The sequence below is a fragment of the Halomonas daqiaonensis genome (assembly GCF_900109725.1).
GTDB lineage: Bacteria > Pseudomonadota > Gammaproteobacteria > Pseudomonadales > Halomonadaceae > Halomonas > Halomonas daqiaonensis.
The window spans coordinates 1-112,786 of sequence record NZ_FOBC01000001.1; the positions used below are offsets into that span (position 1 = coordinate 1).

Genomic DNA, 112,786 nt, shown 5'->3' on the forward strand with positions numbered 1-112,786 from the left:
CGCCATCAAGAAGCTGGAAGACAGCCCCATGAAAACGCTGCTGCTGGTGATCGAGAAGACCAAGGCCAGTATCCGGGCCAAGGTCGAGCATCCGTTTCATGTCATCAAGAACCTCTTTGGCTATCGGAAGGTTCGCTACAAGGGGCTGGCCAAGAACCAGGCGCAGCTGTTCACCCTGTTTGCTCTCGGCAATCTGGTGTTGGCAGGACGATGCCAGGGATGCGTTGACGGGGTCAGTGTGTCTTGAATCCGGCCTGGCAGCCGGATAACCCGGCTGTCGGGTAAAACAGACCACCTGAGGTGGTCAGGTAGGGATCGCTGAAGCGATGATCGGGCCATTTTGGCTCTTCAACTATCCAGAACAGCATTGTTCAGCGGTTCCCTATCCTGCACATATTAGATGATATGTTGTCGCTCTTGAGCAATATTGTGCGCAGAGGTGCGTGTTGGAACTGACGCTGCAGGTACATTTTGACCAGAGTTGGCATGATGCGGCGGTTCTGGCGTTGCCGAATCCCGACCGCGGGACGCGGGGCGCGTCTCGGCTGCGCTATGAACCTGATTATGCTGTCGACTGGATGTTCCGCGACGATCACCACGCCTGCAGCCTGCTTCTTCCCGTGGAACTGATGCTGACCCACGATTCGACGCGCTGGTTCGGTTTCCTGGAAGACATCATGCCGGCGGGTGCCAGCCGTCGCTTCTGGGTGAACACTCTTGGCCTGCAAGACCAGTCTGAAGGCCGCCAGGACGCGGATCTGCTGGCCAGGGGAACCATCGCCCCGGTGGGTAACCTACGTATCAAGGAGGCCGTTCCCGAAAGGCCCGCTGACAACTCGCTCAGCGAGCGACGCTTCCCTATATCCAATGTGGTGGAGCGCCACACGGACTTCCTGGAATACGCCCAGCAGATGGGGGTCGCCAGCGGGGGGGCGACGGGAGCCGGCGGGGAGGCCCCCAAGTTGCTGTTGCGGCTGGACAAGGATGAGCGGGTCTGGATCGATACCTGGCAGGAAGAGTGCCATCAGCAGGATACACCCATGCTGGTCAAGTTTCCTCGCGGCAGGCGGTCCAATGATGACTGTGACATCCTTCGGGCCGAGTACCACTACTATCAGGAACTTGCCGCGCTGGACGTCGAGACCATCAACACTCGAGAGATGCGCCTGATCGAGGGCGAGCGTTATCCTTCACTCTGGTTGCCACGCTTCGATATGCACTACCTCGAGGGGACCTGGATTCGCTACGGGCTTGAGTCGGTCTATTCGCTGATGGGAGCGGCACCCGGGAGTTTCCTCCGGCATGGCGATACGCTGCGCCGACTGGTGGCGCTGCTGGAGAACCAGTATCGGGTACGAGAGTTGGGCGCTACTTTCGACAGTCAGGCCTTCGTCATCGAATGGGTCAAGCGGGACCTGCTCAATGTCGCTTTCGGCAATTCCGACAATCATGGTCGTAACACGGCACTGCTCAAGCGTCCGGAAGGAATCGGGCTCTCGCCGGTGTATGATTTTGCCCCGATGAAGGCCGACTCCGAGGGGGTGACGCGCACAACCCAGTGGCGACCGCCGCTCGAGGCGGGAGGGGAGTTCGATTGGCATGGTATTGCGGATTCTCTCGCTGATCTGGTGGCGCCGGAGAACCTGATGAGAGAACTGCAAAAGCTCGCTATTGAGCTGGAAGGCCTGGATGAGCGCCTGGCAGCGCGTGGCGTACCTTCGCGTATTCTCGACATGCCAGCGGTCGGACTGCGCTCGCTGAACGACAGGCTGGGCCGCTGGGGGCTCTTGTGAAGCAACGCAATCCCGCTGATCGAGAGGCGGCGCTGGTGGCGCTGCTCAAGCAGTGCTATGCCGGTGAGCTGACTGAAGGGCAATTGCTGCGGGCACTGCGTCGCGAGGTGCTGGGGCTCTCCCAGACTCGCTATGCCGAGCTGGTCGGTATCAGTCGTCGTACCCTCTCCGACCTGGAGGGTGATAAGGGCAATGTCACGCTGGATGTCATGAACCGTGTCTTCAAGCCACTGGGACTCCAGGTGGGCCTGTTGCCCCGCCAGCGGCGCCTGCTTGAGCAGGCACTGGCGCCAACCGAGTAACCGGGAGCGATCTTGGACTACACCCCGTTCAGCTATGTCACCGCCGAGAAGGCCGACCTCTATCGCGAGGTGATGCGCGCCTTCGTCGAGGCCAAGTCACACTTCCTGGTGCACCTGCGTCCGGAGGACGTCCAGCAGCAGCTCGGTGAACGGGAACTGGCCACGGTGCAGGCGGCGCTGACGCAGCTGGTCACCTGGGGCAACCTGGACGCCGAGCGCGACAACGCCCGGGTCACCAGCGTCGAGGATTACTATCGTGCCCTCTACGTCTACCAGATAACCCGCCAGGGCGAGGCGGTTGAGTCGGCGCTGGCCACCTATGACCAGGAGCTTGGCCGCCGCGGCGCCCTTCAGAGCGTGGCGCTGGAGGATATCCGTGCCCGCCTGCGGGCGCTGCTGGCGTTGTCACGCAGCGAGGCGCCGGATGCCACCCAGAGCCAGCTGCTGTTGCGCGACCTGGCCGGCGTCTTCTCCGATCTAGCCGAGAACGCCCGCGCCTTCATGACCGGCCTGAACCGTTCCCTGGAGAGCCAGGATAGCGATGCCGATGCCTTCCTGCTCTACAAGGAGCGGGTGATCGGCTATATCGAGCGCTTTCTCGGCGACCTGACCACCGCGTCAGGCGAGATCGCCGAGCTGATCCGCACCCTCGATGGCGATAGTGAGGACGGCGTGGCTCCGGTGGAGCAGTTGCTGCGCCAGGCCGCCGAGCGGGAGCTGGCCGATCTGGCCCCCGGCGAGTCGCCGGATGACGGCGACGAGCGCGAGCGCGCCTTCACCGAGGCCTGGCGGCGCTGGCACGGCCACTGGGAGGGGCTGCGCGCCTGGTTCCTCGATCAACCGGGGCGCCAGGCCCAGGCAAGGCTGCTGCGCAGCAGTGCGCGACGATCGGTGACCCAGCTGCTGGAGATGGTCGCTCGGCTCAACGAGCGGCGCATGGCGCGCAGCGACCGCTCGGCGGACTTTCGCACCCTGGCGCGCTGGTTCCTGGAGTGCCAGGACGACGGCGATGCCCACCGTCTGTGGCGCACCGCCTTCGGCCTGACCCCGGCGCGTCACCTGGTCATCGACGCCGAGACCAGCGAGCGCTGGCAGGAAGAACCGGTGCCGGCCAGCACGCCCTGGGCCGAGGCGCCGGGGATGCAGGTGCAGCCCCGCCTGCGCGCCACCGGCAGCTATCAGAAGGCCGGTCCTCCGCCCAGGCTGCGCAGCCGGTCGCGGGAGCGCGAGCTGCTGTCCCGTCAACTGGCCGAGGAGGCCAGTGCCGCTCGCGCCGCGCGTCGCCAGCTGGTGGAGCGAGGCGCCGAGCGGCTCTCCGACCTGTGTGTGCGAGGCGAGCTGGATGACGGCGCCTTTCGCCTGCTGCTCAACTTGCTGGGGGATGCCCTGGCGGCAAGCCAGGGCGATGATGCGCCCGTCACCACCACGACCGCGGATGGAGGCCTGCGCATGACCCTGAGCCCGCTGGGGCCCGAGACCTCCGCCACCATCCTTACCACCGCCGGCGCCCTGAGCGGCCGCGACTATCGCCTCGAGATCATCGATCTGGAGGAGAGTGCACTGGAGGAGTGCGCACTAGGGACGAGCACATGATCGAGCTGAGCGATACCCTGGAGCGCCAGCGCCAGGAGGAGCAGTGCCGCGCCCTGAGGGCGTTGCTGGCCAGACCACTGATTCGCGCCGACGACACTGCCTTTTCCCTTGTGCGCCGTCATGCCGCGACCCTGCGTGACTGGCTGGCACGCGAGACCGGCTGGCACCTGCAGAGCGAACGCGACTTCGTGCGTTTGCACAAGCGACCCGCCGACAGCCGTGATGCGACCCGGCCGGCCCGGGTGGGCCGGGGTACTCAGCGCAAGACCTTCAACCGCCGCCGCTACGCGCTCTTCTGCCTGCTGCTGGCCGACCTCGAGCGTGGCGATGCCCAGATCACCCTGGGCAGGCTGGGCGAGGGGCTGGGCCAGGCGGTGAACGATCCGGCACTCGCCGAGAGCGGCATGGCCTTCACCCTGGACCATCAGGAAGCACGCCGCGATCTGGTGGTCGTGGTGCGTCTGCTGCTGGAGCTGGGTGTACTGATGCGGGTGGCCGGCGACGAGGAGCAGTTCCTGCGCCGCGGCCTGGATGGCGACGTGCTCTATGACGTCGATCGGCGCGTGCTGTCGGCGCTGCTGGTCACCTCGCGGGGGCCCTCGCTGGTGGCCCTGAACGGCGCAGACAGCGAGCTCGACCTGGAGGCGCGGCTGCATGCCCTGGCCGAGACCTTCGTCCCCGATACTCCGGAGGGACGCAATCGCGAGCTGCGACATCGACTGGCGCGGCGTCTGCTGGATGACCCCGTGGTCTATTGGCAGGAGCTTGAAGAAGACGAGGCGGCCTACCTGACCAACCAGCGCGGCGTCATGCTGCGTCGCCTCCAGCAGGCCAGCGGCCTGGTGCCCGAGGTACGGGCCGAAGGGGTGGCGCTTGTGGATCCCGACGGCGAGCTGACCGACGAGAAAATCCCGGCGGAAGGCACCGAGGGACACCTGGCGCTGCTGATGGCCGAACAGCTGGCCACCGCGGGCGCCGATGGCGTCAGCCTGGACGAGGCGGAAGCCTGGATCCAGGGCTGGCAGACGGAATTCCGCCGCTACTGGCGCAAGGCGGCCTGCGAGCCGGGTGCGGCTCATGGCCTGTGCCGTCAGACCCTGGCGCGCCTCGCCGCGCTGCGCCTGGTGGAACGCCGTGGCGAGCGAGTCATTCCCCTGCCGGCCCTGGGGCGCTTCCGCGTCCAGCCGGCGGCCACGCCCGACGACGATGGCGAGCGACTTTCCGGGCAATCGATGCGACAACCTAGCCGACAACCCGACCTGGCGGATCCTTTTAGCGATGAGTGAGCTTCCCGAACCGCGCAGCCAGCGTTGGCAGCCCCTGCGCTGTGGCCTGGTGGAGATCTTCTACTACGACGAAGAGACCTTCCACTTTCACGACGGCCGCCTGCTGCTGCGCGGCAACAACGGCACCGGCAAGTCCAAGGTGATGGCACTGACTCTGCCGTTCCTGCTCGATGGCCAGCTGACCCCCTCTCGGGTGGAACCCGATGGCGACAGCGCCAAGCGCATGGAATGGAACCTGCTGGTCGGCGAGTACCAGGAGCGGCTGGGCTATACCTGGCTGGAGTTCGGCCGCCAGGGGGACGCAGGGCCCGAGACCTTCACGGTGGGTTGTGGCCTCAAGGCGGTGGCGGGGCGTCCGATACGCTCCTGGTTCTTCACGACGCCCCAGCGCGTCGGGCATGATCTCTTCCTGGTCGAGAATGGGCGTAGTCTCGGCCGCGAGCGGTTGATCCAGGCGTTGGGCAACGAAGGCCAGTTCTTCGATCGTGCCGCCGACTATCGGCGTGCCATCGACGAGGCGCTTTTCCACCTGGGTGAGCAGCGCTACGGCGCCCTGCTCGACCTGCTATTGCAGTTGCGCCAGCCACAACTGGCCAAGAAGCCCGATCCCAACCGCCTCTCCCAGGCGCTCAGTGATGCCTTGCCGCCCTTGGGCCGCGGCCTGATCGGCGAGGTCGCCGAGGCCTACCGCAGCCTGGATGCCTATCGCGAGGAGATTCAGGGCCTGGAGGAGACCGCCCGCGCGGTGGAGGCCTTCCTGGACCACTATCGCCACTATGCCGGCATCGCCGTGCGTCGCCGGGCTGAAACCCTGACCGGCGCTCATGCCGACCATGAGCGCAATCGCGTGCAACTGGGCAAGGATCGCCAGGAGCTTGAGGCCGCCGAAGCCGAACGCGATAGCCTGGCCGAGTCGCGCCAGGCCCAGGAGGGCAAGCTGCTTGACCTGGCCGCTCGGCAGCGGACCCTTGAGGCCAGCGAGGCCATGCGCTCCGCGGAGGCGCTTGCCAATGCCGACGAGCAGGCCCGTCAACGTGCCCAGCACGCCGAGAAGCAGGCGATACTTCATGAGAGGGCGCGCCGCGACGGTGAACGAGCCGAGTCCCGTCTGCGCGATGCCGACCAGGCGCAGCAGCAGGCCTGCCAGGTGCTGAGCTTGCGGTGCGAGGAGAGTGCCGGGGTGGCCGAGGCCGCTGGGCTTGCCGCCGAACATCATCGGTACGTCGGAAATCTCGAGGTACAGCCCCCGGCCGATGGCGAGGCGCTGCAACAGTCGCTGCGTGAGCTTCAGCGGCGTCGCCTGGCGGGCGTCCAGCACCTGCAGGGGCGTCTCGCCGAGGTGGAACAGGCCGAGCGGCGTTTCCATCAGGCCGAGCACGAGGCGCGTCGCGAAGAAGAGACCCTGGCCAACCGTGAGGACGATCTGCAGGAGGCCATCGAGGTCCGCGCCGAGGCGGCCGAATCGTTGCAGGCGGCATGGCGCCATCACCTGGCCCAGCTGAGCGAGCTGGCACCCGAGGACCCGGAAGCGCTGCTCGGCGAGCTCGAGGGCTGGTGCGATCACCTGAGCGGCGAGGATCCCGCCGAGGCGGGCCTTTCCCGAGCCCGGGATGCGCTGCGCGAATGCCTGGGCCGGCAGCGTCTCACCCTGCAGCAGTCGGGCAACGAGATCGAGACGGCTCGCCAGGCGCTCGAGGAGGAGCGCACTCGCCTGGAAGCCGGTGGCGAATCAGTGCCACCCGCGCCCTACACTCGTGGCGAGGCAGTACGCGAGGGGCGTCCGGGCGCACCGCTCTGGCAACTGGTGGACTTCAAGCCCGAGCTTTCCGACGAACAGCGCGCCGGTTTGGAGGCGTCTCTGGAGGCCGCCGGTCTGCTGGACGCCTGGCTGATGCCCGAGGGCCAACTGCTTTCGGCGGATACCTGGGACACTCTGCTGGTGCCCGACGCCGAGGCGTCGGGCACTCGCCTGGCCGACGTGCTCTGCCCGGATCTGCATGGCGAGCCGCCGGTGGCCCGTGAGGTGGTCGAGCGCGTGCTGGCGAGCATCGGCAGCGGCGAGTCCGAGGCCTTCGCCTGGGTCAGCGATCAAGGCCACTGGCGACTGGGGCCGCTGCGCGGCCAGTGGGGCAAGCCGGCGGCGGTGCATATCGGCCATACGGCGCGGGAGGCCGCCCGGCTGCGTCGTCTGGCGTCCATCGAGGAAGAACTGTCCGCGCTGGCCCATCAGCGTGCCGATATAGATGCCGAACTCGAGGTCCTGGCAAATAGCCTCGCGGCAGCAGAGCAGGAGTGGCGGCAGCGGCCTACCGCCCAGGCACTGCGCGACGCCCATGCCGGCGAGGCGGCGGCTCGTCGCGCCCGTGATCTCCAGGCCGAACGACTGGAGCGGGCTCGGGGGGCGCTGGACAGCGCCCGGGAGTCGCTTGAAGCGCAGCGAGGCGAGCTTTACCGGGCCGCCGAGGATCTGCGGCTGCCTGCCGAGCGTGGGGCACTCACACGGATCGAAACCGCCCTGGGCGACTACCGACTGGCCATCGGCGAGCTTTGCCAGGCGCTTAGGGCGAGAGACGAGGCCCGGCGAAACCATAGGGAGCGAGGCGAGGAAGCCGAGGCCGCCCGGGAGGCGCTGCAGCAGGCACAGCGTGAATACACCGAGGCCGCCGAGCAGGCCAGGGAAGCCGAGGTGCGCCGGGATACCCTGCGCGAGTCCATGGGGGCCGAAGTCCAGGCCCTGGAGCGCCAGCTGGAGGCGATTCGCCTGGAGCGCGAGCAGCTGACGCGCGAACAACGTGAGCTCGAGCAGCGCCACAGCGAGCTGCTCGGCAAGGTGGCGCGCTTCGAGGAGAAGGTCGGCAACGATGAGCAGCGCCTGGCCGAGCTGGACGGGCGTCGCGCCCAGGCCATCGATGCCTTCCGTGCCTTGGTCGAGGAGGAGCTGCTGCGCGTCGCCGCCCCCGACACCTTCGCCGAACGCGAGCCTCCCGCCTCCTGGGCGCCGGATCCTGCCATACGCCTGGCCCGGGCCGCCGTCCAAGCCACCTCGCGCCTGAATGCCGACGATGACAGCTGGCATGCCCACCAGGGCAGGCTGCACGAGCATATCAAGTTGCTCACCGATGTCCTGTCGCGCGGAGGCCACGATTGCTTGGCCGAGGCCCGTGACGACCTGCTGCTGGTGCGCATCGTTTTCCAGGGACGGCGCCAGGATCCCGATGCGCTGGCGCGTCAGTTGAACGAGGAGATCGCCCAGCGTCAGGCGCTGCTCAATGCCCGGGAGCGCGAGCTGCTGGAGAACTACCTGATCGACGAGGTGGCCAGCCATATCCAGGAGCGCATTACCGCCACCGAACGCGACGTCATGAGAATGAACGGCGAGCTGGAGAGGCGCCCCACCAGCACCGGCATGCGCCTGCGCATCCGCTGGGAGCCGCTGAGCGAAGGCCAGAGTGCCGGCGGGCTGATGGCCCCCGCAGGACTGGCCGATGTCTGCCAGCGGCTGCGCCGCCAGGCGCTGGACGCCTGGTCCCCCGAGGATCGCGAGGTAGTGGGTGATTTCCTGCGCCGGCGCATCGAGGAGGCTCGGGCCAGCGACGAAGGTGGCGCCCTGCAGGAGATCCTTGAGCGTGCCCTGGATTACCGCTTCTGGCACCGCTTCGTGGTCGACCGCCACCAGAACGGCCAGTGGCGCCCGGCCTACGGGCCCGCCTCCGGCGGGGAGCGGGCCCTGGTGATCACCCTGCCGCTGTTTGCCGCCGCGGCCAGCCACTACAGCAGCGCCCATCACCTGGCGCCGCGTCTGGTGATGCTCGACGAGGTCTTTGCCGGCATCGACGACGACGCCCGAGCGAAGAGCATGGGCCTGCTGGCCCAGTTCGACCTGGATGCCATCATGACCTCGGAGCGCGAGTGGGGCTGCTACCCGGACGTACCGGGCCTGGCCATCGCCCAACTGGTGCGGCGCGAGGGGGTCGATGCGGTCCACGTCACCCGCTGGCAGTGGGACGGGCGCCGCCGGGTGCGCGACGAGGAGCCGGTCTCCCAGGCACGCGAGTCCGTTCCCCTTGCGGCTGATGAATCAGCGGGTGGCGGCATGGACAGCCTGTTCTGATGGATCCCGAGCGTCTGCAGCGTCTGCTGGGTGGTCCGGAGCTTGTCCGTCTGCGCCAGAAACTAGCACGCAAGCTTCTGCGAGATGGCGGCGGGCGGCTTTCCCTGAACCGGGCCAGCGAGACCGAAAGGGCGACCGTGGAACGCCTGATCGGGCGGTCTCCCCGCCAAGGGAAATCGTTGAGTGTGGATTTGGAGGCCCTCTCTCAGGCGCTGTCACGCGCCGGGGTGGCCGAGAACCTTCGCGTTGCCCTGGAGGTGCTGGACGGGCCTCTTGTCGATGATCGCGCTCGTCGAGAGGAGGCAAGTCGTCGCTGGGCCACACTCATCGCAGACTATCGCCGGCGGGCAGATGCACTGGGGCTGGGAGATTGGCTCGAGGCGTTGCAGGCCGGTGGGCTGCTCAAGCGACTGTCCGCGCGCAACGAGCAGCGCGGCGTAGCGCTTCTCGAGCAGGCGCTCGACGTGCTGGAGCGCCTGCCGGTCCAGGGCCTGAGCCTGAGTGCCCTGGCGGCGGAGTGCCTGGGCGATGCCCATGGCCTGGATGCCGGCAGGCCGGTGGCCGCCCTGGTGCGTCGGGCCCTGGCGCGCTACTGGCGGGGCGGGGTCGCCCGGGTGGATCCCGACGAGCGCAGCATCTGGGCCCATGCCGGCGTGCTGATGGGCGGTGACATTACCAGTGCAGTGCTGACCTTGCGGCTGCCCGTGCACCCCGGTCAGACGCTGGATGAGGCCCTGTCGCGTTACTGCCAGCAGGCGGAGCCGACCTGGCTGACCCTGCGCCAGCTGTTGCGTCATCCCACCGAGTGGGACTGTGCGGGACGGGACGTCTTTGTCTGCGAGAATCCCGCCGTGCTGGCCGAGGCCGCCGAGCGCCTGGGGGCCGACTCTGCGCCGCTGATCGCTACCTGGGGCCGACCCGGTGCCGCCGTGCTCACTCTCCTGGAGCAACTGGAGGCCGCCGGTGCCGTGCTTCACTATCATGGCGACTTCGACTGGGCGGGCATCAGCATCGCCAACGCCCTGCTGGAGCGTTTTGCCATGCGACCCTGGCGGATGGGAGCCGGTGATCTCATGGGGTACGCGGATCTCGACGGCAAGCCCTTGGCGGGACGGCCGACCGAAGCGCGCTGGGATCCCAGGTTGCGCACCGTCCTGGAGGCACGGGGCAGGGCAGTTCATGAGGAGCAACTGATTGATGTCCTGCTCGACGACCTTCGCGTCGGTTGATCCTGTTCTCTGTCTCAAGGTGGCGAGCCTTAGGGTCGCGGCGGCAAGGGGATCTGCCGTGGCCAGTCATCGGCGACCACGAACACCCGGCGCCAACCCATATCGATGTGCCACAGGGCTAACTGGACGGGAAAGGCCAGTTCGGTGAAGTGTTGCGCCAGTCGAGCCTCGAGGTCGCGAACTCCCAGCAGCGTCTCGCGGCGGGGCAGGGCGAGCCAGTGGGGCTTGTGTAGCCAGGCGCCGCTGGTTCCCCGGGGCAGGCCGTCGCGCATCCGGTACCAGTCCCGTGCATACAGCCAGTGGCCGCTCAGGTGGCCGAGGGTGGCCTCCCGCGGGGCCGGCATGGGGGCATGCCAGGGGTAAAAGAGGACGCCAGGTATCGCCAGCCGCACGGCCATGGTGGGCGCAGGGCAGTCCCGTTCGGCGGGCCAGTGTGGCGACAGCAGTTGCATCAGGGTCTCACGGGCCTCGGGGGAGCTGGCAAGCCTGAGCTGATGGCGGTGCAGGTGCTCGCGCTTGGCGGCCAGGCTGTCGGCCCCACCCGGACCGATCCAACGGGCCTGGCTATTGGGCGCTCCCGGCCCCTGCGGTAGGCCCAGGTAGAACTTGATGGCGACCTCGAGATGTACGGGGTTGGGGTCGTCCCGTCGACAGTAGAGCAGATCCAGCTCGCCCAGGGTGCGCTTGCCCTGGTGGATGCGAAGGTTATGGCCCAACAACCGGGTACCGAGCGCCTCGTCGAGCAGGAACTGCCAGAGCCGCTCGTGGTAGAGCCCCATGCGTCCCTTGAGCGCCGGTGTCAGGTGAGCTTCCAGTGCACCGGGGGCCGCTTCCAGCGCGTTCAGCCAGGCCGCCAGGCGGTCGTCATCCTCCAGTCCCAACTCGCCACGCGAGGGGCGCCCCGAGCAGGGTATTTCGATCAAGTCAGGCGCCAGCAGGATCCACGCCAGGTCACGAACCAACGGGTGGTGGCAATGCTCGAGGAGTCCGCTTCCGGCTAGGGTCATGCTGATGTCCAGGCGTTGATCGGGGGGTCTGACAGCCAAGCTGTACAGGCCTTATACTCAGGATACATTCACAAGGAATCGGGTGAACATGATGAACCGTCCCCTCTCTCGTTGCGCGGCCCTGGTCGCCGGTACTTTCATCGCCCTGTCAGCCCAGGCGCAGGATCCCGTGGTGGTGTCTTCCAAGATCGATACCGAAGGCTCGGTACTCGGGCAACTGATCCTGCAGCGCCTCGACCAGGGCGGTATCGAGGTGGAAAATCGCCTCCAGTTGGGCGGCACGAGCATCGTGCGCGAGGCGCTGATCACCGGCGAGATCGATCTCTATCCCGAGTACACCGGCAACGGTGCCTTCTTCTTCGACATGACCGATAGCCCGGTATGGAACGATGCCGACAAGGCCCTCGAGACGGTGCGCGAGAAGGATCGTGAGGCCAACGACCTGGTCTGGTTGACGCCGGCCGAGGCCAACAATACCTGGGCGATCAGCGTGCGCGGTGAGCTTGCCCGCGAGCATGATCTGGAGAACCTCGAGGACCTGGCCGCCTATCTCGATGACGGTGGGAGGTTCAAGTTGGCCGCCAGCGCCGAGTTCATCGAGTCGCCCCAGGCGCTGCCCGCCTTCCAGGAGGCCTACGGGTTCGAGCTCTCCGAGGATCAGCTGCTGGTACTCTCCGGCGGCAATACGGCGGCCACCATGCGTGCCGCCGCCCAGCAGACCAGCGACGTGAATGCCGCCATGACCTACGGGACCGACGGCGGCCTGCAGGCCCTGGATCTGGTGGTCATGGACGATACCCTTGGGGTGCAGCCGGTCTACCAGCCCGCCCCGGTAGTTCGCGAGCAGGTGCTCGAGACCTACCCCGAGATCGAATCGCTGCTCGAGCCGGTCTTCCAGGCGCTGGATCTCGAGACCCTGCAGCGCCTCAATGGAGACGTGGCGGTGAACGGCCGGGCCCCTGCCGCGGTCGCCGCCGACTTCCTCGATACGCTGGAGGACTGAGGCCGTCTTGCGCCCGGAAGGCCGCGGCCCCAATGTCGTCCTGCTGAGCCTGACGCTGGTCGCCCTGGCGGCCTGGTTGGGCCTGGATTCGGTCAGCGTGGCCGCCAATCGCATCGTCTCCGGCACCGGCTATCGGGTCGACGAGGTCATTGGGGCGGGTGGCGCCTTGGCCACGAGCCTGCCCTGGCTGGCCCTGGCCGGGCTCGCCTGGCAACCCGCCCGGCGCCATCTCTTGCTGGCCCTGGCGCTTGTGGTGCTGATGCTCTCGGCCCTGCCGGGATGGCTAGCGCTGTCGGCCGTTTTTCTGGTCGATGGTGCTCAGGCACGGCTGGGCATCGGGGCGGGTATCTGGGTGGTGCTCTTCTTGTTGCTGCTGGTCATGATCGAGCTGCGCAGTCGCCTGGCGCTGACGCGGCTCCTTGGATGGGCTCTGCTGCTGCCCCCGGTGCTTAGCATGGGATTCTGCCTTGCTCGCTGGCTCGAGCCCTTGGCGCTGTGGCAGGAATATCGCGGACGCAGCGGCCAGTTCCTGGGGGCGGTCGGCGAGCACCTGCTGTTGGTCGGCGTGGCCGTGGGAACGAGCCTGGTGCTGGGCGTGTTACTGGCGCTGGCCATGCGCCGCTGGCCCGGTGTGCAGAAGATGGGTTTCGGCGTGCTCAATTTCCTGCAGACGATTCCCAGCATCGCGCTCTTCGGCCTGCTGCTGGCGCCGCTCGCCTGGCTCTCGGCCAACGTCGACTGGCTGTCGGCTCTGGGCGTCAGTGGCATTGGCTGGGCACCGGCCCTGCTGGCCCTGGTGGGCTACAGCCTGCTGCCCATGGTACGCAACACCTTCGTCGCCCTGGAGGCGGTAGACCCCGGCGTGATCGACGCCGCGCGCGGCATGGGGATGAGCCGAAGCCAGGTATTTCGCCAGGTGCGCCTGCCGCTGGCGCTGCCGGTGATCCTCGAGGGTATCCGTATCACTACGGTACAGGCCATCGGGCTGACCGCCGTAGCCGCACTGATCGGCGCCGGCGGCCTTGGCACCTTCATCTTCCAGGGCCTGGGACAGGCCGCCATGGACATGGTGCTGCTGGGGGCTCTGCCCATCCTGCTGCTGGCGCTGCTGGTGGATGCCCTGCTCGGTGCCTTGACAGACATCCTGCGCCCGGGAGGGGCCGAATGATCGAGCTGATCCATGTCACCAAGCGCTTCGGCGCCGCCGTTGCGGTGGATGACATCTCGCTTAGCGTGGCCCGGGGTGAGCTCTGCGTGCTGGTGGGGACCTCTGGCTGCGGCAAGTCGACCACACTGCGCATGATCAACCGGTTGATCGAGCACAGCGAGGGCGAGATTCATATCGACGACCAGCAGATCCGCGCCTTTCGCGAGGAGACCCTGCGTCGGCGCATGGGCTATGCGATCCAGAGCACGGGGCTCTTCCCCCACTGGACGGTGGCCCGCAATATCGGCCTGGTGCCACGCCTGCTCAAGTGGCCGACGGCAAGAATCCAGGCGCGAGTCGAGGAGCTGATGGCGTTGCTGGGACTCTCCATGGAAGAGTTCTCCGGCAAGTATCCCCACCAGCTTTCCGGTGGCCAGGCGCAGCGGGTGGGTGTTGCCCGGGCGCTGGCCGCCGATCCAGATATCCTGCTGATGGACGAGCCCTTCGGCGCCCTGGATCCCATCACCCGCGAGAGCCTGCAGGACGAGCTGTGCGAGCTGCAGTCCCGGCTGCACAAGACCATCGTCTTTGTCACCCACGACATGGACGAGGCGCTGCGACTCGCGGATCACCTGGTGGTGATGCATCAGGGGCGTATCGTGCAGCAGGGTCGGCCCCTCGAACTGCTTCGCGAACCGGCGGACGGCTTCGTCGAGTCGCTGCTCGGGGGCGAGGATCGTGGCCTGAAGGAGGCGGCGCTGCTGCCGGTCAGCCAGCGGATGCTGCCGCTGGGGCCGCGCCTGCTGGCTCGCGAGCGGATTGGCCAGCATGCCAGCCTGCGCGAGGCGCTCTCGGTGATGCTGTGGCGGCATGCCGAACGACTCACCGTGGTGGACGACGATGACATGCCGGTGGGCGAGCTTTCCCTGCGCCGCCTGGTGGGAGCGCGCAGCGATGAATGAAATTCGCCGCTGGGTTGTGCCATTGGGCTGGCTGGCACTGCTGCTGGCGACCACGTTCGGTATGGGGCAACTGGAGGGGCTGTTTCGCTGGATCGAGGCCGATAGCCGCCAGGTGATCTATGCCCGGGCCGATTTCGTGACCCTGTTGGGGCGCCATCTGCTGGTGGTGAGCGTGGCCGCGGTGCTGGCCATAATGCTGGGAGTGGGCGCCGCCATCGCCGCGACCCGCGACTGGGGGCGTGACTTCCTGCCCCTGGTCAGCCAACTGGCCTCGATCGGGCAGACCTTTCCGCCGGTGGCGGTGCTCGCGCTGGCCGTGCCGGTGCTGGGTTTCGGCACCCTGCCGATCATCGTGGCGCTGCTGCTTTATGGCCTGCTGCCGATCGTACGCAACACCCTGGCCGGCCTCGAGGGCATCGACCCCGGGGTGATGGAAGCGGCCCGTGGCATGGGCATGAGCGGCGGCCAGATCCTGCGCCAGGTGGAACTGCCGCTGGCCGCGCCGGTGATACTGGCCGGAATCCGCACCTCGGTCACCATCAATATCGCCACCGCGGCCATCGGCGCCACCGTGGGGGCGAGCAACCTGGGTGACCCCATCATCTCGGGGATCGTCAACGGCAACACCGCCTATGTGGTGCAGGGGGCATTGCTGATCGGGTTACTGGCGATCAGCGTGGATAGCCTGTTCAGCCGCCTCCCGCTGGCCGGTTCCCGCTGATCGATTGATGCCGGCGCGAGCTCATCTCTGGCCTTACGGGGCTACCCAATCTCTCCAGTTTACGTTAACGTCAATCCTGTTGCGTTGACCGGCCCCGGGGTGACCCCCTGGCGGATCGGAATATTAAAGACAACACTGCCCCCAAAAGGGGCACAGGATCACGACGATGACAACAACAGCGGATATCCACGAGCCGACCTTCCTGGCCGGTGACGAGTTCAGCATTCCCACCTTCCGGCTGCTCAAGCAGGACGGCACTCTCTACGAGGGCGCCAAGGCGCCCGATCTCGATCATGACAAGGCGCTGGCCATCTATCACGCCATGGTGGCCACTCGCGTGCTCGACGAGCGTATGCTCGCCGCCCAGCGCCAGGGGCGGCTCTCCTTCTACATGCAGTGCACCGGCGAGGAGGCCGCCGTGGTCGGCGCCACGGCAGCGCTGGATGATGCCGACATGATCATGGCTCAGTATCGCGAGCAGGGTGCCCTGGTGTATCGCGGCTTCACCTTCGACGAGTTCATGAACCAACTGTTCGGCAACGAGCTGGACTACGGCAAGGGCCGCCAGATGCCGATCCACTACGGGTCGCGCAAGCTCCACTACATGACCATCTCGTCTCCGCTGGCCACCCAGATTCCTCAGGCCACCGGTTACGCCTATGGCCAGAAGCTCGCCGGCGATGGCCAGTGCACCACGGTGTTCTTCGGCGAGGGCGCTGCCTCCGAGGGCGACTTCCACGCCGCCCTGAACATGGCGGCGGTTCACGAGGCGCCGGTGATCTTCTTCTGCCGCAACAATGGCTATGCGATCTCCACCCCGTCCATCGAGCAGTTTGCCGCCGATGGCGTGGCGCCGCGGGCCTTCGGCTATCGCATGCACGTGATCCGCGTCGATGGCAACGACATCCTGGCGGTCTATTCGGCCACTCAGGAGGCTCGGCGCATGGCTGTGGAGCACAACCACCCGGTGCTCATCGAGGCCATGAGCTATCGCCTGGCCGCTCACTCCTCCTCGGATGATCCCTCCGGCTACCGCTCGAAGAACGAGGAAGAGGCCTGGCGGGAGAAGGATCCCATCCTGCGCATGCAGCGTTGGCTGATCGATATTGGCTGGTGGAACGAGGACGAGGAGAAGGCCCTTCAGGAGAGCCTGCGCCGCGAGGTGCTGGAAACCATGAAGCGTGCCGAGAAGCGTCCGCCGCCGCCCCTGGACAGCCTGGTGACCGATGTCTATGCAGACGTTACCCCGGAGCTGCAGCGTCAGCTCGACGCGCTGAAGACCCATATTCGCCAGTATCCGGACACCTATCCGAAAGGCGCGCGCTCCCTGGATCCAGACGTTCGCGCCGGTGACGATGTCGCTGCCAAGGGAGGTGAGTGAGATGCCGACCAAGAACATGCTGCAGGCCATCAACAACGCCCTGGACATCGCCATGGGTGAGGACGACAAGGTCCTCTGCTTCGGCGAGGACGTGGGCAGCTTCGGTGGCGTCTTCCGTGCCACCAGTCATCTGCAGGAGAAGTACGGCCGCGCGCGCTGCTTCAATACGCCGCTGGTCGAGCAGGGCATCATCGGTTTCGCCAACGGCCTGGCCGCCCAGGGCTCGGTGCCGGTCGCGGAGATCCAGTTCGCCGACTACATCTTTCCGGCCTTCGACCAGATCGTCAACGAGACGGCCAAGTTCCGCTACCGCTCCGGTGACCTCTTCAACGTCGGCGGCTTGACCATTCGCGCGCCTTACGGCGGCGGCATCTCCGGCGGCCTCTACCATTCCCAGTCCCCGGAGGCCTACTTCGCGCACACGCCCGGTCTCAAGGTCGTGGTGCCGCGCGACCCCTACCAGGCCAAGGGCCTGCTGTTGGCGTCCATCCGCGACCCCGATCCGGTGATCTTCTTCGAGCCCAAGCGCCTCTATCGTGCCGCGGTCGGCGAGGTGCCGGAGGAGGACTACCAGCTGCCCATCGGCGAGGCCGAGGTGACCAAGGAGGGCACCGACGTCACCCTGGTGGGCTGGGGGGCCCAGATGGAGGTGATCGATCGTGCCGTGGAGCTGGCCGAGAAGGACGGCATTTCCTGCGAGGTGATCGACCTGCGCACCCTGCTGCCCTGGGATCAGGACAGCGTGGCCGAGTCGGTGTTCAAGACCGGTCGGCTGGTGGTCACCCACGAAGCGCCACGCACCGGGGGCTTCGCCGGCGAGATCGCCGCGGCCATCCAGGAGCGCTGCTTCCTGTACCTGGAATCGCCCATTGCCCGGGTGACCGGCCTGGATACGCCCTTTCCGCTGACGCTGGAGAAGGAGTACCTGCCGGATCACCTGAAGATCGTCGAGGCCATCCGCGCCAGTGTGAATTTTTGACGACCGGGTTCAGGACAGGAGAAAGAAGATGACAGATTTCAAGCTGCCCGATATCGGCGAAGGTATCGTGGAGTGTGAGGTAGTGGAGTGGCGCATCAAAGAGGGTGACGTCATCGAGGAAGACCAGCCGGTGGTCGAGGTGATGACCGACAAGGCGCTGGTCGAGATCACCGCCCCAGAGGCGGGGCGAGTCACCCGGTTGTACGTGCCCAAGGGCGAGATCGCCAAGGTACATGCGCCGCTGTTTGCCTACGAGGCCGAGGGAGAGGCGCCTGCGGAGCCGAGTGCCCAGCAGCGCAGCTCCAACAAGGAAGAAGTCACCCCGCCAGAGCCGGCACCGTCGACGGCATCGCCATCGGGTGGTGCCAGCAAGGACTTTATCCTGCCGGATATCGGCGAGGGTATCGTCGAGTGCGAAGTGGTGGAGTGGCGCATCGCCGAGGGCGATATGATCGAGGAGGACCAGCCGGTCGTGGATGTGATGACCGACAAGGCGCTGGTCGAGATCACCGCGCCGGAAGCGGGTAGGGTCACCCGGCTGTACGTGGCCAAGGGTGAGATTGCCAGGGTCCATGCGCCGCTGTTTGCCTATGCTCCGGAGCATGCCGAGGATACCGGCGAGACCGCCTCGACGGCATCTTCGCTACCCCAGTCTGCAGCCCGCCAGGCTCCTCGCTCGGACATGCCCGCGACCTCTTCGGCTTCGGCCTCGCAGGCCAGTGGTCAAGGCCCACACGGGCGGATTCCGGCGAGCCCTGCGGTGCGTCGTCTGCTGCGCGAGCACGGGCTGCGCCTCGAGCAGGTACCCGGGTCCGGCAAGCAGGGGCGGGTGTTGAAGGAGGACGTTCAGGCCTTCCTGGAGCGCGGCGACACGGCCGCTGCGGCGTCGACACCCGCTCGGGAGGCAGTTCCCTCGACCCGGCCGGCGACCGGCGAGGGGGAGGTGCGCGTCGAACCCTTGCGCGGTGTGCGAGCCGCCATGGCTCGCCAGATGGTGGCCTCGGCCTCGACGATCCCGCACTTCCAGTACGGTGAGGAGCTCGACGTCACCGAGCTGCTGGCGATGCGCGAGCGCCTCAAGCCCGAGGCCCAGGCCTTTGATGCGCGCCTGACGTTGATGCCCTTCTTCATGAAAGCCATGGCGTTGGCGGTCCGCGACTTCCCGATCCTCAACAGCCGCCTCAACGAGGCAGGCGACGAGATCCACTACCTGCCATCCTGCAACATTGGTATGGCCGTGGACGGCAAGGCGGGACTGATGGTGCCCAATGTGAAGGGGGTGGAGCGGCTGACCCTGCTGGAGATCGCCGGCGAGATCCAGCGGCTGACCGCCGAGGCCCGTGAGGGCAGGGTGGCGTCATCCGACCTCAGGGGCGGGACCATCACTATCTCCAATATCGGGGCACTGGGCGGAACCTATGCGGCACCGATCATCAATGCCCCCGAAGTCGCTATCGTCGCCATCGGCAAGACCCAGTGGCTGCCACGCTTCGATGCCCAGGGTGCGGTGGTCAAGCGGGCGATCATGAGCGTCACCTGGGCGGGGGATCATCGCCTGATCGACGGTGGCACCATCGCTCGCTTCTGCAATACCTGGAAGGGCTATCTGGAAGCGCCGGAGACGATGCTTCTGCATCTGGGTTGAGCCATGCCACGACCATGGGGGCGTTGCCTCGCCATGGTCGTGGCCTACCGTTTCGACGGCGAGATCGACGTAGCCAGCCTGCCCCAGTACCCTTGGCAAACTACCGAGCCGCAGGTCGATCATGTCACCTTCCGGACGGCAAGCGCCTGCTGCTTCGGCTTTTCGGCGGGCTATCGATTCACCAGCGGCGGGAGAATGCCAGATGCGGAGCCCGGTGGCGCGTTCGGCCACTCCGGACGAGTTCGTCCTGGAGGCCGTGCCGCCAGAAGTCGAACGCGGGGAGGCCGGTATAGAGGCGGCGGTGGAACGCGTCGCTGAGCTGCACGCGGCCCTGGGCCTGGATGCCGTCAATATCCCCGAGATCCATGAGGAGAAGGCCAAGAGCCGGCAAGGTGAGCGACGCCGCCCTTTCTTGCCGCGGGTGGAGCCACGCGTGCTTGCCGCACACATCCAGGAGCGCCTCGACATCCCCTGCATCATCAATCGTGTGGTGGTTCACCTCGAGCGCGACCGCCAGCTCGACTGGTTCCGCGAGACCTGGGAGCACTACGGCATCCGGCGCTTCGTGCTCGTTGGCGGCGAGAGCAGTGACAAGCGCTATCCCGGCCCCTCGGTTCCCGAAGCCAATACGCTACTGCGCGAGCACCTGGCGATCCCCGGCGGGGAGGTCGGCAACATCTGCATTCCCTCGCGGCGCGGGGAGGTCGAACGCCTGCAGCACAAGCTGCGCTCCGGCGCGACATTCTTTACCACCCAGGTCCTCTTTCATGCCGAGGAGATCACGGCCCTGCTCGATGCCCTCGGTGAGCGTATGGAAGAGGGCACCCGTGCTCCCGCCTTCCTGGTGTCACTCGCGCCGGTGCGCTCTGAGCGCAACATCCGCTTCCTGCGCTGGCTCGGCGTGAGCCTCTCCCATGAGCTGGAGGCCTGGCTCACCGCCGATGAAGCGGCGGTGACCGAGCGCTCGCTGAGCCACCTCCACGAGACATGGCGCCACATCGTCGATCATGCCATTACCCGGCATTCCCCTTGTTCGCTCGGGGTCAACATCGCCCCCATCGGACGGATTCCCTCAGCCACCACCGTCGCCCTTGGCCGGGCGTTGCGTGATGTTACGCCTTGACCCCGAATAGGAGACTGTCCATGAGTCGTGAACTGATCCAGGCGTTGCAGGATCCCGAGTGCTACGATCACCCGGTCAGCGACTTCGAATTGCACGAGACCCACATCTCCTGGGTGCTGCTCACCGGCGAATACGCCTACAAGATCAAGAAGTCCTTGGACTTCGGCTTCCTCGATTTCTCCACCCTGGAACAGCGCCGCCACTTCTGCGCCGAAGAGGTGCGCCTGAATCGCCGTCTGGCGCCGGATCTCTATCTGGAGGTCGTGCCGATCACCGGCAGCGCGGCGGCGCCAACGCTGGGCGGGGAGGGGGAGCCCTTCGAATACGCCATTCGCATGCAGCAGTTCGACACGTCGCAGATGCTGGATCGATTGCAGGAGGAGGGACGCCTGGAGGTGGTGCACCTGGATGCGCTGGCCGACCAACTGGCCGATTTCCATCAGGGCTTGCCGGCGACTCGTGAACAGACACTGGGCTCACCGGCGCGCGTGCGTGCCGATGCCGAGGAGAACTTCGAGCAGATCCTCGCCTTGCTCGACGATCCACAGCAGCGTGACCAACTGGAACGTCTGGCTGCCTGGACTCGTGAGACCTTCGAGCGCCTGGAACCCCAACTGACGCGTCGCCACCGGGAAGGACATGTCCGTGAGTGCCACGGCGATCTGCACCTGGCCAACATCGTCCTCTACCACGGCGAGGTCACGGTGTTCGACTGCATCGAGTTCAACGACGGCCTGCGCTGGATCGATACCAGCAACGACCTGGCCTTCCTGCTCATGGACCTCGAACATCGCGGGGAGACGGAGCTGGCCAACCGGGTGCTGAATCGCTACCTGCAGGGGTACGGGGATTTCGACTGCCTGCCGCTGCTCGACTTCTACAAGGCCTACCGAGCCACGGTGCGTGCCAAGATCGCGCTGCTCACCTGTGGCAGTGCGAACCTGGATGCCACCGAACGCGCTCGCCTGCTGGACACCTATCAGTCCTATATCGACCTGGCGGAGCGCTATGCCCAGCCTCGCCAGCCCTACTTGCTGGTGACCACCGGCGTTTCCGGCAGCGGCAAGAGCTGGCTGAGCCAGCGCCTGTCGGCGTCGCTGGGGCTTTTGTGGCTGCGCTCCGACGTGGAGCGCAAGCGCCTGTTCGGGCTGACGCCGCTGGCCGACAGCCACGCCCGGCCTGACCTGAACCTCTATACCCCGGAGGCTACCCGCGACACCTACCGGCGACTGGTCGACCTGGCCGCCAAGGCCCTGATGGCCGGCTACCCCGTCATCGTCGACTCCGCAGCCCTGGCACGGGCGCAGCGTGACCAGTTGATCGAGGTCGCCCGTGCACAAGGGGTTCCCTACCTGCTGCTCGAGTGCCGCGCGGCCGAGGAGCAGCTTCGCCAACGGCTGCGCGGCCGGGCGGCGGCGGGGGGCGACCCCTCCGAGGCGGATGAGCAGATCATGGAGCGTCAACAGGCCGATGCGCGGCCCCTGGCCGAGGCAGAGCAAGCCTACTCCCTGCGCGTGGAGACCGTCGACCTGGGCGATGCCGAGCCCGTGGCCCGTCAGATTCGCGAGCGGCTGCTCGCCACTCAAGTGACTCACCCCTGACATGACCCAGGCGTCCCTGCAGCAGTTCTACATTCCGGAAGAGCAGTCGATCTACCTGCTCAGCCATGACGACGCCCGCAAGCTCAAGGCGTGGGTGGCGCTGTGCCAGGCCCAGCTCGAACAGCTGGGCTACCGGGACATCGAACTGATCGGCAAGGGTGCCTACGGCTTCGTCTTCGCCGGGCTCACCGAGCTGGGTGAGCAGTACGTCTTCAAGTTCACGCGCGTCAATCTGTCCCAGCGCCTTCAGGACCGCCTCGAGGAAGAGGCCTTCATGCTGGAGCAGGTCGACCATCCTCGGGTGCCCAAGCTGATCGTCTTCCAGCGGGTGCGCAGCCAGTCGGTGCTGGTGATGCAGCGCGCCCCGGGCTTCAACATGGAGGAGGTCTCGCTGCATGAAGGGCGTCTGTCGCCACGCCTGGTGGTGCGCATCGCCGACCAGCTGGCCGATATCCTGCGCACCCTGCGCCGCGAGAGTGGGCCGGCCGGCAAGCCGGTGGTGCATGGCGACATCAAGCCTTCCAACCTGGTCTTCGACGATGCCCACGAGACCATCGCGCTGATCGACTGGGGCTCCTCGGTGTTCGCCCAGCTCGATGCCAGCCTGCAGTTCGTGTCGACCAACGTCATGGAGCTGATGTCGGACAACCTGCAGCAGACCAATGCCCGCCTGGGGGACGTCTACTTCATCGGCGATGAACAGCTCAACGGGGCGCTGTCGTCGCCACGTTTCGACGAGCAGGGAGCGGCGGCCACGCTCTATGCGCTAGCCTCGGCCCAGTCCTGTCGCTTCGGCCACCGTGCCATCCCCGCCACTTCCCTGGGGCTACCCATGGAATTTGCGCGCATGCTCGACGGCATGCTCGATCCCGACCTGCGAACGCGCATGCAGGCCGGCGATCATTTCATCCGCGAGATGCCTCAGCTCGCCCGCCTGGTGATGCTCGATCTGCCCACCCCCCAGGAGGCCCCCTTGGTGCCGGTCTGGAGCCGGCCGGCGGGTCACGAGATCGACACCGTGGTCTACAGCTCGCGCAAGTCCTTCCTGCGCGAGGAGGGTGGGCGTGAGACTCTCAACGACGTCAACGATGTCCAGCTCGATCGCTATTACAAGAATTTCATGCAGAACATGGGCGAGACCGAGAAGGCTTTCCTGGCAGCGGTGAGCCGGCTGGGCAAGTATCCGGTGGTGGGCGGGCTGGCGGTGCGCTGGGAGGCCGACGGGGTCTATATCGACACCTCGCTCAATCTGCATGACCCGCAGCGGCGTGGTGCCTTCATCGCCGCGGTCAACAACATGGTGACCCTGGCCCGGGCGATCCACCGCCGCGGCATCTTCAAGAGCTGCCTATTTAATGCCCGTGACACCTTGCATCTGGATCGGCAGAGCGTCGAGGCGCCCTTCGAGATCCAGCCCGGGATGCGGCTGCACTATGAAGTCAGCGCGGTACCCGAACTCGAGGATCGCACACGCCTGCACAGCTACTTCGAGGATGGTCCGGACCCGGAGGAGTTCCTGGTGCTGCCCCAGGCGATCATCGCCTCGCTGGAGGCACTCAACGACATCCACCACACGGGCATGATCATCTTCGAGGCGCTGCCTCAGCACCTCAAGATCCACAGCCACTACCGGCTGCTCGACCCCTCCCGGGAGGAAGAGTTCCGGCGTCGCCTGGATGACATCCTCGACGCGGTGGGGCTGATCGAGGGGCTCGGCGTCTCGGGCTTCATGAAGATGCCCTACAAGGACACGCGCTTCTTCGCCCATATCGAGCGCCAGCCTGAACGTTTCTATCCCCGCGATCCCCGGGCGGTGCTGGCGCAACGCTCCCGCGGATAAAGGTGGACTCCTCGTTCGTCGTTGGCCTTTACAGCGAGGCGGCGGAGCGGGCGGCCTGGTCATAGAGCCCGGACATGGCCCGCAGCAGTCCCGCCAGGCGACTCATCTCCTCGCGTTCGATACCCATGGAGGAGAGTGAGTCGACCAGGCAGGCCTCGCGGATCTCGGCATAGCGGCCACAGGCCTCCCGCCCCGGCTCGGTGGTGCCAAAGAAGGTCTCCTTGCCCTGCTTTTGGCCGGCCACCAGACCCAGGCGGGTCAGCTTCTTCAGGGCATAGGTCACCGTATGGGTGTCCTCGACGTTGAGCACCAGGCAGATGTCTGCCTGGCGCTTGGCGCGCTCGCGATGATTGACGCTGTGCAGTACCAGCACGTCCAGGGGACCGAGTTCCGGATAACCGGTGGCCGTCATGCAGCGCACCATCCAGCGGTCGAAGGCATGGCCGGCGATGATCAGGCCGAACTCGAACTCCGAGAGTTCCTGACTGCTGCGCGAAAGATGCTCCGAGGAGACGATGGGTCCGCGGGGTGTCCTTGCACTTGTCACCTGGTACTCCTTTTCCATGATCAGTTGCCCATGGCCTGGGGCAGCCAGGTGACGATGCCGGGGAAGAGACTGATCAGCACCACACCCAGCATCATCAGGAAGAAGAACGGCATGGCCGCCCAGGCGATCGACAGGATATTGCGACCCGTCATGCCCTGCAGCACGAAGAGGTTGAAGCCGATGGGCGGGGTGATCTGCGACATTTCCACCACGACCACCAGATAGATCCCGAACCAGATCAGGTCGATACCCGCGGCCTCGACCATGGGCAGCATGATCGAGGTGGTCAGCACCACCACCGAGATGCCGTCGAGGAAACAGCCCAGCAGGATGAAGAACAGCGTCAATGCCGCCAGCAGCATGAACGGCGACAATCCCATGGTGCCGATCCAGGCGGCGAGCTCCCGGGGAAGGCCAGTGAAGCCCATGGCGGCGGTCAGGAAGGAGGCGCCTGCCAGGATGAAGGCGATCATGGTCGAGGTGCGCACCGCCCCCAGCAGAGCGTCGCGAAACACCAGGCGATCCATGGTGCCCTGAATCCGGGCCAGCAGCAGCGACAGCACCACCCCCACGGCCGCTGCCTCGGTGGGGGAGGCCAGGCCGGCATAGATCGAACCGATCACCCCGACGATCAGCGCCAGCAAGGGAAGCAGACGGCGCGTCCGGCGCAGTTTCTCGACCAGCGGCAGGCCGGTCTCGGCGGGGGGGATCTTGTCCGGGAAGCGCCAGGACCAGAGCATCAGGTAGGCGGCGAACAGCGAGATCAGCAGCAGGCCCGGGAAGATGCCGGCCATGAACAGGCGGGCGATGGACTGATCGGTGGCCACCCCGTAGACGATCAGGATGATCGAGGGTGGGATCAGCAGGCCGAGGGTCGCGGAGCCGGCCAGGGTGCCGATGATGAGCTGCTCGTCGTAGCCGCGGCGGGTGAGTTCGGGAATGGTCATCCGGCCCATGGTGGCGCAGGTCGCCGCCGAGGAGCCGGAAACGGCGGCGAACAGGCCGCAGCCCACCACATTGGTATGCAACAGGCGCCCTGGAATGCGCTGCATCCAGGGTGACAGGCCGGTGAACATGTCGTCGGCGAGCCGTGAGCGAAAGAGAATCTCGCCCATCCAGATGAACATCGGCAGGGCGGTGAGCTCCCAGCTGTAGCTTTCGCCCCAGACATTCGAGGCGAGCACGTCGCCGGTGGGTACCGAGGTGAACTGCGAGAGCCCCAGCCAGCCCAGCCCCAGCAGGGAGAAGGCCACCCAGACGCCGCTGCCGAGCAGCAGCAGCAGAGCGGTGAAGAGGACCGCCATCATCACGAGCATGCTGTGTCTCCCGGGCTCATTGCTGGCCGCTGTCGTCGATGGTGAAGGTGGACGGCCGGGTCAGTGCGGTCGCCAGGGTCGCCAGCCAGGCCTCGGCCAGTGCCAGGCAGAACAGCACCACGCCGGTGAGCATGGCCGACTGAGGGATCCATAGCGGAATGTTCACCAGGCCGTAGGAGGACTCGTTGAAGGCGATGCTGTCGGCCAGTAGCCAGTAGAGGTACCAGCCGAGATAGAGGCTGAGCACCAGGGCCACGCTCAGGCAGAAGAGCTCGACGAAGGCGCGCGGGGCGGCGGGAAGCCGCCCGATCAGCAGCGTCACGCGAATATGGCCGCCATGGATGAAGGTGTACGCGAGCCCCAGGAAACTGGCACCGACCAGCAGGAAACCGGAGATTTGCGCGAGGCCGGGAATCGCCAGACCGATGCGGTCGCCACCGATGGCGGTGGCGATGAGATCGATGATGCGCCCGAGGATCTGGGCGGTGATCAGGGTACAGATCAGGCAGAGACACAGGGCGGCCAGGTAGCCCCCCCACTGGTAGAGCGGTCGCAGGCGATAGGTCATGGTGAGAACCGGAGGTTGATGCCGGGACGAGGCGTCCCGGCGGATGGCGGATCAGTCGCGAGCGGCCTCGTAGGCCTCGAGGATAGCGGCGCCCTGGTCACCGGCGCGGCCGGCCCACTCCTCGGTCATGGTCTCGCCGACCTCCTGGAGCAGGCTGGCGAGTTCGGGCGTCGGCTCGCTGACGTCGATGCCGTTTTCCTTGAGCGCCGCAATGGCGTCGTCGGTCTCCTGGCGGCTCATCTCCCAACCGCGCGTCTCGGCTTCGGCGGCCGCGTCCAGTACCGCCTGCCGGGTGGTCTCGTCGAGACGCGAGAAGGCCTGCTCGCTGACGATCACCATATTCTTGGGCAGCCACAGCTGGGCGTGGTTGAAGTGGCTCAGGTAGTCCCAGGCCTTGGTGTCGGCACCGGTGGCCGGCGAGGTGATCATGGCGTCCACTCGGCCAGTGCTGAAGGCGGTGGGGATATCCGGTACCTCGACCTGGGTCGGTACGGCACCGACCAGCTGGGCGATCCGTTCGCTGGCGGTGTTGTAGGCCCGCATGCTCAGGTTCTTGAGGTCGTCGGGCTCCTCCAGGGCATGCTGGGTGTAGATGCCCTGGGGTGGCCAGGGAACGGCGAAGAGAATACGCAACTGCTGTTCGGCGAGTTCCTCGGCAATGATCTCCCGTGAAGCCTCCCACAGGGTCTGGGCTTCCTCGTAGCTGGTCGCCAGATAGGGCACCGAGTCGACTTCGAAGATAGCATTCTCGTTGGCCAGGCGGGACATGATCAGCTCGCCGATGGGCACGATGCCGCGACGCACCGAGTTCTTGATCTCGGCGTGGCCAATCAGCGAACCGTTGGAGTGCACGGTGATGTCCAGTTCGCCATCGGTTGCCTCGCGCACGTCGTCGGCGAATTCGCGGATATTGACGGTGTGGAAGGTCATGTCGCCGTAGGGTGTCGGCATGTCCCATTCTGTTGCGGCCTGGGCGGTGCCGCCCAAGGTGGCTAGGCTGATACCAATGGCGACAGCCGAGGTCAGATGCAGGATAGGGAGGCGGGCAGTCATGGCGGTTCCTCGAATCGGGTTCTTGTTGTCGCTGCGGGCTGTCCTGCAGCGGGTCCTCCAGAAGGAGTCTAGTGATTGTTCGGCAAAAAGGTTAGGTGGCAGGGCAATGCCGAGTCAACGATATGTAGACTAAAGGGCGTTATTTAACCTATAAATTATTGATAAATTATACCTAAAACCTAGCTCAGAGGAGGTGGATCATGAAATCCCTGCTGCTCAATGCCGACATGGGCGAGAGCTTCGGTCCCTGGGTCATGGGCTTGGACCACGAGGTGATGCCCCACGTGGACCTGGCCAACGTGGCCTGCGGGTTCCACGCCTCCGACCCCGACGTGATTCGCATGACCGTGCGGCTGGCCAAGCGCCATGGCGTCACCGTGGGCGCCCACCCCGCCTACCCGGACATGGTTGGCTTCGGGCGGCGTTCGATGGCCTGCTCGGCCGAGGAGGTCGAGAACCTGGTGCTCTATCAGCTCGGCGCCTTGGCCGGGGTCTGCCGAGCCGAGGGCCTCGAGGTTGGATACATCAAGCCCCACGGGGCGCTCTACAACGACATGATGCGTGACCCGGAAATCCTCGAGGCGGTGATGCGTGCGCTACTGGCCTTTGACGCCCGCCTGCCGTTGATGGTGATGGCCACCCGAGATACGTCTCCAGCCCGGGAACTGGCCGAACGGCATGGCGTCACGCTGTGGTTCGAGGCCTTCGCCGATCGCGCCTATGATGCCGAAGGGCGGCTGGTCTCCCGGCGAGAGCCGGGGGCCGTGTATCACGACCCCGAGGTGATCGTCGATCAGGCGCAGCGCATTGCCCGTGGCGAGCCGCTCACGGCCATCGACGGCAGCGATCTCGTGCTTGCCGCCGATACCCTCTGCGTGCATGGCGACAACCCCGAATCGATTGCTGCCATCGAGGCGATCCGTGAGGCGCTCAACGGCATGGCGAGCGCATCATGAACCGTTACTTCCCGCAGGGGCTGCCGCGCCTCGAACCCGCCGGGCTCGATGGCTGGATGGTGCGCCTGTTCGATGCGATCGACGAAGGCAACATGCCCTGGCTCACCGCCTTGGTGAGAGACTGTGAGTCGGCATTCGGCGATGGGCTGGTCGATCTGGTGCCCTCCTATACCACCCTGCTGGTGGTCTTCGACCCACTGCGACTCACGCCAGGTGAGGCCAGACAACGGCTGGTCGAGCTTCTGCAGTGGCTGGAACCCGATGAAGAGGCGCAGGATGCACCGGTTCAGGAACTGCCGGTATGGTACGACGCCTCGGTGGGGCCCGAACTGTCGCGACTGGCCGAGCTTGCTGACATGAACCTCGAGGAGGTGGTGGCCTGCCACAGTGAACGTAGCTACCGGGTCTTTGCCCTGGGCTTTGCGCCGGGCTTCGCCTTCATGGGCAGCGTCGACTCCAGGATCGAGGCGCCGCGCCTGGAGTCCCCGCGGCGCCGCGTGCCGGCGGGCAGTGTGGCCGTGGCGGGACAACAGACCGCCGCCTATCCCGCCGTCACGCCGGGCGGCTGGAACCTCATCGGTCGCACTCCGACGGTGCTTTTCGATCGCGACCGGGAGGGATTCAGCCTGCTCCGGGTCGGCGATCGGGTGCGCTTCGTGCCCATCGATCGTGCCGAGTTCGAGCGCCTGGGTGGCGACCCCCGCCCGATGGAGGAGGGAGCATGACACATTCAGTAAACGGCCTGAGTGTGACGAGGGCCGGCCCTCTGGCACTGCTCCAGGATGCCGGGCGCTTCGGCGTGCGTCGGCTGGGAGTGACTCAGGGTGGTCCGCTGGACCTGCACGGCTGGGCCTGGGCCAACCACCTGGCGGGTAATGCCTGGGGAACCCCGGCACTGGAGGTGACCTTCGGCGGGCTCGAGCTGGTAGCCGAATGCGACCTGGTGCTTGCCGTGGCAGGGGCGGATCTGTCCATGACCCTGGATGACGAGCCGCTGGCCGGCTGGCAATCGCTGTCGGTGAAGGTCGGCCAGCGAATCGCCTTCGATGCGCCGGTAAATGGCTTGAGGGCCTATCTGGCGGTGGCCGGTGGCTTCTCGGCCGAGCCGGTGCTTGGCAGCGTGGCCTGTGTGGCACGCGAGGGACTGGGCGGTCATGATGGCCAGGGGCACCGACTGGCCAAGGGCGATTGCCTGAAAGTAACGCCACGCAAAGCTTCCACCGGAAACGAGGCTCCCCGGGAGGAACAGTATGACTATTGCCAGTCGGTCGACCTGGCGCTGCTGCCAGGTGCCCAGATCGGCGAATTCAGCGGGGTGAGCCTCTTCCAGGCATTCAATGCGCCCTGGCACGTGGATGATCGTGCCGATCGCATGGGGGTACGCCTGACCGGTCCGCGGCTCCATTGTCGGATGAACAGCATGATTTCCGAGGGGATCGGCCTGGGAGCGGTGCAGGTGCCGCCCGACGGCCAACCCATTGCCCTGCTCAATGATCGCCAGACCATCGGCGGCTATCCGCGACTCGGGGCGCTGACGCCGCTGGCCTGCTCACGGCTGGCTCAATGCCTGCCGGGACAGGAGGTACGGCTGAAGGCGGTATCGACCGAACAGGCCCTGGCAGCCTACCGAGGCTTCCGCGCCGGATTCGCCTGATGCCCTCTCACCCGATAACCTCGTATCAGATGCCCAGGCCGCTTTCGCGTAGCAGTTGATCGATGCTGCGATCGACGCGGGGGGCCGCGGCATCTTCGAGGAATAATTGGGTCTCCAGGTCGGCCAGGCCGGCCTGTACAAGGCGCTCGATCAGCTCGGCCTTGGTGATACCGGTGTGGTGGCTGGCACGCTCCAGGCGGGCTTCCAGGTCGCGAGGAAATTTCAACAGGTGGGGCATATCGTCGTCTCCATAAAGCCCGGTCCCGGGCGGCCTTATTATATCGACACCATAAAATGCCGGTGCGTTCCTGTCATGCTCTCGAGTCTGGCGCGCCCGGGTGACAGCATCGTGACAATGTCTTGATGCTTGTATGGCAGTGGGTCCTGTTCAGGCCAGTCCCCGATGACGCATGGCCTCGGTGATGATGGGGACCGGCGTCATCAGGTGCTCGCGCATCATCTCGGCGGCACGCTGGGCATCGCGAGAGAGGATAACCTCCACCAGGGCAGCATGTTCACGCCGCTTGCGTTCCAGGGCTTCGGCAGAGAAGACCGTCTCGCGCAGCCAGAGATGGCGGTAGCGCTCCACCTGGTCGAACAGGCTTTCACGAACCTTCAGCAGGTGGGGGGAGTTGCAGCCAGCGGCGATGGCTGTATGGAAGGCCTTGTGGCGGGTATCCCAGACGTCGAGCAGTTCCTCGGAGCTGTTGACTTCGGTCACCTTGGCCAGCGTATGGGCCTTGGCCAGAATGTCGGCCTCCCAATCATCGCCCCCGCGCTGGATGGCGAGCTCCAGGGTAAGCCCCTCGAGCTGGGCCCGGGCGTCATAGAGGTCGGCGAGTTCCGAAAGCGACATGGGCGCAACCCGATAGCCACGCTGGCTGATGGCCACCACCAGGCTCTCGGCCACCAACTGCGAGAGTGCCTCGCGCAAGGGACCGATGCCAAGCCCGTAACGCTCCTTGAGACCGCTCATCAGCAGCTTCTCGCCGGGCATGAAGACGCCGCGGATGATGTCGCGTTTCAGCCAGTGGTAGGCACTGACACCGAGGTTCTGTTTCGAGGAGGTGTCCATGGCGCGCTGTCGTTCCGAATGTGGCAGCTATCATACCCAATCATCGCCACTGTGGTGAATCGTGCCGTGTCGCATCGAAAAATGGAAACGGGCCGAGATCATGGATATTCTCCGGTCACAAGCCTGTCATTGTGAGGTGAGCCGTGTACGACTTCATCATCATCGGCGGGGGTATCCTCGGCATGTCTACCGCCATGCAGCTGAGTGAGACCTTTCCCGACCGGCGCATCCTGCTGCTGGAGAAGGAGTCAGGCTCGGCCCACCATCAGAGTGGTCGCAACAGCGGTGTCATTCATGCCGGCGTCTACTACGCGCCCGGCAGCCTCAAGGCGCGCTTCTGCCGCGAAGGCAACCGGGCCACCCAGGCGTTCTGCGAGACCCACGGCATCGAGACCCGTATCTGCGGCAAGCTGCTGGTGGCCACCAATGACCTTGAGCTTGAACGCATGCAGGGACTCTGGGAGCGAACCGGTGCCAACGGCCTCGAGCGTGAGTGGCTATCCGCCGAGGCACTGCGCGAACGTGAGCCGGCAATTACCGGCGTCGGGGCCCTCTTCGTGCCCTCCAGCGGTATCGTCGACTATTCCCGGGTAACCCGTGCCATGGCCGAGGCGTTCGAGCAACGCGGTGGACAGCTTCGTTTCGACCAGGAGGTCACCGGGATCGACGAGCGCCCCGGCGAGGTGGTGGTCAGGACCCGCAGCGACGAGTTCTCGACCCGCTACCTGATCTCCTGTGCGGGGCTGATGGCCGACCGCATCGTGAGGATGCTGGGACGTGATCCCGGCTTCATCATCTGTCCCTTCCGCGGCGAGTATTTCCGCCTGCCCGAGGGGCGTAACGGAATCGTCGATCACCTGATCTACCCCATTCCTGATCCGGCCATGCCCTTCCTCGGCCTGCATCTGACGCCGATGATCGACGGCGGCATCACCCTTGGCCCCAATGCCGTGCTGGCACTGGCACGTGAGGGGTATCGCAAGTCGGATGTCTCGCTGCCGGACATGGCGCGGCTGTTCACCCATCCCGGGGTGTGGCGGATGCTGTCCCGTAACGTGCAGCCGGGGCTGGAGGAGCTGCGCAACTCCTTCTCTCGTCGCCGTTACCTGGCGCTGGTGCGCCGATACTGTCCGGAGCTGACGCTCGACGATCTTCAGCCCTGTCCCGCCGGAGTGCGCGCCCAGGCTGTCTCCCGCGACGGCCGGCTGATCGACGACTTCCTGTTCGTCAACACGCGGCGTACCGTCAACGTCTGCAATGCACCCTCACCGGCGGCCACCTCGGCCCTGCCTATCGGGCGCTACATCGTCGACAAGGTGACGGAACAGGTGGAGGTCGGCTGACAGGCTGGCCTTCAATCCGTGTCAGGCGGACGCTTGAGCTCCTGCCAGGCCGCATAGGTGCTGAGAAAGACCCTTCCCGAGAGGTCGTCTAGGAAGTCGCTGTGCTTGAGGCGGTCCATCACCGGCCCCTTGACTTCGGCCAGGTGGAGGGTAACCCCGGAGTCCTTGAGGCGGGCGTTGATGGCATCCAGGCTCCCCAGCGCCGAGGCATCGATCAGGTTGACGGCCGAGCAGATCAGCACCACATGCTCGAGTTCGGGCCGGCTGGCCACCAGGGTATATACGGTGTCCTCGAGATAGCGGGCATTGGCGAAATAGAGGCTCATGTCGATGCGTAGCATGGCCAGGTGGCTGACGGTCTCGGTCTCGTGGCGTTTGACGTTGCGGAAGTGCTCGGTACCGTCGATGCGGCCTACCAGCACGCTGTGTGGACGGCTGGTGCGGTAGAGAAACAGGGCGATGGATAGCAGGACACCCGAGATAATGCCGGCCTCGACGCCTTCCAGCAGGGTCAGCAGAATGGTAATCGCCAGGGCCGAGAAGTCGCTGCGCGAGTATCGCCACGTCTGACGGATGGTAGCGGTATCCACCAGGGTCAGGACGGCCACGCTGATGGTGGCGGCCAGGGTGGCGATGGGAAGATGGTAGAGCCAGGGGGTGAGGGCCAGGGTCACCAGGCCGATGCCGATGGCGGCGAAGAGTCCCGCCATCGGGGTCTGGGCACCCGACTCGAAGTTGATCACCGTTCGCGATAGCCCTCCGGTCACTGGCATGCCGGCAGTGAAAGCGGCGGCCAGGTTGGCGCCGCCGAGCCCGATCATCTCCTGGTTGGGGGAGATTCGCTGGCGCCGCTTGGCCGCCAGCATCTGGCCCATGGAGACCGATTCCACGAAGCCTACCATGCTGATCAAGAAGGCCGGCATCAGCAGGGTGCTCCACAGCGAGGCATCGAAACCCGGCAGCGTGAGGGGCGGCAGTCCGCGAGGGATCTCTCCAACCACGGCCACACCCTGCTCGGCCAGCCCGAACTGCCAGGTCACCAGCGTGGTAACCACCACGGCCGCGACCGGGCCAGCGCGGGCCAGCAGATCCGCCAGGGCCGGTGGAAGATGCAACGCCATCAGCGCCTGCTTGCCTGCCTTGCGCACCGCGATCAGGAAAACGAGGCTGCCGGCGCCGATGGCAACCGTCGGCCAGTGGCTCTCGGCCAGGTTTTCCACCAGACTCAGGCCGAGCGCCATCACGGTGTGGCCGCTGGCCTCGATGCCCAGCAGGTGGGCAGCCTGACTGGCGGCGATCAGGATACCCGAGGCGGACAGGAAGCCTGCGATCACGGGGTGACTCAGGAAATTGACGAAAAAGCCCATTCGCAGTAGGCCCATCAGCGTCAGGATGGCGCCGGAGAGCAGTGAGAGTACCAAGGCTGCCTCGAGGTATTCCGGCGATCCCGGTGCGGCCACGTTGCTCAAGGCCGCACCGGTCATCAGGGCGATGATGGCCACGGGGCCCACTGCCAGGGTGCTGCTGGTACCGAGTAGGGTATAGAGCAGCAGGGGCAGGATGCTGGCATAGAGACCGACCACCGCCGGCAGACCGGCGAGGATCGCATAGGCCAGTGACTGGGGAATCACCATCACGGTGACGATCACGCCGGCCAGCAGGTCGGCCCCGGCCAGTCGGCGGGTGTAGTGAGGTAGCCAGGTGATGATCGGCAGGTAGCGCTTGAGCATCCTTGTTCGCCATGTCGTTGGCAGGGGCGACGGGAGCGACCCCGAGGCATGGCTACCAGACTAAACGATATTGGTCCCCGCGTTCAGGGTTCGTTAGCATCGGGTAAAATAGTGGATATCCCACGACACCCCAGAAGGACACGCCATGAAGCTCGAGACCCTCGCCCTGCACCACGGCTATGCCCCGGATGACCAGCACGCCGTGGCGGTACCCATCCACCAGACCACCTCGTTCTCGTTCGACAACGCCCAGCATGCGGCGGACCTCTTCGACCTGAAGGTCGAGGGCAATATCTATTCGCGGATCATGAACCCCACCTGTGCGGTGCTCGAGCAGCGCGTGGCGGCCCTCGAGGGCGGCATCGCCGGATTGGCAGTGGCCTCGGGCATGGCGGCCATCACCTATGCCATCCAGACCATCGCTGAGGCGGGCGACAACATCGTCTCCATCAGCGAGCTCTACGGCGGCACCTATAACCTCTTCGCCCATACGCTGCCGCGCCAGGGCATCGAGGTACGCTTCGCCGACAAGGATGACATCGCCGGCCTCGAGCCGTTGATTGATGCCCGCACCAAGGCGGTATTCTGCGAGAGTGTCGGCAACCCCTCGGGCAGCGTGGTGGACATGGCTGCCCTGGCCGAGGCCGCGCATCGCCACGGCGTACCGGTGATCGTCGACAATACCGTGCCGACCCCTTTCCTGTGGCGGCCCATCGAGCACGGTGCCGACATCGTCATCCACTCGGCTACCAAGTATATCGGCGGCCACGGCACCACCGTGGGTGGCGTGATCGTCGACTCTGGCCGATTCCCCTGGGCCGAGTACCCCGACCGCTTTCCGCTGCTCAACGAACCGGACGTCTCCTACCATGGTGTCTGCTATACCCGTGACCTGGGCGAGGCCGCCTTCATCGGCCGTGCGCGGGTGGTGCCGCTGCGCAACATGGGAGCGGCACTCTCCGCCCAGGCGGCTTGGAACCTGTTGCAGGGCCTCGAGACCCTGTCGCTGCGCATCGAGCGCGTCTGCGACAACACCCTGAAGGTGGCCAAGTATCTCGAAGAGCACCCGTCGGTGACCTGGGTGCAGTACGCCGGCCTCGAGAGCCACAAGGATTACGCTCTGGCGCAGAAGTACATGAACGGACACGCCTCGGGCATCCTCAGTTTCGGCCTCCAGGGCGGACGTGAGGCCGGGGCGCGCTTCTACGACGCCCTGGGCATGATCCTGCGCCTGGTCAACATCGGGGATGCCAAGACCTGCTCGTCGATCCCGGCGTCCACCACCCACCGTCAGCTCAATGACGAGGAGCTCGAGGCGGCTGGCGTGAAACCGGACATGGTGCGCCTCTCCATCGGCATCGAGCATGTTGATGACATCCTCACGGATCTGGAGCAGGCCCTGGCCGCCAGCCAGGCCTGATCCTGTCTCGGCTCACCAGCGGGATCGGAGGCAGGTCAACGCGATGAGGTGGCCGAGGTTCTCGCCGCCCGTGGGCGTGACCGCCAGGCTGACCAGGAGTAGAGGGCCAGCCCGATCCAGATCAGCAGGAAGGTGGTGAGTTGCACCGGTGCCAGGGGCTCATGGAAAACCAGCAGGGCGATGACGAACTGGATGGTCGGGTTGAGGTACATCAGGAAGCCGAGCGTCGCCAGGCGAAGGCGGCGCGCGGCCCCGGCGAACGCCAGCAGGGGCAGGGCAGTAATCACCCCGCTGGCCACCAGCAGCGCGGTAGTGCGGCCATTGTCGAAGAAGTGGGAGAGCTCGGCCTGGCTTAGCCACCCAAGCGCCATCAGGGCCAGGGGCAGCAGCAGCAGGGTCTCGACGAAGAGCCCCGAGAGGCCGTCCAGTGGCACCTGTTTGCGCAGCAGGCCGTAGGTACCGAAGGAGAAGGCCAGGACCAGGCTGATCCAGGGCAACTCGCCCAGCAGCACGAGCTGGATCGCGATAGCCAGTCCGGCCAGTCCCACCGCTACACCCTGCAGGCGCGCCATGCGCTCTCGCAGTACCAGCATGCCCAGCCCCACGTTGACCAGTGGGGTCATGAAGTAGCCCAGGCTCGCCTGCAGCACATGGTGAGTTTCCACCGAATAGATGTAGAGCCCCCAGTTCACGGCGATGAGCAGAGCGCAACCCAGCACTCGGCCGAGGCGCTTCGGCTCGGCAATGGCTCGGCGGATGGGTGACCAGCGGCCGAGCAAAGTGACCAGCCCGGCCAGGAAGAGGCAGGACCAGATTACCCGGTGAAGTAATATCTCAAAGGCGGGCACGCCCTGGAAGAGGGCGAAGAACAGCGGGAAGCAACCCCATGTGATATAGGCGGTCAGGCCGAAGGCAACGCCCTTGGCGGCTTCGCGGTCGGGCAGGGAGACGGGGATGGCGGACATGCGAGCCTCGCAATAAAAAGGAGCTAACCTAGCAGGCTACAGGTTTGCTTGCCATGGCCTGTGAGCATCGGCTGACGGCGGCGGGGCTCCTGGGGTAGGCTGTGTTCGAGCATGTTATCTGAACGGGAGTCCCAGGATGAGCGAATTGAGAACCACCCTGGTGCAGTGTGACCTGCGCTGGGAAGACCCCGACGCCAACTGCCGGATGCTCGAGGAAACCCTTGGCGATCTGGACGGCAATGACACCGATCTGATCGTGCTGCCGGAGATGTTCGCCACCGGCTTCACCATGAACTCCCGGGAGATGGCCGAGCCCATGGCCGAGAGTCGCACCGTGGCCTGGCTGCAGGGCCAGGCGACTCGCCGGGGTTGTGTGGTGACAGGCAGTGTTGCCGTGATGGACAACGGCGACTACTTCAATCGCCTGGTCTGGGCGCGCCCGGATGGCAGCCTGGTCACCTACGACAAGCGCCACCTGTTCCGCATGGCCGGAGAGCACGAACGCTACGCCATGGGGCACGAACGGGTGATCGTCGAGCTCAAGGGTTTCCGGATCCTGCTCAGCGTCTGCTACGATCTGCGCTTTCCCGTCTGGCTGCGCCAGCAGCCCGGCCCCGACGAGCACTTCGAGTATGACGCCCTGCTGTGCGTGGCCAACTGGCCGGCACCCCGGCGCCATCCCTGGCGAGTGCTGCTGCAGGCCCGGGCCATCGAGAACCTCTGCCCGGTGATCGGCGTCAACCGGGTCGGCGAGGATGCCAAGGGGATGAGCTATGCCGGGGATTCGATGCTGGTCGATGCCAAGGGCGAGGCGCTGCTCGACGAGCCCCGTGATATCCCCTTCCTGAAGACCGGCAGTCTCTCACTCGAGGAGCTGCGCAGCTTCCGAGAGAAGTTTCCTGCCTGGCGCGATGCCGACCACTTCGGCCTCGCCGACGGGGTCGGCTACTGATGCGTCTGGACCGTTTCCTTTGCGAGACCACCGATCTCACACGAAGCCTGGCCAAGAAGGCCTTGCACCGTGAGGAGGTTCTGGTGGAGGGAAGGGTGGTCAAGAATCCTGCCACTCAGGTCGACGACCAGAGCCGTGTCGTCTGGAACGGCGAGCACCTGGCCTTGGTCGGCCTGCGCTACGTGATGCTCCACAAGCCCGAGGGCGTCGAATGTAGTGCCCGTCGTGGCCTCTACCCGTTGGTTCGCGAACTGGTCGACTTGCCCCATGTGGAGCGCCTGCAGACGGTCGGCCGACTCGACGTCGACACCACCGGGCTGGTGTTACTGACCGACGACGGCCAGTGGTCGCACCGCGTCACGTCGCCGAAGCGGCGCTGTGGCAAGGTCTATCGGGTCATGCTCGACGAGCCGTTGGACGGCGCGGCGCTGGATGACGCCGTGGCCCGTTTCGCTGAGGGCCTGTTGCTCGACGGCGAAGAGAAGCTGACGCGTCCCGCGGACCTGGCCATGCGCTCGCCGTGCGTTGCCGAGCTGACGCTCTTTGAAGGCAAGTACCATCAGGTCAAGCGGATGTTCGCGGCCATCGGTCACCAGGTGGTGGCCTTGCACCGTGAGTCGATCGGTCCGCTGTCCCTCGGCGAGCTGGCGCCCGGTGAGTGGCGAGAGCTCAGCGAGGACGAAGTGGCGCTGTTCTGAGTCCAGGTTCGCCCCGGTGAGCCTTTGAGACCCTCTGGCGTCGGGCGAGGTGCCTTCATGCATAGATCTCGATTCTCGCCCGCCCGCGATGTTTGGCCGAATATAGCGCCTTGTCGGCGAGCCCGATCAACGTCAGGGGGTCGCCGGCATGCTCGGGGTAGGTGGCAATGCCGCAGGAGATCGTTAGGGGCCCAAGCTCCCGGTTCCGGTGACGGAAATGCGTTCGGCTCAGGATCTCCAGCAGCTCGGCGAGGCGGGCCTCGGCGCTGGCTGATGTTGCCCCGGGCATGATGATGACGAACTCCTCGCCGCCCATCCGGCAGACCACGTCGGCGTCGCGGAAGTGATGGCTCAGCACACGCCCCACGCCCACCAGCACCGTATCCCCCGCCTCGTGTCCCTCGCGGTCATTGAACTGCTTGAAGTGGTCGATATCGATCATCGCCAGGGTCAACGACGTGCCCTGACGACGCGCGACCGCCGCCTCGTGCTCGAGAAGCTCATCGAAGTAGCGACGATTGTGCAGCCCGGTCAGGGCATCCTGGTAGGAATAGGCCTGCAATGTCTCGACCATGTGCTCCAGTTCCCCTGTGCGCTCGGCGACCTGCTTTTCGAGGGAAAGGTTGAGTCGGTGCAGTTCGCGCTGGATATGCCGGTAGTGCCAGAGCGAGATCATCACGATGGCCAGCGCGAAACCCAATGCGCCACCACTCACGGGAACCCGGCGCCAGGGCAGCAGGCCGTGGGCCACGGCCATGTCGACCAGCAACAGAAGGGCGAAGAGCCCGTAGCTGGTGATGATCAACTTCTGCTCGGCGTTGAGAGCGTCTAGGCGCACGACGATGGTGGTGAACATCACCAGCAGAGTGACCAGCAGCAGGGCATCGAAGGTGGGGAAGGTGCTGGAGAGGTCGATGATCCCGGCCAGTGCCAGTCCCGGCGCCAACACCAGGTAGCCTAGGTGCAGTTGCCAGATGCGGCGCAGCAGTATCGGACGTTGGGCGGCGAACCAGTGTTCCAGCATCAGTCCCATGGCCACCGGCAAGGTATAGTAGCCGACGGCTGCCAGGTAATCCCACAGCAGGGGGATATCCAGAAGCAGCTGACTGGCCTGAGTCTCGGCCAGCAGCATGATGCCTGAAGCCAGAGAGAACAGTCCGATACCGAAGAAACTTCGCCGGTTGCCCTGTACAAGGGCGAATATGGAGGCGAGCAGGGCCAGCAGTAGCAGGAAGGCGCTGACGATCAGATCAGCGGCCGAACGCTCGAGGATGTAGCGCAGCAGATCGAGGCGCTCCATCAGCTTGACCTCGCCCCATAGGCCGATGTCGGTGTAGTCGGAGAAGACGCGGAAGTAGAGCGTCTTGCCCGCAAAGGCTTCGGGCAGGCTGATCATGTGCCAGGGCCAGCCCGCGAATCGTCCTTCCCCGCGATCATCGAAATGCCCGTGCTGGTAGATCAGTTCGTCCTCCAGCCAGGCCTGGGTGATCAGGTCGACGCTGTAGATGTAGAGCACCGGGTCGCGCCATTCTCCCTCGGGGAGGGTGATGCGGAACCAGGCATGCTTGCTGCCACCGCGGACAGGCGGGTTGGAGGGGAAGGCGATCGGCTGCCACTCGCCCTGTGCTGGTGGATCATTGACCCACGCCGGGGTGCCGTCGTCTTGGAAGGGGGAGTCTCCCCAACGATATTCCCAGCCCTCATCGAGTGACAGCGGGGCAGAGTCGGCACTGGCGGGTAACGCCATCAAGAATGCCAGGAACAGTATTCCAAGCAGGGAAGGAAGGAGTGTGCGCATGGCGTCCTGAAGCCTTTTAACAGGCGGTCAGTGTAACCCAGCGTAACCACTGGCGGATGCTTACCTTGTCAACGCGCCCAGAAATGTCACGCGGCACCTTGGATGTCAGGAGTCTGTTTTTATACCGTTATCTTGCTTTTGACTACCAATATCAGGCTCGTATCAGTAAACAACAACCAAGGTGACGTGACTTGCTCATTCGCGTGGCGAAAGCCCGGCGGCCGCTACCAGGGCTCGAGTATAGTCGCTGGCGGGATTCTCCAGGACCTGCAGGCAGTCACCCTCTTCCATCACCTCGCCGTCCTTGAGCACCAGCACTCGATGGGCCATGGCCCGAACCACAGCCAGGTCGTGGCTGATAAACAGATAGCTGAGATGCCGCCGGGCCTGAAGGTCGCGCAGCAGTTCGACGAGCTGCTTCTGTACGCTGCGGTCCAGGGCCGAAGTTGGCTCGTCGAGGACCACCAGTCGGGGCTCGAGGATGATGGCGCGGGCCACGGCGATGCGTTGGCGCTGGCCGCCGGAAAACTCGTGAGGGTAGCGGGAAGCGCACTCCTCGGGCAGACCCACCTCCCGCAGAGTGGCACGCACGCGACGGTCGACGTCGGCTTTAGTGAGCTCCGGATGATGGAAGCGTAGTCCTTCGCTGACGATATCGAAGACCGGCAGGCGCGGCGAGAGCGAGCCATAGGGATCCTGGAACACCACTTGCAGGTTGCTGCGCTGGCGACGCAGGGTGTTGCCGGTCAACTGGTCGAGGCGGATACCGTCGAACTCGATCTCGCCGCTGCCCTGACCCAGGCGCAGCAGCGCAAGCGCCAGGGTGGTCTTGCCGGAACCAGATTCACCGACGATCCCCAGGGTCTCGCCGGGCGCGACGTGGAGATCCAGCGGCTTGACGGCTTCGAACGGGGGCGGGCGGCGAGCAAACAGTCGAGTCGGGCGCGGGAAGCTGACGCCGATCCTTCGGGCGTTCAGCAGCGGAGCGACTTGTGTGGCGGGGGTTGGGCGGCCAGTGGGTTCGGCCTCCAGCAATAGTCGCGTGTAGTCACTGCGGGGATGATTGAAGACTTCGGTCACCGGGCCGGTTTCCTGTTCGCGGCCGCCATTCAGCACGCAGATGCGGTCGGCGTGGCGACGCACCAGATTGAGGTCGTGGGTGATGAAGAGCATGCCCATGCCGTGCATATCGCGCAGTTCAGCGAGCAGGATGAGGATCTCCTGCTGCACGGTGACATCCAACGCGGTGGTAGGTTCGTCGGCGATCAGCAGCTCCGGTCCATTGGCAATGGCCATGGCGATCATGACCCGCTGGCGCTGGCCGCCGGAGATCTGGTGCGGCCAGGCATCCAGCAGTTCTTCGGCACGCGGCAGTCGCACCTGCTCCAGCAGTTCCCGGGTGCGCGCCCGGGCGGCCTTGCCGCTGAGCCCCTGGTGCAGGCGCAGGGTCTCGCCGATCTGCTTGCCGATGGGGTGAAGCGGATTGAGCGAGGTCATGGGTTCCTGGAAGACGAAGCCGACCCGGCCGCCACGCAGTCCTCGCCACCCCCGATCATTCAGGGTGGTGAGGTCGGTTTCGCCCAGTCGACGTCTGCCTTTCACCCGGGCATTGGGGGGCAGCAGGTTCATGGCGCCGAGTGCCGAGACCGACTTGCCGGAGCCGGATTCGCCGACCAACGCCAGCGTCTCGCCACGGTTGACGGTGAGCGACAGCCGCTCGACCACGGTGACCTCGTCGAAGGCGATGGTCAGGTCGTGTAGCTGCAGCAGGGGGGTGGTGCCAGGCTCACGCATCGGGCCCGCTCCTCCGGGATTCGTTCGTTGCCGGGGACGGGCTGGCGGCATGCTGGATATGGCGTGGGTCGAAGGCATCGCGCAGCCCCTCGCCGATAAACACCAGCAGCGAGAGCATCACCGAGAGGGTGATGAAGGCAGTGATCCCCAGCCATGGGGCCTGAAGGTTGTTCTTGCCCTGGGCGACCAGTTCCCCCAGCGACGGAGACCCTGGGGGCAAGCCGAAGCCCAGAAAGTCCAGGGCGGTGAGGGTGGTGATGGCCCCGGTGAACAGGAAGGGAATGAAGGTCAGGGTCGCCACCATGGCATTGGGCAGCACGTGGCGCCACATGATCAGCCACGAGGGTAGGCCCATGGCCCGAGCGGCACGCACGTATTCCAGGTTTCGCGCGCGCAAGAACTCGGCACGTACCACGTCGACCAGGCCCAGCCAGGAGAACAGCAGCATGATGCCCAACAACCACCAGAAATTGGGTTCCACCAGGCTCGCCAGGATGATCAGCAGGAACAACATCGGTAGCCCTGACCAGATCTCGGTGAAACGCTGGCCGATCAGGTCCACCTTGCCGCCGAAGTAGCCCTGGATGCCGCCAGCCAGTACACCTAGTACCAGCGATCCCGCGGTGAGCACCAACGCGAAGATCACCGAAAGCCGAAAGCCGTAGATCACTCTGGCCAGAACGTCGCGGCCCTGGTCGTCGGTGCCCAGCCAGTGGCGGGTCGTGGGGGGTGACGGGGCCGGATGGTCCAGTTGCATGTCCAGGGTCTCGTAGGAGAAGGGGATCGGCGGCCAGAGCATCCAGCCATTGGCCGTGATCTCGTCGTGCACGAAGGGGTCGCGGTAGTCGGCGGGGCTGGGCAGGAAGCCTCCGAACTCGGTGTCGGGGTAGTCGACCATCACCGGTACATACCACTTTCCCTCGTACTGCATCACGATGGGCCGATCATTGGCGATCAGCTCGGCCACCAGGCTTACCACGAAGAGGGCCGCGAAGATCCACAGCGAGACTCTCGCGCGGCGGTTGTCGCGGAAGACCGCCAGGCGGCGACGCGTGATGGGGGAGAGCTCGCGCGAGAGCAGTGACATCGGTTCAGGACTCCCGTGACTCGAAGTCGATGCGCGGGTCCACCCACACATAGGTCAGGTCGGAGATCAGCTTCAGGATTAGCCCGATCAAGGTGTAGAGGTACAGGGTGCCGAAGATCACCGGGTAGTCGCGCTGCATCACCGCCTCGAAGCCCAACAGGCCCAGGCCGTTGAGCGAGAAGATTACCTCGATCAGCAGCGACCCGGTGAAGAAGATGCCGATCAGGGCGGCCGGCAGCCCGGCGATGATGATCAGCATGGCGTTGCGGAACACATGGCCGTACAGCACCCGTCGGTCGCTGGCCCCCTTGGCGCGGGCGGTGAGCACATACTGCTTGTGGACCTCGTCGAGGAAGCTGTTCTTGGTCAGCATGGTCAGGGTCGCGAAGCTGCCGATCGCCGAGGCGATCACCGGCAGGGTGATGTGCCAGAGGTAATCCTTGACCTTGCCCCAGGCGGAGAGCTCGTCGAAGTCCGGCGAGGTGAGGCCGCGCAGCGGGAACAGGTCCCAATAGCTGCCGCCGGCGAACAGCACGATGAGCAGGATGGCGAACAGGAAGCCGGGAATGGCGTAGCCGATGATCACCAGTCCCGAGCTCCAGACATCGAAGCGTGAACCGTGATGGAGTGCCTTGCGAATGCCCAGCGGGATCGAGACCAGATAGACCACCAGCGTGGTCCAGAGCCCCAGCGAAATCGACACGGGCAGGCGCTCGAGCATCAGGGTGGTGACCTGCTCATCGCGGAAGAAGCTCTCGCCGAAATCGAAGGTGGCGTAGTCGACGATCATGCCGAGGAAGCGCTCATGGGCGGGCTCGTCGAACCCGAACTGCGTCTCGAGCTTCTCGATGAAGGCGGGAGGAATACCCCGGGCGCCTCGCGATTCGCTGCCCGACGCGACGTCACCACCGCCCCCTTCCATGCGGGTGCTGGCCTGGCTCGAGAGCCCCTGGAAGCGGGCCAGCACCTGGTCGATGGGCCCCCCCGGGGCAGCCTGGACGATGATGAAGTTGAGCAGCATGATCCCCAGTAGGGTGGGGATCATCAGCAGCAGGCGGCGCAGTACGTAGCGGGCCACGGCGTATCCTTACTCCACGGATGATGGCAAACGGCGGGCCGGGTTGACGGTAATGCTCCCTCAGCGGTTGCGCTGGCGCTCCTCGATCTCGGCGCCGCGCTCGGGGTCCACCCACCAGGCGGCCAGGTCCAGATTGTACTCGGGGAAGGGTTCCTGCCAGCCGAACTTGTCCCACAGGGCAATACGCGTCTGACCCAGATGCCACTGGGGAATGACGTAGAAGCCCCAGCGAAGCACCCGGTCCAGTGCCCTGGCAGCCGTGTCCAGTGCCTCACGGGAGTCGGCGGCGATCAGGGTGTCGACCAGCTCGTCGATCACCGGATCGCTGAGCCCGATCAGGTTGCGGCTCTGGGGGACCTCGGCGTACTCGCTGGTCCAGAAGTCGCGCTGTTCGTTGCCGGGGTTGGCCGACTGGGGAAAGCTGCCGACGATGATATCGAAGTCGAATTGGCGCAGTCGGTTGAGGTACTGGTTGACGTCGACGATGCGGATATCGCCCTCGATGCCGATCTTGGCCAGGTTCTGCAGCAGCGGCTGCACGACTCGTTCGAACTGGGTGTCGAAGAGCAGTACCTCCAGGGTCAACGGGTCACCGGAGTCGAGGTGGGTCATGACACCGTCGCGCACCACATAGCCGGCTTCGTTGAGTAACTCCAGCGCCTTGGCCAACCGGGGTCGCATCTTTTCGGGTTGCTCGATGGGCAAGGGTTCGTCGAAGACCCGTGCAGGAAGCCCCTCGCGGTGCGGCTCGAGCAGGGCCAGCTCGGCCTCGCTCGGAAGGCCTTCGGCGGCCATCTCGGAGTTGGCGAAATAGCTTTCGGTACGCTGGTACGCGCCGTAAAAAAGGTTGCGGTTGAGCCACTCGAAATCGAAGGCCAAGTTGAGGGCCTCGCGGACCCGCACGTCCTGGAACTTTTCGCGCCGCAGGTTCATCACGTAGGCCTGCATGCCGGCGGGCTGGCCGTCGGGTACCTCGAGCCGCTTGACGAACCCCTCCTCCATGGCCGGGAAGTCATAGGCGGTGGCCCAGTTTCGGGCACTGGTCTCGATCCGCATGTCGAGGTTGCCGGCCTTGAAGGCCTCGAGGGCCACCGTCTGGTCACGATAGTAATCGTAGACCAGACGGTCGATGTTGTGACGGCCCCGGTTCACCGGGAGGTCGCGTCCCCAGTAGTCGCCAACGCGCTCATAGACGATGCGCCGTCCCGGTTCCACCGTGCCGATGCGGTAGGGGCCGGAGCCCAGCAGGGCATCGCGAGTGGTGGCCTCGAAGTCACGACCCTCCCAGAAATGGGCCGGCAGGATCGGCAACTGGCCGATGATCAGCGGTAGCTCACGCGAATCGCTGTCGGCGAGGTCGAAATGGACGGTATCCTCGTCCACGGCTCGGATGCCCGCGACGTCGGCATAGTAGGCGCCATAGAAGGGTTGGCCCTGCTCGGTCAGGGTCTCGAAGCTGAACACCACATCCTCGGCGGTGACCGGTTCGCCGTCATGGAAGCGTGCCTTGGGGTGCAGGTCGAATTCGATCCATTGCCGATCCGGATCCAACCGCACGCCTTTGGCGAGCAGGCCATACATCGAGAAGGGCTCGTCAGGGTTCTGGGTCAGCAGAGTGTCGTAGATCTCGGTCAAGCCGGTGGCCGGGGTGCCACGGATGATGAAGGGGTTGGTGGAGTCGAAGCTGCCGATGGCCGAACGCACCAGGCTGCCACCCTCGGGGGCCTCGGGATCGGCATGCGGAAAATGCAGAAAGTCTGTCGGCAGGCGAGGGTCACCATACAGAGCCAGGCCATGCACAGTCGGCACATCGGCCGGGTCGGCCGCCATGACATGCCCACTGAGCAATGTACCCAGCAGCAGGCCCAGGCCAGGGGCAGCGTATCGCATCGATCAGATTCCTCGCAGCAGGCGGGGCCGTGGCCCCGGACATCAACTACCGGAAAGTGTCAGCTGTTGCCCCGGTTGTAAAGCGTTGGGCCGCTCGATGCCGTTCCAGCGAGCCAGGTCGGCCGGGGTCACGGCATGACGGGATGCGATGGCCGAGAGACTGTCCCCGCGGCGGACCACATAGACGTCATCGCCGTCAGCAGTGGCCGTGCGACCGCTTGCGTCGCCGTTGAGCCGGGCCACCAGCCGCTCGGCACTGTCGGCAGGCACCAGCAGTCGCTTTACATGGCGGGGATCAGCATTGCTGCCCAGCAGGCCGGGATTGAGATCGGCCAGGGCCGCGTGGGAGACGCCCGCCAGGCGTGCTGTCTCGCCGAGGTCCATCGGCCGAGTCACCGGGACCTCGGCGACGGCCGGTGCGGCCTCGATGTTGGGCAGTTCGACGTCGTAGCGTTCCGGTTCAGCGACGATTGCCGAGATGGCGATCAATTTTGGGACGTAGGCCATGGTCTCCCGTGGCAGCTTTAGGTCCCAATAGCTACCCACCTGCCCGCGGGAGCGCGCGGCGCTGCGGGCATTGTTCACGGTACCGGCGCCGGCATTATAGGCCGCCAGGGAGAGCTCGATGTCACCCTCGTACCACTGCTCAGCCTGCATCTCGATGTAATCGAGGGCGGCATGGGTGGAGCGCGCGACATCCAGGCGGCCATCGTAGCCGCCACCGCGGCGCAGCCCCAGGGCATTACCGGTGCCGGGCATGAACTGCCAGAGACCGGCAGCCCCGCGGTGGCTGCGAGCAGTGGGATCGAAGGAGCTCTCGATGAAGGGAATCAGGGCGATCTCGCCAGGCAGACCACGCTCCTCCACTCGCTCGGTAATCCAGGCGAGCCAGGGCCTGGCGCGCTCGGTGATCTCGGTGATGTTGTGAGGGCTCTGGCGGTAGTGGTCGATCCACTGCTGGACTCGTGCCTGATCGACGTCGTCCTGCCAATGGAAGGCCTCGGCGAGGCGCGACCAGGCGTCCGTGGGTTTGGGTTCCAGCGCCAGGGCATCCCAGAACGTCTGGTTCGAGGGAAGCGCGGTGGGTTGGGCCGTGTGGCTGGTCGAATCGTCCGTGAAATCGCGCTGGTGCGTCGTTGAGGCCTGGCTGTTACCAGTGGCGGCCATCAGCGAACCCATCAGCGCGAGACAGCTGGTTAACCCCAGGATCCGTCGACGTGTCGTGTGGTAAGTCATCGAGAGGTCTTCTCCTGGTCGTGCATAATCCTGCCGCCATGGGCAGGCATGGTGTCATTCGGCAATGGCGTGTTCAGAAGGTATCCTTCCACGCGCGTAGTGTGGTGAAGGTCGCAAGGTTGCCGTCGGTGTCGCCATGCGCCGCCGCGGCTCGGCGTACGCCGGCCGACTCGCAGCGCAGGAAGGGATTGATGCTTCGTTCGCGACCCAGGGTGGTGGGCAAGGTCGGACGGTCGAGCTCCCGAGCCCGCTGGCACTCTGCCTCGGCGGTCTCGACATCGGGATTGTCCGGGTCGGCGGCGCGGGCAAATGCCAGGTTGGCCAGGGTGTACTCGTGGGCGGCAAACACCAGGGTGTCCTCCGGCAGTGATTCGAGGCGCGACAGCGATTCATGCATCTGAGCCGGGGTGCCCTCGAAGAGCCGGCCGCAGCCACCGCTGAACAGCACGTCGCCGCTGAACAGCAGCGGTGGGATGCCGGCTGTGAAGAAGGCGATATGGTCCAGGGTATGGCCGGGCAGGGCGAATACCTCGAACAGCCTGCCCATCACTCGCACCTCGTCTCCTTCACTGACCCGCTCGTCGATGCCCTTGATCTCGGGATTGTCCGGGCCGATCACCCGCGGTGAATAGCGCTTGATCAGCTCCGCCAGGCCACCGGTATGATCGTGATGGTGGTGGGTAATCAACACGGTGCTGAGCTCCAGCCCCTCGCGTTCCAGCCACTCGATCACCGGCGTTGCATCGCCGGGATCCACCACGCAGACTGCGTGGCTCGTATCCTGGCGCAGTAGCCAGATATAGTTGTCGCTTAAGGCGGGTATCGGTGTCACGCTCAACATGGGCTCGGGGTCCTTGACGGAGGCGTTGCCAGACGCTGCCGCGATTCGCTGCGATATGGTTTACAAAACCTGGCACTGTGGAGGGAAAACGGCACTATGTCAAATTCGCGGGATCCCCATGTCCTGGCGCAACTGGTCCGTGAGGGGCGGCGTTACTGGGCGTCGCCGGCGGGCCAGGCGCTATGGCGGTCCGAGCGCGCCTGTCTGGGGCCGGTCTGCGAACGCCTCATCGGGCAGCACAGCCTGGAACTGGGTATGGCGCCCATGCTCAGTGACATCTGTCCGATCCGCCATGCCCTGGGCTGGGCGCCGAGCTGCGAGATGGCCGACCATGAGTCGACCCTGGTGTGTCCGCCGGATGCCTTGCCCCTGCCCGATGACAGCCTGAGCCTGGTGGTGGTCCATCACCTGCTGGAGGTGGTGCCTGACCCGCATCACATGTTGCAGGAAGCAGCGCGTGTCACCGCCGACAATGGGCGACTGATCATCTTCGGTTGGTGCCCGCTGAGCGCGGGGGGGATGTCGCGTGCCTGGCCGGGCAGGCGACGTCGCATGCCCTGGCGAGGCCAGTGGCGGACCCCCGGTCGGCTTGGCGACTGGCTGGCGTTTGTCGATTTCGAGATCGAGCGGGTAGACTATTGCGGCTTTCATCTGCCCGGCAGCCTGCCGCGCAATACCATGCTGGAGACCCTCGGGCGGCGCCATAACCTGCCGCTGGGTGACAGCTACATGATTCATGCCCACCGCCGGACGCAGCTCGCCCAGTCGCAGCGCTCGCGCTTCGAGCTAACACGCCCCTTGGCCGGGCCGGCGTTGGGCAGCGCCACGCGGGCCCGGCCACAATCGGAAAGGAACCGCAAGGGTGACTGACAGACACCACGCCGAGCCCCCGCAGACCGAGCCTTCACAAACAGTGACGATCTATACCGACGGGGCCTGCCGCGGCAATCCCGGCCCTGGTGGGTGGGGGGCACTGCTGGTCAGTGGTCACCACGAGAAGGCGCTCAAGGGTTTCGAGGCGGTGACCACCAACAACCGCATGGAGCTGATGGCAGCGATCATGGCGCTGCGCGAGCTCAAGCGCCCTTGCCGCGTGGCACTTTGGACCGACTCCGAGTACCTGCGCAAGGGCATCACCGAGTGGATCCACAACTGGATCAAGCGTGGCTGGAAGACCGCCTCACGACAGCCGGTCAAGAACGCCGAGCTGTGGCGCGAGCTCCACGAGGAGACCCATCGGCATGCGATCGAGTGGCACTGGGTCAAGGGACACAGTGGCCATCTCGGCAACGAACGGGCCGATGAGCTGGCCAACCAGGCCATCGACGAGCACCGTGCCCGCGCCTAACGCCACGCCTTTCCTGCGAGCCGACGAGAGACTGCCATGCGCCAGATCATCCTGGATACCGAGACCACCGGCATCGATCCCCGTGACGGTCATCGCCTGATCGAGATCGGCGCGGTGGAGATGGTCAACCGCCGCCTTAACGGCAACCGCTATCACCAGTATATCAATCCCCAGCGCGACATCGAGGCCGAGGCCGTGGGCGTACACGGCATCACTAACGAACGCGTGGCCGAGGAGCCGGTCTTCGCGGAGATCGCCGACGCCTTCTGGGCCTTCATCGAGGGGGCCGAGCTGGTGATCCATAACGCCCCCTTCGACGTGGGCTTCATCGATCACGAGCTCGGCATGCTCAACGCCCGGCGCGGCGAGCCGCGGCTGGGTCCGGTGGCCGATTATTGCCGGATCCTCGATACCCTGACAATGGCGCGCGACAAGCATCCCGGCCAGCGCAACAGCCTGGATGCCCTGTGCAAGCGCTATGAGATCGACAACGGGCACCGTGTCCTGCACGGCGCCCTGCTCGATGCCGAGATCCTCGCCGACGTCTATCTGGCCATGACCGGGGGGCAGACCCTGCTCTCGCTGGATGCCTCGGCGACATCGGAAGGGCGCGTCGGTGAGACGCAGGGACTGGCCATTCGCCGGTTGTCCCTTTCGCCGGGGCAACTGCGGGTGATGCCGCCCGACGAGGCGGAGCTGGCGGCTCATCGGGCCACGTTGGAGCGCATTCGAGACATGGCCGGTGAGTGTCGCTGGGATGCTTGCCCGGGTCTGCCTGGCGGCGAGACCCCGCCCTGATGCTGCGTCGGGAACTACCCAGCGAGGAGACGGCAGGACGGGTCATTCGCCTTGCCAGGGGGCGCATCGCTCCCGGGGTTGACGAGGGGCCACTGCAAGCCTTCCAGTCCTGGCATAACCAGATGCAGCCGCTTTGCTGGTGGCATGAGGAACCGGTGGCGCTCTCGGTGGAGACACAGCCAGGCGATGACTGGCTCGACGCGAGGAGCTGGCTGACCCGCCTGCCGGAATCCTGGTTCCCGCTGCTCTCCACGGCCCTGCAGGTGGCGGCCTGGCTCGACAATCATCGTTTCTGCGGTCGTTGCGGTGCCCCGGCGAGACGGCTCGATGCCGAATTCGCCATGCATTGCGGTCAGTGCGGGCATCGCAATTATCCTCGCATCTCGCCCTGCATCATCACTCTGGTCACCCATGGGGAATCGCTGCTGCTGGCCCGCAGTCCACGTTTTCCTCCTGGGCGTTACTCGACCCTGGCCGGTTTCATCGAGCCCGGTGAATCGGCAGAGGAGGCCGTGCGGCGTGAAATCTTCGAGGAAGTGGGGCTCAGCGTGGGGCGCGTCAGTTATTACAAGAGCCAGGCCTGGCCGTTTCCCCACTCGCTGATGCTGGGATTCTTCGCCGAGGCGGCCAGTCGGCGCATCCGCATCGACGGCGTCGAGATCGCCGACGCCGCCTGGTTCAGCCCGCGGCACCTGCCTCAGTTGCCGCCGCTCTATTCCATCTCCCGGGCGCTGATCGAGACCCACCTCAGGGAAGTCGGCCCTCGCGGATAGCGGTCCGCATCGGCCGAGGCTCAGTGGCCAGGGAAAAGGTGGCTCAACTGCGTCGCCAGCATGACATTGCCGGTGGCCTTGAGCTTGCCGGTCATGAACGCCGTCATGCCGTTGATCTCGCCGCTCATTACCCCCTTGAGGGTGTCGCTGCTCATGCTCAGGCTGACAGAGGGATCGTCGTGCTCGCCCTCGTGGACTTCCAGGGTGCCGTCGTCGACGACCAGGTAGTAGTCGCCGGCATCGTTGAAGTGGAACTGGAAGACTTCCTGCATGCCGCTGGCGGCTTCGGCGTCGAACCGGTCCTTTAGTTTGTCGATAGTGGCGTCTGACATGGAGATCCTTGATCGCTTATGGGGGAGAGGGGTTTAGAGAGTATTTGAAACGACCGTTTGAATCAAGCGCTCTGTGTCGGCAGGAAGGCGCCGGGCAGGATGTCATGACAGCGAGACGAGAGGAGTAAGGCAGTGAGTGAGTGGCTGACGGAATTCGGAATGTTCGTGGCGCAGCTGTTGACCCTGGTGGTGATCGGCGTTCTGGCGGTGACGGTGATCCTGCGAGTCAGGGGCGAGACGGGAGAGCGAACCCGGCTGCGGCTCGATGAGCTCAACGGCACGCGCCGAAACCGCCGTCGGCGGATGCAGCTGGCGGCCAGCCAGCCGGGAGCACGCAAACGCCTGGCCAAGGCCTTCCGACGCGATGACAAGGAACATGACCGTCGCGGCCGCAAGGGGGAGGGCGAGGTCTTGTCGACGGTCTGGGTGCTCGATTTTCATGGTGACATCAAGGCCAGCGGTACCGGGCAGCTCGCCGAGGAGGTCTCGGCGGTACTGGCGGTGGCTGGCCGGGAAGACGAGGTGGTGATTCGGCTGGAATCGGCCGGCGGCCTCGTACATGGCTATGGTCTGGCGGCCGCCGAGTTGGATCGTCTGCGCGAGGCGGGTCTCTCCACCACGGTGTGTGTCGACAAGGTGGCCGCCAGCGGTGGCTACCTGATGGCTTGCGCGGCCGACCAGCTTCGAGCGGCACCCTTTGCAGTGATTGGCTCTATCGGCGTGGTGGCCCAGTTGCCCAATCTGCACCGACTGCTCAAGCGCCACGACGTCGACGTTGAGATGCTGACGGCAGGACGCTACAAGCGCACCCTCACGGTCTTCGGCGAGAATACCGAGGAGGGGCGCGAGAAGTTTCGTGAAGATCTCGAGACCACCCACGAGCTCTTCAAACGCCATGTGGCGGAGCGGCGCCCCGGCCTCGACATCGAGGCGGTGGCCACCGGTGAGATCTGGTATGGCAGTGATGCAGTGTCGCGGGGTCTGGTGGATGCTCTGGGGACCAGCGAGGCCTACTTGGTCGAGCGCATGCAGCAGGCTCGGGTGATCAGCCTGAAGCTGGAGCACAAACAAAAGCTTGGTGACCGCCTAGGCATGGCGGTCTCGCGGGGTGTAGAGCATGGCGTCGAACGTGGGTTGGAGATGCTCGATGCCGGGCGCTGGCAGAAGCGCTGATCAAGTCTGCTTACGATCTGCCTTCCAGTCCCAGGCTACCGAGGGCCTCGATCAGGGTTCTCGCTCGCTTGCCATGCAGAGAATAGTAGATGGTCTGGGACTCGCGACGGGTGCTGACCAGATTCTCGCGGCGCAGGATCGCCAGATGCTGCGAAAGCGCCGACTGGCTGAGGGAGAGTCGTTGGTTGAGTTCGGTCACCGACAGCTCGCTGCCGTCGAGCAGGCAGAGTATCCGCAACCGGTTGTCGTTGGCCATCGCCTTGAGCAGGGCACTGGCCTCGTCGATGACCGCTGTGCCGCCTTCTAGGAGACGTGCTGCAGCACCGCTGGTATCGCCCATGATCTGTCTCCTGTCGGGCAGGTCCGACATCCGGTGGCCGGTTGCCTGCGCTGTTGAAGCCTTTCCATCCTGCTTTTCGCGGATTGCGTCTGTTGTTCGCTAACAGTTCGTCAACATTCTGATTCAGCTTATTCTCAATAATAGTTCAGCCTGGCAGCTGTCGCCGGGACAACGCTGGATCAAAGCCGCAAACCATGTTCAGCAATGATTTGTTGTCGACAATAGTGCCAAGGATACCTTGCACTTTTGTCGAATATTAGCCGATGGTATGAGGTTGTCGCCGTTAACTTGCTCTAGAGTGTCAACAATCAACACTCCCCTCGATTGCCGACAGGATGCAAATGAGCATGTACCAAGACGAGTTCCGCCGTTCGATTGATCACCCGGAGGCTTTCTGGGCCGAGCAGGCCAGACGCATTCCCTGGTTCACGCCGCCCACGACCATTCTCGAGTATGACGAGGCGGACCATGCTCGCTGGTTCGTGGATGGCGAGCTCAATATCTGTCATGCCGCTCTGGATCATCATGTCGAGCAGGGGCGTGGCGATCAGCCGGCTATCTTCTGGGACTCGCCGGTTACCGACAGCAAGCGGACCCTCAGCTTCGCCGAGATGCGTGATCAGGTGGCCCTTTTCGCCGGGGCCCTGCAGGGCCTGGGTGTAGAGAAGGGCGACCGGGTCGTGATCTACATGCCCATGGTGCCCGAGGCGCTGGTCGCCATGTATGCCTGTGCTCGACTGGGTGCCGTGCATTCGGTGGTGTTCGGCGGCTTCGCCCCCCATGAGCTGGCTGTGCGCATCGAGGATGCCGAGCCGAAGGTGGTTATCGCCGCATCCTGTGGCGTCGAGGTCGGCCGGGTGATTCCCTACAAGCCGATCATCGATGCGGCCATCGAGCAGAGTCGCTACAAGCCCGAGGCTTGCGTGGTATTCCAGCGCGACCAGCATCAGGCCGAGCTGGGGGCAATCGACCACGACTGGGCTGCCCTCGTCGAGAAGGCCGAGCCGGCGGACTGCGTTCCGGTCAAGGGCAGTGATCCGCTGTATGTCCTCTATACCTCCGGGACCACCGGAAAGCCCAAGGGGGTCGTGCGGGATACCGGGGGCTATGCCGTGGCACTGAGCTATTCCATGGACACCATCTACGACGTCGAGCCTGGCGACGTCTTCTTCTCCGCCTCCGACGTGGGCTGGGTGGTAGGCCACTCCTACATCGTCTATGCCCCCTTGCTGCGCGGCTGTACCACCGTGGTCTACGAGGGTAAGCCGGTGAAGACCCCCGATGCCGGTGCCTTCTGGAGGCTGATCAGCGAGTATCGGGTCAAGAGCTTCTTCACCGCGCCCACGGCCTTCCGCGCGATGAAGAAGGAAGACCCGGATGCCAAGCTGATGGCCCAGTACGACATCTCCTGTCTGAAGGCGTTGTTCCTGGCCGGCGAACGCCTGGATCCACCGACGTTCCATTGGCTGGATGACCTGATAGACGTGCCGGTGATCGACCACTGGTGGCAGACCGAGACCGGCTGGCCGATTGCCGCGAACATGCAGGGCCTGGAGCCGATGCCCACCAAGGCGGGTAGCGCGACGGTGCCGGTGCCGGGTTTCAACGTACAGATCCTGGATCGCGAGGGTGAACAAGTCGGCCCCATGGAGCAGGGCAGCGTGGTGATCAAGCAGCCGTTGCCGCCTGGCTGTCTGACCGGTGTATGGGGTGACCCGAAGCGCTTCCACAGCGCCTACATGGCGGCCTTCCCCGGATACTACTTGACCGGTGACGGCGGTTACTTCGATGAGGACGGCTATCTGTTCATCATGGGCCGCACCGATGATGTCATCAATATTGCCGGCCATCGCCTCTCCACCGGCGAGATGGAGGAGGTCGTCGGCGCACACTCCGCCGTGGCCGAATGTGCGGTGATCGGCATCCACGATGCCTTGAAGGGCCAGTTGCCGGTGGGGCTGGTAATCCCCAAGGACGGCTTCGAGGGCCGCGAGGTAGATCTAGAGCAGGAATTGATCGACTTGGTACGCGACAAGATCGGGCCTATTGCCTGTTTTAAGCAGGTATTGGTGGTCGACCGCCTGCCCAAGACGCGTTCGGGCAAGATCCTGCGCAAGTTGCTGCGCAACATCGCCGACGGCAAGGAGTTCGGCATACCCTCGACCATCGACGACCCGGCGAGCCTGCAGGACGTGCACGAGGCCATGAAGGAGCGCTCGGTGGGTGCTGCCCATGACGCCCGTCAAGTCTGACGTCAGCGGCATTTGAGCCTGTCCACCACGCCGCCGCCCCACAAGGGGCGGCGGCGTCGCTTCCAGGGCAGCAGCCCCTCACTTCGAGCCTTGTCCGAACAGGGGGCCATGGCCAGCCGCCGGGCCAGGCCGTATAATGCGTCTCCTGTCCGCCCAGGGCGGCTCCCGTGCCACGAGGGTTCCCTCACCCCTCCCCAAAAAAGGATGCCGTGATGTTCGTGCTTTCCGATGCCCAGACCCGGCGCTGTATGACGCTACTGGTCGTCTTCCATATCCTGGTCATCGCCGCCAGCAATTATCTGGTCCAGCTGCCCTTCACCCTGTTCGGGTTCCACACCACCTGGGGCGCCTTTAGTTTCCCCTTCATCTTCCTGGCCACCGACCTCACCGTACGACTGTTCGGCAAGGAACCGGCGCGGGCCATCGTGTTGAGGGTCATGCTTCCGGCCCTGGTGATCTCCTATATCGTCTCGGTGGTCTTCCCGCGCGGCGGCTTTGCCGGTCTCGAAGGGCTGGGCGAGTGGGATCTCTTCGTCGCGCGGATCGCGCTGGCAAGTTTCATGGCCTACGTGCTGGGCCAGTTGCTCGACGTGCAGGTCTTCGACCGGCTGCGTACCCTGAAGGCCTGGTGGGTGGCGCCGGCGGTCTCCACGGTGCTCGGCAACCTGGCCGATACCTTTGCCTTCTTCTCCATTGCCTTCCATGAGAGCCCCGATCCCTTCATGGCCGCCAACTGGCCGGAGATCGCCTGGGTCGACTATGTGATCAAGCTCGGCATCAGCCTTGCGTTCTTCCTGCCCCTCTATGGCGTGTTGCTGACCTGGCTCAGCCGCCGCCTGGTGGCCGTGACGGGCAGCGCCGACCTGATGCCTGGCGAGGTACAGGCGCGAACCTGATTCCATTCAGCCGAGGAGACTTAGATGCCCATCGAACTCCACTATATCGACACCGGCGGCGACGAAACCCCGGTGGTAGTCGTGCACGGCATGCTCGGCAGTGCCGACAACTGGCGCTCGCACCTCAAGCAGTGGCAGCGCCGGCATCGGGTGATTGCCGTGGATCTGCGCAACCATGGACGTTCGCCGCATGTCGCGGGAATGGGCTATGAGGCCATGGCCGAGGACCTTCTCGCCCTGCTGAATCGGCTCGGCGTCGAGAGGGCCCACCTGTTGGGACACTCCATGGGCGGCAAGGTCGTGATCAGCCTGGCACGGCTGGCTCCATCCCGGGTGGCTTCGCTGATCGTTGCCGACATCGCGCCGCTCGCCTATGGCCATGACCACGATAGCGTCTTTGCCGCCTTGCGCCGCGTCGAGGCTGGAGAGCCGACCAATCGCCGCGAGGCCGACGCGCTGCTTGCCGAGCATGTCGAGGAGTCCGCCGTGCGCCTTTTCCTGGCGACCAACCTGGAGCGCGACGATGAGGACATCCTGAGGTTGCGCATCGGCCTCGATGAAATCCAGGACGACTACGAGACGATCATGGGGGAGCCGGCGGGAAAGGGCGTCTTCGACGGCCCGACCCTGGTGCTGCGCGGTGCGCATTCACCCTATGTGACCGACGAGATGCTGCCGGCGCTGCGTGAGGTACTGCCACGGGCCGAGGTCGAGACCCTGGAGGCAGGCCACTGGTTGCATGCCGAACAACCCAAGGCCTTCCAGACAGCGGTAAACGCCTTCCTCGAGCGTGTGGAGAGTTAGTGAGGCAGCGCCCCGGGGTCGATGGCCAGTCGTGATACCGGATGACGTTCCTCGATCAGGCCGGCCTCGAAGAGATAGTTCTCGAAACGGCGGTAGCGGCCCTGATCAAGGGCCGCCGGGCTGAGATTCAGTCGCGTGCGGATCATCTCCCAGGCTTCACGGTTGACCGCGGTGTCCAGGGCCGGCTCCGCGCTCGCGATCAGCGACCAGGCCTCCCCCGGGTGGTTGGCGATCCAGGCCGTGGCCTCCTCGATGGCGTTCACCAGGCGGCGGATGGCATCCCGCTTCTCCCCCAGTTGGTCGCGGTTGGCAAGCAGTACCAGGCCATCATGGAGCGGGATACCCAGCTCCTCGATACGCAGTACCCGGGTGGCCAGCCCCTCGTCGGCAAGTTGTCGAGGCAGCAGGTGGCGCATGGCGCCGATCACGCCATCCACTCGCCCCTCACGCAGCGCATCGTCGAGCCGGAAGTGCAGCGCCTCGGTCTCGATCTCATCGTCGCGAATCGATGCATCGCGCAACAAGACGGCCAGCAGCACGTCACGGCTGTCCATATCGGAGTATCCGATGCGCGAGCCTGCCAATCGGGCGGGGGTTTCGATCCTGCCGTCCTCACGTACCACCAGGGCGCTCAAGGGAGTGGCGATCAGTGTGGCGACGCGGACCAGCGGCAGGCCGCGATCCACCTGAAGGTGCAAGAGGGGCTGGCGGGCCACTGCCAGATCGACCCGCGATGCCGCCAGCAGCTTGCTGGGCACATCCGGGTCGGCTGGGGTCGCGAGGATCACCTCCAGTCCGCGGCTGGCAAACATGCCTTTCTCTCTAGCTACGAAAAGGGCGGCATGGCGAGGACTTGGGTAGTCGTCGAGCATGATCTTGAGCGAAGTGACTGGCGGTGGCGCGATCGGTTCCGCCGGGCGCAGAGCGATGGCAGGGACGCTGGGCCGCGACGGAGTGCCGACGCTGGGCCCGCTCGGCGCCTCCCGGTAGCGTCGTCGAGTCTCCGCCCTTGCCGCCTTGTCGGCAAGGGTCTCGAGGTCCGGTACCTGCACCTCGGTGCCCAGCGGTGGGTAGCCCTCCTGCGATGGCACGGTGGCGTCCGTCGTGTCGGCCATGGCGAAACTTGTTGACATCAGGACGGCTGCCGACAGTAGCAGGCTCCAGCGGAGAGACCGCCGAAAAACGGATGAAATCATCGAAATGGAACTCCTGCCATGCGGCCTGTCGGCCTACGGTTGGTGCAGCGCAAGCTTAACCGTTGCTCGAGGACCGCTGCCAGTCGCCACCATAAACGGAAATCGCCGTGCCTGGTCCGGCATGCGATAATCCCGGCTCTTAGCTGGGACAGGACGTTCATGGATTCGATCAATACCCTCTTTCTGCTCAGCGGCTTCCTGCTGGCCCTGAGCATTCTCGCCAGCCGGCTCTCCTCGATGGCCGGGGTTCCCCTGCTGCTGATCTTCCTGGGGCTGGGCATGCTGGCCGGGGAGGAGGGGCTGCTCGGCATCCAGTTCGACGACTATTCGCTGGCATTCCTGATCGGCCACCTGGCGCTGGCCATGATCCTGCTCGATGGTGGCTTGAGAACCCGTCTCAAGACTTTCCGCGTCGGCTTCCGGCCGGCGCTCTCCCTGGCCACCCTGGGGGTCTTCATCACCAGCTCGCTGGTGGGCGTGTTTGCCATGTGGCTGTTCGACCTGAGCCTGGTGCAGGGGCTGCTGGTAGGCGCCATCGTGGGCTCCACGGATGCGGCGGCGGTGTTTTCCATGCTCAGTGGCCGGGGGGTCAACCTCAACGAACGGGTCGGGGCGACGCTGGAGATCGAGTCGGGAACCAACGATCCCATGGCGATCTTCCTCACGCTGATGCTGGTGGAGGTGCTGGTCGGCGAGATCGGCGGAGTGGGCGAGACCCTGTTTTTCCTGGTTCAGCAGTTCGGCCTGGGTATAGTCATCGGCGTAGGCATCGGCTGGCTGAGCGCGCGTTTGCTGAGCTGGCTGGACCTGGCGCCGGGTCTCTATGCGCTGCTGGCATTGGGGTTGGGGTTTTGCACCTTCGGCCTGACCAGTGCCCTGGGGGGCAGTGGCTTCCTGGCCATCTACCTGGCTGGGTTGATGATCGGCAACCGGCCCGGTCGCCATCTCACCTTCATCCTGCCGGTGCATGATGGCCTGGCCTGGCTCTCTCAGATCGGGCTCTTCCTAGTGCTGGGCCTGCTGGTCACACCCAGCGAGTTGCTCGACTATGCGCTGCCGGCAATGCTGGTGGCCCTGGCGCTGATCTTCGTCGCGAGGCCGTTGGCGGTGCTGGTCGCCGTCAAGCCCTTCTTCAAGTTCCGCTGGCGGGAGATCGGCTTCATCGCCTGGGTAGGCCTGCGTGGGGCGGTCCCCATCGTGTTGGCGATCTTCCCGGTCATCGGCGGGGTGGAGAATGCCGCGCTCTATTTCAACGTCGCCTTCGCGGTGGTGCTGCTTTCACTGCTGATACAGGGCGGCACCCTGCCGTGGATGGCGCGGCGCATGAAGGTCGAGCTGCCGCCTACCGTTTCGCCTAACCATCGTGGACCTTTGGGCATCCTGCCGGAAAACGACTATGAGCTGTTTGTCTACGAGGTGGAGAACGCCGACCTCGAGGATGTACCGATCCGGCTGCTGCGTTTCCCCTCCGGGGCGCTGATCTCGGCGCTGTTCCGCGAGCATGCCATGCTGCACCCCAAGGGCAGCACTCGACTGCGACTGAGCGACGTGATCTGCGTGATCGGTCGCACGGACGATCTGCCGGCGCTCAACCGCTTGTTCAACGGGGATGCCAAGCTCAAGCGCGAGCGGGCCTTCTTCGGCACCTTTACCTTCGATGGGGAGGCTCGCATGGGAGACATCGCCGATGCCTATGGCCTGACCCTGACCCCCGGCGAGCAGGACATGACGCTAGCCGAGTTCATCTCCCTGCGGGTTGGGGGGCATCCGGTGGTGGGCGATGACGTGGACTGGCACGGTATTCATTGGGTGGTCAGTGAGATGGATGGTAATCGTGTCACCCGGGTTGGGCTCAGGCTCTACTGAGGCGATGGACCAGTGGCCTGCCGCGAAGGGTCAACCGGCGCGTGCGCGCTGTCGAGCTTCGAGCTCAACCTCGACAGCACCTCGCTCTGGACTGGTCAGCCAGACCCCGCCATCCTCGATCATGCAGTTCAGTGTCATGCTCTTTGCGGCCAGCGCGGTAAGCGCCTCGACCGATACCGGGGAGACATCGACCACCGTCAGGTTGTCGAGGGTGGCGAGCTTGCCGGCCAGAGAGTCCCACCAGATGGCTGATGCCTGGCCGCTATAGGGGTAGAGGACCACGCGGTCGGCTCGGGCGCATGCCCGGCGAACGCTTTTCTCATCGGGCTGGCCCAACTGGATCCACAGTTCGATGTCGCCAGTCAGGTTCTTGCGCCAGAGGTCCGGTTCGTTCTCGGTGCTCACGCCACGTCCGAAGGCAAGGGATTCATCGGCGTTCAGGGCGAAGGCCAGCAGCCTGACCATCATCCGTGCATCGGTTTCCGACGGATGGCGCGCCACGGTCAGCGAGTGGTCCGCATAGTAATGCCGATCCATGTCGGCGATCTGCAACTGGACCTTATGGATCATTGACTTTAGTGCCATCTGACTAGGTCACTCGTCCGGCTTGGAAAAAGTGTCTGCCATCATGACATAGTCGGCGGGGCGAGGGGATGGATGAGGAGGTCGTACCATGCTGACCAGGCATGAAGCGAACACCAGGGGCCGCGATTTCTTCGTGGGTGACCTTCACGGCCAGTACTGCTTGTTACAGGAAGCCTTGCAGGGGGTCGACTTCAGTACGACGGAGGATCGCCTGTTCTGCGTTGGCGATCTCATCGACCGAGGTGCCGATTCGCTCGACTGTCTGAAGCTTGCCTTCATGCCGTGGTTTCACGCCGTGTGCGGCAATCATGAAGATTTGGCCTGGAACGCTTTTTGCGACGGGGAGGGCAGCAGCGCCTGGGAGCTGTGGATGATCAATGGTGGTGGCTGGGTCATCGATAGCGGGGTGAACGAGACGCGAAGGATCCTGCAGGCGGCGCTATCCCAATTGCCTCTGGCGCGCGAGGTCGCGATCGACGGCAGGAAGTTCGGTATGGTGCACGCTGAACCGCCAATCGACTGGTTGCGCATCGAGGAGGCCGACCGAGATTCCTTGATCTGGGGGCGTTCGCGGATTCAGCAGAGCGACGAGACGCCGGTGGTTGGGGTCGACGCCGTCGTCGTCGGCCACACCATCGTGGAACGGCCGCTGACCCTGGGCAACGTGCATTACCTCGATACCGGGGCATTCAGCACGGGTCGCCTGACGCTGGTCGATGCTAAAGAACTACTGAGGTGGTGAAGGCGACGACATGGCAAGCGTTGCCCGGGAAAGAAGGCGGGACGTCGGGTCCATGAAAAAAGCACCTGCAGGTGCTTTTTTCTAAAGTAGAAGTGGCGGAGGGACAGGGATTCGAACCCTGGGTAGGCTATTAACCTACGCCGGTTTTCAAGACCGGTGCATTCAACCGCTCTGCCATCCCTCCGGCTCACGGATAGGCATACTACCAGCTTTCCTCGCCGGGTCAACAGCGCCTAGGGATCAAGACGTTAGGCGTATCATACCAGGTGAGGCCCGATAGAATCGTCGGTGACGGCAGGAGAACAACATGCTTGACCCCAGAGAACACGCCGAGGTGCGTCCGATCCCTGCGGTTTCGGCTGCCGTGATCCGGGGGAACCGCATCCTCATGGTGCGACGACGAAATCCGCCCAACGCGGGCATGCTGGCTCTGCCCGGCGGCAAGGTAGAGGCGGGAGAGAGCCTGCTGCAGGCGGCGGCGAGGGAGCTATTGGAAGAGACCGGGGTGGTTGCAGCGCCTCGGCGTATCCTGACGGCCATCGACCTGTTCGACCACGATGAAGCGGGCCTGCTGAGGATGCATTTCGTCATCGTTGTGGTTCAGATGGATTGGCAGGGCGGCGTGGAGGCAGCGGCTGACGATGCCACCGAACTGCGTTGGATGGACCTCGAGGCTCTTGCACAGGAGGTCGGGGAGGTCAGTGAATCGGCCTCTCGGGTGGCACGCCAGGTGCTGGTTGAGGCAATGACCGCAGAAGGCGCGTTGAAGCCAGTCTAGCCAGTCTCTTGCGTCGGGAACCTTCTCGCGGCATTCTAGGTCTAGTGCCTAGATCAACTACTCAGGGAGCTACCGATCCATGGCTTATCAAGACACGCAGAACACGCAGATGACACGGCAGCAGACCCAGGCCGTCGAGACCAGCAAGGTTCTGCGCAATACTTATGGCCTGCTGGCGATGACCCTGCTGTTCTCCGCCGCGACGGCCGGTGCCGCCATGGCCATGGGCATCGAGCGGATGAACATCTTTGTGTTCTTCATCGGTGCCTACGGCCTGATGTTCCTGGTGCACAAGACCGCCAACTCGGCGCTAGGCCTGCTGTCCACTTTTGCCTTCACGGGCTTCATGGGCTTCACGCTAGGTCCCATCCTCAGCGCCTATCTCACCCTGCCCAACGGTGCCCAGCTGATCATGACCGCGCTGGGCATGACCGGTGTGACCTTCGTTGGCCTATCAGCCGTGGCGCTGATCACACGCAAGGACTTCAGCTTCCTGGCTAATTTCTTGATGGCCGGTGCCATCGTGCTGATCATTGCCATGTTGGCGGCCATCTTCCTGCAGATTCCTGCGCTGTCGCTGATGGTGTCGGCTGGCTTCGTGCTGTTTGCCTCGGCCGCCATCCTCTACCAGACCAGCGAGATCGTGCATCGGGCCGGCGAAACCAACTACATCCTCGCCACCATTACCCTCTATGTCTCGATCTACAATCTGTTCGTCAGCCTGCTCTCCATCCTGGGAATCATGAGTCAGGACTGACGGCGAGCGTCACATCTCGCAATCCTGGCCCCGCCTCTCGGCGGGGCCAGGCTGTTTCAGGAGGACCCCATGCGCTACGCCATTCTGTTGATGGGTGCCCCATACAGTGATCAGGCGAGCCACTCAGCCCTGCGCTTCGCCCGTGCCCTCGTGGCACGTGGCCACCGGCTCGAGGCGGTATTCTTCTACCATGATGGAGTGCACAATGCGGCACGGTTGGCCGCGCCTCCCCAGGATGAGCCGCATCTGGTGGATGCATGGGCGTCGCTCTCCAGCAAGCATCAGGTTGCGCTGCAGGTCTGTATCGCTGCTGCGCTACGTCGTGGATTGCTGGATGAACGGGAAGCGGCCCGGCATGGCAAGGATGGCGTCAGCGTGAAGGCCCCCTTCGAGCTGACCGGGCTTGGCCAATTGGTCGACCTTGGAACGCATTGCGATCGCCTGGTCACCTTCGGCCCCTGAATCGGTTCGACGGAGTAGCGATGCAAGAACCCCACGATGACGGAGACCTGCTGGTCATCCTGCGCCATGGTCCCCACGGCAGCAGTTGGCTAAAGGAAGGCCTGGATGCCGCTCTGGTCGCCGCTGCCTTCGGGCGCCGCGTCTCCCTGCTGTTCATGGGTGAGGGCGTGACGGCGCTGATAGCGGATCAGCAGGTGGGTGCCCTGGGGCAGAAGGGCACTGCTGCGACGCTGGAGATGCTGGAAATGTATGATATCGAGACCCTGCTGGTGGAAGCGCAGGGGCTTTCACGTCTCGGTCTATCGCGTGACGATTTGATGCTCGAGGTGGAGTGTTTGTCGCCAGTGGCACTGGCGCGCGTCCTCTCCGGACATCGCCTTGTGTTGACCTTCTAGCCCAGTCGCAAGGAGTGCGCCGATGCTGTTGCATATCGTGAACCGTTCACCGGCGACCAGCCGAGTTTATCTGCAGGCCCTGGCCGGCATGTCGCCGGAAGATCGCCTGCTGTTGATCGAGGATGGGGTTCAGGGGGCGCTCCCTCAGCTGGTGCCCTATTACGCCGGCCTGGAAGGCCGGCTCTTCGCCCTCAGGGAGGACTTGGCGTCCCGCGGGTTGCTGGGGCACTGTGACGCCAGTGTGCAGGTGGTCGATGTCGATGGCTTCGTGATCCTGACCGAGGAAGCCGAACGCACGGTGAGCTGGTACTGATGGCAACCACGGAAATATACCGTTATCTATCTATAGCATCCCAACAATACGCCATAGATCCGGAAGGTTATCTCGTCAACATAACAGAGTGGTCGCCCGAAGTGGCCAAGGCCATGGCGAGTGAAGATGGCATCGTGCTTACGCCAGAGCACTGGGAAATCCTCGAGGTACTACGAGATTTCTATGCCCGCTACGAGATGGCGCCTGCCATGCGCCCTCTGGTCAAAGCAGTGGGGCAGGCCTTGGGGCCCGAGAAGGGGCGCTCCATCCACCTGATGCGACTCTTTCCGGGTAGTCCGGCCAAGGTCGCCGCGCGCCTCGCCGGGCTGCCCAAGCCCACTCATTGTCTGTGATCCGCCACTCGTGAACTTCCTTGCCCATGGCTGGCTCGCCCGGGGCGGAAGCGACGACTTCCTCTATGGCAACCTGATCGCCGATGGAGTGAAAGGCGCAGACCTGTCGGCCTGGAATGCACAGCAGGCCGCAGGTATTCGCCACCACCGGCGGGTAGATGCCTTCGTCGATGGCCATCCGGTGGTCTTGGGTGTCCTCGCTCGGTCACCGCGCAGGCAGCGCCGCTATGCCGGCATCGCCCTGGATCTGGTCTGGGACCACTTCACGGCTAGGACGCTGACGAGCGATGAGCGTAACCAGTTGACCGATCGCTGCTACCGGATACTGGCCAGGCGACCCGCCCCGGCTCGACTGGCGGCGATGATGCCGATCCTGGTGGAGCAGGACTGGCTCAATCGCTACGCCGACTTCGCGTTCACCTGTCGGGCCATCGCGGGCATCGGCCAGCGGCTGTCGGGACCCAATCGCCTGGCTGAGCTGGTGCCCTGGCTGGAAGAGGACTACCAGCGACTCGCCAAGGATTTCGCGAGGCTCTGGCCTGCAGTCAATGACGCCCTGGGTGTTTCCCAGGGCAAGGGGCCGATCACTCGACCCTGAGCCACAGGCAGTCAATCGGATCACCTGGCTCGACCCGGCTGTCGGCAGGAATCACCGCCAGGGCATCGGCGCTGATGCAGGATGACAGCACGCCGGAATTCTGGTCCCTGAATGCCCTGGCAACGATCCCGTCCCCGCCAAACTCGAGTACCACGCGCATGTAATGGCGACGCGGACCGGTACGGGTACTGAAATCCGCACGAGCCTGGAGACAGGGCAGATCCGCCAGTGCCGGACAGCCCTGCAGGGCGCCAAGCAGTGGACGCAGGAAAATCCAGGCACCCACGAAACAGGAGACGGGGTTGCCGGGCAAGCCGACGAAGTGTACCTCGCGTCCCTCCCGCCCCGGTAGACGACCCAGGGCGAGGGGCTTGCCTGGGCGGATCGCCAGTCGCCAGAGATCCAGTTGGCCCAGTGATTCCAAGGCGGCCTTGACGTGGTCCTCCTCGCCGACACTAACGCCGCCGGTGCTGATAACCAGGTCGGCCTCCAGGGCGGCGGCACCCAATGTTTCGCGGGTTCCCGCAGGGTCATCGGGAATCGAGGCGACCAGCGTCAACTCTGCCCCGAAGCGCTCGATCAGACGCCTGAGCATCGGCCGGTTGGAGTTGTAGATCTGGCCCGGGGCAAGGGGCCGGCCCGGGTCGATGATCTCGTCGCCGGTGGAGAGCAGCGCTACCCTGGGCCGACGGCGGACCATTACCTCGGTGATGCCCTGGCCGGCCAGGTGGCCCAGCGCTGCGGCCTCCAGGCGCTCTCCGGCAGACAGCAGGGAATCGCCGCAGGCGACGTCACGACCGCGCAAGCGAACATTGTCGCCTGCCGGGATGTCGGGCGGTATCGCGGCCAGCTCGGCCTCCACCTCGACGCGCTCCTGCATCACCACGCAATCGGCTCCCGGGGGGATTTCGCCCCCGGTGAAGATGCGCGCGCAAGTGCCTGGCGCCAAGGGCCTGGCCGGCGAGCCCGCGGCGATGCGCTGGGCGATCGGCAGCCGCTTGCCAGCATCACGGTGGTGAAGGGCATAGCCGTCCATGGCACTGTTATCGAAGGCCGGCACGTCGAGCCGGGCTTCGATGGCTTCGGCGAGCACGCGGCCCGCTGCCGCCTCACAGGGAAGAAGCTCCGCCGGCGTCGTGGTCACATCCCGAAGCAGCGCCGCCAGTGCCGCCTCGACAGTTTGCAGCTCAGCCATGCTGGCCTCGCTCGGGGATGACAAGGTTGGCCTGAACGTATAGAGAGTTACATGGCTTATGTCGACGATGGGTGCTCCTGTCAGACATGTTGGCCTCGCTCGGGGATGACAAGATTGGCGAAGTTACATGGCTTGTGTCGACTGTCGAGTTGCGCGGCCAGAATGCCGTCCCAGCCGGTGCGGCAGGCGCCGGTCGAACCGGGCAGGCAGAACACCACGGTGGCGTTGGCCAGTCCGCCGAGGCAGCGGCTCTGCACGGTGGAGCTGCCAATCTCCTGCCAGGAAAGCTGCCGGAAGAGCTCGCCGAATCCTTCGATCTGCTTGTCGAGCAGTACCGAGACCGCCTCGGGGGTAGAGTCACGGCCGGTGAAGCCGGTGCCACCGGTGGTCAGTATCACCTGGATGTCGGGATCGGCGATCCAGGCAGAGATCACCGCACGAATGCGGTAGACGTCATCGGGCACGATGCGCTTGTCATGTAGCGCGTGTCCTGCCGACGTGAGGCGCTCGACCAGCGCCTGGCCGCTGCGGTCGGTCTGCTCGTCGCGGGTATCAGAGATGGTCAGCACCGCGACGGAGAGGGGAATCATCGGCTCGCTCATCCGTCTTTCTGCTCCTGCTTGGCGGCCTGGCGCGCCTCGAAGGCGGCCATCTGCTCGGGGGTGGACTCCTGTTGATACCTGGCCTTCCACTCCGCATAGGGCATGCCGTAGACGTAGTCACGGGCGGCTTCGTAGTCGAGGTTGGTACCGCGCTCATCGGCAGCGGCCACCAGCCACTTGGAGAGGCAGTTGCGGCAGAAGTCGGCGAGATTCATGAGGTCGATGTTCTGCACCTCCTTGTGCTCGTCCAGATGGCGGAGCAGGCGGCGAAAGGCGGCCGCCTCCAGTTCGGTACGGGTGGCGTCGTCGAGATGCTGCATGAAGGGCTCCTGTGAGTGGCTTTCGCGTCCCTGGTGGCAGCTTAACAAAAGACACCGCCCGAAGGCGGCGTCAAAGGAAGTATCCTAACCAACGCTCAGCCAGAGCGGGGGGCCGGTTCATCGCCCTGAGAGGACGTCCTGTTGGCTTCCAGTTGCTCCTCGGAAACCGCCTGATCCTTGACCTCCTCGTACCAGAGGTTGTGATGCTCCTTGGCCCAGGTCTCGTCCACGTAGCCGCTTGCCATGCCCTCGAAGGAGCCTTCGGTGCCGAGCGTACCGATGTAGATATGACCCAGTGCCACGGCCGTCAGGCCGAAGGCACCCACGGCATGGATGATGTTGGCCCATATCATGGTGTCGCGAGCCTGGCCGAAATTGGGGAAATCCATCACCAGGCCGCTAACGATCACCGCGATGCCCGCGGTGGCCAGCAGCCAGTACCACAGCTTCTCACCGCCGTTGGCGAAACCGGCATCCGGGTGGACGCCCTTGCCGACCAGGCCGCCACCCTTGGCGAACCAGGCCAGATCATGCTTGCGGGGAATGTTGTCGGCCAGCAGGCGCAGCAGCATTATCACCAGCAGGATGCCGAACAAGGGCCCTAGATAGTTATGGATCAGCTTGGTGCCGGACATCATCGCCGCCCAGAAGCCATCACCGAATACTGGACGGAACACCGCCTTGCCATAGGCAAGGTTGAGTCCTGTGAGAGCGAGCAGGATGAAAAGGGTCGCCACCGTCCAGTGCAGGGACCTGACCATCAGGGGCCAGCGCAGCAGCTTCCGCCCCGTTCGTGGCTCATCGAGCTTCTTGCGGCCGACCAGCAGGTAGAAGAGTGCGATCAATACGATCATGCCCACCACGGCGATCACTCCGAAGGGGGAAACCCAGCGCTCACGAAGCTGCCGCCAAGTCTCGCCAACGGTATTGATCAGGTTGTAGTCGGAGCCAAAGCGACTGGACCGGTAGTTGGGCCCGGTCTCGCCGCTCTCGATCTGACGCCAGATATCAGCGTCAACGGCAGGGACGGCCGTAGCCGCCTCCCGTTCCGGGTCCGCCTGGGCCAGGGCAAACTGAGCAAACCCCAGGCTGACCACCAGGGCCAGCATCAACAAGGGTAGTCGCCATAGCGCCCACCAGGGTGTGGTTGTTCTCATGACATGACCTCCTTACCCCTGCTGGGTAGCATCGTAGGCCAGGGAATCGGCATCGGCTCTGGGGTTGCCGGACCAGCCGCCATCCTCGTGTCCCCGCTGGACCACTCGCTGACGGAAGATATCGGCGACCTCCTGGGCATCGCCGGCCAGTAGTGCCTTGGTCGAGCACATCTCGGCGCACAGCGGCAGCTTGCCCTCGGCGATGCGGTTGGCCCCGTACTTCTGGTACTCCTCCTCGGCCGTCTCTGCCGGCCCGCCTGCGCAGAAGGTGCACTTGTCCATCTTGCCGCGCTCACCGAAGGCATTTTCCTTCGGAAACTGCGGAGCGCCGAAGGGGCAGGCATAGAGGCAGTAGCCACAGCCGATACACAGGTCCTTGTCGTGCAGCACGATGCCGTCATCGCGCTGGAACAGGGTTTCGGTGGGGCAGACGGCGATGCAGGGGGCATCATCGCAGTGCATGCAGGCCACCGAGATGGAGACCTCGCTGGGTTCGCCGTCATTGAGGGTGACCACGCGACGGCGCTGAATCCCCCATTCCACCTCGTTGGCATTCTTGCAGGCGGTGACGCAGCCGTTGCACTCGATGCAGCGTTCCGCGTCGCACATGAACTTCATAGTGGCCATGGTATTCTCCTCAGCTTGCCTTCTCGATGCGACACAGCGTGCACTTGGTTTCCTGCATCTGGGTCACCGAGTCATAGCCGTAGGTGGTGGCGGTGTTGGCCGCCTCGCCGAGCACATAGGGTGCCGTGCCTTCCGGATAGCGATCATGCAGGCTCTCACCCTGGAACATGCCGCCGAAGTGGAAGGGCATGAACACTACCTCGCGGGCAACGCGTGGCGTGACCATAGCCTTGACCTTCACACGGCCACCCTCTGCACCCTCGACCCACACCATGTCGCCTTCGGCGATGGCCAGGTCGTTGGCCAGGGCAGGATTGATCTCGACGAACATTTCCTGCTGCAGTTCGGCGAGCCAGGCCATGGAACGGCTCTCCTCGCCGCCGCCCTCATACTCCACCAAACGCCCAGAGGTGAGGATGATCGGGTACTCCCCGGTGACATCCTTCTCCTGGATGGTCCTGTAGAGGGTGGGCAGGCGGTAGTGCGAGGCCACGTCGTCCCAGGTCGGGTAGTCGGCCACCAGGTCGCGGCGACTGGTATAGAGCGGCTCGCGGTGCTTGGGGATGGGGTCGGGGAAGGTCCAGACGTTGCAGCGCGCCTTAGCGTTGCCGAAGGGGGCACACTCGTGGGCGATCGCCACGCGCTGGATACCACCGGAGAGGTCGGTCTTCCAGTTCTTGCCCTCCGCTTCGGCCTTCTCCGCGTCGGTCAGGTCGTCCCACCAGCCGAGGTCCTTGAGCATGGTGTCGGTGAACTCGGGATAGCCGTCCTCGAGCTCGGAGCCTTCGCTGAACGACCCATCAGCGAGGATATTCTCGCCGTCACGCTCGATACCGAAGCGGGCGCGGAAGGTCAGGCCGCCCTCGGACACCTTCTTGCTGGTGTCGTAGAGGATCGGTGTGCCGGGGTGGCCCATCTCGGCGTTGCCCCAGCAGGGCCAGGGCAGGCCATAGTAGTCACCATCGGCCGGGCCGCCTTCGGCGCGCAGGTCGCTGAAGCTGAAGGTGTGCCAGTTCTGCTGGTGGGCCTTGAGACGTTCCGGGCTCTGGCCGGTGTAGCCGACCGTCCACATGCCGGCGTTGAACTCCCGGGTGATATCCTCGATCAGCGGTTCATCGCCGTTCATCTGATAGTTCTTGACCAGCTCATCACCGAAGCCCAGCTTCCTGGCCAGCAGGTACATGATCTCGTGATCCGGCTTGGCCTCGAACAGCGGCTCGATCACCTTGTCACGCCACTGGATGGAGCGGTTGGTAGCCGTGACGCTGCCGGTGGTCTCGAACTGAGTGCAGGCCGGCAGCAGGAAGACACCGTCCTGACGGTCGTGCATGACCCCAGCTACGGTGGGATAGGGGTCGACGATGACCATCATCTCGAGCTGCTTCATGGCCTGCTGCATCTCGGGACCACGGGACTGGGAATTGACCGCGTGCCCCCAGTAGAACATCGCCTTGAGACGAGAACGCTGGGAGATGTCTTCTTCCTGCTCGAGTACCCCGTCGATCCAGCGCGAGACGGTGATGCCGCTCGAGTACATCGGCTTGCCGTCGGTGTACTCGGTCTGATCGAAGCGGCTCTTCAGCCACTCATAGTCGAGATCCCAGACGCGTCCCCAGTGCTTCCAGGCCCCCTCGGCCAGGCCATAGTAGCCGGGCAGCGAGTGTGACATCAGGCCCAGATCGGTAGCGCCCTGGACGTTGTCGTGGCCGCGGAAGATGTTTGCCCCGCCGCCGGACTTGCCGATGTTGCCCAGAGCCAACTCGAGGATGCAGTAGGCACGGGTATTGTTGTTGCCGGTGGTGTGCTGGGTACCGCCCATGCACCACACCACGCAGCCCGGGCGATTCTCGGAAATTCGCCGAGCGGTGTCACGCATCGCCTCCTCGGAAACGCCGGTGATGTTCTCGACCACATCGGGCGGGAACTGGGCCACCTCGTTGCGCACCTCGTCCATGGCGTAGACGCGCTGGTCGATGTACTCCCGGTCCTCCCAGCCGTTCTCGAAGATGTGCCACAGCAGCCCCCAGATGAAGGCGACGTCGGACCCTGGACGAATCCGCACGAAACTGTCGGCCTTGGCCGCGGTGCGGGTGAAGCGCGGATCGACGACGATGATCTGCGCCTGGCTGCGCTCCTTGGCCAGCAGGATGTGCTGCATGGCCACCGGGTGCGCCTCGGACGGGTTGGAGCCGATGAATATGATCGACTTGCTATGCTGGATGTCGTTGAGCGAGTTGGTCATCGCCCCGTAGCCCCAGGTGTTGGCCACCCCGGCCACGGTGGTGGAGTGGCAGATACGCGCCTGGTGGTCGGTGTTGTTGGTCCCGGCCAGGGCCGCGAACTTGCGCATCAGGTAGGCCTGTTCGTTGCTGAACTTGGCCGAGCCCAGCCAGTAGATGCTGTCCGGTCCGTGCGCCTCGGTGAGTTCCAGGACCTTGTTGCCGATTTGCTCGATGGCCTCGTCCCAGCTCAGCCGCTGCCATTCGCCGCCCACCAGCTTCATGGGATATTTCAGCCGGCGGTTACCATTGCCGTGGGCACGCAAGGAGGCGCCCTTGGCACAGTGGGCACCACGATTGATGGGGTGGTCGAAGGCCGGTTCCTGCTTGGTCCAGACGCCTTCCTGGACCTCGGCGTAGACGCCGCAGCCCACGGAGCAGTGCGAACAGATGGTTCGCTTGGTCTCGACGGGTGCTTCGGACCAGGTAGTCTCCTTCGCAGCCTCTGCACGCTGCATCATGGGGGCGCCCATGAAGCCAGCGGCGGCCAGGCCGCCGGTGGTGGCCCCGCTGCGCTTGAGGAACTGGCGGCGGGAAATCCCCAGCCCACCGGCCCTCGGGGTATCGGATCTAGGTGTCAGACGCATGGCATCGCTCTCCTGGCTCGGGGCCGTCAGTCACGCAGGGTGGCGTAGAAGGCACGGATATGGGGGGTTTCCCGGTACTCTCGGGAGGGCTCAGCGGCCTTTGTCGTTGGCTTGGCGTCGGCCTGGGCCAGGGTCACATGGCCTACCGCCGCCGCCGCTCCAGCGGCGGCGGTGCCGGCGCCGAGTGTCTTGAGGAAGCGCCGGCGCTCGGGGTTGCGTGTGTTGGACATGGGGATGTCTCCTCTACTCGTGCTGTCTAGGGCCACTGCCGGGCCCCGTTATGGTTATGGCATCACGGTCCGCTGTGAGGTGTCAGGGTTCGACGATCCTTACCGGATCCTCGAGCGACTCGGCCTCGAGTCGCCGAGTCTCCACTTCCATGAAAGCCTGGCCGAGCAGGCCCAGCTGTGCGTGGAAAGGGGTGTCGACCTGGCCGAGATCTGCCAGGCATTGCGAGGCCCAGGGGGCGAGATGGGCCATGAAGAAGCGCGCCTCATCCGGGGAGCGGGCCTCGATCAGCATGGCCATGACTTCACACAAGGCGGCCAGGTGGTCTTCCGGGTCCCGACTGTGCTCGGCACGCTGGAAGCCCAGTGTCTTGAGGTCGCGGCGCAGGGCGATCAGCGCCGCATCCATCAGCTCGCCGTTGCGGTACCAGGAGGCATAGGGCGTGATGTCGCCCTGTACTACCCCCACCAGATGACGGAAATGGGCGCGTTTGAGGGCCTCAGCCCGGGCCTCTCCCGCCGCGGCGATCAGTGACGCCCAGCGCTCGGCGAGCAGGGTGCCGTCCTGCTCGACCTCCAGCCCGGCTAGCCAGTCGAGCAGCGAGGCATCGGGCGCCTCGCGCAGCAGCCTCGCCAGCAGCCGGTAAACATCGGCTCGCAGGGCATCACGTTCGTTCAATTCGCTCATGAGACTCATACCTTCAGCTGCGCTTCAGGGTCACGGGCCATGGCCTGCCACACATCCTTGACGCGGCAGTCCTCGCACATCTCAAGCCGGGCCAGAGCATCGCCGGCGAAGTAGGGATGATCGGCCAGCTTGGCCTTGAGGGTCGCGACGGTACTCATGGTGGCGAACGGCTTGCCACAGCGAATGCATGGAAAGGCCGCTTCCTCGTGCTGGACCTGTCGCTCTCGTCGGGTCGGGTCGGCCAGAAAACCGGGTACCAGGGTGATGGCATCCTCCGGACAGGCCTCAGCGCATAGCCCGCATTGCACGCAGTCTGCCTCGCGGAAGCTCAACAGGGGACGGTCGTCACCGGTGGCCAGTGCCGGGGTGGGGCAGTTGGATACGCAGGAGAAGCACAGCGTACAGGCCTCGCCATCGACGGCCAGGCCCCCATAGGCGGCGCCGGGCGGCAGGGTGTGGCGCTGTCCATCGGGGCTGCCGAGGGCCTCCAGGTGGGTCAGTACGCTATCGAGGCGGTCGCGTTTGTCATTTCCGGTGAACGCCAGGGGTTCGCCAACCAGCGGCGCCTCGCCCGGCAGGGCGTCGCGAGCGGCCATGTCGCCGGACATCAAGCGGGTCAACCGTGATGGTGAGTGGCCGAGGGCCTGGAGCAGGGCATGGGCTTGGTCGAGCTGATCGTCGATGAAGCTCGTGAGGCGACCGGGCATTCCTGGACGGTACTGGATGCGGACTTCGGCGGCACCGCCGGCCAGGGCGGTCAACCACTGGTCGTGTCCGGCGGCCCCCAACTCTTCAAGCGGAATGTCGAGGACATGGCCTGCGGCATCGTTTTCCCCGACCAGATCACCGGCTTCGGCAAAGCGCACCACCGGCGCCGTGCCACCGGCTTCCCGATAGGCGGCAAGCCAGGCGAGCAGGGTCTCCTGCTGGCGTGCCGTCTCGGGGAGACGGAACTGGATCGCCCCGGTGGGGCAGGCGCTGCTACAGCTTCCGACGCCGTGGCAGCGGAAGGGATCGATCTCGATCCATGCCTCGATACGGCCCTGGTGGCTGTGGACAGCATCGGCCGGGCAGACGTCCAGGCAGCGGGTGCAGCCCGTATAGCCGCTGGCAGAATGGGCACAGAGGGCATTGTCGATCTGGAAATAGCGCGGCTTGTCGAACTCGCCCACCAGCCCGGCGAGGGCCTCAAGCTGGTCGTCACGTTGCGTGTCATGCCATGCGAGGGCGAGATAGCCCGGCGGGGGCAACTCGAGGGCAAGCACCGGGGACTCGCCCAAGTCGAGGATCAGATCGAAATGCTCGCGGTCAGTCAGCGCCCTTGCCAGGTCCAGTGGCCCGTCCTCGACTGCCATGCGGACCGTGAAGTGTCCGAGGTAGCCCTCGATGTCCACCGTACGCGCCTGTGCCCTGGATAGCCGTTGGCTGGTCATGCCGGCGGTGTCGGCGAGAAGCGCCTCGTCCTCTTCGCCTGTCTCGCTGCTGTCCATCGGCTCGGTGAATAGCAGGGTCGGAAGGGGAAGGCCGTGCTCGTGCAGGGCTCGAGCCGCCCGACGAACGTCACGCTCGTTGCCGAGCACGAGGGCATGACCCTGGCTGTGGTAGGCGACACTTGCCGGGGTGAGATTGAGCGGCCAGGAGACACGGCGGTGTGCCGCCTCTCGGGCCTGCCGGTTGCGGTCGTCGTCCACCGGCATGATATTGATTGGCTGGTTCATGCAGTCTCACGGTCGAGTGGCGTAGGATGAACGTGTTCTTATTGTTAAGTGCTTATTTATGAGTGTTGGTCGAATCGGCACCGCGCACAAAGGCTCCCTTGGTCTAAGGCGTACTTGGCGTTCGGCTGGGGTTGCTCACCAGTTCCTCGGGTTGTTGCTCTTCCTCGGGTTGTTGCTCTTCTTCGGGTTGCTCTTTCTCGATGTTTTCGCGTGTCACCTCTACCTGCTTGTCGTGCCCGACGGTAGCCTGCTGGGCATCGGCGTGTGATGCCTCCTTGGCCTCTCGGCCATTTTCTTCCAGGGCGTCGTTGTCGTCTTCCACTTGTCGGCGTGTCCAGTTGCGCAGACGTTCGGCCACCTCACTGGCCAGGGGCTGGAGCTTCTGCCGATAATCATCGTCGTAGTCATCGAGACCGTCGCGGATGCCGTAATGGTCCGCGGCAAAGAGGCGTCGCAATGCGCGCTTGCGCAGGCCGGCACTGACCCCGGAGGCCAGGTAGGCCTTGATGTCGCTGCCGGCGGGCAGGGTATCCGGGTCGGGCAGAGTGTGATCGAGGCTGCCGGACGCCGGCGAAGCGGAGGGCTCGGCAGCCCGGTCGGGGTGATCGGATTCCAGCGTTTCCCGGTCAGGCTCATCGTCCTGGCGCGGCGGTGCCGTGGTCTCCGGCGAGGCCGGGATCTCACCGCGCTTGAGGCGGGACCATCTCTCGAGCCTGCTCATGCCTCGATCTCCCGGGCACGCCCGGCACCCTTGCGTTTCTTCTTGCGCCCCTCCGCCGGGGCCTCGCCATGGTGGGCGATATACGCCTCGATCCAGGCCTGTATCGCCAGCGGCATGTCGACTTCCAACACGCGGTGCTCGCCATCGAGCCAGCTCGCTGCCACATCCTGGCTGGCGGTGATGGCAACAGGTGCTGGGCGGGTCCCGGCCTCACCGGCCTGCACGAACAGGCGGGGGGTACCACTGGTCAGGTTGAAGCGGTAGGCAGCGCGTTCGGTCATGTAGAGTTGCAGGTTCAGCGCCCAAGGGCCGTCGTGCCCCGGTACGAGCTCGATGATCTTCCAGCGTATCGTGGTGAAGCCCTTGATGGAGAGCGGTTCGCCGACGACATCGAAGCTGAGAGGACGGATGCTGGTGATCGATGACATGGGGAGGGGTCTCCAACCTTGTGTACCTGATAGTAAAGACAGTAAGGGGAGACAATGCCATTATCGGCAATCAACGTTTTTATCGAGGAGCCGTGGATGCAAGAGATCAGCCTGAGTCGGGCGCGCTTGCCTGCCACCCTGGAGATCGAGGTGCTCGACGAGTTCGGCGCCGCCAAACGGCAGGCCATCGCCGCGGAACGGGCCCTGACTGTGTACCTCAACAAGCGAGAGATCGTCACCCTGATGACTCTCGGGGCCGACCCCGAGGCCCTGGTGATCGGCTACCTGCGCAACCAGGGGCTGCTCGTCGATCAACGGGACCTCCAGGCGGTACATGTGGATTGGGAGGTTGAGGCAGCCGCAGTGGTCACCCGCCACCTGCCCGAAGATCTTGAGGAGCGCCTGGGTCAGCGGACGGTGACCACCGGCTGCGGTCAGGGGACGGTCTTTGGCCGGCTGCTCGAGGCCACCTCATTGCGTCCGCTGCCGGCCACCGTGATGCGTCAATCGGTGCTCTACCGGCTGCTTGACAACCTCGGTGCCTATAACGAGACCTATCGAAGTGCCGGTGCCGTGCACGGCTGCGCGCTGTGCCGCCAGGAGGGGGTGCTGGACTTCGTCGAGGACGTGGGGCGTCACAATGCCGTGGACACCCTGGCCGGCCGCCAGTGGCTGGCGGCGGCGGAAAGCACCGATGCCGACATCTTCTACACCACCGGACGGCTGACCTCGGAGATGGTGCTCAAGGTGGCGCAGATGGGGATCGGCATACTGGTATCGCGCTCGGGCGTGACCCAGAAGGGCGTGGAACTGGCCGAGCGTTTCGGCGTGCTGCTGATCGCCCGCGCCAAGGGACGCCACTTCCAGGCGATCCATGGCGCGGGCCGGCTCGAGCTAGATGCCGTACCGACGCGTCGGCCGGGAGACCGGGCGCAAGCGTGAGCCTCAGGCGCTGCTATCGCCTCGGCGGGGAGGTCACTCGCCGAAGGGCAGCCCGAGCAGGGCCTTGAGATGTGCCTCGGCACTACGTCCCAAGGAATCGAGGTCATAGCCGCCTTCCAGCACCGACACCAGCCGACCATCGGCATAGAGAGCAGCGATCTCCAATGCCATAAGAGTGATCCAGTGGTAGTCCTCGTCTTCCAGATTGAGCTCCGCCATGGGGTCCTCGCGGTGGGCGTCGAAGCCCGCCGAGACCAGCACAATTTCCGGCTTGAAGGCATGCAGGGCAGGCAGCCAGTCGTCCTCGATCGCCTGGCGGAAGGCAGCGCTGTCGGTACCCGCGTGCAAGGGCGTATTGACCACGTTGTTCCATTCGCTGCGCAGGTAGCGCCAGGGATAGAAGGGGTACTGGAAGCTGGTACAGACCAGCACCTCGGGATCATCCTTGAAGATGTCGATGGTACCGTTGCACTGGTGCACGTCGAAGTCGAGGATAGCGATCTTGCGAGCCCCGTACTTGGCCCTGGCGTGGGCCGCCCCCACCGCCACATTGTTGTAGAAGCAGAAGCCCATGGCGTCCGTGGCTTCGGCATGATGTCCCGGGGGACGCACCGCACAGAAGACGTTGTCGGCCTGGTGCCGGAACACCTGGTCGACCCCGCGCACCACGGCGCCTGCCGCTACCCTTGCCGCCTTGAGGCTATTCGGATTCATCATGGTGTCACTGTCGAGCGTGACGATGCCGTGCTCCGGCACGCACTTGTCCAGTGCCCGCAGATGGCGAAGAGGGTGGACTCGTGCCAGCTGCTCTTCGGTCGCCTCGACGGCATCCGATTGCATGGTCTGCTGCAGCACGCCGGATAGCATCAGCCTTGCCCGGATGGCATCCAGCCGCAAGGGACTTTCGGGATGTTCGGGGCCCATGTGATGCAACTGACAGTCGGGGTGAGTAATGTAGGCGGTGATCATGCACTGGCTCCGAAATGACTGAGGTCACCTTAATCGTGGCGCCCGCTTGCAGGACAGTGTCAATAAGTCGTACACAATGAAGGGCAACGTCCCTTCAGGGAGGATCTTGCGTGAGCACCCGCTTCCTGCGCCATTTCTTCGAGCCCGGCACCATCGCGGTGATCGGGGCATCCGAGAAACCCTATTCCATGGGCGGGCTGGTGATCCGCAACCTCCAGGAAGGCGGTTTCGCCGGCACTGTATGGGCGGTCAATCCCAAGGGCTACGACGACGTCTTCGCGATGCCTTGTGTCAGCCGGGTGTCGCAGTTGCCCGAGGTGCCGGATCTGGCGGTGGTCTGCTCACCGGTGGAGACGGTACCAGCCCTGATCGAAAGCCTGGGGCGCTTCGGGGTCAAGGCGGCGCTGGTGCTGTCCGGAGGTGCCCATCTCGACGATGAGCTTGACAACAAGGAGTCCCTGCGAAGCCGCATGCTCAGTGCCGCCAGGGCATCAGGCATCCGCGTTCTGGGGCCCGAGTGCATGGGGCTGATCGTCCCGGGTCGCAAGCTCAACGCCTCCTATGCGAGCAAGCCGGTCAAGTCCGGTCGCGTGGCCTATCTCGGCCAGTCGGGAATGCTCGGCAATGCCATGATCGACTGGGCCGCCGGCCGCGGCATCGGCTTCTCCCACCTGCTCACAGTGGGGGACAGCGTCGACGTTCTGTTGCCTGATCTGATGGACTATATCAGTCAGTTTTCGCCGGCCCAGGCGATACTGCTCCACCTCGAGCGCATCATGGATGCTCAGCACTTCATGACCGCGCTGCGCGATGCTTCGCGCAATCGCCTGGTGCTGGCCATCAAGAGCGGCCGAACTGCGGAATCCGACATTTCCGGCCTGCCGCCGACGCCCGGTGTCGCCAATCGTGACCGGATCTTCGATGCGGCCTTCGCGCGGGCGGGCGTCGTTAGGGTCGACGACTCCGATGAGCTGTTCGATGCCTTGGAGACGCTGTCGCGGATGAAACCCCTGAAAGGGGACCGCCTGGCCGTGGTGTCCAATGGCCTGGGGCCTGCAATGCTGGCCATCGACAAGCTGATCAACGCCGGGGGCAAGCTGGCACAGTTCAGTGAAGCGACCCGTGACGCCTTGCGCCGCGATGACTTCGACATGAGCAAGCCCGGCGAGAACCCGGTGGACCTCGGCGGCAATGCCACCCCGGAGCGACTCGTGGAGGCCCTGGAGATCGTGGCGGCCGACTCGGGTGTTGATGCCGTGCTGGTCGTCCATGCTCCGACTCGCCTGGCCCCGTCGAAGACCACCGCCCAGGCAATCATTGCGGCACGCAAGCGCTTCAAGCGCAACCTGCTGACCAGTTGGATGGGGCTGGAGGAGGCACTGTCGGCACGTTACGAGTGCAACCTGGCCGGCATTCCCACCTACATCTCCCCGGAGAAGGCGGTGAAGGCCTTCATGCACATGGTCAACTATCAGCGGGTGCAGGCACTGCTCCAGGAAATTCCGCCGAGTCTGCCTTCCGCCACCACCCCGGAGATTCGCCAGCGCTGTCGGTCCCTGATCGAGGAGGCCCGCGAGGCGGGGCGCGAGTGCCTGTCGCATTCCGAGACAGCCCAGGTGCTGGAGGCCTACGGGCTCCCGGTGGCGCCCAGCCGATACCCGCAGACCGCCGAAGAGGCCTCCGAGGCAGCCGATGCTTTCGACGGCGCCATGGCCCTAAAGGTGGTCCATGAGGGCAACTGCCACCCCTTCCGCTATCGCCAGCATCCACACAAGATTTCCGCCGGACTGATCCAGGACCTGGCGAGCCCGGAGCAGGTCGCCGAGGCCGTGGGCCGCCTGGATGACAAGATGAAGGAGAAGTTTCCGGACGTAACGATCCGCGAGTACTGTCTGCAAGGCATGCAGCGCGGCAAGCACTCCATGCAGCTGTGCGCCGGCATCACGCGTGATCCGGTCTTCGGGCCGGTGATCGTGTTCGGTATCGGCGGCTACAAGGTCAATATCCTGGCCGACCGCCAGGTGACCCTTCCGCCGCTCAACATGAGCCTGGCCGCGGACGTGGTGGGGCGCACCCACGCCGCCCGACTGATCCGCGAACACTCCAGCCATCCCGAACGCGATCTGGATCGGCTATGCGAACTAATGGTGAAGTTGTCGCAGATGGCCAGCGATTTGCTGCATCTACGCGGCCTGGAGCTCAATCCGCTGCTGCTCAACCGCGATGGAGTCATGGCGCTGGATTTCGCTATGGACCTCGGCCCTCCCGCCCGCTTCGCGATCATGCCCTATCCCGAGGAACTGCGAGAGTGGTTCACCCTCAAGAACGGTTGGCAGGTCGAGGTTCGTCCGATCCGGGCCGAGGATGCGCCGTTGATCACGCGTTTCCACGAGCAGCTGTCGGAGGAGAGCATCCGCTTCCGCTACTTTCACAACAAGGCCGACCTGACCCAGCGGGACCTGTCGAATCTTTCCCACATCAACTACGACCGGCAGATGGCCTTCATCGCCGAGCACCTCAGCGACGAAGGCAAGAAGGAAATGCTCGGGGTGGTCCGCGTGTGGAACGATCCGGACAATATCCGCACCGAGTTCTCGGTCATCATCCGCGATGACCTCCAGGGGCTGGGCATCGGCAGCCTGCTGATGAAGAAGATGATCAGTTACTGCAAGAGCGTGGGCACCCTGGAGATGATCGGCAAGATCATGGTCGACAACCATCCGATGCGCGCACTGATGAAGCACCTGGGCTTCAAGCAGCGCTACAACATGGAAGAGCAGGTGGTGGATGCGGTACTGCGGCTCAACGAGCCGGAGAGCGACTGGCAGCGGCACCGCCTGGAGAGCCTACCGGACTGATTCATCGCCGGTGAGAACAACGGCCCGCGCCGAGTGGCGAGGCCGTCCGTTGCGGCCAGCAAGTGCCCGCGGTCAGGGCGCCAGCCGGAAGCGGTTCCAGCTGCCGTCGCGACGCTCGTAGCGAATGCGATCATGGAGTCGGCTCGGCTGCCCCTGCCAGAACTCGATCATGTCGGGAATCACCCGGTAGCCCCCCCAATGGATGGGTCGGGGAATCGTCTGTCCCTCGTAGGCACGCTCGAAGCGCTGTTCGCGCTCCGCGAGCCAGGTGCGACCCGGGATCACCACGCTCTGGGTAGCCACCCAGGCACCCAGCTGGCTGCCACGCGGGCGGGTGGCAAAATAGTCATCTGACTCTTTTGGAGGGACCTGTTCCACACGTCCTTCGACGCGCACCTGGCGAGAGAGCGATGGCCACCAGAAGACCAGGGCTGCATGAGGCACATTGGTCAGTTCACTGCCCTTGTGGCTGTGGTAGTTGGTGTAGAAGATCAGCCCCTGATCATCGACTCCCTTGAGCAGCACGATGCGGGCGTGTGGCCTTCCCTGGCTGTCGGCAGTGGCCAGGGTCATGGCATTGCCGTCGTCGCCTTCGGCATCCAGCGCCAGGGTCAGCCACTCGTCGAACATCGTCATGGGCGTATCGGGAGTGGAGGACTCGTCGAGCTGGCCGCCCTCGTAGTCGCGCCGGATGTCGGCAATCTTGCGTGTCATGACCATCTCCTCGAAGTTTATGCCATGGTCGCCGCTTGCCGGGTCGAGCTCAATACCCCGCGCAGGCCGGATGGTGGATATTTTTCGCTAAGCTTATGGTGTCCAATCGCCAGTTGCACCATCGCCATGCAGGTGCGCCGATGCTCGATAGCAGGGCGTAGCGCAGCAGGATCATCACCGCCGGTGCTAGTCGGCCCGCTGCTGCCGGCTGCGGAAGCGGGCGTACGCCGTGCAGCCGACGAACAGGGCCAGGGCCACCAGGGCCTCGGCACTGCCGCGCAGTCCCTGGCCGGGTAGGGTGGCGACCATCACCCCTTGGGTGAAGTAGAGCAGGCTGACAAAGGCCAGCCAGGCATGGCCGCGGGGGCGGCGCGTCAGGATCGAGGGCAGGAAGAGCACCAGCGGCAGCACGAAGATCAGTAGCGGCACCAGGGCATTACCGTCGGTGGTGACGATTACCCCACGATAGACCATCAGCACCAGCAGCAGGCCGTAGCTGCCCAGCACCAGTCGGCGCGACCCTTCGGTCAGCCGGTCGAGCCCCTTGCGGGCTTCCAGTCCTTCCAGCCACTGTCTCATGAGGCCTCCCGACGTGAGGCCTCGAGGGCCTGGGCCAGCCGGGCCAGCCGCTTGCCCTGGGCGAAGGCCAGATGACGTTCATGCTCGTCCAGCGGCCGGTCGCTGCGCTTGCCGGCGACGTGGCTCGCGCCATAGGGCGTGCCACCCGCGTCCGTCTCCATCAACTCGATCTCGCTGTAGGGTAGGCCGGCATAGACCATGCCATGGTGCAGCAATGGCAGCAGCATCGAGATCAGCGTGGTCTCCTGGCCACCATGCAGGCTGGAGGTCGAGGTGAAGGCGGTGGCCGGCTTGTCGACCAGGGCACCCCCGAGCCATAGCTCGCTGGTGCCATCGATGAAGTACTTGAGGGGGGCGGCCATGTTGCCGAAGCGGGTCGGGCTGCCGATGGCCAGGCCCGCACAATGGCGCAGGTCATCGAGGCTGGCGTAGATGGCGCCCTCGTCAGGGATCTCGGGGTCGATGGCCTCGCAGGTGGCCGAGACGGGGGGCACGGTTCGCAAGCGCGCCTCGATGCCCTTGCAGGACTCGACGCCAGCGGCAAGGCGCTCGGCCATGGCGCGAGTGGCGCCATGGCGTGAATAGAAGAGGATCAGCACATAGGGACGGTGTTCGGTCATGGGGGTTCCTTTGACCCGGGATGCATGGCGGCCATTGTATCAGCGGGCTTCGGCAGGGCCAGCCTGGTGTCACTCCCCCGTTTCTTCATCAATCTCGGTCGGCAGGCGACGGTACACCCAGGCCTGACGCCCGTCGGTCAGCGCCTGGCGCACCCGTTCGTAGCGGATGCCGAGGCGCTCGTAGCGATCGAGCCGCTCGAGTTCCTCGGCATTCACGCGAAGCAGCAGCCCTTCGACCCTTGCCTCGGGTGCCGGCGACAGGTCGAGGCCCGTGCGCTCGAAGCCCTCCAGCACGGCAAGCTCGGGGTCACCGGCGCGGCCGTAGACCAGCCAACGGATCGGTGCGTAGGTGAGCGTGCCGTAGACGAAGACCCGGTGGGGGCCTTCCTGTACGGGGTCCAGGTGGTCAGGGCGATCATAGGTCCAGGGGCTGAGCATGGACAGCCACAGCCAGGCTGCCAGGACCAGCACGGCGCCGAAGGCCAGGGCACCCAGCCACTTTAGGGTTCGCATGTGGCATCCTTGTCGTAGGGAAGGTTGTCATCTTGCCATGATCGTCCCGGCGGCTTAAGCCGTCGGAGCGGCTCTGCTAGGATGAGATTTCCCCATCATGTCCAGGAGGTGCCCCATGAGTCAGCCGAATCGAAACGACATGGATTTCCGGGCACTGATGGAGGATGTGCGTCCCTTGAGCCGCGCCACCAACCGGGCCGATGCTGGGCGAACACGCGGCGCGCCTAGCGAGGCTCAACTGGCCAGGCGCGAGAGTGCCGAGGCCGAGGCCTCGGGCCGTGATTTTCTTTCCGACGACTTCGTCGACCTGGTACCGCCCTTCGACCCCGTGGCCTTCCACCGGGACGGCATCCAGCAGGCGGTGGTGGATCGCCTGCGCTACGGCGGCTACCCGGTGCAGGCCAGCCTGCACCTGCTGCGCCGGCCACTGGAGGAGTGCCGGCGCCTGCTGCCTCCGTTCATTCGCGAGGCCTATGCCCACGACCTGCGCTCGGTGTTGATCGTGCATGGCCGGGGCCGCGAGATAGACAGCCCGCCCAACGTGTTGCGCTCCTACCTGGCGAAATGGCTCGGCGCCTTCGACGAGGTCCAGGCCTTCGTTTCGGCGGGCCAGGCGGACGGAGGGCTGGGCGCCACCTGGGTGATGCTGCGCAAGAGCGAGCGGGCGAGGTCGGCCAATCGAGAACGTCAGCAGAAGCGTCGCGGCTGATGCCCCGACCTCAGGCGTGACCCTTCTCGCGCAGGCGACGCTCGAACAATGCTTCGCCCACGTCCACTGCCGGCTGGTAGCTGACGCTGAAGGCACCCAGGGCGCGCATGGCGTCTTCGAGTTGCTGGTCCTCGCGCAGGGCCAGGGCATCGAAGCCGCAGCGGGTCATGTAGAACAGCTGGTCGACCAGGACGTCACCGATGGCCCGGACCTCGCGGCCATAGCCGTAGCGCTCCCGGAGCAGGCGGGCCAGGGTGTAGCCGCGACCGTCGGTGAAGGCGGGAAAGTCGATAGCAACCAGGGGTGCGGCAGTGAGCTCCTCGGCCAGCGTATCGTCCAGCTCGGTATCACTGGGCAGCCAGGGGGCGAGTCCCTCTTCGCCCGCGTGCTGGCGCCAGAGGGCGAGTGGCACGATCACCGGGCGGCGATACGGCAATGCCTCGGCATCGCGTGACAGCGCCCATTCGTCCTGCTCCGGCTGCCCCATCTTGATCAGGGTGCGGGCATGTTCGAGCTGTTGATCTTGCTCGTTGTCATTTGGCATAGACCCGCTCCTTGAACGGCTTGAGGCCGATACGGCGATAGGTATCGAGGAAGCGCTCGTCCTCGTGTCGCTGGTTTACATAGACCTCCAGCACCTTGTCGATCACCTCGGGAACATCCTCACGGTAGAAGGAGGGACCGAGGATCTTGCCGAGCGAGGCATCATCGGTCGAGTTGCCGCCTAGGGATATCTGGTAGTACTCCTCGCCCTTCTTGTCGACGCCGAGAATGCCGATATGGCCCACGTGATGGTGGCCACAGGCGTTCATGCAGCCGGAGATATTGAGGTCGAGCGGCCCCAGGTCGTAGAGGAAGTCGAGGTCCTCGAAACGCTCCTGGAGTGCCTGGGCGATGGGGATCGACACCGCATTGGCCAGGCTGCAGAAATCACCGCCGGGGCAGCAGATAATGTCGTTGAGAGTGCCCACCGTAGGATTGGCCATGCCCAGGGCGTCCAGTTCCGCCCACAGTGCCTCGAGGTCGTCTACCGGCACGTCCGAGAGCACCAGATTCTGTTCATGGGTGACGCGAATCTCGCCGAAACTGAAGCGATCCGCGAGATCGGCCACCGCCTCCATCTGGTCGGCAGTGACATCGCCAGGCGCGTGTTCCCGACGTTTGAGCGACAGGGTGACGGCCTTGTAGCCCGGTACCCTGTGGTCGGTGACATTGTTGGTGATGAAGCGTGCAAAGGCACGATTCTCGGCGCGCAGCTGCTCGAAGTCTTCGATCGCGCTGTCACCCACCGGACGACGCTCGGGCTCGGGGAAGTGGCCTCGAGCGGCCGCCACGGCGGCCGGCGTCAGTGTCTGGGGGCCATCCTTGAGGTGGGCCCACTCGGCCTCGACGCGGCGACGGAACTCCTCGATGCCCAGTGCCTTGACGAGGATCTTGATACGCGCCTTGAACTTGTTGTCGCGGCGGCCGAACTGGTTGTAGACCCGCACGCAGGCCTCGAGGTAGGTAAGCAGGTGCTGCCAGGGCAGATCATCACGGACCACATCGCCGATCATCGGCGTGCGCCCCAGGCCTCCGCCGGCCAGCACCCTGACCTTGAGTTCGTCCTGTTCATCGCGCCACAGGCGCAGGCCGATGTCGTGGACCTGAATGGCGGCGCGGTCTTCTGCAGCACCGGTGACCGCGATCTTGAACTTGCGCGGCAGAAAGGCGAACTCCGGATGCAGGGTCGACCATTGGCGGATCAGCTCGCACCAGGGGCGTGGGTCCTCCACCTCGTCGGCGGCAATACCTGCGAACTGGTCACTGGTGGTGTTGCGGATGCAGTTGCCACTGGTCTGGATGGCGTGCATCTGGACCTCGGCCAGTTCGGCGAGAATCGCCGGCACGTCTTCCAGGGCCGGCCAGTTCAGCTGCAGGTTCTGGCGCGTGGAAAAGTGGCCGTAACCGCGGTCATAGCGACGCGTGATCGCTGCCAGGCGCCTGAGCTGATGGCTGCCGAGCATGCCATAGGGGACGGCAATACGCAGCATGGGCGCATGCTTCTGGAGATAAAGGCCGTTCTGCAGTCGCAGTGGACGGAACTCGTCTTCCCCGAGGCGGCCGGCCAGGTGGCGATCCATCTGGTCGCGGAACTGAGCGACGCGCTCATCCACGAGAGTCTGGTCGTAGGTGTCGTACCGATACATTCAGGCGTTTCCTGCAGGTCGAAGCGGGTGAAGGAGAATGCCGAGAAGGGCAACATACTCCTCTTCCTATATTCTATGAAAGAATAAATGATCATAGATTTTAATTAAATCGTTATTAACCGGCAGTGCGAGGCCAAGGATCGTCTGGCGGCAAGTCGACTCTGACGGCGTTGGCCTTCCGGGTAGGTGAGGGCGTGTGGCCCGCCGCAGCGGGCCAAACGGGTCAGGCCGGATCGTAAGAGAGCACCGGTGCGAGCCAGCGCTCGAGTTCTTCGATGGTCATGCCCTTGCGTTCCGCCAGTGCCTCGACCTGATCCCGGGTGATCTTGCCGGTGGAGAAGTATTTCGACTGCGGATGGGAGAAGTACCAGCCGGCTACCGCGGCAGCAGGCCACATGGCGAAGTTCTCGGTCAGCTCGAGGCCGGCGTTCTCGGTGGCCTGAAGCAAGCGGAACAGGGTCGCCTTCTCGGTGTGATCGGGGCAGGCCGGGTAGCCGGGTGCCGGACGGATGCCCTGATACTTCTCGGCGATGATCGCACTATTGTCCAGGGTTTCATCCGGCACATAGCCCCAGAACTCCTTGCGCACCCGCTCGTGCAGGCGCTCGGCGAATGCCTCTGCCAGGCGGTCGGTGAGCGACTGGACCAGAATGGCGTTGTAATCGTCGCCGGCGGCCTTGTACTGCTCGGCCAAGGCCTCGACGCCATGCCCGGTGGTGACGGCGAAGCCACCGATCCAGTCGGGCTTGCCACTCGGCTCTCCGGTCACGTCGTAACGGGGGGCGATAAAGTCGGCCAGGCTGTGGCAGACGCCGTCGCGGTTCTTGGTGGTCTGTTGGCGGATGTGATGCAGCCGTTCGATCACCTCACTGCGTGATTCATCGGCATAGACCTCGATGACATCGTCGTCGACGCTGTTGGCCGGCCACAGGCCGATCACGCCCCGGGCCTGGACGCGCTTCTCGTCGATCAGCTTGCGCAGCATCGCCTGGGCATCGGCAAAGAGGTTGCGCGCCGCCTCGCCGACCTTGGCATCGTCGAGGATCTTCGGGTACTTGCCGGCCAACTGCCAACTCATGAAGAAGGGCGTCCAGTCGAGGCGTTCGACCAGTTCCTCGAGGTCATAGTCGTCGAATACCTCCAGGCCGGTGATCGCCGGCTGCGGCGGCATGTAGTTGTCCCAGTCCATGACCGGCTTGAGCTTTCGGGCCTCGGCGTAGGAGAGGTCGGCAGCCTTGGGGCGACGCTTGGCGTTACGTTCGCGCACCTTGTCATAGTCGGCGCGGATCTCGTCGATGTAGGCAGGCTTCAGGGTCGGGGAGAGCAGCTTGCCGGCAACGCCCACGGCCCGCGAAGCATCGGTAACGTAGATCACCGGATGCTCGTAACCGGGTTCGATCTTCACCGCGGTATGGGCCTTGGAGGTAGTGGCACCGCCGATCAGCAGCGGCAGGTCGAAGCCCTGGCGCTGCATCTCCTTGGCCACGTGGACCATCTCGTCAAGCGACGGGGTGATCAGGCCGGAGAGGCCGATGATATCGGCGTTCTCGTCGCGAGCGGTCTGCAGGATCTTCTCGGCGGACACCATCACCCCGAGGTCGATGACCTCGTAGTTGTTGCACTGGAGCACGACGCCGACGATATTCTTGCCGATGTCATGGACGTCGCCCTTGACCGTGGCCATGACGATCTTGCCCTTGGCCTGGCTATCGGCGCTCTTCTCTGCCTCGATATAGGGGATCAGGTAGGCCACCGCCTGCTTCATGACCCGGGCCGACTTGACCACTTGGGGCAGGAACATCTTGCCGTCGCCGAAGAGATCACCGACCACGTTCATGCCGTCCATGAGCGGCCCCTCGATCACCTCGATGGGCCGCTCGGCCCGCTGCCGGGCGAGCTCGGTGTCTTCCTCGATGTAGGCGGTGACGCCCTTGATCAAGGCGTGCTCGATGCGCTTCTCGACCGCCCAGCTACGCCACTCCAGGTCTTCCTTCCTGGCCGGGCCGCTGCCGTCGCCCTTGTACTTGTCCGCCAGCTCCAGCAGCCGCTCGGTGCTATCGCTGCGACGATTGAGCACCACGTCCTCGACCGCCTCGCGCAACTCGCTTGGCAGGTCGTCGTAGACGGCCAACTGGCCGGCGTTGACGATGCCCATGGTCAGGCCCGCGCGGATGGCATGGTAGAGGAAGACCGAATGGATCGCCTCACGTACCGGGTTGTTGCCGCGGAAGGAGAAGGAGACGTTGGAGACGCCGCCCGAGACCATGGCGTGGGGCAAGTGTTTACGGATCCAGCGGGTGGCCTCGATGAAGTCCACGGCGTAGTTGTCGTGTTCCTCGATGCCGGTGGCGATGGCGAAGATATTGGGGTCGAAGATGATGTCTTCCGGCGGGAAGTCGAGCTCATCGACCAGGATCCGATAGGCTCGCCGGGAGATCTCGGTCTTGCGGGCGAAGGTGTCCGCCTGCCCCTGCTCGTCGAAGGCCATGATGATGATGGCAGCACCGTAGCGCCGGCACCGAGTCGCCTGCTCGCGAAAGGCGTCCTCGCCCTCCTTCATCGAGATGGAGTTGACCACCGCCTTGCCCTGCACGCACTTGAGCCCTGCCTCGATGATCTCCCACTTCGAGGAATCGATCATGATCGGCACCCGGGCGATATCCGGCTCACCGGCGATCAGGTTGAGGAAGTGCACCATGGCCTCCGCGGACTCGAGCATGCCCTCATCCATGTTGATATCGATGATCTGGGCGCCGTTCTCCACCTGTTCCAGGGCTACGTCCAGCGCGGTGGTGTAGTCCTCCTCGACGATCAGCCGCTTGAAGCGCGCCGAACCGGTGACATTGGTGCGCTCGCCGACGTTGACGAACAATGAGTCGGCATCGATGTTGAAGGGCTCGAGTCCGGAAAGACGACAGGCACGCGGCCGCTCGGGCACCCGGCGTGGTGCCAGCCCCTGGATGGCGGCGTGGATCGCCGCGATGTGCTCGGGAGCAGAACCACAGCAGCCACCGATGATATTGACCAGGCCGCTTTCGGCGAACTCGGCGACGATCGCCGCCATCTCCTCCGGGGTCTGGTCGTACTCACCGAACTCGTTGGGCAGGCCGGCGTTGGGGTGGGCCGAAACGAAGGTGTCGGCCTTGCTGGCGAGCTCCTCGACATAGGGTCGCAGATCCTCGGCGCCCAGAGCGCAATTGAGTCCGATGGAGAGCGGCCGGGCATGGCGTACCGAGTTCCAGAACGCTTCGGTGGTTTGGCCCGACAGGGTGCGTCCCGAGGCGTCGGTAATGGTGCCGGAAATCATCACCGGCAGGCGTTCGCCGCGTGCCGCGAAAACCTCTTCCAGGGCATAGATCGCCGCCTTGGCGTTGAGGGTGTCGAAGATGGTCTCGATCAGAATGAGATCGGCGCCGCCCTCGATCAGCGCCTCGGCGGCCTCGTAATAGTTCTCGCGCAGAGCGTCGAAGGTGACATTGCGCTTGGACGGATCATTGACATCAGGGGAGAGCGACGCGGTGCGCGAGGTGGGGCCCAGAACGCCGGCCACATAGCGTGGCACCCCGGTCTCCTCGGCCACGGCATCGCAGACCGCTCGGGCCAGGCGCGCCGATTCCCGGTTGAGCTCGGGCACCAGCGCCTCCATTCCGTAGTCGGACTGGGAGAGACGGGTGCTGTTGAAGGTGTTGGTCTCGACGATGTCGGCCCCGGCTTCCAGGTACTGGCGATGAATTCGCGTCACCAGCTCCGGGCAGGTCAGGGCCAGCAGGTCATTGTTGCCCTTGAGATCGCTCGGCCAGTCGGCGAAGCGCTCACCACGAAACTCCTGCTCGGAGAGCCCGGCATTCTGGAGCATGGTGCCCATGCCGCCGTCCAGCATCAGGATGCGTTCGTTGAGACGGTCGGTCAGCGTGGCGGTCAGGGCAGTGGGAACGGCGGCCATGGGTCGATCAATCTCCAGCGTGGGCATCAGGGGGGCGAGCCAGCAGCGGGGCGCCTGGGGCGTCTTGTCGAGGGGTTGCGCTGCGGGCAAGGGGCGGTCCTGTCGGACTTCGACACATCGGCAGGCCGCCGGGAAAGACGCTCATCTTAGCAAAAGCCACGGCGCCACGGCAGGGGGCAGGCTAAAACCCAGCAATTCAGTCGGGATTGTGTCGACCGCATAGGTCGCTTACCATAGAGGGCATCACACTTTCAGTACATGTCGCGAGGTCAGCCGCCGCGGCATGTCGCGATAGCGAGAGCACCATGAGCGAAAGCATCCAGATCACCGACAGTGCACAGGACTACCTCGCCGAACTGCTCGAGAAGCAGAACGTCGAGGGCATCGCGGTCCGCATCTTCATTACCCAGCCGGGTACTCCCTACGCCGAGACCTGCCTGGCCTACTGCCGGCCCGGCGAGGAAGAGCCCAACGATGAACTGCTGGAGCTCGAGAAGATCCGTGTCTACCTGGACAAGAACAGCCTTCCCTTCCTCGAGGAGGCCGTGGTCGACTTCAACGCCGACCGCATGGGCGGGCAGCTGACCATCAAGGCACCCAATGCCAAGATGCCCAAGGTCAACGCCGACAGCCCGCTCGAGGATCGCGTCAACTATATCCTCTACAGTGAGATCAACCCGGGACTGGCCTCCCACGGCGGCGAGATCAAGCTGGTCGAGCTGACTGACGACCAGGTGGCGATCCTGGCGTTCGGCGGCGGCTGCCAGGGCTGCGCCGCGGTAGACCTCACCCTCAAGGACGGTGTGGAGAGGACCCTGCTGGAGCGCATCCCGGAACTCGCCGGGATCCGCGACGTGACCGACCATACGGATACCACCAACGCCTATTACAGGTGAATGGTGAATTGAGAGTGGTGACAGAAGAGGTGTGAAGGCCAGGCGTCTTAACTCCTCCTTGCTTCTCTCACTCTCGGGACTCAGAAGGCTCCGCCACGGCGGGGCTTTCGTCGTTCTCGGGCACCTCCTCATGGGGCCGGTCAGGCACCGGTGCCCGCCAGAGGCAGCGGTGGAGCTGGGTCTCCAGATCGCGCAGTCGGCGTACCTGCTCCTCCAGCAACTGTTTCTGCTCGTCTATGCGCGCCTGCATCAGGATCTGTTCATGCTGCAGGGTTCGAGTCCGCTCCTCGGCCTGGTGGCGCGCCCACTCGGTTTCGCGGTGACGCTTTTCCTCTTCGGTCAGGGCGCCGCGCGCCTGCTGTACCAGCTGCTGAGCCTGCTCCAGCCGTTCTTCGAGCTGCTGCGACCTCTGGGTATGACGCTTGTCGGCGGCCTGCCGCTCCTGGCGTGCCTCGTCGAGCAGCCCCATCAGCCGCGCCTCGCTGCTCTCGTGACGCTTTTCCTCCCGTGACAGGCGTTCCTGGTGGTGTGCTGCCTGCTCGGTCAGGGCCTGCTGCTGCTCACGTACCTGGCGCTCGTTCTCCTGCTGCAGGTTTGCCAGTTGCGCCTGGATGCGTGTCTGCCGGGTAGTGAGCTTCCCCTCGCGCTCCGCCAGCGCATCACGCTCAGCCTCGCGACGCGCCAGCTCACCACTCTGTTCCTCGAGGCGCTGCTCGGTTCGCGCCAGGTGGGCCGCCAGCGCTGACTCCCGCTGTTCAGCGTCCTCTGCGTGGCGCAACGCCTCGCTGGCTTCCTCCCGAGCCGCCACCACGCGGCCCTCTGCCTCCTCCCGGTAGTGGGCGAGGGCCTCGTTGGCAGAGGTCTGTGCCTTCTCCCACAACGACTCGGCGAGCTCCTGCAGCGCCTCGGGCATACCGCGCGGTGGGGGTAGGTCGCGATTCTCCTCACGCCGTGTTCGCCACTCTCGCAGGTGTTCGCTGATGGTCGTGAAGCTGCCCGTTCCCAGCACCTCGCGCACCTTGTGCACGCTGGGCGCCTCTCCCTTTTCCAGCAGGGCATCGATGGCCCGCTGGACATCCTCGTAACGTACGCCGCTGCGCGCCATGGCCTTGTCCTCGTAGTGGTCTGCCGGGGGTATTCCTGGCTATCTAGCGCAGTATACCCGCTGGATGCTAGAGATAGAAGATAATTTACGTTTTACGTAAAACGTAAATATATTTATCTTTAGGCAATATAAATCAAGATTACGCGGCTTATCTTGCTTATTTGGAAAGGCGCGACGGACAATAGGTGGCAAGTCAATATAAGGAATGCCTAGAGATGGCGAGGGATACAGACAGCGAGGATCTTCACAACCAGCCGGTTAGCACCGAACTTGCTCGCCTCGACCCCATGACCATGCCCCTCCTCGCTGGGGCGCGGCATATTTCTGCCAGCACGGATGCCGAGGCTTTGGCGCAGTGGCTCGACGAATATCGGGCGAGCCCTCGGACCCAACGTGCCTATCGTCGCGAGGCGCAGCGCCTGATGCTGTGGCTGGTGGAGCAGGGCAGGGGGCTCGACGAGCTGCGCCGGGAAGACCTGGACCGCTTCGAGGCCTTCCTGGCTGATCCGCGCCCCGCGGAGCGCTGGATCGGACCGGTACGCCCGCGAAACGATCCGCGCTGGCGTCCCTTCCGCGGACCACTGTCGCCCGCCAGCCGCCGTCAGAGCCTGGTCATCCTGCAGGGCATGTTCGCCTGGCTAGTGGAGGCGGGCTGGGTGAGCCACAACCCCTTCCGCCTGATGCGCGACAAGCGCCGGCGCCTGGACAATCGCCAGGGGAGCATCGAGCGCTACCTGGAACGTCCCCTCTGGGACTGGCTGTGGGACTGGCTGAATCGACCGGCGGAGCAGGGCACCTCGCCCCGACGCCGTTATGAGCTGACGCGACGGCGCCTGGTGTTCGGCTTCGCCTACCTGCTGGCTCCGCGGATCAGCGAGATAAGCGCGGCACGCATGAACGACTTCCAGCGCCGCGAGGGCCGCTGGTGGTGGAGCGTGGTGGGAAAGGGCGACAAGATGGCGCGCATCCCGGTGCCGCCGGACATGATGGAACTGCTCGGCGAGTGGCGCGGGGCACTGGGACTGTCGACGGAGCCGCTACCCGATGATGCCTCACCCCTGTTGCGGACCCTGGATGGCCGCCGAGGACTTGGCGACAACCGCCTCTATCGGCTTGTCCGCGATGGCTTTCGTGAGGCGGCAGAGGCGCTCGCGCGCGAGGCCGGCGACAACGCCCGGGCCGAGGTCCAGCGCCTGCGTCAGGCGACACCGCACTGGCTGCGCCATACAGCCTTGACGCACCAGGCACAGGCCGGAGTGGAACTGCGCTACCTGGCCGCGACGGCCCGCCATTCGCGACTCGACACCACGGCGCGCTACCTGCATGCCGAGGACGAGGAGTGGCATCGCCAGCAGGCGCGCCATGGGCTGGGAGTCGGAAGGGCGAAGGCGGAACCTACCATGGATGATCGTGAAGGCAGTCATGAGCCGTTATAATGGTGTCAATCACTTCCAGGAGAAACCATGAGTGCCGAGATAACCGCCGAACAGGCCCAGCAGGAGCTTCTCGACGAGTTCGAGATGTTCGACAACTGGATGGATCGTTACCAGTACATCATCGACATGGGCAAGCAGCTGCCGGCCTTTCCCGAGGAGTGGAAAGTCGACGAGCTGAAGATTCAGGGCTGCCAGTCCAATGTCTGGATGCACCACCGGCGCGAAGGCGAGACTCTGCACTTCGATGCGGTCTCCGATGCCGCCATCGTCTCCGGGCTGATCGCCGTGCTGATGCGCATCTACAACGACCGGCACCCGGCAGACATTCGCGCCACCAGCCCGCACTTCATGAAGGACCTGGGGCTCGACAAGCACCTTTCGCCGACCCGCAGCAACGGCCTCAACGCCATGCTGGAGCGGATCTATCGCGTGGCCGAGGCAGAGGTGGCTGCCTGATCAGCGGCTGCCTGGCTCCTGTTCGTCTGTCCGGCAGCGAAACTGCTCGTCCAGTTCCGGGTCCTCCCTGCAGAGTCGCTCGCTGGGGCCATCCGGGACCGGGTCGATGCCCCCTTCGCAGCCCGGGTGGCATCGAGCAATCCGCCGCAAGGCCATGAGCCCACCCTTCAGCGGGCCATGTACCTGCAGCGCCTCCTGCGTATAGCTCGAGCAGCTTGGCCAGTAGCGGCAGCGAGGCCCCAGCAGCGGGCTCAGGGTGAGCTGGTACACCCTTACCGCAGCGATCATCAGCCAGCCGAGGGCTCGGCCCAGCCAGCGCAACAGGCGCTGGACTCCCGTGGCCAGGCAGGACACGTCTCAGCCCTTGCCGTAGAGGGTGTCGGGGTCGATCAAGGGGTCGCTCGCGATGCGCGCCTCGTCGCCCTCGAGTGCCACGTAGAAGCAGCTGCGTCTGCCGCTATGGCAGGCGGGTCCTGTCTGGTCCACCTGTAACAGCAGGGTGTCGCCGTCACAATCCAGCGCCGCGCCCTTGAGCTGCTGCTGCTGGCCGGAACTCTCGCCCTTGCGCCACAGCTTGCCCCGCGAGCGCGACCAGTAGCAGACGCTGCCGGTGCGCAAGGTCTCGTCCAGGGCTTCGTGATTCATCCAGGCCATCATCAGCACCTCGCCGCTGTCATACTGCTGGGCGATGGCCGGGATCAGACCGTCGGCGTTGAAACGGATAGCCTCGAGGATTTCGGCCAAGGGGATGCGGCTGTCGCCGGGGGCCCGTTCGAGGGCCTTGAAGGTATCGCTCATGGAAACTCCGCAGGGGCAGCAGGGCGCACGGGCGCCTGCCGGCAGGCATCACACTGGCCCAGCAGTTCGATGGTCTGGCGCTGGACCTCGAAACCGAGCTCCCGGGCGCGCCGTGCCAGATGGTCATTGATCTCGTCCAGATGCAGTTCCTCGACCCGGCCACAGAGACGACAGATCAGCAACTGGAAGCCGTGAGCATGCTCCGGACAGGGGCAGGCCACATAGGCATTGAGTGACTCGATGCGATGCACCAGCCCCTGATCGATGAGAAATTCCAGGGCGCGATAGACGGTAGGCGGTCGTGCCGCAGCATGCTCCGCCGCCAGGCGATCGAGCAGGTCGTAGGCTTTCAGGCTACCGGGAGCATCGGCGATCATCTCCAGCACCCGTCGGCGGATCGGCGTGAAGCGTGCGCCGCGCTGCTGGCACTGCCGTTCGGCCTGTCGGATCATGTCGCGGGGATCGGTCATGGCACCCGGGCGATGGCTGGGAGAAAGCGACATTCTACGCGCGGGGCCGGCGAGGGACCAGCCGCGGCCGCTGTCAAGCCGTCTCGCGCAGCTCACTGGAGCGAGCGAAATGGTGCTGCGCGAAGGCGACCCTTTCCTCGGCAGCGACTCCCTCGGGCTGGCGTTCGACCAGATCGAGCCGCGAGCGCAGCCCCTCGCCATTAGCCATCTGGATCGCCAGGCCGGGACGGGCGTTGAGCTCCAGCAGCATAGGGCCATGGTCCCGATCGAGCACCATGTCGGTTCCCAAATAGCCCAGGCCAGTCATCTCGAAACAGCCCGCGGCCAATCGCAACAGCGTGCCCCAGTCAGTGATGCGCAGGCTGGCGAGCTCGTGCCCGGTATCGGGATGGTCATGGCGCGTGCGATCGAACTGCACTCCCCGGATCGCTGTGCCGCTGGCGATGTCGATGCCCACGCCCACGGCACCCTGGTGCAGGTTGGCCTTGCCGTCCGAGGCGGCGGTGGAGAGACGCATCATCGCCATCACAGGATAGCCCTGAAAGACGATGACCCGGATGTCCGGCACCCCCTCGTAGGTGTATTCGGCGAAGGATTCGTCGAAGTTGATCAGTGCCTCGACCAAGGCGACATCCGGCGAGCCCCCCAGGGAATAGAGCCCGGAGAGTATATTGGAGACATGCCGCTCCACGTCGGCGAGGGTCAGCTGGACGCCGCTGGGCTTGATGTAGCGACCGTCCTCGAACCGCTCGACGACCAGGATACCCTTGCCGCCGCTGCCCTTGGCCGGTTTGATCACGAACCCGCTGTGGCCGGAGAGCGTGGCACCGAGCTGCTTGATGCCGAACTGGGTCGTCACGGTACCGATCAGCGCCGGAGTGGTGATGCCATACTCCTGGGCCAGCAACTTGGTCTTGAGCTTGTCGTCCACCAGTGGAAAGAGCCGGCGCCTGTTATAGCGGCCGATATAGCGGATGTTGCGCCGGTTCATGCCGATGATTCCCTTGGCACGCAGGCGGGCGGGGGTCGTCCACATGGCGTCAGTCCTCTGTAACCGGCTTGAAGCGACGCAGCTCGAGCAGGCGATAGCCGGTATAGTTGCCGAGCATCAGGATCAACGCCATCAGGATCAACTGGACGCCGAGGAAGTTGAAGGTAATGTGGCGAATCCAGGGGTTGTTCATCGCCAGATAGGCCAGAACCGCAGTGATCAGGCTGCCACCGCCCTGGATCAGCACCTGTTTGGGGCCTTCCTCCTCCCAGAGGATCGACATCCGCTCGATAGTCCAGGAGAGAATGATCATCGGAAAGAAAGTGATGGTCAGGCCGGCGTTGAGGCCGAAGCGGTAAGAGAGCACGGAGAACACCGAGATGATGGCGATGACCGTGATGATCACCGCCGTCACTCGTGCCACCAGCAGCAGGTTCAGGTAGGAGAGGTAGTTGCGGATCACCAATCCCACGGCCACCACCAGCAGGAAGCCGATCAGCCCGGTGACCAGCGTGGTCTGGATGAAGGCCAGAGCAATCAGCACGGGCATGAAGGTACCCGAGGTCTTGATGCCGACCAGTACCCGAAGGATCACCACCATGAGTGCGCCGATGGGGATCAGCAGAATGGTCTGGAACAGCGCCTGCTCTTCCAAGGGCAAACTGTGGATCGAGAAATTCAGCAGGGTGTCATCGGCCAGCTGACTGCGCACGGCTGCCGCAGCTGGCTGGTTGCGGGAAAGCATCGAGAAGTCGACCCGCGAGTTGCTCCCGCCCTGGACCTCGAGCACGGCCTCTCCGGCGGACTCCCAGAGCAGCAGGTTGTCCGGCCGGCCCCGGCTACCGGTATTGGGATCGAACAGCGCCCACTCCTGCTCGTCGAAGACCTGGATCCAGGGCGTCAGGCTCTGACGCCGGCGGCCGTGATCAAGTAGCAGGCCGCTGACCTCGCGGGCCGGCACGCCGGCCTGGTTGAGAAGACGCACGAGCAGTGGAGTGCGGTCGAACTGGGTCAACAGGAGGCGGGCATTCTCGTCCTGACGATCTTCCGTGAAATCACCAATCAACTCGCGCGCGAAGGTGAAAGGGTCGGCACTGTGCGACCAGGCCTGCTCGATCACCTGACTGGCCGCAGTGTCGTAGGGCGTCTCCCAGACGATGTCACGTCGCGGAGGAGGGGAGGCAATCTTCGGATTGCGCGATGCCGGGGCAACCAATGCCTGAACGCTGTAGAAGAGTTGCTGGCTGCCGATGGCATCACGAGTGGTCCATTCGGCGCGGCGATCGCCGTTCTCCTCGAGGAAGGCCAGGCCGTAGCCAGGCGAAGCCGTATGCTCGGTGAGAATGCGAAAGCCTTCCTGGCTCGAGGGCAGCGCCATGTTGACCTTGGCCGGTCCGCCATCGGCGATGAAGTTGACCTGGGCCTCGATCTCCCAGACCTGGCGTTGCTCACCCGGTGTCCAGGGCACCTCGAACTGCACGTGGCGGTGGATGCTGAGGGCAACACCGGCCACCATCAGGAAGGCGACGATCAGATAGAAGGGCAGTCGTGACATGAGTCTTCCTTGAGGGGGCTTGAGTCAGGCGACATCACAACGTCACTCCGCGGCTTCTTCAGCGCGATCAGCGGCTTCGTCGGTGCCGGCCTCCTCCGCCGGACGTCCGCCCGGAAATTCAGGGCGTTCATGGAGATACTGTTCAGCCACATCGATGATGGCGATATCCATCAGGAAGCGGCGACCCAGCAATGCGGGATGGTCCAGATGGGTGCGGTCCGTAAGGGTGAACTGAACTCTCTCGCGCAGCGGCCCCAGGGTCATCAGCAGGCTGATCACGGGGCGGGAATCCGCACCAGAGGCCTGGATAACGCGCACCCGGCGCTCCACCGGCGCCTCGATCCACTCGCCGATCACGCTATCGACCACGGAATCGGCGTCATTGAGTCCTAGCTTGAAGCGCACCCAGTTCTCGCCATCTCGCTCGAAAGGCGTGATCTCGGTGGCCGACAGCGACGATGTCGTAGCACCGGAGTCGATGCGTACCTTGAGGTAAGTACCGACATCGGGCAGACCGATCCACTCGCTGCGCCCCAGGATCTCCTTGTTGTTCAAGCGATCCTGGCTTTCGTTGCACTGGCGGATCACCTCGGGTGTATCGTCCTGGGTGTCGAGTCGCGTGACGTCGTCACCTAGTTGTCGCAGCAGGCTGCCAACCTCATGCACGTTGGCCGTCATGCGCTCTTGGTAGCGCAAATGTTGATCTCGCCAGGCTTGGTGCTCTGTCGCGCAACGGCTGATGAGTGACCCTTCCAGCCGATCGAGTTGCGCCTGCAATTCTGCACTGGTGACGGGCGGAGGCGAGGGCTCGCGGTCGGGTTGCAGCGTGCAGCCGTTCAGCAGCAGGGTGGCAATGATCAGGGTGCCGGCTAGCGGCAAGTAATGACGCATAGACAGGACTCGTACAGGGTGAGGCGTGATGATAAGGAGTTGCCACTAGCCTTGTCCAATATCGAGGGGGCACGGTGGCAGGAAGATCACAGGTATTGGGAGATATACTCATGACCTATATTTAACATAATATACATTATACGAACCTATGGCTGCTGCGACATTTACCTTATTTACCTTCCCTATCCTCAGCTTTGTCCTTTAGGTGATGACCGATCCGGCATAGCGCTGGCATGGGTAATCCGCTAGCATTTTCTATACAAGCACAATACAGGAATTAAATATGTATAAGAAATGGCTTCTCCGCCTGACCTCGCTGGGTCTCCTCCTGGGGCTACTGGCCGGCTGCAGCAGTGTCGATATCGAGCGTTACGCGGGTAGTACGCCGCGCCTGGATATCGGCGAATATTTTGCTGGCAAGACTCGCGCCTGGGGCATGGTGCAGGACTACAGCGGCGAAGTGCAGCGACGCTTCACCGTGGAGATCGATGGACGTCTCGAAGGCGACACCCTGACCCTAGACGAACGTTTTACCTACGACAACGGCGAGACCGATCGCCGCATCTGGACATTCGAGCGCGATGGCGTGGACCGCTGGCTCGGCACCGCCAATGACGTCGAGGGTCCGGTGGAAGCACGTCAGGCCGGCCACGCCTTTACCATGCGCTACAAGCTGCCCGTCGAGGTCTCGGGGCGCGAGATCACCTTTACCCTGGACGACTGGATGTACCTGCAGCCCGATGGTCGGCTGATCAACCGCACAGCGATGAAAAAATTCGGGATTACCCTCGCCGAGATCACCATCGTCTTCGACCGGACCCTATAACGACAACGCCCCCGGCTAGAGAGAACCGGGGGCGTCGACATGTCGGATCGATGATGGCCGGTCAGAGCGGCTTCTTGTCGTCGGCCTCGGCCGGCGCATAGGAGCCATCTTCGCGGTGCACTTCCTTGCCACTCAGACCCGGCGTGAACACGCAGGCCAGATGCATGGTCTTGAAGGCCCGCAGCAGATGTTCGTCGTGCTGGTCGAGGATGTAGATGTCACCCGGCTTGATCGGCCAGATCTTGCCATCGGCCAGGGTTTCGACCTCGCCTTCGCCTTCGATGCAAAACACTGCCTCGAAGTGGTGCTTGTAGTGGATGTGGGTTTCGGTACCTTCGTAGATTCGCGTGATGTGGAAGGAGCAGTTGCCACCATCATCGGCCAGGCTCAGGCGGGTGCTGTCCCAGTTACCGTTCTCGGCGGTAACCATGCGTTCTGTCTCACGGGCAACTTCCAGGTTGCGGACAATCATGGAGAATCTCCTCAGTTTCTTGTAACGGGCCGGCCAGGCGCCGGCCAACAACTGGGCCGCCGCAGCGATTCTTGCGGCGGCCCTCCAGCATAGCCTAGCTGAGTGCCTGTCTGGTACTTTCCTCGAGAATATCCAGGCCCTTCAGCAGATCCTCGTCGGGGATGGTCAACGGGCATAGGCACTTGACTACCTCACCATCCTGACCGCTGGTCTCGATCACCAGGCCATTCTCGAACGCTTGGGTGGTGATCTTATCGGCGATATCGCCACTCCCCACGTCGATGCCGCGCATCAGGCCACGACCGCGCTCAGTGGCGGGCACACCGTTTTCGGTGAGCCAGGCGGCGATCTTCTGGAACCGTTCGGCGACCACCCTCCCCTTGCGCTGAACGTCGCGCTCGAAGGTGTCATCGCTCCAGTACTGGCGTATGGCAGCGGCAGCGGTAGTGAAAGCCAGTGCGAAGCCGCGGAAGGTCCCGTTGTACTGGCCCGGCTTCCAGATATCGAGCTCGGGACGCACCAGCACCTGGGAAAACGGCAGACCCAGGCCGGAGAGCGACTTGGAATTGGTGACGATGTCGGGAACGACGTCGGCGTGCTCGAAGCTGAAGAACTTGCCGGTACGGCCGCAACCGGCCTGAATGTCATCGACGATCAGCAGGATGTCATGGGCACGGCAGATGCCCTCGAGGCGTTTGAGCCAGTCGAGGCCGGCGACGTTGATGCCGCCCTCGCCCTGCACGGTCTCGACGATCACACCGGCAGGGATGTCCAGGCCGCCGGATTTGTCGCCGAGGAGCTTCTCGAAGTAGTCCAGGGTATCGGCGCCGTCGCCCAGGTAGCCGTCAAAGGGCATGAAGCTGCCGCCGACGGTAGGAACCCCGCCGGTGGCCTCGCGGAACTTGCGATTACCGGTAGTGGCCAGCGCCCCCATGGTCACGCCATGGAAGCCGTTGGTGAAGGTGACGATGTTGTGGCGGCCCTTGGCGTTGCGAGCCAGGCGGATGGCCGCTTCGACGGCATTGGTACCGGTTGGTCCGGGGAATTGGACCTTATAGTCCAAGCCACGCGGCTTGAGGATCACCTCTTCGAGAGCCTCGAGGTAGTCACGCTTGGCGGCGGTCCAGAAGTCCAGGCCATGGATGATGTTGTCCTCGGCCAGATACTCGAGCAGCGCCTGCTTGATGTGCGAGTTGTTGTGGCCATAGTTCAGGGTGCCGGCTCCGGCCAGGAAGTCGATATACTCGCGACCGTCCTCATCAGTCAGGCGGGCATTCTTGGCCTTGGTGAAGACCACCGGAAATGAGCGGGAATAGGTCCGAACGTCGGACTCCATGCGTTCGAGGATCTGGGTCTGCATGTGCGACCTCCTGTTGGCAATTTAAAGAGGGATCAGGACGCGCGAGCGCGACTGATAGGGGTGTGGGGTAACTGTCACCTGGAGCGACAGACCCATTAAAGCGGGGTGTTCAGACCCGATCGGTCTGGAAGGGGCCGATGCGCACGAGGTTTTCCGGGTCGTGCTCGCCACCGAGCTGGTCGGTGGAAAAGTACTCGCGGCTGTTCAGCGGGGCCTGCCAGCGTCCAGCAAGCCGCCGGAACAGCCCCCAGGACGCCTGATTGTCGGGCGTGATGGTAGTCTCCAGATGATGGACCTCGGCCATCTCCGCCCGGGTCATCACGGCCTCCACCAGCCGACGGGCCAACCCCGTGCCGCGTGCCTTCTCACCAACCGCCACCTGCCACAGGAAGTAGGTGTCCGGGGCGTTGCTCTTCACATAGCCCGAGACGAAGCCGACGATCTCATCATCTTCGTTGGTGGCCACGGCACAGCTGTCGCGAAACTGGGTTGCCAGCAGCAGATAGGCATAGGCGGAATTGACGTCCAGCGGTGGGCAGGACTTGACCAGCTCGTAGATCCCCCAGCCATCATCGGGGTTGGGTTTGCGGATAAACAGCGGGTATGTCTCGTGGCCGACCACGGCATCCGCTACGGTGGGACGAGCCAGGTCGGCAGAGGGCGTGAAGGGCTCGGTGGTTGCGTTCATTATCATGGTTCGCAGTAGCGAATTTGATACAGATTATAACAGCGGCCTATGGGCAATTCAAAGCCATGATTATTCTGTCAATACGAACTCATAATGGAAAATTTTGCTGCACAAGCGGCTCTCAATAACCTAGCCGTCTATCTTCGTTCATGGACCACTGCGATGACATGGTGTCGTCCCCCGGAACGCAGCGGGCCATTCAGCCAAGCCTAGCGTCGGCTCGGCGTTCGCATGGTGACGAACTCCTCTGCACCGGTAGGATGAATGCCCACGGTAGCGTCGAAGTCGGCCTTGGTGAGGCCTGCGCGCACGGCCACAGCGATGCCCTGGATCACTTCGCCCGCCTCCTCGCCCACCATATGGGCCCCCACCACCACGTCGCTCTGGTCATCGACGATCAGCTTCATAAGGCAGCGCTCACTGCTGCCGGAGAGCGTGTGCTTCATGGGCCGGAATTCGGCAGCATAGACGCGTATCTCGCCACACGATGCGCGGGCCTGCTCCTCGGAGAGCCCCACGGTGCCGATGTTGGGATGGCAGAACACGGCGGTGGGGATATTACGGTAGTCCAGGGGCGACGTCTCGGTATCCTCGAAGTGGTATCTGACCATCTGCATAGCCTCGGCGAGGGCCACGGGGGTCAGCTCGGGGCCACCGCTCACGTCGCCCAGGGCGAGGATCGAGGGCACGGAGGTCTCGAAACGCTCGTTGACGCTCAGGTGGCCGCTATCGGTCAGCGCGATGTCGAGGTGGTCCAGGCCCAGATCCTCGAGATGGGGGCGGCGGCCGGTCGCGGCCAGCACCGCATCTACCTCCAGCTGTTCGCCGTTGGTGAGGTTCACCCTCAGCCCACCCTCGACCTTCTCGATCGAGGCGATGTTGGCCTCGAAGTGCAGCCGAACCCCCTTCTTGGCCATCTCGTCACGAGTGAATTCTCGCACCTGCTGATCGAAGCCGCGCAGGAACAGCTCACCGCGATAGACAAGGTGGGTATCGCTGCCCAGGCCGTTGAAGATGCTGGCAAACTCCACGGCGATATAGCCGCCGCCGAGCACCAGGAACCGCTCGGGAAAGGTCTCGAGGTCGAAGACCTGGTTGGAATTGACGGTCAGCTCCTTGCCCGGGAAGTCCGGCACCCAAGGCCACCCCCCCACTGCGACCAGGATCTTCTCGGCGCTTATCGTCTCGTCGTTGACCGAGACATGGTGCGGGTCCAGCACTCGGGCACGGCCGTTGATCAGGCGCACCCCGGCCGTGTCGAGCAGACGCCCGTAGATGTCGTTGAGCCGCTTGATCTCGCCTACCTTGTTGTCGCGCAGCGTACTCCACTCGAATCGCGGAGCCTCGGGCAGGTGCCAGCCGAAACCGCCGGCATCCTCGAAGGCCTCGTGGAAGTGAGCGGCATAGGAATAGAGTTTCTTTGGCACGCAGCCCACGTTGACGCAGGTGCCACCCAGGTAGCGATTTTCCGCCACGGCGACCCGCGCGCCGTTGGTGGCGGCGGTGCGAGCGGCACGAACACCTCCCGAGCCCGCCCCGATCACGAACAGGTCATAGTCGAAGTCTGACACGCAAGTCTCCTGTCGAAGGGGCGAGCCTCGTTCGGCTCGCCTGGTAATCATGAGGGAATCATACCAGCCGGGGCGACACCCCGGGAGAGCGGTTGACCGACCTGGCAGGCGAGGTTAAAAGAGGCCGACTGTGCTCCCTTGCCACACCTTCCGGAGATTGCCATGAAGCGCGAGATCGAGAGACTGCTGGCCAACAATCGCAACTGGGCGGACAAGATGTGCCGAGATGATCCGGACTACTTCGCCCGCCTGGCCCGTCAGCAGAGCCCGGAATACCTGTGGATCGGCTGTTCCGATTCTCGGGTGCCGGCCAATCAGATCATCGATCTGCCGCCGGGCGAGGTCTTCGTTCATCGCAACGTCGCCAACCTGCTCCATCACAACGACATGAACGCCCTCTCGGTGGTGCAGTTCGCCGTGGACGTACTCAAGGTGCGCCACATCATGGTGGTCGGGCACTATGGCTGCGGCGGCGTGCGGGCGGCCGTCGTCGGCGGCGAGTGCGGCATGGTCGACTACTGGCTGCATTCGGTCCGCGAGCTCTACAGCCGCCACCGTGGGGCCCTTGAGTCGCTACCCCTCGAGGAGCAGGTCGACCGCATGTGCGAGCTCAACGTCGAGGCTCAGGTCAACAACCTGTGCCGAACCAAGATCATTCAGCGCGCCTGGCAGCGCGGGCAATCGCTCTCGGTGCACGGCTGGGTCTACGGCCTGAGCGACGGCCGGGTCTCCGATCTCGACTGCAGTGTCCATGGCCTCGACCAGGTCGCCACCCTCTATCGCATCGACCGCCTCACTCCCAATGGAGACTGAATCAGACCCCGCCCGGCGGGGCTCATTCGCCGGGCGCATGTCCCCTCTCACAATTTCGATTGTGCTGCGGTGGCCATACTCACTATGTTGTTGGCTGGACCTTCGCGGTCGCACATCAACAACAAGCCAACCGGCATGGAACGACACATGACTCTCAAGAAGACCCTGCTGGCGAGCGTGATCGGCGCCGCCATGACCACCGCTGTGCTGCCCTCCATGGCCAGCGCCGAGACCACCCTGCGCATGGCCTATGATGCCGACCCGGTCTCGCTGGACATCCACGAGCAGCTTTCCGGGGGTATTCTCCAGCTCTCCCACATGACCTTCGATCCCTTGGTGCGCTGGACCAGCGACCTGGAGTTCGAGCCGCGCCTGGCCACCGCCTGGGAACAGGTCGACGACACCACAATGCGCATGACCCTGCGCGAGGGTGTCGAATTCCACAGCGGCAACGCCTTCACCGCCGAGGATGTGGTCTGGACCGTTGAGCGCCTCAAGCGCAGCCCGGACTTCAAGGCGATCTTCGAGCCCATCGAGAGCGTGACCGCGGTCGACGAGACCACCGTGGAATTCAAGACCGCCGACCCCTACCCGCTACTGCTCAACCTCGCCACCTACATCTTCCCGCTGGACAGCGAGTTCTACAGCGGCACCGCCGAGGACGGCGACCCCAAGGACGAGATCGTCAAGAACGGCAACTCCTTTGCCTCGGCCAACCTCTCCGGTACCGGCCCCTTCACCGTGGTCGAGCATCAGAAGGGTACCCGCATGGAGTTCGACCGCTTCGAGGGCTATTGGGACGAGGAATCCCCAGGTAACGTGGATCGCATCGTGCTCACCCCGATCAGCGAGAACGCCACCCGCGTGGCCGCCCTGCTCTCCGGCGACGTGGACTTCATTGCGCCGGTGCCGCCCAACGACCTGGACCGCGTTCGCGAGGACGAGGACGTCCAGCTGGTCACCATGTCCGGCACGCGGATCATCTTCTTCCACATGAACCAGGAGCGTGTCGAGGCCTTCCAGGATCCGCGGGTCCGCCAGGCCTTCGCCTATGCCGTCAACCAGGAAGGCATTGCCGATCGCCTGATGAAGGGCTTTGCCACGCCAGCGGCCCAGTTCTCGCCGGAAGGCTACGCTGGCCATGTCGACTCTCTCGAGCCGCGCTACGACCTGGAGAAGGCCCAGCAGCTGATGGCGGAGGCCGGCTACGAAGACGGCTTCGAGATCTCCATGATGGCGCCCAACAACCGCTACGTGAACGATGCCAAGATCGCCCAGGCGGTGGCCGCCATGCTGGCGCGCATCAACGTCACGGTGGACCTCAAGACGCTGCCCAAGGCTCAGTACTGGGGCGAGTACGATGACCGCGCCGCCGACATGATGCTGATCGGCTGGCACGCCGATACCGAGGACAGCGCCAACTTCCACGAGTATCTGACGGCCTGCCCCGATGCCGACACCGGCGCCGGCCAGTACAACGCCGGCAACTACTGCAACCCGGCGCTCGACAAGCTGGTGGCCGAGGCCAACCTCGAGGTCGATCTCGAGAAGCGCGCCGAGATGCTGCAGCAGGTCGAGCAGACCCTGTACGACGAGGCGGCCGTCGTGCCCCTTCACTGGCAGGACCTGGCCTGGGCCTCGGCGTCCAACGTCAATATCGAACCGATCCTCAACGTGATGAACTTCCCCTACCTTGGGGATCTGGTCATCGAGGAAGAGTAAGCCTGCCTCTTGCCGGCCCTGCATGGGCCGGCCATCCGAAACCCTGATCCCTGCGACGCGCTCGTTCGACGAGGGCGTCGCAGTGTGTTGCACACGGGACGCCAGCCATGATCGCCTTTCTGATCAAGCGCCTCTTCCATGCCCTACTGGTGATGTTCGTCATCAGCATCATCGCCTTCGCCATCCAGGACAACCTGGGCGACCCCATCCAGCAGATGGTCGGCCAGTCGGTCCCGGAGAGCGAGCGCGAGATCCTGCGCGAGCAGCTGGGCCTCAACGATCCCTTCCTGGTCCAGTACCTGCGCTTCGCGGGCAATGCCCTGCAGTTGGACTTCGGCTACTCCTACATCTTCAACCAGCCGACCACCGAGGTTATCCTGCGCCACCTGCCGGCAACCCTTGAGCTGGTGTTCGCCACGACTCTGCTGATCGTGCTGCTCTCGGTGCCGATCGGGGTCTACAGCGCGATCCGGCCCCGCGCCTGGTTGTCGCGCTTTTTCATGGGTGTGTCGATCATCGGCATCTCGATTCCGGTCTTCCTGACCGCCATCATGCTGATCCAGCTGTTCGCCATCGGTGTGAGCTGGTCGCCCTTCCCCGCCGCTACAGGCTGGGGAGCCTGGCTCAACGACCTGGTCAGCACCGAGGGCGGCATGCCGGCCTACGGGCGCGGCAACCCGGTGCCTGTCTTGGGTACCTGGGCCACCAACTTCGCGAGCCTCGAGGGGCTCACCTACCTGGTGCTGCCGGCCATCTCGCTGGCCTCGATCATGCTGCCGCTGTTCATTCGCCTGATCCGTGCCGAGATGCTCGAGGTGCTGCAGTCCGAGTACGTGAAATTCGCCCGCGCCAAGGGCATCTCGCTGCGCCGCATCTACTTCGTGCACGCCCTGAAGAACACCATGCTGCCGGTAATCACCATGGGCGGGGTGCAGATCGGTACCCTGGTGGCCTACACCATCCTCACCGAGACGGTCTTCCAGTGGCCGGGCATGGGGCTGATGTTCCTCAACGCCATCCAGCGCTCCGACGTGCCGCTGATCATCACCTACCTGATGATCGTGGGGCTGATCTTCGTGATCACCAACACCCTGGTCGACCTGATCTATGGCCTGGTCAATCCCACCGTCAAGCTGACAGGGAAACCCGCATGACAACCACGACACCCCAGGTGGCGAGCCGCTGGTCACGCTTTCGTGGCTCCTACCTGCTCTACAGCTTCAAGCGTGACCTGATCGCCCAGCTGAGCCTTGTGGTCTTCATTGCCCTGGTCGCCGTGGCGGTGCTGGCCCCGTGGCTTGCGCCCATGAACCCCTACGATCTGGCACAGATCGACATCATGTCCTCGGAGCTGCCGCCCTTCTGGGTCGACGGTAGTGACCCGACCTACCCGATGGGCACCGACGCCCAGGGCCGCGACCTGCTCTCCACCATTCTTTATGGCGCCCGAGTATCGCTGATCATCGGCTTCGGTGCGGTGGCCCTCCAGGCCCTGCTGGGGGTCAGCTTCGGCCTTCTCGCCGGTTACCTGGGTGGACGCGTGGATGCCTTCCTGATGCGCCTGGCCGACATTCAGCTATCGTTCTCCACCCTGATGGTGGCCATCGTGGTGGGCGCCCTGGTCAAGGCGATCTTCGGCGGCGCCACCTTCAGTGCCTATGCGGTGCCACTGCTGGTGCTGATCATCGGCCTGGCCGAGTGGCCCCAGTACGCGCGCACCGTGCGCGCCTCAGTGCTGGCCGAGCGCAGCAAGGAATATGTCGATGCGGCCCGGGTCATGGGCTTTACCAGCCGGCGCATCATGTTCCGCCATATCCTGCCCAATACCCTGTCGCCGATCTTCGTCATCTCCACGGTCCAGGTGGCCAACGCCATCATCGCCGAGGCGGCGCTCTCCTTCCTGGGACTGGGCATGCCCGAGACCCAGCCGTCACTGGGCTCGTTGATCAAGTCCGGCTTCGACTACCTGCAGTCAGGCTCCTGGTGGATCACCCTGATCCCCGGCCTGATGCTGGTGGTGCTGGTGCTGGTGATCAACTTGCTGGGCGACTGGCTGCGTGACGTCCTCAACCCGCGACTCTACAAGGGCTGACCCTCATGGCACTCCTCGACGTCAATCATCTCGATGTGCGCTTCGCCCTTCGCCGCGGCGATGTCCAGGCGCTTCGCGATGTCAGCTTCAGCCTGGAGCGCGGCGAGCGCCTGGGCATCGTGGGCGAGTCCGGCGCCGGCAAGTCGGTGGCGGCCTTCAGCCTGCTCAACCTGATCGCCAAGCCGGGCTACATCGCCGGTGGCAGCATCCAGTTCGACGGTCGCGAACTGACCCAGATGAGCGACCGGGCGCTGCGCCATGTTCGTGGCCACCGCATGTCGATGATCTTCCAGGATCCGATGATGACCCTGAACCCGGTTCTCTCCATCGGCGAACAGATGGTCGAATGCCTCAAGGCTCACCGGCGCATCTCGAACCGCGAGGCCCGGGCGATCGCCCTGAACAAGCTCGAGCAGGTACAGATCCCCTCCCCGGCGGCGCGCCTGGATCAGTACCCCCATGAGCTCTCCGGCGGCATGCGCCAACGGGTGATCATCGCCATCGCGCTGCTGCTCGACCCCGACATCATCATCGCCGACGAGCCCACCACCGCGCTAGACGTGACCATCCAGGCCGAGATCATGGCGCTGCTGCTGGAGCTCTGCGAGAAGCACAACGTCGGCCTGATCCTGATCACCCACGACCTGGGCGTGGTCAGCCAGGTCACCCAGCGCATGCTGGTGATGTATGCCGGCCGGGTGATCGAGCAGGGCCCGACCCGGGAGATCATCAACGATCCCCAGCATCCCTACACCCAGGGCCTGATCAACGCCCTGCCCCAGATGGCCACGCCCGGCAGCCGGCTGAACCAAATCCCCGGCAGCATGCCCTCGCTGGACAACCTTCCGAGCGGCTGCGCCTTCCACCCGCGCTGCGGCTTCGTCCAGCGCGCGGACGGCTCCACCCGACGTGCCTGCATCGACGAGGTTCCGGGCTTCGTGACCTCCGGCAACTGCCGGGTCGCCTGCCACATGGTCGCCGAGATGCTCGAGCGCGAACGCATTCCGGCCGAGGAGATTCGCTGATGAGCTCGACCGTCCAAGCCCCTGACCAGGCCCCCGAGACGGCCGCTCCCCTGCTGGAGATCCGCGGACTGGAGAAGCACTTCTCGCTCTCCGGGGATTTCCTCGAGCAGCTGAAGTTCAAGCGGGGCAGGCTCGTTCGTGAACAGCAGTACGTGCATGCCATCAACGGCGTCGACCTGGATATCCAGCGTGGCGAGGCACTCTGCGTGGTCGGCGAATCCGGCTGCGGCAAGTCCACGGTGGCGCGCACCGTGATGGGGCTGCTGCATCCCAGTGCTGGTGAAATCCGTTATGACGGCCAGCGCATCGACGAGCTCTCCCACAAGGCGATGATGCCCTACCGTCGTCGCATGCAGATGATCTTCCAGAACCCCTATGCCTCGCTCAATCCGCGAATGACCATCCAGCAGACCCTGGAGGAGCCGATCCGCCTGCACCACCCGGACTGGTCGTCACAGCGCATCAAGGAGCAGGTCGCCGAGGTGATGGCCTCGGTGGGCATCGCGGCCGACTGGGGCGCCCGCTATGGCCACGAATTTTCCGGCGGGCAGCGACAGCGTATTGCCATTGCGCGAGCCCTGGTCGTCGATCCGGAGTTCATCGTCGCCGACGAGCCGATCTCGGCGCTGGACGTGTCGATCCAGGCCCAGGTGCTGAACCTGCTGATGGAGGCCCAGCAGCAGCGCAATCTGACCTACCTGTTCATCACCCACGACCTCGCGGTGGTCGAACACTTCGGTACCCGGGTGGCGGTGATGTACCTGGGTCGGGTCTGCGAGGTGGCGCCGACAGCCACACTCTTCGCCCGGCCACGACACCCCTACACCCAGGCGCTGATGTCGGCGATCCCGCGCCTCGAGGACGACCGACCACAGCACATCCGCCTGGAAGGCGAAGTGCCCACGCCGGTCAACCTGCCCTCGGGGTGCGTCTTCCATGGTCGCTGCCCCCATGCTAACGAGCGCTGTCGGCGCGAAATTCCGGTCCTGATCGCCACCATTGACGGCGGCCAGGTGGCCTGTCACGCCGTGGAGGAAGGGCGCATCGACTGACGCCCGTCACGCTATGGCACAATGCCGAGGCCGATTCATGGCCGAGACACGGCCGCGGTACGCAAGAGGAACGACATGGAACTGCGTTGGCTGGAAGACTTCATCGCCCTGGCCCGGACCCAGCATTTTTCCCGGGCGGCGGATGAACAGAATGTCACCCAGCCGACCTTCTCGCGACGCATCAAGCTGCTCGAGGAGGAGATGGGCACCACCCTGATCAACCGCCAGACCCTGCCGCTATCGCTGACGCCGGCCGGGGAAGAGTTCCTCGGCCTCTGCCAGCAGGTGACCCGCCGGGTGGCGGCAACCCGGCAGCGGCTGGCCCACCTGGCCGAGGAGCAGGCCGGACAGCTGCGGCTGGCGGCGCCGCAGAGCCTGCTGGCGCACTTCCTCCCCGAGTGGCTGGCCGGGTGGGCCTCATCCCCTCCGTTGACACCCTACCTTCGTGCCACTGGCTGGCTTGCCGACGATTTCTTCGAGGCCCTGGCCCGCGACGAGTGTGATCTGGTGCTCTGCTACTGGCCTCAGGGCGCCTGTCCCCTGATGCCCGTGACCGAGGGATTCGAACACCGCCACCTGGGCAGCGAGCGGATGATCCCGGTCTCTCCGCCCGAGGCCGATGGTCGCCCCCGCTTCGCATTGGAGGCCGATACCGGCTTCACTTTGCCGCTGATCGCCTACCATCCTCGTGGGTTGATCGATCTGGCCCTGCGCAGCCACCTCGATCACCAGCCAGGCACACCGCGCTTCCAGGTGCTCCACGAGAGCATCCAGAGCGGCAGTATCCGCGAGCTGGTCGGCCTGGGCTACGGCCTGGGCTGGCTGCCCGCGCGCACCGTGCGCGATGACCTGGCCGCCGGCAGGCTGGTGCGGGCCGGCGATACGCGCTGGGAAGTACCCCTTGAGATTCGCCTCTACCGCCGTTGCGGTCACGGTCAACCCGCCCTCGAGGCCCTCTGGGAGGCGCTGTCCCACCATGCCGGTCACCGTCATTCACTGCCGATCCCTTCACTGGAGTTACCATGACCGGAACTGTCACCACCTCGGCCCTCGCCTCCCTGCAACGGAACCACTTGGCAGCCCTGCAACAAGCCTACGACGAGATGCTGACGCGCCTGGGGCTGGATGGGGTGCTGCTATATAGCGGCCATCCCCGCCGCCACTTCGCCGACGACCAGGAGGCGAGCTTCGCCGCCTACGGCCATTTCATGCACTGGACCGGCCAGGTCGACCTGGTACGCAGTTGGCTGCTGATCCGCCCGGGAAAGCGACCGAGGTTCAAGGTCCATGCCCCGGACGATTTCTGGCACCTGCCGGCCAGCCTGCCCGACGAGGCCTGGGTAACAACCTTCGATATCGAGATGAGCCGCGACGACGCCCCGCCCACCCTGCCGGCCGGTCGATTCGCGGTGCTCGGCGACGTGTCCACGTCGCTCGCTGAGGCGCTTGGCGTCGACTGCAACCCGGCACCCTTGGTGGGCGCCCTGGACGAGGGCCGGGTGCGCAAGAGCGACTACGAGATCGCCTGCCTGCATAGCGCCAACCAGCAGGCGATGGCCGGCCATCGCGCCGCTCGACGCGCCTTTCTGGAGGGTGGCGCCGAGCTCGATATCCAGCTCGCCTACCTGGGCGCCTCTCGCCAGCGCGAGACGGCCCTGCCCTACGCCAGCATCGTGGGCGTCAATGCCCATGGTGGCGTACTGCACTACCAGCACTACGACACATTCCCCCCCGCCAGGCGACGCAGCCTGCTGCTCGACGCCGGCCATCGCCACCGAGGCTATTGTGCCGACATCACTCGTACCTGGGCCGGGCCCGGTGCCGATACCGCCTTCGCCTCACTGATCGAGGGCGTCACGGCGATGCAGCAGCGGCTGATCGAGGCCCTGGCGCCGGGGGTTGACTATGTCGACCTGCACCAGTGGATGCACCTGGCCCTGGGGGAGCTGTTGGCCGAGCAAGATATGGTCCACTGTACCCCCGAGGCGGCCGTCGCCCAGGGCATCACCCGGGCCTTCTGCCCTCATGGCCTGGGCCATTCGCTGGGCCTGCAGGTACACGACGTGGCCGGCCGGGTCGACGGCGCGGGGCGGCCACTGCCGCCACCCGAACGGGATCCGGCCCTGCGACTGACCCGGAAACTGGAAGCCGGCATGGTGGTCACCATGGAACCCGGGCTCTATGTGATCCCCATGCTGCTGGCACCGCTGAAGGAAGGTACGGCGGGCCGCGACATCGACTGGCGGCTCGTCGAGCGCCTGGCTGACCACGGCGGCATCCGCATCGAGGATAACGTCGTGATCACGCCCACCGGCTACGACAACCTCACCCCACCAGAGTAGAGCCCTCGAGGGACGAGACCAGGAACGCTGCCGACCCCGTTGCACCCCCTGATGCGGAGGAAACTCACCCGCCATGGGGCTGGCTCGGCCCGGCCTGTTGTTACCATGAGCTCTGCGCATCCTTTCCCGGCAACATGCCATGAACCGAAAAACTGACTTGTTAACACAGGTTGGCAGACCCGCACGGTTTTGTTGCCTAGTCTCAGCAAAAGACAGGACACATGACACCCGCCGGGCAAGCAGTTGAACCACGCCCTGCTCGTCTCCTCAAATAACGATTAAGGGGGTGACATATCATGAGGATGCCAAGTATCAACCATCGTGACGATCATCTTGTTATGCAGCCGGGCAGGCAGCCCTGTGACATCACCTTGACCGAGGATGTACTCGCTCTGGTCAATGACCATGAGCACCATGAGTACTATCGGTATCACTGGCTATCCCTGCGCTTCTTGACGTATAACCTCGGGTTGAGCCGACTCATGCAGGCCCTGGCTGACGAGAGCAAGCAGCGGATCCAGGCGCTGATCGAACAGTCGACGTCACTATCGCTTGGCAAGCCCGCTATTTGGGACCCGTCCACATCCGTCTGGCAGGCTCCTACCCTGCCGTCACAATCCCACTTCTTTATCCTCGATGATGATACGGCGGCCCAGGAGCTCAGCCGCGCATTGCTCGATGAGTGGCGATCGCGACGCTTCTATGAGCGTCTTCAGGCCTACAACGGCACGCCTCAGTTGGATGCCTGGTTGAATGCCTGCATCAGCCAAGCCCAGGCACAATTCCAGGTCCTGCAGGAAACCGAGTGGTTATTGCCGGCTATACCCCGTCAGTCTCATGAAATGACGTGGCCTGACATGGGCCATTCCTCTCGCAGCAAGGCACCCGGGGGGCGCCGCTCGATGCCAGGAAGGCCGGGAAGTAACCATTGACTCGACCACCGGACAGGTATCCGATTCATGGCCTGTCTTGGCGCCGACAGGATGGGCCATGGTGCTCTATAGCACTTACCACTACACTGGGGTCATAAGGGACGGTGAACCGCTATCCTGTTGCCGGCAGATACCTACAGGGAATATTGATATCCACACACCTCATCATACTGCCTCCTCCATCAAGGAAGATGGAACGAGTCTGTTCCAGCGCACCATGGAA

108 protein-coding genes and 1 tRNA gene (1 of these 109 cut by a window edge) are annotated in these 112,786 nt (G+C 64.6%); 58 read left to right on the top strand and 51 right to left on the bottom strand.

The genetic code is table 11. The features are described 5' to 3' along the window. The 7 genes from BMY30_RS00005 to BMY30_RS00035 all read left to right on the top strand — a co-directional run. Positions 1–247 (top strand): transposase (locus BMY30_RS00005; protein ID WP_139195439.1); only part of this gene is annotated, 247 nt, incomplete at its 5' end. A gap of 196 nt (positions 248–443) precedes the next feature. Then, positions 444–1,793 carry a type II toxin-antitoxin system HipA family toxin gene (locus tag BMY30_RS00010; RefSeq protein ID WP_342027769.1) on the top strand — a complete coding sequence of 450 codons (1,350 nt, stop codon included), beginning with the start codon at positions 444–446 and terminating at the stop codon, positions 1,791–1,793. Further along, the gene (locus BMY30_RS00015; protein WP_089709518.1) at positions 1,790–2,095 is read left to right on the top strand and encodes a helix-turn-helix domain-containing protein; all 306 of its coding nucleotides are present in this window, start codon (positions 1,790–1,792) and stop codon (positions 2,093–2,095) included. Before BMY30_RS00010 ends, BMY30_RS00015 begins: the two co-directional genes overlap by 4 nt. A 12-nt stretch (positions 2,096–2,107) precedes the next feature. Then, complete coding sequence (locus tag BMY30_RS00020) at positions 2,108–3,688, top strand: TIGR02677 family protein (protein ID WP_089709520.1); 1,581 nt, start codon at positions 2,108–2,110, stop codon at positions 3,686–3,688. Then, positions 3,685–4,974, top strand: a complete 1,290-nt coding sequence (locus BMY30_RS00025; protein WP_089709522.1) for a TIGR02678 family protein — start codon at positions 3,685–3,687, stop codon at positions 4,972–4,974. The genes BMY30_RS00020 and BMY30_RS00025 overlap by 4 nt, the downstream gene beginning before the upstream one ends. Next, a complete protein-coding gene (locus tag BMY30_RS00030) occupies positions 4,967–9,085 on the top strand; it encodes a TIGR02680 family protein (RefSeq protein WP_170840029.1) in 4,119 nt (1,372 codons plus the stop codon). Before BMY30_RS00025 ends, BMY30_RS00030 begins: the two co-directional genes overlap by 8 nt. Then, positions 9,085–10,314 (top strand): TIGR02679 family protein, encoded by a 1,230-nt coding sequence (locus BMY30_RS00035; RefSeq protein ID WP_089709527.1) that lies wholly within the window; start codon positions 9,085–9,087, stop codon positions 10,312–10,314. The genes BMY30_RS00030 and BMY30_RS00035 overlap by 1 nt, the downstream gene beginning before the upstream one ends. Positions 10,315–10,343: 29 nt before the next feature. Here the strand turns inward: BMY30_RS00035 and BMY30_RS00040 are convergent, their stop codons facing one another. Then, positions 10,344–11,321: a DUF1853 family protein gene (locus tag BMY30_RS00040; protein WP_089709529.1), complete on the bottom strand. Its 978-nt coding sequence runs from the start codon at positions 11,319–11,321 to the stop codon at positions 10,344–10,346. A 91-nt stretch (positions 11,322–11,412) separates the two neighbouring features. Between BMY30_RS00040 and osmF the strand changes: the two genes are divergently transcribed. The 10 genes from osmF to BMY30_RS00090 all read left to right on the top strand — a co-directional run bounded on the left by osmF (position 11,413) and on the right by BMY30_RS00090 (position 23,723). Beyond that, complete coding sequence (gene osmF / locus BMY30_RS00045) at positions 11,413–12,324, top strand: glycine betaine ABC transporter substrate-binding protein OsmF (RefSeq protein ID WP_089709852.1); 912 nt, start codon at positions 11,413–11,415, stop codon at positions 12,322–12,324. Positions 12,325–12,331: 7 nt separating this feature from the next. Beyond that, a complete protein-coding gene (locus tag BMY30_RS00050; RefSeq protein ID WP_089709531.1) occupies positions 12,332–13,492 on the top strand; it encodes an ABC transporter permease in 1,161 nt (386 codons plus the stop codon). Next, positions 13,489–14,433: an ABC transporter ATP-binding protein gene (locus BMY30_RS00055; protein WP_089709533.1), complete on the top strand. Its 945-nt coding sequence runs from the start codon at positions 13,489–13,491 to the stop codon at positions 14,431–14,433. Before BMY30_RS00050 ends, BMY30_RS00055 begins: the two co-directional genes overlap by 4 nt. Beyond that, the gene (locus BMY30_RS00060) at positions 14,426–15,154 is read left to right on the top strand and encodes an ABC transporter permease (RefSeq protein ID WP_139195441.1); all 729 of its coding nucleotides are present in this window, start codon (positions 14,426–14,428) and stop codon (positions 15,152–15,154) included. The genes BMY30_RS00055 and BMY30_RS00060 overlap by 8 nt, the downstream gene beginning before the upstream one ends. A gap of 166 nt (positions 15,155–15,320) precedes the next feature. Continuing rightward, positions 15,321–16,535 (top strand): thiamine pyrophosphate-dependent dehydrogenase E1 component subunit alpha, encoded by a 1,215-nt coding sequence (locus BMY30_RS00065; protein WP_089709535.1) that lies wholly within the window; start codon positions 15,321–15,323, stop codon positions 16,533–16,535. A 1-nt stretch (position 16,536) separates the two neighbouring features. Beyond that, the gene (locus tag BMY30_RS00070; protein WP_089709537.1) at positions 16,537–17,514 is read left to right on the top strand and encodes an alpha-ketoacid dehydrogenase subunit beta; all 978 of its coding nucleotides are present in this window, start codon (positions 16,537–16,539) and stop codon (positions 17,512–17,514) included. Positions 17,515–17,542: 28 nt separating this feature from the next. Then, positions 17,543–19,159 (top strand): dihydrolipoyllysine-residue acetyltransferase, encoded by a 1,617-nt coding sequence (locus tag BMY30_RS00075; RefSeq protein ID WP_089709539.1) that lies wholly within the window; start codon positions 17,543–17,545, stop codon positions 19,157–19,159. Positions 19,160–19,361: 202 nt separating this feature from the next. Next, on the top strand, positions 19,362–20,282 hold the full coding sequence (locus tag BMY30_RS00080) for a methylenetetrahydrofolate reductase (protein WP_089709541.1): 921 nt from the start codon (positions 19,362–19,364) through the stop codon (positions 20,280–20,282). 20 nt (positions 20,283–20,302) lie between these two features. Beyond that, a complete protein-coding gene (locus BMY30_RS00085; protein WP_089709543.1) occupies positions 20,303–21,883 on the top strand; it encodes a bifunctional aminoglycoside phosphotransferase/ATP-binding protein in 1,581 nt (526 codons plus the stop codon). A gap of 1 nt (position 21,884) precedes the next feature. Then, positions 21,885–23,723 carry a protein kinase domain-containing protein gene (locus BMY30_RS00090; RefSeq protein ID WP_089709545.1) on the top strand — a complete coding sequence of 613 codons (1,839 nt, stop codon included), beginning with the start codon at positions 21,885–21,887 and terminating at the stop codon, positions 23,721–23,723. 28 nt (positions 23,724–23,751) lie between these two features. On the opposite strand, the gene BMY30_RS00095 is transcribed toward BMY30_RS00090, so the two are convergent. Genes BMY30_RS00095 through BMY30_RS00110 form a run of 4 tightly spaced genes read right to left on the bottom strand, consistent with a single transcriptional unit; the run spans position 23,752 to position 27,207 of the window. Further along, positions 23,752–24,270, bottom strand: coding sequence for a winged helix DNA-binding protein (locus BMY30_RS00095; protein ID WP_244516076.1), 519 nt, complete (start codon positions 24,268–24,270; stop codon positions 23,752–23,754). A gap of 20 nt (positions 24,271–24,290) precedes the next feature. After that, positions 24,291–25,586: a TRAP transporter large permease gene (locus tag BMY30_RS00100; RefSeq protein ID WP_089709549.1), complete on the bottom strand. Its 1,296-nt coding sequence runs from the start codon at positions 25,584–25,586 to the stop codon at positions 24,291–24,293. Positions 25,587–25,602: 16 nt separating this feature from the next. Beyond that, entirely contained in the window at positions 25,603–26,154 is a 552-nt protein-coding gene (locus BMY30_RS00105) for a TRAP transporter small permease (protein ID WP_089709551.1), read from the bottom strand. 51 nt (positions 26,155–26,205) lie between these two features. Further along, entirely contained in the window at positions 26,206–27,207 is a 1,002-nt protein-coding gene (locus BMY30_RS00110) for a TRAP transporter substrate-binding protein (RefSeq protein WP_089709552.1), read from the bottom strand. 200 nt (positions 27,208–27,407) lie between these two features. Here BMY30_RS00110 and BMY30_RS00115 point away from each other — a divergent pair, with 200 nt between their 5' ends. From BMY30_RS00115 to BMY30_RS00125, 3 genes are read left to right on the top strand one after another with little or no spacing between them, the layout of a single operon-like run. Further along, entirely contained in the window at positions 27,408–28,163 is a 756-nt protein-coding gene (locus tag BMY30_RS00115) for a 5-oxoprolinase subunit PxpA (protein WP_089709554.1), read from the top strand. Further along, positions 28,160–28,888: a 5-oxoprolinase subunit PxpB gene (gene pxpB, locus BMY30_RS00120; protein ID WP_089709556.1), complete on the top strand. Its 729-nt coding sequence runs from the start codon at positions 28,160–28,162 to the stop codon at positions 28,886–28,888. The genes BMY30_RS00115 and pxpB overlap by 4 nt, the downstream gene beginning before the upstream one ends. Then, the gene (locus BMY30_RS00125) at positions 28,885–29,817 is read left to right on the top strand and encodes a 5-oxoprolinase subunit C family protein (protein ID WP_089709558.1); all 933 of its coding nucleotides are present in this window, start codon (positions 28,885–28,887) and stop codon (positions 29,815–29,817) included. The genes pxpB and BMY30_RS00125 overlap by 4 nt, the downstream gene beginning before the upstream one ends. Before the next feature lie 25 nt (positions 29,818–29,842). On the opposite strand, the gene BMY30_RS00130 is transcribed toward BMY30_RS00125, so the two are convergent. Beyond that, a complete protein-coding gene (locus BMY30_RS00130; RefSeq protein WP_089709560.1) occupies positions 29,843–30,055 on the bottom strand; it encodes a hypothetical protein in 213 nt (70 codons plus the stop codon). 150 nt (positions 30,056–30,205) lie between these two features. Continuing rightward, positions 30,206–30,892, bottom strand: coding sequence for a DNA-binding transcriptional regulator CsiR (csiR, locus tag BMY30_RS00135; RefSeq protein WP_089709562.1), 687 nt, complete (start codon positions 30,890–30,892; stop codon positions 30,206–30,208). 143 nt (positions 30,893–31,035) lie between these two features. Between csiR and lhgO the strand changes: the two genes are divergently transcribed. Then, entirely contained in the window at positions 31,036–32,235 is a 1,200-nt protein-coding gene (lhgO, locus tag BMY30_RS00140; RefSeq protein ID WP_089709563.1) for an L-2-hydroxyglutarate oxidase, read from the top strand. A gap of 11 nt (positions 32,236–32,246) precedes the next feature. On the opposite strand, the gene BMY30_RS00145 is transcribed toward lhgO, so the two are convergent. After that, on the bottom strand, positions 32,247–33,965 hold the full coding sequence (locus tag BMY30_RS00145) for a SulP family inorganic anion transporter (protein WP_089709565.1): 1,719 nt from the start codon (positions 33,963–33,965) through the stop codon (positions 32,247–32,249). A 145-nt stretch (positions 33,966–34,110) separates the two neighbouring features. On the opposite strand from BMY30_RS00145, the gene BMY30_RS00150 reads away from it, so the two are divergent. After that, complete coding sequence (locus BMY30_RS00150; protein ID WP_089709567.1) at positions 34,111–35,385, top strand: O-acetylhomoserine aminocarboxypropyltransferase/cysteine synthase family protein; 1,275 nt, start codon at positions 34,111–34,113, stop codon at positions 35,383–35,385. A 35-nt stretch (positions 35,386–35,420) separates the two neighbouring features. Here BMY30_RS00150 and rarD read toward each other — a convergent pair whose 3' ends face one another. Next, positions 35,421–36,350 (bottom strand): EamA family transporter RarD, encoded by a 930-nt coding sequence (gene rarD / locus BMY30_RS00155; protein ID WP_089709569.1) that lies wholly within the window; start codon positions 36,348–36,350, stop codon positions 35,421–35,423. A 136-nt stretch (positions 36,351–36,486) separates the two neighbouring features. Between rarD and BMY30_RS00160 the strand changes: the two genes are divergently transcribed. Both BMY30_RS00160 and BMY30_RS00165 read left to right on the top strand, forming a co-directional pair. Beyond that, entirely contained in the window at positions 36,487–37,302 is an 816-nt protein-coding gene (locus BMY30_RS00160) for an amidohydrolase (protein ID WP_089709571.1), read from the top strand. Further along, positions 37,302–38,000 carry a pseudouridine synthase gene (locus BMY30_RS00165; protein WP_089709573.1) on the top strand — a complete coding sequence of 233 codons (699 nt, stop codon included), beginning with the start codon at positions 37,302–37,304 and terminating at the stop codon, positions 37,998–38,000. The genes BMY30_RS00160 and BMY30_RS00165 overlap by 1 nt, the downstream gene beginning before the upstream one ends. 55 nt (positions 38,001–38,055) lie before the next feature. Here BMY30_RS00165 and BMY30_RS00170 read toward each other — a convergent pair whose 3' ends face one another. The 7 genes from BMY30_RS00170 to gloB all read right to left on the bottom strand — a co-directional run bounded on the left by BMY30_RS00170 (position 38,056) and on the right by gloB (position 47,724). Beyond that, on the bottom strand, positions 38,056–39,798 hold the full coding sequence (locus tag BMY30_RS00170; RefSeq protein ID WP_089709575.1) for a sensor domain-containing diguanylate cyclase: 1,743 nt from the start codon (positions 39,796–39,798) through the stop codon (positions 38,056–38,058). 195 nt (positions 39,799–39,993) lie between these two features. Then, positions 39,994–41,592 carry an ABC transporter ATP-binding protein gene (locus BMY30_RS00175; protein WP_089709577.1) on the bottom strand — a complete coding sequence of 533 codons (1,599 nt, stop codon included), beginning with the start codon at positions 41,590–41,592 and terminating at the stop codon, positions 39,994–39,996. After that, the gene (locus BMY30_RS00180) at positions 41,585–42,679 is read right to left on the bottom strand and encodes an ABC transporter permease (RefSeq protein ID WP_089709579.1); all 1,095 of its coding nucleotides are present in this window, start codon (positions 42,677–42,679) and stop codon (positions 41,585–41,587) included. The genes BMY30_RS00175 and BMY30_RS00180 overlap by 8 nt, the downstream gene beginning before the upstream one ends. A 4-nt stretch (positions 42,680–42,683) precedes the next feature. After that, positions 42,684–43,757 (bottom strand): microcin C ABC transporter permease YejB, encoded by a 1,074-nt coding sequence (locus BMY30_RS00185; RefSeq protein WP_089709581.1) that lies wholly within the window; start codon positions 43,755–43,757, stop codon positions 42,684–42,686. Between the two features lie 60 nt (positions 43,758–43,817). Continuing rightward, positions 43,818–45,647, bottom strand: a complete 1,830-nt coding sequence (locus tag BMY30_RS00190; protein ID WP_089709583.1) for an extracellular solute-binding protein — start codon at positions 45,645–45,647, stop codon at positions 43,818–43,820. Positions 45,648–45,689: 42 nt separating this feature from the next. Continuing rightward, positions 45,690–46,883 (bottom strand): transglycosylase SLT domain-containing protein, encoded by a 1,194-nt coding sequence (locus tag BMY30_RS00195; RefSeq protein ID WP_089709585.1) that lies wholly within the window; start codon positions 46,881–46,883, stop codon positions 45,690–45,692. A gap of 73 nt (positions 46,884–46,956) precedes the next feature. After that, on the bottom strand, positions 46,957–47,724 hold the full coding sequence (gene gloB, locus BMY30_RS00200) for a hydroxyacylglutathione hydrolase (protein ID WP_089709587.1): 768 nt from the start codon (positions 47,722–47,724) through the stop codon (positions 46,957–46,959). Positions 47,725–47,820: 96 nt separating this feature from the next. Between gloB and BMY30_RS00205 the strand changes: the two genes are divergently transcribed. The 4 genes from BMY30_RS00205 to nudC are packed head-to-tail and all read left to right on the top strand — an operon-like array spanning position 47,821 to position 50,643. Further along, entirely contained in the window at positions 47,821–48,594 is a 774-nt protein-coding gene (locus BMY30_RS00205; RefSeq protein WP_089709589.1) for a methyltransferase domain-containing protein, read from the top strand. Further along, positions 48,587–49,072 carry a ribonuclease HI gene (gene rnhA, locus BMY30_RS00210; RefSeq protein WP_170840030.1) on the top strand — a complete coding sequence of 162 codons (486 nt, stop codon included), beginning with the start codon at positions 48,587–48,589 and terminating at the stop codon, positions 49,070–49,072. The genes BMY30_RS00205 and rnhA overlap by 8 nt, the downstream gene beginning before the upstream one ends. A gap of 36 nt (positions 49,073–49,108) precedes the next feature. After that, the gene (dnaQ, locus tag BMY30_RS00215) at positions 49,109–49,870 is read left to right on the top strand and encodes a DNA polymerase III subunit epsilon (RefSeq protein ID WP_089709591.1); all 762 of its coding nucleotides are present in this window, start codon (positions 49,109–49,111) and stop codon (positions 49,868–49,870) included. Further along, positions 49,870–50,643 carry an NAD(+) diphosphatase gene (gene nudC / locus BMY30_RS00220; protein ID WP_089709593.1) on the top strand — a complete coding sequence of 258 codons (774 nt, stop codon included), beginning with the start codon at positions 49,870–49,872 and terminating at the stop codon, positions 50,641–50,643. Before dnaQ ends, nudC begins: the two co-directional genes overlap by 1 nt. 20 nt (positions 50,644–50,663) lie before the next feature. On the opposite strand, the gene BMY30_RS00225 is transcribed toward nudC, so the two are convergent. Continuing rightward, the gene (locus BMY30_RS00225) at positions 50,664–50,975 is read right to left on the bottom strand and encodes an SCP2 sterol-binding domain-containing protein (RefSeq protein WP_089709595.1); all 312 of its coding nucleotides are present in this window, start codon (positions 50,973–50,975) and stop codon (positions 50,664–50,666) included. A 132-nt stretch (positions 50,976–51,107) separates the two neighbouring features. Here BMY30_RS00225 and sohB point away from each other — a divergent pair, with 132 nt between their 5' ends. Next, the gene (gene sohB, locus BMY30_RS00230) at positions 51,108–52,148 is read left to right on the top strand and encodes a protease SohB (protein ID WP_089709597.1); all 1,041 of its coding nucleotides are present in this window, start codon (positions 51,108–51,110) and stop codon (positions 52,146–52,148) included. A 10-nt stretch (positions 52,149–52,158) separates the two neighbouring features. Here the strand turns inward: sohB and BMY30_RS00235 are convergent, their stop codons facing one another. Beyond that, positions 52,159–52,488 carry an ArsR/SmtB family transcription factor gene (locus BMY30_RS00235; RefSeq protein WP_089709598.1) on the bottom strand — a complete coding sequence of 110 codons (330 nt, stop codon included), beginning with the start codon at positions 52,486–52,488 and terminating at the stop codon, positions 52,159–52,161. Between the two features lie 341 nt (positions 52,489–52,829). Between BMY30_RS00235 and BMY30_RS00240 the strand changes: the two genes are divergently transcribed. The 3 genes from BMY30_RS00240 to BMY30_RS00250 all read left to right on the top strand — a co-directional run bounded on the left by BMY30_RS00240 (position 52,830) and on the right by BMY30_RS00250 (position 56,440). Then, a complete protein-coding gene (locus BMY30_RS00240; RefSeq protein ID WP_089709601.1) occupies positions 52,830–54,740 on the top strand; it encodes a propionyl-CoA synthetase in 1,911 nt (636 codons plus the stop codon). A gap of 212 nt (positions 54,741–54,952) precedes the next feature. After that, on the top strand, positions 54,953–55,636 hold the full coding sequence (locus tag BMY30_RS00245) for a 7-cyano-7-deazaguanine/7-aminomethyl-7-deazaguanine transporter (protein ID WP_089709602.1): 684 nt from the start codon (positions 54,953–54,955) through the stop codon (positions 55,634–55,636). Positions 55,637–55,660: 24 nt separating this feature from the next. Next, positions 55,661–56,440 carry an alpha/beta fold hydrolase gene (locus BMY30_RS00250; RefSeq protein ID WP_089709604.1) on the top strand — a complete coding sequence of 260 codons (780 nt, stop codon included), beginning with the start codon at positions 55,661–55,663 and terminating at the stop codon, positions 56,438–56,440. Here BMY30_RS00250 and BMY30_RS00255 read toward each other — a convergent pair. Continuing rightward, positions 56,437–57,573, bottom strand: coding sequence for an ABC transporter substrate-binding protein (locus BMY30_RS00255; protein WP_244516077.1), 1,137 nt, complete (start codon positions 57,571–57,573; stop codon positions 56,437–56,439). The genes BMY30_RS00250 and BMY30_RS00255 overlap by 4 nt on opposite strands. A 222-nt stretch (positions 57,574–57,795) precedes the next feature. Between BMY30_RS00255 and BMY30_RS00260 the strand changes: the two genes are divergently transcribed. Next, positions 57,796–59,502, top strand: coding sequence for a potassium/proton antiporter (locus tag BMY30_RS00260; RefSeq protein ID WP_089709608.1), 1,707 nt, complete (start codon positions 57,796–57,798; stop codon positions 59,500–59,502). Positions 59,503–59,532: 30 nt separating this feature from the next. On the opposite strand, the gene BMY30_RS00265 is transcribed toward BMY30_RS00260, so the two are convergent. Beyond that, positions 59,533–60,087: a YaeQ family protein gene (locus BMY30_RS00265; RefSeq protein ID WP_089709610.1), complete on the bottom strand. Its 555-nt coding sequence runs from the start codon at positions 60,085–60,087 to the stop codon at positions 59,533–59,535. An 88-nt stretch (positions 60,088–60,175) separates the two neighbouring features. Between BMY30_RS00265 and BMY30_RS00270 the strand changes: the two genes are divergently transcribed. Beyond that, positions 60,176–60,829, top strand: coding sequence for a metallophosphoesterase (locus BMY30_RS00270; protein WP_089709611.1), 654 nt, complete (start codon positions 60,176–60,178; stop codon positions 60,827–60,829). 93 nt (positions 60,830–60,922) lie between these two features. Here BMY30_RS00270 and BMY30_RS00275 read toward each other — a convergent pair. After that, positions 60,923–61,013, bottom strand: a tRNA-Ser gene (locus tag BMY30_RS00275). 123 nt (positions 61,014–61,136) lie between these two features. On the opposite strand from BMY30_RS00275, the gene BMY30_RS00280 reads away from it, so the two are divergent. The 7 genes from BMY30_RS00280 (at position 61,137) to BMY30_RS00310 (ending at position 64,485) form a co-directional block, all read left to right on the top strand. Then, positions 61,137–61,607, top strand: coding sequence for an NUDIX hydrolase (locus BMY30_RS00280; protein WP_089709613.1), 471 nt, complete (start codon positions 61,137–61,139; stop codon positions 61,605–61,607). Positions 61,608–61,686: 79 nt separating this feature from the next. Further along, entirely contained in the window at positions 61,687–62,364 is a 678-nt protein-coding gene (locus BMY30_RS00285) for a Bax inhibitor-1/YccA family protein (protein ID WP_089709615.1), read from the top strand. Between the two features lie 69 nt (positions 62,365–62,433). Next, entirely contained in the window at positions 62,434–62,826 is a 393-nt protein-coding gene (gene tusD, locus BMY30_RS00290; RefSeq protein WP_089709617.1) for a sulfurtransferase complex subunit TusD, read from the top strand. A gap of 20 nt (positions 62,827–62,846) precedes the next feature. Then, on the top strand, positions 62,847–63,221 hold the full coding sequence (gene tusC, locus BMY30_RS00295) for a sulfurtransferase complex subunit TusC (RefSeq protein ID WP_089709619.1): 375 nt from the start codon (positions 62,847–62,849) through the stop codon (positions 63,219–63,221). 22 nt (positions 63,222–63,243) lie between these two features. Next, entirely contained in the window at positions 63,244–63,534 is a 291-nt protein-coding gene (tusB, locus tag BMY30_RS00300) for a sulfurtransferase complex subunit TusB (RefSeq protein ID WP_089709621.1), read from the top strand. Further along, on the top strand, positions 63,534–63,887 hold the full coding sequence (locus BMY30_RS00305) for a TusE/DsrC/DsvC family sulfur relay protein (RefSeq protein WP_089709624.1): 354 nt from the start codon (positions 63,534–63,536) through the stop codon (positions 63,885–63,887). Before tusB ends, BMY30_RS00305 begins: the two co-directional genes overlap by 1 nt. 10 nt (positions 63,888–63,897) lie before the next feature. Beyond that, entirely contained in the window at positions 63,898–64,485 is a 588-nt protein-coding gene (locus tag BMY30_RS00310; RefSeq protein WP_089709625.1) for an acyl carrier protein phosphodiesterase, read from the top strand. On the opposite strand, the gene BMY30_RS00315 is transcribed toward BMY30_RS00310, so the two are convergent. The 11 genes from BMY30_RS00315 to BMY30_RS00365 all read right to left on the bottom strand — a co-directional run bounded on the left by BMY30_RS00315 (position 64,472) and on the right by BMY30_RS00365 (position 75,034). Next, the gene (locus BMY30_RS00315) at positions 64,472–65,680 is read right to left on the bottom strand and encodes a molybdopterin molybdotransferase MoeA (RefSeq protein WP_089709628.1); all 1,209 of its coding nucleotides are present in this window, start codon (positions 65,678–65,680) and stop codon (positions 64,472–64,474) included. The two genes, BMY30_RS00310 and BMY30_RS00315, sit on opposite strands and share 14 nt — an antisense overlap. 80 nt (positions 65,681–65,760) lie before the next feature. Then, a complete protein-coding gene (gene moaB, locus BMY30_RS00320) occupies positions 65,761–66,282 on the bottom strand; it encodes a molybdenum cofactor biosynthesis protein B (RefSeq protein WP_089709630.1) in 522 nt (173 codons plus the stop codon). Further along, the gene (locus BMY30_RS00325) at positions 66,279–66,602 is read right to left on the bottom strand and encodes a DUF1244 domain-containing protein (RefSeq protein ID WP_089709632.1); all 324 of its coding nucleotides are present in this window, start codon (positions 66,600–66,602) and stop codon (positions 66,279–66,281) included. Before BMY30_RS00325 ends, moaB begins: the two co-directional genes overlap by 4 nt. Before the next feature lie 95 nt (positions 66,603–66,697). Beyond that, positions 66,698–67,759, bottom strand: coding sequence for a formate dehydrogenase subunit gamma (locus tag BMY30_RS00330; protein WP_089709634.1), 1,062 nt, complete (start codon positions 67,757–67,759; stop codon positions 66,698–66,700). A 12-nt stretch (positions 67,760–67,771) separates the two neighbouring features. Then, on the bottom strand, positions 67,772–68,386 hold the full coding sequence (gene fdh3B, locus BMY30_RS00335; RefSeq protein ID WP_089709636.1) for a formate dehydrogenase FDH3 subunit beta: 615 nt from the start codon (positions 68,384–68,386) through the stop codon (positions 67,772–67,774). Positions 68,387–68,396: 10 nt separating this feature from the next. Then, complete coding sequence (locus tag BMY30_RS00340) at positions 68,397–71,252, bottom strand: molybdopterin-dependent oxidoreductase (RefSeq protein ID WP_089709639.1); 2,856 nt, start codon at positions 71,250–71,252, stop codon at positions 68,397–68,399. Positions 71,253–71,278: 26 nt separating this feature from the next. Continuing rightward, positions 71,279–71,482 (bottom strand): twin-arginine translocation signal domain-containing protein, encoded by a 204-nt coding sequence (locus tag BMY30_RS00345; protein WP_089709641.1) that lies wholly within the window; start codon positions 71,480–71,482, stop codon positions 71,279–71,281. 82 nt (positions 71,483–71,564) lie between these two features. Continuing rightward, entirely contained in the window at positions 71,565–72,167 is a 603-nt protein-coding gene (locus tag BMY30_RS00350; protein WP_089709643.1) for a TorD/DmsD family molecular chaperone, read from the bottom strand. Between the two features lie 5 nt (positions 72,168–72,172). After that, positions 72,173–73,885 (bottom strand): 4Fe-4S dicluster domain-containing protein, encoded by a 1,713-nt coding sequence (locus BMY30_RS00355; RefSeq protein WP_089709645.1) that lies wholly within the window; start codon positions 73,883–73,885, stop codon positions 72,173–72,175. 103 nt (positions 73,886–73,988) lie between these two features. Next, entirely contained in the window at positions 73,989–74,606 is a 618-nt protein-coding gene (locus BMY30_RS00360) for a DUF3306 domain-containing protein (RefSeq protein WP_089709647.1), read from the bottom strand. Beyond that, positions 74,603–75,034: a DUF3305 domain-containing protein gene (locus tag BMY30_RS00365; RefSeq protein WP_089709649.1), complete on the bottom strand. Its 432-nt coding sequence runs from the start codon at positions 75,032–75,034 to the stop codon at positions 74,603–74,605. The genes BMY30_RS00360 and BMY30_RS00365 overlap by 4 nt, the downstream gene beginning before the upstream one ends. Positions 75,035–75,130: 96 nt before the next feature. Here BMY30_RS00365 and BMY30_RS00370 point away from each other — a divergent pair, with 96 nt between their 5' ends. Next, positions 75,131–75,976, top strand: a complete 846-nt coding sequence (locus BMY30_RS00370) for a formate dehydrogenase accessory sulfurtransferase FdhD (RefSeq protein WP_089709652.1) — start codon at positions 75,131–75,133, stop codon at positions 75,974–75,976. Between the two features lie 33 nt (positions 75,977–76,009). On the opposite strand, the gene BMY30_RS00375 is transcribed toward BMY30_RS00370, so the two are convergent. After that, positions 76,010–76,945: a histone deacetylase family protein gene (locus BMY30_RS00375; RefSeq protein ID WP_089709653.1), complete on the bottom strand. Its 936-nt coding sequence runs from the start codon at positions 76,943–76,945 to the stop codon at positions 76,010–76,012. Between the two features lie 110 nt (positions 76,946–77,055). On the opposite strand from BMY30_RS00375, the gene BMY30_RS00380 reads away from it, so the two are divergent. Further along, complete coding sequence (locus BMY30_RS00380) at positions 77,056–79,803, top strand: bifunctional acetate--CoA ligase family protein/GNAT family N-acetyltransferase (RefSeq protein WP_089709656.1); 2,748 nt, start codon at positions 77,056–77,058, stop codon at positions 79,801–79,803. 72 nt (positions 79,804–79,875) lie between these two features. Here BMY30_RS00380 and pdxH read toward each other — a convergent pair whose 3' ends face one another. From pdxH to BMY30_RS00400, 4 genes are all read right to left on the bottom strand, one after another. Next, positions 79,876–80,517, bottom strand: coding sequence for a pyridoxamine 5'-phosphate oxidase (gene pdxH / locus BMY30_RS00385; RefSeq protein WP_089709658.1), 642 nt, complete (start codon positions 80,515–80,517; stop codon positions 79,876–79,878). A gap of 186 nt (positions 80,518–80,703) precedes the next feature. After that, positions 80,704–81,096 (bottom strand): DUF2069 domain-containing protein, encoded by a 393-nt coding sequence (locus tag BMY30_RS00390; protein WP_089709659.1) that lies wholly within the window; start codon positions 81,094–81,096, stop codon positions 80,704–80,706. Next, positions 81,093–81,716: an NAD(P)H:quinone oxidoreductase gene (gene wrbA / locus BMY30_RS00395; RefSeq protein ID WP_089709661.1), complete on the bottom strand. Its 624-nt coding sequence runs from the start codon at positions 81,714–81,716 to the stop codon at positions 81,093–81,095. Before wrbA ends, BMY30_RS00390 begins: the two co-directional genes overlap by 4 nt. Positions 81,717–81,785: 69 nt before the next feature. After that, positions 81,786–82,229: a gamma-glutamylcyclotransferase family protein gene (locus tag BMY30_RS00400; protein WP_089709663.1), complete on the bottom strand. Its 444-nt coding sequence runs from the start codon at positions 82,227–82,229 to the stop codon at positions 81,786–81,788. A 115-nt stretch (positions 82,230–82,344) separates the two neighbouring features. Between BMY30_RS00400 and smrA the strand changes: the two genes are divergently transcribed. Then, positions 82,345–82,938 (top strand): DNA endonuclease SmrA, encoded by a 594-nt coding sequence (gene smrA, locus BMY30_RS00405; protein WP_089709665.1) that lies wholly within the window; start codon positions 82,345–82,347, stop codon positions 82,936–82,938. Positions 82,939–82,948: 10 nt separating this feature from the next. On the opposite strand, the gene BMY30_RS00410 is transcribed toward smrA, so the two are convergent. The 3 genes from BMY30_RS00410 to metH form a co-directional block, all read right to left on the bottom strand. After that, positions 82,949–83,482: a DUF934 domain-containing protein gene (locus BMY30_RS00410; protein WP_089709667.1), complete on the bottom strand. Its 534-nt coding sequence runs from the start codon at positions 83,480–83,482 to the stop codon at positions 82,949–82,951. After that, positions 83,472–85,127: a nitrite/sulfite reductase gene (locus BMY30_RS00415; RefSeq protein WP_089709669.1), complete on the bottom strand. Its 1,656-nt coding sequence runs from the start codon at positions 85,125–85,127 to the stop codon at positions 83,472–83,474. The genes BMY30_RS00410 and BMY30_RS00415 overlap by 11 nt, the downstream gene beginning before the upstream one ends. Before the next feature lie 223 nt (positions 85,128–85,350). Further along, positions 85,351–89,070: a methionine synthase gene (gene metH / locus BMY30_RS00420; protein WP_089709855.1), complete on the bottom strand. Its 3,720-nt coding sequence runs from the start codon at positions 89,068–89,070 to the stop codon at positions 85,351–85,353. Positions 89,071–89,375: 305 nt separating this feature from the next. Between metH and nfuA the strand changes: the two genes are divergently transcribed. Continuing rightward, positions 89,376–89,966 (top strand): Fe-S biogenesis protein NfuA, encoded by a 591-nt coding sequence (gene nfuA / locus BMY30_RS00425; RefSeq protein ID WP_089709671.1) that lies wholly within the window; start codon positions 89,376–89,378, stop codon positions 89,964–89,966. A 67-nt stretch (positions 89,967–90,033) separates the two neighbouring features. On the opposite strand, the gene BMY30_RS00430 is transcribed toward nfuA, so the two are convergent. Further along, positions 90,034–91,071 carry a DNA-binding protein gene (locus BMY30_RS00430; RefSeq protein ID WP_089709673.1) on the bottom strand — a complete coding sequence of 346 codons (1,038 nt, stop codon included), beginning with the start codon at positions 91,069–91,071 and terminating at the stop codon, positions 90,034–90,036. 287 nt (positions 91,072–91,358) lie between these two features. Here BMY30_RS00430 and BMY30_RS00435 point away from each other — a divergent pair, with 287 nt between their 5' ends. Beyond that, positions 91,359–92,507, top strand: coding sequence for a tyrosine-type recombinase/integrase (locus BMY30_RS00435; RefSeq protein ID WP_089709856.1), 1,149 nt, complete (start codon positions 91,359–91,361; stop codon positions 92,505–92,507). Between the two features lie 27 nt (positions 92,508–92,534). Beyond that, positions 92,535–92,963 (top strand): SufE family protein, encoded by a 429-nt coding sequence (locus BMY30_RS00440; RefSeq protein ID WP_089709674.1) that lies wholly within the window; start codon positions 92,535–92,537, stop codon positions 92,961–92,963. Here BMY30_RS00440 and yidD read toward each other — a convergent pair whose 3' ends face one another. The 6 genes from yidD to BMY30_RS00470 all read right to left on the bottom strand — a co-directional run bounded on the left by yidD (position 92,964) and on the right by BMY30_RS00470 (position 97,668). After that, positions 92,964–93,251, bottom strand: coding sequence for a membrane protein insertion efficiency factor YidD (gene yidD / locus BMY30_RS00445; protein WP_211607188.1), 288 nt, complete (start codon positions 93,249–93,251; stop codon positions 92,964–92,966). It lies immediately after the preceding gene. 69 nt (positions 93,252–93,320) lie between these two features. After that, positions 93,321–93,761 (bottom strand): phosphoribosyl-AMP cyclohydrolase, encoded by a 441-nt coding sequence (gene hisI / locus BMY30_RS00450; protein ID WP_089709676.1) that lies wholly within the window; start codon positions 93,759–93,761, stop codon positions 93,321–93,323. Then, a complete protein-coding gene (locus BMY30_RS00455; RefSeq protein WP_089709678.1) occupies positions 93,758–94,231 on the bottom strand; it encodes a transcriptional repressor in 474 nt (157 codons plus the stop codon). Before BMY30_RS00455 ends, hisI begins: the two co-directional genes overlap by 4 nt. 73 nt (positions 94,232–94,304) lie before the next feature. Further along, entirely contained in the window at positions 94,305–95,267 is a 963-nt protein-coding gene (locus BMY30_RS00460) for an alpha-L-glutamate ligase-like protein (RefSeq protein ID WP_089709679.1), read from the bottom strand. Positions 95,268–95,271: 4 nt separating this feature from the next. Beyond that, a complete protein-coding gene (locus BMY30_RS00465; RefSeq protein WP_089709681.1) occupies positions 95,272–96,777 on the bottom strand; it encodes a UUP1 family membrane protein in 1,506 nt (501 codons plus the stop codon). Positions 96,778–96,819: 42 nt separating this feature from the next. After that, positions 96,820–97,668, bottom strand: a complete 849-nt coding sequence (locus BMY30_RS00470) for an ATP-dependent zinc protease family protein (RefSeq protein ID WP_089709682.1) — start codon at positions 97,666–97,668, stop codon at positions 96,820–96,822. A gap of 283 nt (positions 97,669–97,951) precedes the next feature. On the opposite strand from BMY30_RS00470, the gene BMY30_RS00475 reads away from it, so the two are divergent. Continuing rightward, on the top strand, positions 97,952–98,494 hold the full coding sequence (locus BMY30_RS00475) for a DUF3833 domain-containing protein (protein WP_089709683.1): 543 nt from the start codon (positions 97,952–97,954) through the stop codon (positions 98,492–98,494). A gap of 61 nt (positions 98,495–98,555) precedes the next feature. Here BMY30_RS00475 and BMY30_RS00480 read toward each other — a convergent pair whose 3' ends face one another. The 4 genes from BMY30_RS00480 to gorA form a co-directional block, all read right to left on the bottom strand. Further along, positions 98,556–98,966, bottom strand: a complete 411-nt coding sequence (locus BMY30_RS00480; RefSeq protein WP_089709684.1) for an ectoine synthase — start codon at positions 98,964–98,966, stop codon at positions 98,556–98,558. A 94-nt stretch (positions 98,967–99,060) separates the two neighbouring features. Further along, positions 99,061–100,326: a diaminobutyrate--2-oxoglutarate transaminase gene (ectB, locus tag BMY30_RS00485; protein WP_089709685.1), complete on the bottom strand. Its 1,266-nt coding sequence runs from the start codon at positions 100,324–100,326 to the stop codon at positions 99,061–99,063. Positions 100,327–100,435: 109 nt separating this feature from the next. Further along, the gene (gene ectA, locus BMY30_RS00490) at positions 100,436–101,014 is read right to left on the bottom strand and encodes a diaminobutyrate acetyltransferase (RefSeq protein ID WP_089709686.1); all 579 of its coding nucleotides are present in this window, start codon (positions 101,012–101,014) and stop codon (positions 100,436–100,438) included. Positions 101,015–101,223: 209 nt separating this feature from the next. Continuing rightward, positions 101,224–102,585: a glutathione-disulfide reductase gene (gene gorA / locus BMY30_RS00495; RefSeq protein WP_244516078.1), complete on the bottom strand. Its 1,362-nt coding sequence runs from the start codon at positions 102,583–102,585 to the stop codon at positions 101,224–101,226. A gap of 162 nt (positions 102,586–102,747) precedes the next feature. On the opposite strand from gorA, the gene can reads away from it, so the two are divergent. The 10 genes from can to BMY30_RS00545 all read left to right on the top strand — a co-directional run. Beyond that, on the top strand, positions 102,748–103,398 hold the full coding sequence (can, locus tag BMY30_RS00500; RefSeq protein WP_089709688.1) for a carbonate dehydratase: 651 nt from the start codon (positions 102,748–102,750) through the stop codon (positions 103,396–103,398). A gap of 147 nt (positions 103,399–103,545) precedes the next feature. Continuing rightward, positions 103,546–105,120, top strand: coding sequence for an ABC transporter substrate-binding protein (locus BMY30_RS00505; RefSeq protein ID WP_089709689.1), 1,575 nt, complete (start codon positions 103,546–103,548; stop codon positions 105,118–105,120). Positions 105,121–105,227: 107 nt separating this feature from the next. Further along, a complete protein-coding gene (locus BMY30_RS00510; protein ID WP_089709690.1) occupies positions 105,228–106,274 on the top strand; it encodes an ABC transporter permease in 1,047 nt (348 codons plus the stop codon). Further along, a complete protein-coding gene (locus BMY30_RS00515) occupies positions 106,271–107,212 on the top strand; it encodes an ABC transporter permease (protein WP_089709691.1) in 942 nt (313 codons plus the stop codon). Before BMY30_RS00510 ends, BMY30_RS00515 begins: the two co-directional genes overlap by 4 nt. A 5-nt stretch (positions 107,213–107,217) precedes the next feature. Continuing rightward, entirely contained in the window at positions 107,218–108,237 is a 1,020-nt protein-coding gene (locus BMY30_RS00520) for an ABC transporter ATP-binding protein (RefSeq protein ID WP_089709692.1), read from the top strand. Continuing rightward, on the top strand, positions 108,237–109,289 hold the full coding sequence (locus BMY30_RS00525; protein ID WP_089709693.1) for an ABC transporter ATP-binding protein: 1,053 nt from the start codon (positions 108,237–108,239) through the stop codon (positions 109,287–109,289). Before BMY30_RS00520 ends, BMY30_RS00525 begins: the two co-directional genes overlap by 1 nt. A gap of 75 nt (positions 109,290–109,364) precedes the next feature. Next, the gene (locus tag BMY30_RS00530; protein ID WP_089709694.1) at positions 109,365–110,315 is read left to right on the top strand and encodes a LysR family transcriptional regulator; all 951 of its coding nucleotides are present in this window, start codon (positions 109,365–109,367) and stop codon (positions 110,313–110,315) included. Then, positions 110,312–111,631: a Xaa-Pro dipeptidase gene (gene pepQ, locus BMY30_RS00535; protein WP_089709695.1), complete on the top strand. Its 1,320-nt coding sequence runs from the start codon at positions 110,312–110,314 to the stop codon at positions 111,629–111,631. Before BMY30_RS00530 ends, pepQ begins: the two co-directional genes overlap by 4 nt. Positions 111,632–111,927: 296 nt before the next feature. Next, on the top strand, positions 111,928–112,563 hold the full coding sequence (locus BMY30_RS00540; protein ID WP_139195442.1) for a hypothetical protein: 636 nt from the start codon (positions 111,928–111,930) through the stop codon (positions 112,561–112,563). Between the two features lie 58 nt (positions 112,564–112,621). Further along, positions 112,622–112,786 carry the start of a Crp/Fnr family transcriptional regulator gene (locus BMY30_RS00545; protein WP_089709697.1) on the top strand. Its footprint extends 717 nt past the window's final position, so only the first 165 of its 882 coding nucleotides appear in the window; it begins with the start codon at positions 112,622–112,624; its stop codon lies off the right edge, out of view.

Excerpts from the sequence above, each read along its gene's own strand:
- BMY30_RS00455 (WP_089709678.1), bottom strand. The coding sequence starts at position 94,231 with ATGACCGATCCCCGCGACATGATCCGACAGGCCGAACGGCAGTGCCAG.
- BMY30_RS00345 (WP_089709641.1), bottom strand. The coding sequence starts at position 71,482 with ATGTCCAACACACGCAACCCCGAGCGCCGGCGCTTCCTCAAGACACTC.
- BMY30_RS00315 (WP_089709628.1), bottom strand. The coding sequence starts at position 65,680 with ATGGCTGAGCTGCAAACTGTCGAGGCGGCACTGGCGGCGCTGCTTCGG.
- BMY30_RS00035 (WP_089709527.1), top strand. The coding sequence starts at position 9,085 with ATGGATCCCGAGCGTCTGCAGCGTCTGCTGGGTGGTCCGGAGCTTGTC.
- BMY30_RS00070 (WP_089709537.1), top strand. The coding sequence starts at position 16,537 with ATGCCGACCAAGAACATGCTGCAGGCCATCAACAACGCCCTGGACATC.
- BMY30_RS00350 (WP_089709643.1), bottom strand. The coding sequence starts at position 72,167 with ATGAGCGAATTGAACGAACGTGATGCCCTGCGAGCCGATGTTTACCGG.
- BMY30_RS00510 (WP_089709690.1), top strand. The coding sequence starts at position 105,228 with ATGATCGCCTTTCTGATCAAGCGCCTCTTCCATGCCCTACTGGTGATG.
- BMY30_RS00100 (WP_089709549.1), bottom strand. The coding sequence starts at position 25,586 with ATGCTCGTGATGATGGCGGTCCTCTTCACCGCTCTGCTGCTGCTGCTC.
- BMY30_RS00130 (WP_089709560.1), bottom strand. The coding sequence starts at position 30,055 with ATGCCCCACCTGTTGAAATTTCCTCGCGACCTGGAAGCCCGCCTGGAG.
- BMY30_RS00375 (WP_089709653.1), bottom strand. The coding sequence starts at position 76,945 with ATGATCACCGCCTACATTACTCACCCCGACTGTCAGTTGCATCACATG.
- BMY30_RS00080 (WP_089709541.1), top strand. The coding sequence starts at position 19,362 with ATGCGGAGCCCGGTGGCGCGTTCGGCCACTCCGGACGAGTTCGTCCTG.
- BMY30_RS00025 (WP_089709522.1), top strand. The coding sequence starts at position 3,685 with ATGATCGAGCTGAGCGATACCCTGGAGCGCCAGCGCCAGGAGGAGCAG.
- BMY30_RS00525 (WP_089709693.1), top strand. The coding sequence starts at position 108,237 with ATGAGCTCGACCGTCCAAGCCCCTGACCAGGCCCCCGAGACGGCCGCT.
- BMY30_RS00270 (WP_089709611.1), top strand. The coding sequence starts at position 60,176 with ATGCTGACCAGGCATGAAGCGAACACCAGGGGCCGCGATTTCTTCGTG.
- tusC (WP_089709619.1), top strand. The coding sequence starts at position 62,847 with ATGCAAGAACCCCACGATGACGGAGACCTGCTGGTCATCCTGCGCCAT.
- tusD (WP_089709617.1), top strand. The coding sequence starts at position 62,434 with ATGCGCTACGCCATTCTGTTGATGGGTGCCCCATACAGTGATCAGGCG.
- BMY30_RS00075 (WP_089709539.1), top strand. The coding sequence starts at position 17,543 with ATGACAGATTTCAAGCTGCCCGATATCGGCGAAGGTATCGTGGAGTGT.
- BMY30_RS00160 (WP_089709571.1), top strand. The coding sequence starts at position 36,487 with ATGAGCGAATTGAGAACCACCCTGGTGCAGTGTGACCTGCGCTGGGAA.
- BMY30_RS00465 (WP_089709681.1), bottom strand. The coding sequence starts at position 96,777 with ATGTCACGACTGCCCTTCTATCTGATCGTCGCCTTCCTGATGGTGGCC.
- BMY30_RS00115 (WP_089709554.1), top strand. The coding sequence starts at position 27,408 with ATGAAATCCCTGCTGCTCAATGCCGACATGGGCGAGAGCTTCGGTCCC.
- dnaQ (WP_089709591.1), top strand. The coding sequence starts at position 49,109 with ATGCGCCAGATCATCCTGGATACCGAGACCACCGGCATCGATCCCCGT.
- BMY30_RS00195 (WP_089709585.1), bottom strand. The coding sequence starts at position 46,883 with ATGACTTACCACACGACACGTCGACGGATCCTGGGGTTAACCAGCTGT.
- BMY30_RS00145 (WP_089709565.1), bottom strand. The coding sequence starts at position 33,965 with ATGCTCAAGCGCTACCTGCCGATCATCACCTGGCTACCTCACTACACC.
- BMY30_RS00415 (WP_089709669.1), bottom strand. The coding sequence starts at position 85,127 with ATGTATCGGTACGACACCTACGACCAGACTCTCGTGGATGAGCGCGTC.
- BMY30_RS00090 (WP_089709545.1), top strand. The coding sequence starts at position 21,885 with ATGACCCAGGCGTCCCTGCAGCAGTTCTACATTCCGGAAGAGCAGTCG.
- tusB (WP_089709621.1), top strand. The coding sequence starts at position 63,244 with ATGCTGTTGCATATCGTGAACCGTTCACCGGCGACCAGCCGAGTTTAT.
- BMY30_RS00435 (WP_089709856.1), top strand. The coding sequence starts at position 91,359 with ATGACCATGCCCCTCCTCGCTGGGGCGCGGCATATTTCTGCCAGCACG.
- BMY30_RS00365 (WP_089709649.1), bottom strand. The coding sequence starts at position 75,034 with ATGTCATCGATCACCAGCATCCGTCCTCTCAGCTTCGATGTCGTCGGC.
- BMY30_RS00540 (WP_139195442.1), top strand. The coding sequence starts at position 111,928 with ATGAGGATGCCAAGTATCAACCATCGTGACGATCATCTTGTTATGCAG.
- pxpB (WP_089709556.1), top strand. The coding sequence starts at position 28,160 with ATGAACCGTTACTTCCCGCAGGGGCTGCCGCGCCTCGAACCCGCCGGG.
- BMY30_RS00150 (WP_089709567.1), top strand. The coding sequence starts at position 34,111 with ATGAAGCTCGAGACCCTCGCCCTGCACCACGGCTATGCCCCGGATGAC.
- BMY30_RS00325 (WP_089709632.1), bottom strand. The coding sequence starts at position 66,602 with ATGCAGCATCTCGACGACGCCACCCGTACCGAACTGGAGGCGGCCGCC.
- yidD (WP_211607188.1), bottom strand. The coding sequence starts at position 93,251 with ATGATCGCTGCGGTAAGGGTGTACCAGCTCACCCTGAGCCCGCTGCTG.
- BMY30_RS00305 (WP_089709624.1), top strand. The coding sequence starts at position 63,534 with ATGGCAACCACGGAAATATACCGTTATCTATCTATAGCATCCCAACAA.
- BMY30_RS00065 (WP_089709535.1), top strand. The coding sequence starts at position 15,321 with ATGACAACAACAGCGGATATCCACGAGCCGACCTTCCTGGCCGGTGAC.
- BMY30_RS00410 (WP_089709667.1), bottom strand. The coding sequence starts at position 83,482 with ATGCCAAATGACAACGAGCAAGATCAACAGCTCGAACATGCCCGCACC.
- BMY30_RS00340 (WP_089709639.1), bottom strand. The coding sequence starts at position 71,252 with ATGCGTCTGACACCTAGATCCGATACCCCGAGGGCCGGTGGGCTGGGG.
- gloB (WP_089709587.1), bottom strand. The coding sequence starts at position 47,724 with ATGTTGAGCGTGACACCGATACCCGCCTTAAGCGACAACTATATCTGG.
- BMY30_RS00520 (WP_089709692.1), top strand. The coding sequence starts at position 107,218 with ATGGCACTCCTCGACGTCAATCATCTCGATGTGCGCTTCGCCCTTCGC.
- BMY30_RS00370 (WP_089709652.1), top strand. The coding sequence starts at position 75,131 with ATGCAAGAGATCAGCCTGAGTCGGGCGCGCTTGCCTGCCACCCTGGAG.
- BMY30_RS00390 (WP_089709659.1), bottom strand. The coding sequence starts at position 81,096 with ATGAGACAGTGGCTGGAAGGACTGGAAGCCCGCAAGGGGCTCGACCGG.
- BMY30_RS00250 (WP_089709604.1), top strand. The coding sequence starts at position 55,661 with ATGCCCATCGAACTCCACTATATCGACACCGGCGGCGACGAAACCCCG.
- BMY30_RS00190 (WP_089709583.1), bottom strand. The coding sequence starts at position 45,647 with ATGCGATACGCTGCCCCTGGCCTGGGCCTGCTGCTGGGTACATTGCTC.
- moaB (WP_089709630.1), bottom strand. The coding sequence starts at position 66,282 with ATGAGCGAGCCGATGATTCCCCTCTCCGTCGCGGTGCTGACCATCTCT.
- pepQ (WP_089709695.1), top strand. The coding sequence starts at position 110,312 with ATGACCGGAACTGTCACCACCTCGGCCCTCGCCTCCCTGCAACGGAAC.
- BMY30_RS00255 (WP_244516077.1), bottom strand. The coding sequence starts at position 57,573 with ATGTCAACAAGTTTCGCCATGGCCGACACGACGGACGCCACCGTGCCA.
- BMY30_RS00430 (WP_089709673.1), bottom strand. The coding sequence starts at position 91,071 with ATGGCGCGCAGCGGCGTACGTTACGAGGATGTCCAGCGGGCCATCGAT.
- BMY30_RS00125 (WP_089709558.1), top strand. The coding sequence starts at position 28,885 with ATGACACATTCAGTAAACGGCCTGAGTGTGACGAGGGCCGGCCCTCTG.
- osmF (WP_089709852.1), top strand. The coding sequence starts at position 11,413 with ATGAACCGTCCCCTCTCTCGTTGCGCGGCCCTGGTCGCCGGTACTTTC.
- hisI (WP_089709676.1), bottom strand. The coding sequence starts at position 93,761 with ATGAGCGATACCTTCAAGGCCCTCGAACGGGCCCCCGGCGACAGCCGC.
- BMY30_RS00475 (WP_089709683.1), top strand. The coding sequence starts at position 97,952 with ATGTATAAGAAATGGCTTCTCCGCCTGACCTCGCTGGGTCTCCTCCTG.
- BMY30_RS00060 (WP_139195441.1), top strand. The coding sequence starts at position 14,426 with ATGAATGAAATTCGCCGCTGGGTTGTGCCATTGGGCTGGCTGGCACTG.
- BMY30_RS00240 (WP_089709601.1), top strand. The coding sequence starts at position 52,830 with ATGAGCATGTACCAAGACGAGTTCCGCCGTTCGATTGATCACCCGGAG.
- BMY30_RS00180 (WP_089709579.1), bottom strand. The coding sequence starts at position 42,679 with ATGTCACTGCTCTCGCGCGAGCTCTCCCCCATCACGCGTCGCCGCCTG.
- BMY30_RS00480 (WP_089709684.1), bottom strand. The coding sequence starts at position 98,966 with ATGATTGTCCGCAACCTGGAAGTTGCCCGTGAGACAGAACGCATGGTT.
- metH (WP_089709855.1), bottom strand. The coding sequence starts at position 89,070 with ATGGCCGCCGTTCCCACTGCCCTGACCGCCACGCTGACCGACCGTCTC.
- nfuA (WP_089709671.1), top strand. The coding sequence starts at position 89,376 with ATGAGCGAAAGCATCCAGATCACCGACAGTGCACAGGACTACCTCGCC.
- BMY30_RS00330 (WP_089709634.1), bottom strand. The coding sequence starts at position 67,759 with ATGAGAACAACCACACCCTGGTGGGCGCTATGGCGACTACCCTTGTTG.
- ectA (WP_089709686.1), bottom strand. The coding sequence starts at position 101,014 with ATGAACGCAACCACCGAGCCCTTCACGCCCTCTGCCGACCTGGCTCGT.
- BMY30_RS00030 (WP_170840029.1), top strand. The coding sequence starts at position 4,967 with ATGAGTGAGCTTCCCGAACCGCGCAGCCAGCGTTGGCAGCCCCTGCGC.
- fdh3B (WP_089709636.1), bottom strand. The coding sequence starts at position 68,386 with ATGGCCACTATGAAGTTCATGTGCGACGCGGAACGCTGCATCGAGTGC.
- BMY30_RS00110 (WP_089709552.1), bottom strand. The coding sequence starts at position 27,207 with ATGACTGCCCGCCTCCCTATCCTGCATCTGACCTCGGCTGTCGCCATT.
- BMY30_RS00360 (WP_089709647.1), bottom strand. The coding sequence starts at position 74,606 with ATGAGCAGGCTCGAGAGATGGTCCCGCCTCAAGCGCGGTGAGATCCCG.
- BMY30_RS00505 (WP_089709689.1), top strand. The coding sequence starts at position 103,546 with ATGACTCTCAAGAAGACCCTGCTGGCGAGCGTGATCGGCGCCGCCATG.
- BMY30_RS00530 (WP_089709694.1), top strand. The coding sequence starts at position 109,365 with ATGGAACTGCGTTGGCTGGAAGACTTCATCGCCCTGGCCCGGACCCAG.
- BMY30_RS00280 (WP_089709613.1), top strand. The coding sequence starts at position 61,137 with ATGCTTGACCCCAGAGAACACGCCGAGGTGCGTCCGATCCCTGCGGTT.
- BMY30_RS00225 (WP_089709595.1), bottom strand. The coding sequence starts at position 50,975 with ATGTCAGACGCCACTATCGACAAACTAAAGGACCGGTTCGACGCCGAA.
- BMY30_RS00400 (WP_089709663.1), bottom strand. The coding sequence starts at position 82,229 with ATGCGAACCCTAAAGTGGCTGGGTGCCCTGGCCTTCGGCGCCGTGCTG.
- can (WP_089709688.1), top strand. The coding sequence starts at position 102,748 with ATGAAGCGCGAGATCGAGAGACTGCTGGCCAACAATCGCAACTGGGCG.
- BMY30_RS00105 (WP_089709551.1), bottom strand. The coding sequence starts at position 26,154 with ATGACCTATCGCCTGCGACCGCTCTACCAGTGGGGGGGCTACCTGGCC.
- BMY30_RS00170 (WP_089709575.1), bottom strand. The coding sequence starts at position 39,798 with ATGCGCACACTCCTTCCTTCCCTGCTTGGAATACTGTTCCTGGCATTC.
- BMY30_RS00055 (WP_089709533.1), top strand. The coding sequence starts at position 13,489 with ATGATCGAGCTGATCCATGTCACCAAGCGCTTCGGCGCCGCCGTTGCG.
- BMY30_RS00440 (WP_089709674.1), top strand. The coding sequence starts at position 92,535 with ATGAGTGCCGAGATAACCGCCGAACAGGCCCAGCAGGAGCTTCTCGAC.
- BMY30_RS00040 (WP_089709529.1), bottom strand. The coding sequence starts at position 11,321 with ATGACCCTAGCCGGAAGCGGACTCCTCGAGCATTGCCACCACCCGTTG.
- BMY30_RS00165 (WP_089709573.1), top strand. The coding sequence starts at position 37,302 with ATGCGTCTGGACCGTTTCCTTTGCGAGACCACCGATCTCACACGAAGC.
- nudC (WP_089709593.1), top strand. The coding sequence starts at position 49,870 with ATGCTGCGTCGGGAACTACCCAGCGAGGAGACGGCAGGACGGGTCATT.
- BMY30_RS00285 (WP_089709615.1), top strand. The coding sequence starts at position 61,687 with ATGGCTTATCAAGACACGCAGAACACGCAGATGACACGGCAGCAGACC.
- BMY30_RS00205 (WP_089709589.1), top strand. The coding sequence starts at position 47,821 with ATGTCAAATTCGCGGGATCCCCATGTCCTGGCGCAACTGGTCCGTGAG.
- BMY30_RS00460 (WP_089709679.1), bottom strand. The coding sequence starts at position 95,267 with ATGTGGACGACCCCCGCCCGCCTGCGTGCCAAGGGAATCATCGGCATG.
- BMY30_RS00245 (WP_089709602.1), top strand. The coding sequence starts at position 54,953 with ATGTTCGTGCTTTCCGATGCCCAGACCCGGCGCTGTATGACGCTACTG.
- BMY30_RS00355 (WP_089709645.1), bottom strand. The coding sequence starts at position 73,885 with ATGAACCAGCCAATCAATATCATGCCGGTGGACGACGACCGCAACCGG.
- ectB (WP_089709685.1), bottom strand. The coding sequence starts at position 100,326 with ATGCAGACCCAGATCCTCGAACGCATGGAGTCCGACGTTCGGACCTAT.
- csiR (WP_089709562.1), bottom strand. The coding sequence starts at position 30,892 with ATGGACACCTCCTCGAAACAGAACCTCGGTGTCAGTGCCTACCACTGG.
- BMY30_RS00175 (WP_089709577.1), bottom strand. The coding sequence starts at position 41,592 with ATGCGTGAGCCTGGCACCACCCCCCTGCTGCAGCTACACGACCTGACC.
- BMY30_RS00235 (WP_089709598.1), bottom strand. The coding sequence starts at position 52,488 with ATGGGCGATACCAGCGGTGCTGCAGCACGTCTCCTAGAAGGCGGCACA.
- BMY30_RS00515 (WP_089709691.1), top strand. The coding sequence starts at position 106,271 with ATGACAACCACGACACCCCAGGTGGCGAGCCGCTGGTCACGCTTTCGT.
- BMY30_RS00085 (WP_089709543.1), top strand. The coding sequence starts at position 20,303 with ATGAGTCGTGAACTGATCCAGGCGTTGCAGGATCCCGAGTGCTACGAT.
- rarD (WP_089709569.1), bottom strand. The coding sequence starts at position 36,350 with ATGTCCGCCATCCCCGTCTCCCTGCCCGACCGCGAAGCCGCCAAGGGC.
- pdxH (WP_089709658.1), bottom strand. The coding sequence starts at position 80,517 with ATGACACGCAAGATTGCCGACATCCGGCGCGACTACGAGGGCGGCCAG.
- smrA (WP_089709665.1), top strand. The coding sequence starts at position 82,345 with ATGAGTCAGCCGAATCGAAACGACATGGATTTCCGGGCACTGATGGAG.
- BMY30_RS00265 (WP_089709610.1), bottom strand. The coding sequence starts at position 60,087 with ATGGCACTAAAGTCAATGATCCATAAGGTCCAGTTGCAGATCGCCGAC.
- BMY30_RS00470 (WP_089709682.1), bottom strand. The coding sequence starts at position 97,668 with ATGCGTCATTACTTGCCGCTAGCCGGCACCCTGATCATTGCCACCCTG.
- BMY30_RS00260 (WP_089709608.1), top strand. The coding sequence starts at position 57,796 with ATGGATTCGATCAATACCCTCTTTCTGCTCAGCGGCTTCCTGCTGGCC.
- wrbA (WP_089709661.1), bottom strand. The coding sequence starts at position 81,716 with ATGACCGAACACCGTCCCTATGTGCTGATCCTCTTCTATTCACGCCAT.